Source organism: Pseudomonas sp. JR33AA, from assembly GCF_021378985.1.
In the GTDB taxonomy this organism is placed as follows: domain Bacteria; phylum Pseudomonadota; class Gammaproteobacteria; order Pseudomonadales; family Pseudomonadaceae; genus Aquipseudomonas; species Aquipseudomonas alloputida.
In genome coordinates, this window is sequence record NZ_JAJSAW010000001.1 from 114,373 (window position 1) to 228,818 (window position 114,446).

Below are 114,446 nucleotides of genomic sequence, written 5' to 3' on the forward strand. Positions count from 1 at the left end.
ACATGAAGCGTCGCAGTCTGATCAAGGCCTTTACCCTCAGCGCATCGATTGCGGCGATGGGCCTGAGCTGGAGTATCCAGGCCGCCGAGACCATCAAGGTCGGTATCCTGCATTCGCTTTCCGGGACCATGGCCATTTCCGAGACATCGCTCAAGGACATGGCGCTGATGACCATCGAGCAGATCAACGCCAAGGGGGGCGTGAACGGCAAGATGCTGGAACCGGTGGTGGTCGACCCGGCTTCCAACTGGCCGCTGTTCGCTGAAAAGAGCCGCCAGCTGCTGACTCAGGACAAAGTGGCCGTGGTGTTCGGCTGCTGGACCTCCGTGTCGCGCAAGTCCGTTCTGCCGGTGTTCGAAGAGCTCAACGGCCTGCTGTTCTACCCGGTGCAATATGAGGGCGAAGAGATGTCGCCAAACGTGTTCTACACCGGCGCCGCCCCGAACCAGCAGGCCATCCCGGCCGTGGAATACCTGATGAGCGAGGACGGTGGCAGCGCCAAGCGCTTCTTCCTGTTGGGCACCGACTACGTCTACCCGCGCACCACCAACAAGATCCTGCGCGCCTTCCTGCACAGCAAAGGCGTGGCCGACAAGGACATCGAAGAGGTATACACGCCGTTTGGCCACGCTGATTACCAAACCATTGTCGCCAACATCAAAAAGTTCTCCGCCGGCGGCAAGACCGCTGTCATTTCCACAGTCAACGGCGACTCCAACGTGCCGTTCTACAAGGAGCTGGCCAACCAGGGCCTGAAGGCCACCGACGTGCCGGTGGTGGCCTTCTCGGTGGGCGAAGAGGAACTGCGCGGCATCGATACCAAACCGCTGGTGGGCCACCTGGCCGCGTGGAACTACTTCGAATCGGTGGATAACCCGGTGAACCAGAAGTTCGTCGCCGACTGGAAGGCCTACGCCAAGGCCAAGGGCCTGCCAGGCGCTGACAAGGCGGTGACCAACGACCCGATGGAGGCCACCTACGTGGGCATCCACATGTGGGTCCAGGCTGTCGAGAAAGCCAAGTCCACCGACGTTGACAAGGTGCGTGAAGCGCTGGCAGGGCAGAGCTTCCAGGCACCGTCGGGCTTCACCCTGACCATGGACAAGACCAACCACCACCTGCACAAGCCGGTGATGATCGGCGAGATTCAGGATGACGGGCAGTTCAGCGTGGTGTGGGAAACCGAGCAGCCGCTACGGGCGCAGCCTTGGAGCCCGTTCATTCCAGGGAATGACAAGCGACCTGACTACGCCGTGAAAGGTAACTGAGTGCATGGGGCTGCTTTGCAGCCCATTCGCGGGTGAACCCGCTCCTACAGGATCCCCACTGCCCTCTGGACCGGTGAAATCCCTGTAGGAGCGGGTTTACCCGCGAAGCATCCAACACCGATTTCCAGGATTGCCCGCATGCTCAGACTCCTGCTCACCCTTCTCCTGCTGATGCCCCTGGCAACCCACGCCAGCGAAGGCGAATTCTTTCTCATCGCCAAGCCCGCCGAGCAAGCCCGCCTGCTCGAAGGCTGGGCAGCACAACCCGATGCTGCACGCCTGCCGCTGCTGGACAACCTGCGCCAGGGCCGCATCGCTGCCGACGACACCCGCAAGGTGCGCCTGAACAACCGCCTGCGCGGCCTGATCGACAACGCCCTGGCCAGCCACCAGTTGCTCAGCGACAACAGCGACACCCGCCTGGCCGCCGCACAACAACTGCAAAAAACCGCACAACCGGCGCAAATGGCCTTCCTCGACCGGCGCTTCGCCGCCGAGCCGGACACCGCCGTACAGGCCGCCCTCGGCCTGGCCCTGGCCAACCTGCAACTGGGCGCCAGTGAGCCCGCGGTACGCCTGGCCGCCGTGCGCCTGCTGGGTGAAACCGGCGACCCGCTGGCCCGTACCCGCCTCGAGGCCCTGTTGCAACCCGATGCGGAACGCGACCCGGGCGTACGCACCGCCGCCGAAACGAGCCTGGCCCAGGTCAAACGCAAACTGCTGATAGGCGAACTGCTCGGTCAGGCCTTCAGCGGCCTGTCGCTGGGGTCGATCCTGCTGCTGGCAGCGCTGGGCCTTGCGATCACCTTCGGCCTGCTCGGGGTGATCAACATGGCCCATGGCGAGATGTTGATGCTCGGCGCCTACAGCACCTACATGGTCCAGGTACTGCTGCAGCGCTTCGCCCCCGGCGCCATCGAGTTCTACCCGCTGATCGCCCTGCCGGTGGCGTTCGCCGTCAGCGCCGGGGTAGGCATGGCGCTGGAGCGCACGGTGATCCGCCACCTGTACGGACGCCCACTGGAAACCCTGCTGGCCACCTGGGGCATCAGCCTGATCCTGATCCAGGCCATCCGCCTGCTGTTCGGTGCGCAGAATGTCGAGGTGAGCAACCCGGCCTGGCTGTCCGGCGGCATCCAGCTGCTACCCAACCTGGTGCTGCCGTACAACCGCCTGGTCATCATCGGCTTCGCCCTGGCCGTGGTGCTGCTCACCTGGCTGCTGCTCAACCGTACCCGGTTGGGCCTGAACGTGCGCGCAGTCACCCAGAACCGCAACATGGCCGCCTGCTGCGGCGTGTCCACCGGTCGCGTCGACATGCTCGCCTTTGGCCTTGGCTCGGGCATCGCCGGGCTCGGTGGCGTAGCCTTGAGCCAGGTGGGCAATGTCGGCCCCGACCTGGGCCAAAGCTACATCATCGATTCGTTCCTGGTGGTGGTGCTCGGGGGCGTCGGGCAGCTGGCCGGTAGCCTCTGGGCCGCGTTCGGCCTGGGCATCGCCAACAAGCTGCTGGAGCCGCAGATCGGTGCCGTGCTCGGCAAGATCCTCATCCTTGCGTTGATCATTCTGTTCATCCAGAAGCGTCCGCAAGGCCTGTTCGCCCTCAAGGGACGGGTAATCGACTGATGAACCAGCCACTGCTTGTCACTGCTACGCAAAAGGCCGGCCCACGCCTGACCATTACCATAGGTGCCGTCGTCGTCCTGCTGCTGGTGGCTCTGCCACTGTGCTCACTGCTGCCGGCAGACCATGCCCTGCAGGTGTCGGCCTACACCCTGACGCTGGTCGGCAAGATTCTCTGTTACGCCATCGTCGCCCTGGCCCTGGACCTGGTCTGGGGCTACGCCGGGCTGCTGTCACTGGGCCATGGCCTGTTCTTCGCCCTGGGCGGCTATGCCATGGGCATGTACCTGATGCGGCAGGCCGCCGGCGACGGCCTGCCGGGGTTCATGACCTTCCTGTCATGGACCGAGCTGCCCTGGTACTGGGCCGGTACCCAGCATTTCGCCTGGGCCCTGTGCCTGGTGGTGCTGGCGCCCGGGCTGCTGGCGCTGGTGTTCGGCTGGTTCGCCTTCCGCTCGCGGATCAAAGGCGTGTACTTCTCGATCATGACCCAGGCCCTGACCTTTGCCGGCATGCTGCTGTTCTTCCGCAACGAAACCGGCTTTGGCGGCAACAACGGCTTCACCAGCTTCCGCACCATCCTGGGCTTCGACATTGCAGCCCAGGGCACCCGCGCAGTGTTGTTCCTGCTGACCGTGGCCCTGCTGCTGGCCAGCCTGTACCTGTGCTGGCGCCTGACCCGCAGCAAGTTCGGCCGCCTGCTCACCGCCGTGCGTGACGCTGAAAACCGTATGATGTTCTGTGGCTACGACCCGCGCGGCTTCAAGCTGCTGGTGTGGGTACTGAGCGCCGTGCTGTGCGGCCTGGCCGGGGCGCTGTACGTACCGCAGGTGGGCATCATCAACCCCAGCGAGATGTCGCCGACCAACTCGATCGAAGCCGCCGTCTGGGTAGCCCTGGGTGGGCGCGGCACGCTGATCGGCCCGCTGCTCGGTGCCGGCCTGGTCAACGGCATGAAAAGCTGGTTCACCGTGGCCTTCCCCGAGTTCTGGCTGTTCTTCCTAGGCGCGTTGTTCATCCTCGTCACCCTGTACCTGCCCAAGGGCGTGGTCGGCCTGTTGAAGAAAAGGAGCCAGCCATGAGAGGCGTGCCCCCAGTCCACCCGGAATTCATGCTCGAACCGGTATTCGACAACCTCGGTGCCGGGCGCGATGCCATCGGCCTGGGCCACAGCCGCAAGGCCGGCCTCGACACCCGCCACGGTACGGTGCTGAGCCTGGAAGACATCAGCGTCAGCTTCGATGGCTTCAAGGCGCTCAACACGCTGAACCTGTACATCGGGGTGGGCGAGCTGCGCTGCATCATCGGCCCCAACGGCGCCGGCAAGACCACGATGATGGACGTGATCACCGGCAAGACCCGTCCCGACAGCGGCACGGCTTACTTCGGCGATACCCTCGACCTGACCCGCATGAGCGAATACCAGATCGCCCAGGCCGGCATTGGCCGCAAGTTCCAGAAGCCCACAGTGTTCGAGGCGCTGACCGTGTTCGAGAACCTGGAACTGGCGCTGAAGACCGACAAGTCGGTGTGGGCCAGCCTGGCCGCACGCCTGAGCGGTGACCAGCGCCAGCGTATCGAGGAAGTGCTGACCACCTTGCGCCTGCTGCCGCTGGCCCAGCGCCAGGCAGGCCTGCTGTCGCATGGGCAGAAGCAGTTTCTGGAGATTGGCATGCTGCTGGTGCAGGAGCCGCAACTGCTGTTGCTCGATGAACCGGTGGCCGGCATGACCGATGCCGAGACCGAATTTACCGCCGAGCTGTTCAAGGGCCTGGCTGGCAAGCATTCGCTGATGGTGGTGGAACATGACATGGGCTTCGTCGGCAGCATTGCCGACCATGTGACCGTGCTGCACCAGGGGAGCGTGCTGGCGGAAGGCTCGCTGGAGCAGGTGCAGGCAGATGAGCGGGTGGTGGAGGTGTATCTGGGCCGCTGACCGGATTTGAATTTTTGGCGCCTGTGCCGGCCTCTTCGCGGGTAAACCCGCTCCTACAGTGGGCGTAATGCCATGGGGCGGTTCCCGTCGTAGGAGCGGGCTTGCCCGCGAAGAGGCCGGCACAGGCACAGCATCCCTTTCAGGAACTCTCACATGCTCAAGATCGACACCCTGCACCAGTACTACGGCGGCAGCCACATCCTGCGCGGCCTGTCCTTCGAAGCCAAGATCGGCGAAGTGACCTGCCTGCTGGGCCGCAACGGCGTGGGCAAGACCACCTTGCTGCGCTGCCTGATGGGCCTGGTGCCCGCCCGCGACGGCAGCATCGAATGGGAAGGCAAGCCGATCACCGCGTTCAAACCCCAGCAACGGGTGCAGGCAGGCATCGCCTACGTGCCCCAGGGCCGCGAGATTTTCCCGCGCCTCACCGTCGAGGAAAACCTGCTGATGGGCCTGTCGCGCTTCCCCGCCCGCGAAGCCCGCGAGGTACCAGCCTTCATCTACGAGCTGTTCCCTGTGCTGGAGCAGATGAAACAGCGCCGCGGTGGCGACCTGTCTGGCGGCCAGCAGCAACAGCTGGCCATCGGCCGCGCCCTGGCCAGCCGCCCGCGCCTGCTGATTCTCGACGAGCCGACCGAAGGCATTCAGCCCTCGGTGATCAAGGAGATCGGCGCGGTCATCCGCCGCCTGGCCGAGCGTGGCGACATGGCGATCTTGCTGGTGGAGCAGTTCTACGACTTTGCCGAAGCGCTGGCTGACCAGTACCTGGTCATGGCCCGCGGCGAAATCATCCAGCGCGGCCGCGGCGAAAACATGCAAGCCGAAGGTGTACGCGGGCTGGTAACCATTTAATCTGCAAGCACCGACCTTGCGAGACGCTGTCATGAGCTACGAAATCCGCGACGCCCTGCCCACCGATGTGCCGGGCATACTCGACATCTACAACGACGCAGTGCTCAACACCACGGCAATCTGGAACGAAACCCCGGTGGACCTCGGCAACCGCCAGGCCTGGTTTGAAGCGCGAGCGCAGCAGGGCTACCCGATTTTGGTCGCGACAGATGAGACGGGCGTGCTGGGGTATGCCTCGTTTGGCGACTGGCGGCCGTTCGAGGGCTTTCGCCTGACCGTGGAGCACTCGGTTTATATCCGTGGCGACCAACGGGGTAAAGGGTTGGGGCCGGTGTTGATGGCTGCGCTGATCGAGCGTGCGAAGGGGTGCGGCAAGCATGTGATGGTGGCAGCAATCGAGCGTGGCAATGCGGCGTCGGTGCGCCTGCATGAGCGGCTGGGCTTCGTGGTGACCGGCCAGATGCCGCAGGTGGGGGTAAAGTTTGGCCGCTGGCTTGATCTGACCTTCATGCAACTGGTGTTGAACTCGGGCGCCGAACCGACCTGAAATGCGGTCTCTTGTGGAAGCGGCCTTGCGTCGAAAGGGCTGCAAAGCAGCCCCGGCAGTTTTGCGGTGGAGCAAAGGTCTGGGGCTGCTGCACAGCCCATCGCGACACAAGGCCGCTCCCACAGATGCCAGCAAGTAGGCTTACATCTGGATAAACCGCCCCAGCCGCTGCTTCAGCATGTTGTTCTCACTGCGCAACTGCTGCACTTCCTGCAACAGCTCCAGCGCCAGCGCCACCCCTTCCCACTCCAGTTCCAGCTCTTGGTGCAGCTTCACCGCTCGTTTGGTCACCAACGGCGCCTGATCGTCAAACAGCCAGTCCTCCGGCGTTCGCCCGGAAGGTTCGACAATGCCATGCTCGACGATTTCGATCACGCATTCAGCCGTGACATCGGCTTCCTGACACAGGGTACGCATGTCCAGTTGAACGATCAGGGTGCTGCTCATGATCACTTACTCCATTGTGTCCTCGGGTTGAACGCAGCTTTCTCGGAAAGCTTGGTCCAGAGTTCGCGGGCAGATTCGTCCGACGCAGGCGGCATCACCACCTTGAGCTGCGCATAAAGGTTGCCGCGCTCTCCGTGCTTGTTCGCCAGGCCCTTGCCCGGTACACGCAGGCGCTGGCCGCTCTGGCTGTCAGGACGGATGGTCAGGTTGATCTTGCCATCCAGGGTCGGAACCGCCACCTTGGCGCCCAGGGCCGCCTCCCACGGTGCCAACGGCACTGTGATGATCAGGTCATGACCTTCGACATCGAACAGCGGGTGCGGTGCCATGCGGATGGTCAGGAACAGGTCACCGTTGGCCCCGCCGCCGCTGCCCGGCGCCCCCTGGCCCTTGAGGCGGATGCGCTCGCCGTCGGTCACGCCAGCCGGAATCCTCACGTTCAAGGTTTTGGTGGTGAAGCCGGTGCGCTGGCCCATGGCATTGATTTGCGGCACCTGGAAGCTGATCTGCTTGGACTCCTTGCTCAGGGTCTCTTCAAGGAATACGGCCAGTTCAAGCTCCACGTCCTGCCCCCGCCTGCCGGCACTGCGTTGCTGCTGCCGGGCGCCACCGAAGGGGTTGCCACCCGCACTGCGCCCACCGAAGATCGAGCTGAAGAAGTCGGAGAAGTCGCCGCCTTCGAAGCCGCCGCCACCGCCGCGGTTTTCCCAACCCGGTGGTGCCTGGAACGGTCGGCCATGCTGGCCGCCGTACTTGCGGATTTCGTCGAACTCGGCACGTTTCTGCGCGTCGCCCAGCACCTCATAGGCCTCGTTGGCCTCTTTGAATTTTTCCTCGGCGTCGCGCTCCTTACTGACATCGGGGTGATACTTGCGCGCCAGTTTGCGGTACGCGGCCTTGATCGCCTTTTCGTCCGCAGTGGGCTCTACGCCGAGTATCTTGTAATAGTCTTTGAAGTCCATTTGTGGATCACCAATGTGAATGTGCGTGTTGCAACTGAAGATAGGGGTCAAGCATAGCCTTTCAAGACCGACTTGGGTTTGCCTCAAGGCAGACGACTGGTCTTGATTCTGTAGCCAACTGGCATACACTGCGCGGCCGTTTTGCCTCCGGAAGCCCATTTCCCATGTCTGACGTATCCCCGGCCCGTGCCCTGGGCATCGACTTTGGCACCTCCAACTCCACAGTCGGTTGGCACCGGCCTGGCGTCGAGTCGCTGATTGCCCTGGAAGACGGCAAGATCACCTTGCCCTCGGTGGTGTTCTTCAATATCGAAGAGCGGCGCCCGGTGTATGGCCGCCTGGCGTTGCACGAGTACCTGGAAGGCTACGAAGGCCGCCTGATGCGCTCGCTGAAAAGCCTGCTGGGCTCAAAGCTGATCAAGCACGACACCAGCGTGCTGGGCAGCGCCTTGCCGTTCAAGGACCTGCTGGGCATGTTCATAGGCGAGCTCAAGAAGCGCGCTGAAGCGGCCGCTGGTCGTGAATTCGACCAGGTGGTGCTGGGCCGCCCGGTGTTCTTCGTCGACGAAGACCCGGCTGCCGACCAGGAGGCCGAGGACACATTGGCCGACGTGGCGCGCAAAATCGGTTTCAAGGACGTGTCGTTCCAGTACGAACCGATTGCCGCAGCGTTCGACTATGAGTCGAGCATCAGCCGCGAAGAGCTGGTGCTGATCGTCGACATCGGCGGCGGTACCTCGGACTTCACCCTGATCCGCCTGTCGCCCGAGCGCCATCGGGTCGCCGAACGCCAAAGCGACATCCTCGCCACAGGCGGTGTGCACATTGGTGGTACCGACTTCGACAAGCAACTGAGCCTTCAGGGCGTGATGCCGTTGTTTGGCTACGGCAGCCGCATGAAGAGCGGTGCGCTGATGCCGACCAGCTACCACCTCAACCTGGCCACCTGGCACACCATCAACGCCTTGTATTCGCAGAAATCACAGTTGGCGCTGGGTAGCATGCGCTATGACATCGAGGACAGCTTCGGCATCGATCGCCTGTTCAAGTTGATCGAGCAGCGTGCCGGGCACTGGCTGGCGATGGAAGTGGAAGCCAGCAAGATCGAGCTGACCGAGCATGACAGCCGCCACATCGACCTGGGCCGCGTCGAGCCCGAGCTGACTGCGCAACTGACCCGCGCACTGTTCGAGGAGGCGATCGAAGGTCTGCTGGAGCGCGTGCGCGGTAGTGTGACTGAACTGCTGGCCAAGGCTGGGGTAAGCGAAGACCAGGTCGATACGGTGTTCTTCACCGGTGGCTCCAGCGGCATTCCGGCTCTGCGCAACAGTGTTTCGGCGATGCTGCCGAATGCGCGGCATGTGGAAGGCAACATCTTTGGTAGCATTGGTAGCGGGCTGGCCATCGAGGCGCGCAAGCGTTACGGTGCGGCCTGATTTTTCGTTTAGCCTGTACCTGCGAAAGGGCTGGGGCTGCTGGCCAATCTCTACCCGCCGTTCACCGTTGCCGCCGCTACCGTATTCGCGGGTAAACCCGCTCCTACACACCGATCGGGGGTGGACACACATCGGTGATTGGCCGCAGGCCGTCGTGTAGGAGCGGGTTTACCCGCGAAGAGGCCGGTACAGGCCAATACAGGATCAGACCAGCTCCGCCCGCTTCAGCTCACTCTTCAGATAGGCGTAGTAGATGGGCCCCGCCACGACACCGGGCAGCCCGAACGCCGCCTCGAATACCAGCATCGCCAGCAGCAATTCCCACGCCTTGGCACTGATCTGCCCACCCACGATCCGCGCGTTGAGGAAGTACTCGACCTTGTGGATGACGATCAGATAGCCCAGTGCCGCCGCCGCCACCCAGATCGACAGCGACAGGCCGACGATGGTGATCAAGGTGTTGGACATCAAGTTGCCGATCACCGGCAGCAAGCCCAGCAGGAAGGTCAGCACGATCAGCGTCTTGGTCAGCGGCAGGTGCACGTCGAACAGTGGCATCACCACGGCCAGGAAAATGCCGGTGAAGATCGTGTTGAGCAACGAGATCTTGATTTGCGCGAACACGATGTTGCGAAACGCCTTCACCAGCAGGCTAAGACGTTCGAACAGCGCCGCGGCCAGGGGCTTGCGCCGGGAAATATCGGGAATACGCTGCAAAGCGATGATGGCGCCGAGGATCATGCCAATCAGCATCGTCACGAACATGTGCGCCATGCCCTTGCCCACCAGCTGCAAATCGCTCAGGTGGCTCTTTATCCAGTCACCGATGGCCACCTTGAACTCTGCGGCACTGGCAGGCAGGTAGCCCTCAATGAAGGGTGGCAGCTGGCCGCGCGCACGCTCGACCAAGGCCATGAACTTGTCCAGCGAGGCGCCGGGGTTTTCCGCCTCGTGCAGCAGGAAGCTGAAGGCACCGGCAATCAGCAGTGTCAGGGTGCTGACCACCAGCGTGCCGAGCAGCGCCACGGCCAGCCAGCGCGCGCGTTGGCCAGCCAGCAGCGGTTGCAGGCGCGGGGTCAGCATGTTGACCAGTTCGAACACCAGCAGACCGGCCAGCAGGCTGGGCAGCAACTTCAGGGGCAAAGCCAGCAGTAGCCCAGCCATGACGATGATCAGGCTGGCCAGGGTGATCTGACGGGGACTAAAGGTCATACAGCCTCGACGGCAGACAGCGGGAATGCCGCAGTCTGCCAGCCTTGGCGGCGCAGGCATAGGCGCAGGTCACTTCTTCTTCAGGCAATCGCTCATGAAGGCCTTGCGCTCGTCCCCCTTCAGGGCTTTGGTGGTGGCGTCAGCATTGCAGGTCTTCATTTTCTCTTGCTGGGTTTGTGGCACTTCCTTTTTCAGGCAGGTGCTCATGAACGCTTTGCGTTCATCGCCCTTGAGGGCCTTGGCGGTGGCGTCGGCGTTGCAGGTTTTCATCTTTTCCTGCTGCGCGGTATTGGCAGCGAAACCTTGGGCACTGAACAGCACCGCCAGCGCCAGTAACGGGATTTGCAGCACTTTCATGGAGTGGTCTCCTTGGTTCCGTGCCCGATGCACGGGGGTCGAACTGAGTGTAGCCAAGAATGTTCAGCGCCCCGCCCGCGCCTGCCGGCGGTACTGCTCGGGTGTACACCGGGCCTGGCGCTGGAACATGGCGATGAACGCCGAAGCGCTGCTATAGCCAAGGTCGAAGGCAATGGCCTGAATTGGCAGGCCGGCTTCCAGCGCTTCGATGGCACGCAGAAAACGCAGGCGCAGGCGCCATTCGCCAAAGCTGATGCCCAGCTCGCGCAGAAACTGGCGGGCCAGTGTACGTTCGCTGACGTGCACGCGTGCGGCCCAATCGGCCAGCGGGCGGTTGTCCCCCGGCTCGGCGCTGAGCGCATCGAGCACCTGGCGCAAGCCATCGCTGTGGGCAAACGGCAGGTAGCAGGCCAGGGTGGGCGCCAGCAGCAACTGGTCAAGCAGCACCTGTATCAGGCGCTGGTCACGCTCGTCCTCGGCCACCTTGAGATTGCGCCGGGCGAAGTCACCGAGGATGGCCTTGAGGATGTCACTGATCATCAGGCTGCACGGGTGCGGTGGCAGCGCGGCACACAGGCTGCGGTCGAGATAGATTGAACGGTAGACGATGGCCTGGGGGTTGTAGCAGCCATGCTCGGTGTCGGGCGGCACCCAAACGGCGTAGTGCGGCGGCGACAGGAAGCGCTGGCCAGCCACATCCAGCTGCATTACGCCGTGGGCGGTGTAGTTCAGCTGGCCCCAGGCGTGTTGGTGCACCGCGCTGTGGGTGTCGGCCACGAACTCGTCGTGGCGGAAGTACACCGGGGCCGGCAGTTGGGTGAACTGGGGGATATCGAGGTATTTGCGCGGCATGCTGTCTGCTTTGCGGGGTGGGTTGTCTGGATAAGAGTATAGGCTTATGAACAGACAGTTGATAATGACTGGCACCGGGGCTTGCTGCGCAGGCCATCGCGACACAAGGCCGCTCCTACAGGGCCCCACGTTACCTTCCAGGCCTGTGCGGTTGGTGTAGGAGCGGCCTTGTGTCGCGATGGGCTGCAAAGCAGCCCCACCCAGTCCACAACGAGTAGTCCGCTACATGAATTACCTGTTCCCCCTCACCGCCATCCTCATCTGGGCCGGCAACACCGTGGTCACCAAGATGTCCGCCGGTGCCATCCACCCTGCCGAAATCGGCTTCTACCGCTGGCTGCTGGCCGGCTTGCTCTTCACGCCGTTCCTGCTGCCCGCCGTGTGGCGCAACCGCGCAGCCATCCGCCCACACTTGGGCAAAGTGTTCATGCTGGGAGTGCTGGGCATGGCGATGTACCAGAGCCTGGCCTACTTTGCCGCCGGCATCACCAGCGCCACCAACATGGGCATCATCCTCTCGCTGATGCCGCTGATGTCGCTGGCACTGTCCATCGCCTGGCTGGGCCAGCGCCTGAGCTACGGCGCCCTGCTGGGTGCGGTGGTGTCATTCTTCGGCGTGCTGGAAGTGGTCAGTGCCGGGCACCCCGCCAGCCTGCTGGAACAGGGCCTGAACGGTGGCGACCTGTTGATGCTGGTGGCCACCCTGGCCTACGCGCTTTACAGCTTCCTGCTGAAGAAATGGCAGTTGCGCCTGCCACCGCTGCAGTTGCTGTACTTGCAGGTGCTGGTGGCAATCGTGGTGCTGCTGCCGCTGTACCTGCTGTCGGAAAAGACGGGCCTGCACAGCCATAACATCGGCCTGGTGCTGTACGCCTGCGTGCTGGCTTCGATGATCGCGCCGCTGCTGTGGATGCAGGCCGTGCACCGCCTGGGCCCAAGCCGCACCACGCTGTTTTTCAACCTGCTGCCGCTGGTCACCGCGCTGATCGCCGCCATGGTGCTCGACGAGCAACTGGCCAGTTACCACCTGGTCGGCGGCTTGCTGACCCTGGCCGGCGTAGTGCTGGCCGAACGCTGGACCACGCCGATCCGCCGCCAAGGCACTTGAGCTAAAGCCCCGCCGCCTTGAGCCGGGCGGCATGCTCGGTGAACAGCCGCACCGGCTCCGCGCTTTTACCCACGGCACCAAGCGACTGGTTGACGATGTCCAGGTGATCGAGCGGGTAATCGTCGCCGATCACCTGCCCCAGGTGCGAACTGAAACGCCCGACCATGCCGTCGCAATGGCCCTTTTCCTTGATGAAACTGCGTGCGAACAGGCGGCAGAAGTGGCTGCTGCCATCGAAGCGGTTGCGCCCCTGGTCTGTCAGGCCGGGTTGCAAGGTGCCGGACCAGGAGTAATAGCGGACGCCATTGACCTCATAGGCCCCTTCCCCACCCCAGGTTTGCGGCAGGCCTTGTGGATAAGCCTGGTTGAACAGCGCCACCCCGGCACTGGTCAGCGACTGATGCGAAGCGTGCACATCCACCGGCAGCGGGTCACGACGCCAGCCGGTTTCCAACCACACCAGCAGCACGGCAAACCCATGCAGCACGACCTTGAGGATGCGCCCCTGGGGTGAATCGCCCGGTGCCGTACGTTCAAGGTGGTCGGCCAGCTCAGAACCATGGTTGGGCCCCGCCACCGAGGTGACCGATGCCACCCGCTCCGGCCGTTTGGCCGCTGCGTATCGCGCGCTCAGGGCACCCTGGCTGTGGCCGATGAGGTTGACCTTGTCGACGCCGGTACGTTGGCAAATATCGTCGATGATCGCCAGCAACTGCTCGCCGCGCACCTCGCTGGAATGCAGCGGCGAAACCTGCACCGCAAACACCTGCGCACCGCCCTTGCGCAGGGCCGGCACAATGCCGAACCAGTATGGGTAGAGCACCATCCGGACAAACCCGAGCATGCCGGGCACCAGCACCAGCGGGTATCGCGTGGCCAAATCCTGCTGCATGGCCGCAGCTCCTTTGCGTGTACGACGGGCCAACACTACAGCGGCCATCATGACCACCGCAATCGAACTCCCGGCGCGCGTTGTGGTTCAAAACCACACAAACCCTTTGCAAGGAGCGGGACCATGTACAAGCAGACCCTGGCAATCCTTCTGGCAAGCGCCACCCTGGCCGCCTGCGGCAGCCGCCCGGAAAACCCGGTGGACTACGTCACCTACCGCGATGAGCCGCTGGTCAAGCAGGTGGAGAACGGTATGACCATGCAGAAGGTCATCGCCATTGGCGGCAGCCCGTCGAACGTGATCGACCTGCCGCACGGGGGCACCTGCAACGACTACATCCTCAACCGCGACGGCAAGCAGCAGCCCTATTACGTGCGCTTCGATGCCACCGGCCATGTCGATGCCAAAGGTTTCAAGACCTGCAAGCAACGCCAAGAGGACAGCGACGCCCTGCACGGCGCGTAAGCCTGCGCCCCAACCTGACCCAGACCCCTGCTGGAGAGAACCATGAGCAATGTTGAGCTGACCGATGTGAAAACCCTGCGCGAGCGTGCACGCCTGCATGTGGAGCAGGGCGCGGTGACCGAGGGTTACCACGCCGACCGTGAACAGATCCTGCGCCTGCTTAATGAATCGCTGGCCACCGAGCTGGTCTGTGTTCTTCGCTATAAGCGCCATTACTTCATGGCCAGCGGCATCAAGGCCAGCGTGGCTGCCGAGGAGTTTCTGGAACATGCCAACCAGGAAGCCGAACATGCCGACAAGTTGGCCGAGCGCATCGTGCAACTAGGCGGGGAGCCGGACTTCAACCCCGACAACCTGACCAAGCTCTCGCATGCCCAGTACGTGGCCGGCAATTCGCTGAAAGAGATGGTACTGGAAGACCTGGTGGCAGAGCGCATTGCCATCGATAGCTACCGCGAGATCATTCAGTACATCGGGGATAAAGACCCGACTACCCGTCGTATATTCGAAGACATCCTGGCCCAGGAAGAAGAGCACGCGGACGATATGTCCGACCTGTTGCAAGGCCTTTGATTTCTGACACCCTCAAGGGGCCGCTTTGCGGCCCCTTGCTATTTCCGCGCTTTTACCGCCGCCGGCGCCTTGCCGGCCTTCATTTGCTGCAACAACGGGGTGCACTGGTTCGGGTCATCCCCGCTGCTGGGCGCAATCAGCGCCAGCAACCCTGCCGCCGGCCCGGCAACCACACCCAGCGCAACCATCCCTGCGCCACGCAACGCCAACGGCAGTGCCTGCACACCGGCGTTCGGTTTGGCAAACGGTCCGCGCACATACAGGGGTGAACGCAGGGAGAACAATCGCAGCCCTTTTGATTCCGGAGTGATGTTCAAATCCAGTTGCTCGGAAGCGAAATTCGCCGTGCCGTCGATGTAGATGATCGCGTTCTCGGTATCGAAGATGAACAGCCGTGTAGTCGCCAGGCCATCCTTGATGCCGACATCGGCCGCCGCACAGTTGATCTTAACGTCCTCATCACCAAACAGCTTGCCGACCACGTAGTTGCCCACGTTCAACCCGGCAATTTCCATCAGGCTGCGACTGATGGCGCCATCGTTGATCAGCATGCGCAAGTCGCCATTGGCTGTACCCAGCAAGGCGGCTACCGAGTTGCCACGGCCGCTGATGTCGGCGTCGCCATTGAGCTCACCAAAGCTGGTCTGCATTGGCGCAAAGGTGGGGAACAGTTGCTTGAGCTTGAAGCCACGCGCAGTCAACTTCGCGCGGCCCTGCAAGGGTACGCTGCGCCCGTCCAGACGAATGTTGGAGGCCAGGCTGCCGCCGGCCACGCCAAAGCGCAGGGGCTCCAGACGCAACAGGCCGTCTTCGAGCACCACATGGGCCGACAGGTCAGTGAACGGCAGTTGCGCACTGTGCACGATGCGCTTGCCAGCAAAGGTGACATCAGCGTCCATTGCCCGCCAACGCTCGGTGCGAAACGCCTCCACTGGCAGCACCTTGCCTGCAGGCTGCTTGCTGGCACCGCCGCGGGCCTTCTGTTCGGCATTGGAGTCGGCACCGATCAGCGGCGCCAGGTCCTTGAACAGCAACTGGTTCGATACCAGGTTACCGGACAGTCTGGGCCGTGGCTGGCTGGCAACGAAGGCCAGGTCCCCATGGATATCGCTGTCGCCGATCTTGCCGTTGAAGCCCTGGTAATTGAACGTCGCCCCTGGCGCCGCCTGCAGGTTGGCGCTTAGGCGTCCGTCGGTGGAATAGGCCGGGGTGTCAGGCAAGGTGACCCCGGTCAAGGGGTAGAGGTTGCCCAGGCTGGCACCCGACAAACGCAGGCGCAGGTCGAGGGCACCAAGGTTGCGCGGGTCGGTGAGGGTGCCGGCGAGCACCACATGGGTGTCGGCGATGCGCACATCGGCCTGCAGCGGGAACGGCTGCCTGGCGTCCTGCAAGGCCAGCAGGCCGCCGATCTTGCCGGTGCCGGACACTGGCTGGCCTTTGTAGCGGCCCTGAGCCTTGAGGCCGAAGGCATAGTCCTGCGCCCCGCTGGTCTTCTCGGCGCTGGCCTTGCCGACAATCTCGCTGAACGGGATTGGCTTGCCAAGCGGGTCGATCTGCACCTTCATGCTGGTTTTGAGGGTCTGGTCGTCGAAGCTGACGTTGCCTTGGTCAAAGCCGATGGCGCCGATGTCCAGCTGCCATTTGGAAGGTTCGGCGTTTTCATCCTTGGGGCCGAAGTCGAAGACCCAGTTGGCGCGGCCATCGGCCAGGCGAGTGAGGCTGGCAGCGGGCTTGGTGAGGTTGATGCGGGGTATGCTGATCTGCTGGAACACCAGCGGCAGCGGCGCCAGGCGAAACTCCACGCGCTCAAGGCCGACCATTTTCGGCTCCTTGAGCCACTCGGGGTTGCCCAGCGTCAGGTCTTCGGCAATGAAGTGCGGCCAAGGCACCCAGGCACGCCAACCGCCCTCTTCGGGCTCGGTACGCCAGTGCACGGCGAGGTTGCCGTTGATCGCGAAGGGCCGATGCAAGGCTTCGGAAACCTTCTCGTTGAGCAGTGGCTTGACGCGGTTCCAGTCAAAGGTGGCAATCACTACCACCAGGATCGCCAGCACGGTAAGCAGGCTGGCGAGGGTCCAGACGAAGATTCTGGCGGGACGCGTCATTGCGTAATTCTCCTTGCGGCATGACAGAAACAGGCGCAGCGATGGCCTCAATAACTCCGACTGATGAAAACCCGTGAGGTTTTATCGATGGCGCCATGATAGCGGAGTTTTTCCTGGCCTTTTGCTCAGAAATTTGTCGCACCGGGCTGCACATGTTACCCACCGCCAATAGCGTCACGCGATTGCCTGCATGGCTGCAATGGCCGGAATAGACGCCGTGCAAACCTCTATCAATATGGTCGATTGTTACCATTACCCGTATGAACTTCTCTCTGGCGTTACGCGGCGTAGCATTGGCTTCGTACCCACTTTCCAGCCCCCGAGAGGAGCACCGAAATCATGAAACGCCATCTGCTGACCCTGACCCTGTCCCTTCTGGCCGCCAACGCTTTCGCCCTGCCGGCGTCCGAGCAACACCTGACGTCCGAAGCGCGCTCCAGCGCAGCCGAAATCGCCCAGCCGCTGAAAGCCGTGGCTGAAGGTGGCTCCGATCGCCTGATCGAACGTACTGGCCGCGTTGCCGAAGGTGGCTCCGATCGCCTGATCGAACGTAATGGCCGTGTTGCCGAAGGTGGCTCCGATCGCCTGATCGAACGTTCCGGCCGTGTAGCTGAAGGCGGCTCCGATCGCCTGATCGAACGTTCCGGCCGTGTAGCTGAAGGCGGCTCCGATCGCCTGATCGAACGTACTGGCCGTGTAGCTGAAGGCGGCTCCGATCGCCTGATCGAACGTACTGGCCGTGTAGCTGAAGGTGGCTCGGATCGCCTGATCGAGCAGGCTGGCCGTGTAGCTGAAGGTGGCTCCGATCGCCTGGTTGAACTCAGCCGTGTGAGCTGATCGCCATGGCCGAAAAGAACAACTTCTGTCACAACGCTTGCTCCCCTCCAGGCCCGGTCCATTGACCGGGCTTTGTTTTTTTATCTAGAGTGCCCAGCCTGACCGTTACAGAAGCCCGCATCATGCTGCCGCGCGCCGAACAGAAGCTACAGACCCGCCAGGCCCTGCTCGATGCCGCCTGCCTGCTCATGGAGAGTGGCCGGGGTTTTGGCAGTATCAGCCTGCGCGAGGTGGCGAAAACCGCTGGCATCGTGCCGACCGGCTTCTACCGGCATTTCTCCGACATGGACGCCTTGGGCCTGGCCCTGGTCGCCGAGATCGATACCACCTTCCGCCAGACCATCCGCCTGGTGCGCCAGAACGAATTCGAACTGGGCGGCATCACCGACGCCTCGGTGCGCATCTTCCTCGACGTGGTCGCCGCCCACCGCGCGCAGTTCCTGTTCCTGGCCCGCGAGCAGTACGGCGGTGCACAGGCCGTGCGCCAGGCCATTGCCCGCCTGCGCCAGGATATCAGCGACGACCTTGCCACCGACCTTGCACGGATGAAGCGCTGGCAACACCTGGACAGCGCCGCGTTGGCGGTGATGGCCGACCTGGTGGTGAAGACCGTGTTCGCCACCCTGCCCGAGCTTATCGACAACCCGGAAGCGGGTTATCCACAGGCCCTGACGCCCCAGGAAAAGATCACCCAGCAGTTGCGCTTCATCTTTGTCGGGGCGCGGCATTGGCAGGGGCTCGGCAACCCAGGCTACTGAAAACCCCACTTCTGCTACCATGGCGCCCTGCCCGACAGCGACGAGCGCCGAAATGTCCGACCCCCGCCCCACCCTGCCCGAACTGGCCCGCTTCAACCAGCACTTCGCCGAACGCATCGTCCCGCTGTGGCAAGGCCCGGGCTGGAACGCCGACATGGCGCTGCCCTACGAAGCGCTGGACGCCCAGCACCAGCCGTTGCCGGTGCAGCGCTACCGGGCCATGGCCTGTGCACGCCAGCTGTATGTGTTCAGCAGCCGTATCGGGCAACCGGGCGCCGCGGAGCGTGCCGCAGCCCTGTTTCGCTCGCTGCAAAAGCACTTCCACGATGCCGAGCACGGTGGCTGGTTCTACAGCATCGACGCCCACGGCAAGCCGCTGGACCGGCGCAAGGACCTGTATACCCACGCCTTCATCGTGTTCGCCTGCGCGCATTACTGGGGCAAAGTGCGCGAAAGCCTGGTGGAGTCCACTTTGAATGCCGCGCTGGGCATCATCGAGCAGCAGTTTGCCCGTGACGATGGCCTGTACGAAGCCTGCCTGGGCGAGGACTGGGCCGACCTTGGCAGTGGCCCGCTACAGAATCCGCAAATGCACCTGGCCGAAGCGTTCCTGCAAGTAATGGCGGTGCGTGGCGACGAACATGTCCGCCAGTCGCTGCTGCAATTGTGTGAGGCGCTCGAGGCGCATTTCATTGAACCGGCCCACGGCCTGATGCTGGAAAAGCCCCGCGGGGCTGTGGATAACTGGTTCGAGCCGGGGCACCAGTTCGAGTGGTTCTACCTGCTGCATACCTCCCCGCTGCTGCGTGACACGCCGCTGCATGCGTCCATCGACCGGGCTTTCGGCTTTGCCGAGCAGTTCGGGGTAAAAGAGGGAGCGGTTCTGGCAATGCTGGATGGGGATGGCCGGGTGCTTGATGCCTCCCAGCGCATCTGGGCGCAGGCCGAGTACCTGCGGGCGCTTACATTGCGTGAAGGCAGTGAAGCAAAGCTGCTTGGGCAGTTAAGCGCCCTTTCAGCGCGGTTCCTGCGTGATGCCGGCTGGTATGAATGCCGAGCGGGTGACGGAGCGGTGAGCAGGGATGACATGCCATCGACCACCCCTTATCACTTGGCTACCTGCCTGGAAGGGCTGAATCAGGCGAGTACCTAAAGAATCTGTCAGGGGGGGAACGTTTCCTGCTGCCGGAAGCATCTCCCCACACCTATGTTGGTGCTCCTTTCTCGAACGTTCAGGAGTTATCAACATGGAAGCAGAAGCCTTCAAGGCATTTGTTGAAGAGCAGATCAACCGAGCGGCACAAAAGATCATCGACAGCGGCCACCGCTATGATGAACATTCCCATGGCAAACTCAGCTACCTGCTAAGCCTGCGCCGCGTCATCAATAGCAAAGCATCTGCCGAGGACCTGGGCCGGCATGACGGCATCAATGATGTGCTTCAAGCGTTAGGCATCATCCCTGAAGACAGAACGTACTTGTCCTATATCAACTAAGCGATCCAGCTGCACCGCGAACCGGGCCTTCCCGGCTCGCGGCTTGTGCTCAGCCTTTCTGCTGGATGTGGATGGCCGGGTGCTAAATGCCACCCAACGCATCTGGGCCCAGGCGGAGTACCTGCGGGCGCTGGTATTACGCGCGGGGAGTGAGGCGGAGCTGGTTGACCAGTTGCAGGCGCTGCAAGCGCGGTTCCTGCGCGAAGCGGGCTGGTATGAGTGCCGGGATCAACGCGCCTGACCTAGCATTTTTATCAGTATCGAGCGGCCAGAGACCGCTTTATCCTCAGGGCTCCTCAAATAATTGCGGTACCGCCCAATGGACAAGCAGAGCCTTGGTAATTTTCTCGAAGCGAAAATTGATAAAGCTGCGCAAAACATCTGCAACCTGAAAGACAGGCAGGATCACTTCGCGTATGGCCAGCTTCAAGTTTTCTTGAGTTTGCGACGAGCCCTGAATGCTACCCGGACTGATGCGGATCGAGGCTTGATCGATGCAATGGATGATGTGCTGCTGGAACTTGGCATGATTGCCCAGAGCGGCGAACTGCGCAAACGTTTCGCTTGAAATGTTCTCTTATCAGGAGCCTATCATGGACAAAGCGACATTCAGTGGCGTTATAGAGGCCCAAATCAATTTGGCAGCCAAGCGGATTGTGGATAAGACCAACATTGAGCTGGACCATCTTGCCAATGGCAAGCTCGGTTACCTTCTAAGCGTGCGGCGCATGCTGGATGGAAAAGCCACCCAGGAAGACCTGGGCCTTCATGATGCGATCAATGATGTATTGCAACAGTTAGGCATTATTGATGCTAAAAAGACCTATCTCGCAAACATCAAATAAACCGGCACAAGAACGAACCCTTCAACAGGGTTCGTTCTTTGCCTTTCATCCTTAGACTTTGCGATCGATCGAGAACCCTGCCCAGTCCTGGCTCACCGGCATCAGCTCCAGGCTGTTGATATTGATGTGCGCTGGCTGGTTGAGGATCCAGAAGATGGTCTCGGCAATATCCTGTGGCTGGATCGGCTCCGCACCCGCGTAGGTAGCATCGTACTTGGCCTGGTCACCACCAAAGCGCACCAGCGAGAACTCGCTCTCGCACAGGCCCGGCTCGATGTTACTCACACGCACACCGGTACCGCGCAGGTCGCAACGCAGGCTCAGCGAGAACTGGCCGACGAAGGCTTTGGTGCCGCCATACACGTTGCTACCCGGGTACGGGTAGTTGCCCGCCACGGACCCGACGTTCAGGATCGACGCGCCGCGGCCATGGGCGATGAGACGTGGCAGTAGCAGGCGAGTGGTGAACATCAGGCCCTTGATGTTGGTGTCGACCATGGTTTCCCAGTCGTCCAGGCTGCAGTTCTGCGCAGCATCCACACCCAGCGCCAAGCCGGCGTTGTTGACCAGACCGCGAATCTTTTCAAAGCCGGCCGGCAGATTGGCAATAGCCTGCTCCATGGCTTTGCGGTCACGTACGTCCAGCACCAGGCCATGCACTTCGGTCTTGGCCGACAGTTCAGCGCACAGGGCATCCAGGCGCTCTTTGCGGCGCCCAGTGAGTACCAGCTTCCAGCCGGCTTCGGCGAAGCGGCGGGCAGTGGCCTCGCCAAAACCGGAAGTAGCGCCAGTGATGAATACGGTGGACGTCATGCTGTGTTCCTCACGGTAGGTTGTCATGGCAGCTTTGCAGCATGCCCGCGCCAGGCGTTGGCAGCAAGCCGTTCAGGGTCTGCTCATTTTTTGTACATATTCCGCAAACCCTTGCGTTAGAGGCCTCACCGCCAGGTATGCGCATGTTATCCACAAGGCTTTCCCCACGGATTGGGGGCAACTTGTGTACTGCACGGAACCCTTCCAGCGGACTGTGACGGTGGATACCTTTGCGGTAATGGCGCAAGGCTTCCAAACACGCCGCCTGCAGCAGTCTGTCCAAGGTTTTCACACAGAGTTATCCACAGGATTAACGCTGTGTTTGAATTGCACACAGGCATTTTGAAAGCTTGGGAAAATCATCCACAACTGTGATATGAACAAAAAATGATCAAGTCGCTACAGGGCTTGAAAACAAAGGGCTGGAGCGATATGCCACCATGTTTTCCACAGGCGGCTCCACACGATCCGTGGAAAAGAGTTGGCCTGTGGAAACAATGGCTTGCGGGGGAATATGGGTGTGTATCGAGAGCAGGGAACGACAAGTTTTCCACATTGAGCAGGGGGCTGCCTTGCAGCCCCCTGCATACAACTCAGTGCCCGCCCAGATAAGCGTTACGCACTTCCTCATTGACCAACAGTTCCTGCCCGGTCCCGGTCATACGAATCTGCCCGTTGACCATCACATAGGCCCGGTCCGACAGTTTCAGTGCATGGTTGGCGTTCTGCTCCACAAGAAAGATGGTCATCCCGGTCTTGGCCAGCTCTCGCAGGGTCGAGAAGATCTGCTTGACCACGATCGGCGCCAGCCCCAGCGAGGGCTCGTCCAGCAACAGCAACTTCGGCCGGCTCATCAGCGCCCGGGCAATCGCCAGCATTTGCTGCTCGCCACCCGACATCGTCATGGCCCGCTGGTTACGCCGCTCCTTCAGCCGCGGGAACAGCTCGTACATGCGCTGCATGTCTTCGTCGGCATGTTTGTCGCCAATGGGGATGGTCCCCATCATCAGGTTTTCCTCGACGGTCATGTCGGGAAACACCCGGCGCCCCTCCGGCGACTGGGCAATGCCGTTGGAGGCGATGTAGTGCGAGGATTTGCGGGTGATGTCGGTGCCGCGGTACACGATATGCCCGGATGCCGCCCGCGGCTGGCCGAAAATCGACATCAGCAGGGTCGACTTGCCGGCACCGTTGGCGCCGATCAGGCTTACCGTCTCGCCCTCGTTGATGTGCATCGAGACTTTCTTCAGCGCCTGGATCGGCCCGTAGAACACGTCCAGGTCTTTCAGCTCGAGAATGGGTGCACTCATACCAGTTCCTCTTCGTCTGCACCCAGGTAGGCGGCAATCACCGTCGGGTTGTGGCGGATGTCCTGCGGCGCACCTTCGGCAATCACATTGCCGTGGTCCAGCACCACGATATGGTCGGAGATGCTCATGACCATGCCCATGTCGTGCTCGATCAGCACCACAGTGATGTCGTGCTCGTCACGCAGCACACGGATCATGCGGCTGAGTGCTTCGGTTTCCTGCGGGTTCAGGCCCGCCGCCGGTTCGTCCAGGCAGATGATCTTCGGCCGCGTGCACATGGCCCTGGCGATTTCCAGGCGCCGCTGCTGGCCGTACGACAGCTCGCCGGCCAGGCGGTTGGCGCAGTCGACCAGGTCGACCACTTCCAGCCAGTAGAAGGCGTGGTCCAGCGCATCGCTTTCGGCCTTGCGGTAGGCCTTGGTATTGAGCACCCCGGCCAGCAAGTTGCGGTTGACCCACATGTGCTGGGCCACCAGCAGGTTCTCCACCACCGACATTTCCTTGAACAGGCGAATGTTCTGGAAGGTGCGCGCCAGACCGGCGCGATTGACCAGGTGGGTACCGCCGAACATCTTGTAGTACATACGGTTGGCAAAGCGCGCAGGCGACACGAAGTCGGCCGCCTGGAAACGCTCGCCAAGCAACTGGATGACGTTGGTATGGCTGCCGCGCACGTTCAGCTCGATGCGCCCGCCACTGGCCTTGTAGAAGCCGGTCAGGCAGTTGAACACCGTGGTCTTGCCGGCGCCGTTGGGGCCGATCAGGGCAAAGATCTGGTTGCGCCGGACCTTCAGGCTGACATCGCTGAGCGCCTTGATGCCACCGAACTGCATCATCAGGTTGTCGACAGAGAGAATGATATCGTCACTCATGGCGCCACTCCTTTACGCGGGGTCACACCGGTACGGCTGATGCGGATCAGCCCACGCGGTCGCCAGATCATCATCAGCACCATCAGCACGCCGAACAGCAGTACCCGGTATTCGGAGAAGCTGCGCAGCAGTTCGGGCGCCACGGTCAGCACGAACGCTGCAATCACCACGCCCACGGTCGAGCCCATGCCACCCAGCACGACAATGGCGAGGATCAGCGCCGACTCGAAGAAGGTGAACGACGACGGGTTGACAAAGCCCTGGTAGGTGGCGAAAAACACCCCGGCCAGGCCGGCCGTGGAGGCACCCAGGGTAAACGCCGAAAGCTTGACCAGCACGTGGTTCAGGCCCATCGAGCGGCAGGCGATCTCGTCTTCGCGCAGCGCTTCCCACGCTCGGCCTACCGGCATGCGGGTCAGGCGGTGCTTGATGTACAGCACGGCCAGCACCACCAGGAACAGCACCGCGTAGATGAACACGAACTTGAGGTTGGCGTTGTAATCGAAGCCGAAGAACTCGTGGATCGGCACCCCGCCATCTTTGGCCCGGCGGCCGAACTCCAGGCCGAAGAAGGTTGGCGAAGGCGCCGGCATGCCGTTGGGGCCTCCGGTGAACGACAGCCAGTTGTTCAGCACCAGACGGATGATCTCGCCAAAGCCCAGGGTCACGATAGCCAGGTAGTCACCGTGCATTCGTAGCACCGGAAAGCCCAGTATGCACCCCGCCAGCGCGGCGGCGATGGCCGCCAGGGGCAGCACGCTCCAGAAACCCAGGCCCAGGTACTGGTAACCCAGCGCCAGGCCGTAGGCGCCAATGGCATAGAACGCCACGTAGCCCAGGTCGAGCAGGCCGGCCAGGCCGACCACGATGTTGAGGCCAAGCCCCAGCAACACGTAGATCAGGCCGAGGATGACTACGGTCAGCAAGTACTTGTTGGCGAAGATCGGGAAGACGATGGCAATCACTACCAGCGCCGGGATGATGTAGCGCAAGCGCGACTTATAGTCCGGTGCGTTCACATGCACCCCCGAGCCACCGCTGTCGAAGCCCTGGAGCATGCGCACGCCAGCGGCGGTCTGCAGGTACAGGCTGAGCAGGAAGCGCCCCAGCATCACCCCGCCGACCAGCCAGGCCACCCGGCGCGGCTCGGCATTGAAGGTGTAGCCGTCGAGCACCACGCCGACGACCGGGCCAAACACAATGAGTGCCAGCAGGCCGGCGACGAGGGTCTCCAGCAAGCTGCGTTTAAGGTCGAAACCCTTGGTTTCGGAAGCAGAGGCAGTTTTGGCAACGGACATGTTCACACCTTAGCCACGAGCGGGCGACCCAGCAGGCCTTGTGGGCGGAAGATAAGGATCATCACTAGCAGCGAGAAGCTGAACACGTCCTTGTAGTCGGAGTTGATCAGGCCAGAGAACAGCGACTCGGAAATACCCAGGATGATGCCGCCAAGCATGGCGCCAGGCAGTGAGCCAATACCACCGAGCACTGCGGCGGTGAACGCCTTGATACCGATGATGAAGCCGGCGTAGAAGTCGAAGGTGCCGTAGTTCATGGTGATCAGCACACCTGCCAGGGCGGCCATTACCGCACCGATGACAAACACGTACGAAATCACCCGGTCGGTGTTGATGCCCAGGATCGAGGCCATCTTGCGGTCTTGCTGGGTGGCACGGCACATGCGGCCGAGCTTGGTGTACTTGATCACGTAGGTGAGCAGGCCCATGCCCACGAAGGCGGCGATCAGGATGAAGATCTTGGTGTAGGTCAGTTGCACGAAGCCGCTGCCGACTTCGACACGCAAGGCCCCTTCAAGCAGGGTGGGCACGCCTTGCTGGCGGGCGCCCTGGCTGATCTGTGCATAGTTCTGCAGGATCAGCGAGATGCCGATGGCACTGATCAGCGGTGCCAGGCGGGTGGAGTTGCGCAGGGGTTTGTAGGCGATGCGTTCGATGGTGAAGCCATACACGCCCGTGACGACGACGGTGAACAACAGCGTACCCAACATCAGTAGCGGGAACGACTCGACGCCGAAATAGGCCAGCAATGCCAGGCTGATTGCCGCGAGGTACGCGGAAATCATGTACACCTCGCCGTGCGCGAAGTTGATCATGCCGATGATGCCATAGACCATTGTGTAGCCGATGGCGATCAGGCCATAGACCGACCCGAGGGTCAGGCCGTTGACCAGTTGCTGCAGGAAAATACCATCCATAACGCAATCTCACCTGATTGAGATTGCACGAGCGCCGACCACGGCGCGGGCCACCGGTGTGTGGCCCTCGCAGCGCAGAACTGTGCAGATCTACGAATAAAGACAGGTACAGCGGGGCTTGGGCCCGGGCATCAGCCCGGGCCGCGGGCCGTTGTTATTTTTGTTTTTCCAGCTGGTGGTATTTACCGGTCTTGTCCCACTGGTAGACCACGTAGTCGGACACGGTCAGGTCGCCCTTTTCGTCCCACTTCTTCTCACCCATGACAGTCTGCACCGGGTTGGCCTTGAGCCACTTGGCAGCATCTTCGCCCTTGTTCGACTTCGCGCCATTGAACGCGGCAGCCAGGGCCTGCAGCGAAGCGTAGGCGTAGAGGGTGTAGCCTTCAGGTTCGGTGCCCGCCTTGCGGAACTCCTCCACCACCGCCTTGCTGTCTGGCAGCAGGCGCGGGTCGGCGCCGAAGGTCATGTACACGCCGTCGACGTATTGCGCGCCGCCAGCGGTAGACACCAGTTCGTCGGTGACGATGCCATCATCGGACATGAACTTGACGTCCTTCAGGCCCTGCTCGCGCAACTGGCGTACCAGCGGGCCGGCTTCCGGGTGCAGGCCGCCGAAGTAGACTACATCGGCACCGGTAGAGCGGATCTTGGTGACCACAGCGCTGAAGTCTTTCTCGCCACGGGTCAGGCCTTCGTAAAGCACAGGCTTCACGCCGCGTTTTTCCAGCTGTGCCTTGGTCGCGTCGGCCAGGCCCTGGCCGTAGGTGTCCTTGTCGTGCAACACCGCGACCTTCTTGCCCTTGAGCACGTCAACGATGTAGTCGCCAGCGACGATACCCTGCTGGTCGTCACGACCGCACATGCGGAACATGGCGCTCAGGCCGCGCTCGGTAACCTGCGGGTTGGTAGAGCCTGGGGTGATGGCGATGATGCCCGCTTCGTCATACACCTCTGACGCTGGAATGGTGTTGGAAGAACAGAAGTGCCCCACTACGCCGATGACCTTGTCCTGGTCGGCCAGACGGTTGGCCACCGCAACGGCCTGTTTGGGCTCGCAGGCATCGTCACCTGCAACCAGGACGATTTTCTCGCCATTCACGCCACCGGCGGCGTTGATCTTGTCGGCCGCTGCCTGCGCACCTTTCATGTACTGCTCGCCAAACGCCGCGTTAGCCCCGGTCATCGGGCCCGCTACACCGATCTTGACGTCGGCATGAACATACGAAGAAACACCCAGTGCCGTAGCTACGGCCAGAGCCAGGAAACCTTTCTTGTAAAACGTCTGCGACATGAGGTGGTGCTCCTAGAGTTTTTTTGGTTGGCACTACAACTTCTCAACCCTGTGCTCAGAGCAAGGGCCGTGCCATCGGTTTTGTATTCCGGGAAAACACACTGTGAAGGGTGCCTGCAGGCGACGGGCGGCCTTTTCTTTATTGAGCGTGCAACCGTCTGCCACGCGGCAGGCGCCACCACACGTACAGACAAGGAGCAACCGTCGAGTGCCATCATTGCAACCCTGGCAAGTGTTTACGTGCAACCGTCCTGTAACAGCGGACGTCACCGAACTGCACACCGCTGGTGCGCGACTGCTACAGGCGGCACCGTTTCAAGGCTAGCTGGTGCACGGAAAAACACCTCTGTTTTGGCCGTTCCGGCCTCACCCTGTAGGAGCGGGCTTGCCCGCGAAGAGGCCGGAACAGCCACACAAGGTGTAAAAGGCTGGCACAATGTCCGCCATTCGCCGCTTCCGGAGCCCCCTTGATGAGCGAAAGCGCATTTGCCGAGCGCATCGTGCACAACCTGCTCGACACCGATTTCTACAAACTCACCATGATGCAGGGTGTGCTGCACAACTACCCGGACGCCGACGTCGAATGGGAATTCCGCTGCCGCAACGGTGAGGACCTGCGCCCCTACCTCGGCGAAATTCGTAATCAGCTCGAACGGCTTGGCGACCTTACCCTGGACGATGGCCAGTTGGCCTTCCTCGAACGCATCAGCTTCCTCAAGCCCGACTTTTTACGCTTTCTGCGACTGTTCCGCTTCAACCTGCGTTACGTGCACGTCGGCATCGAAAACGACCAGCTGTTTCTGCGCCTGAAAGGTCCGTGGCTGCATGTGATCCTGTTCGAAGTGCCGCTGCTGGCCATCATCAGCGAAGTACGCAACCGCAATCTGCACCCGCACATGCGCCTGGCCGAGGCGAGGGATCAGTTGTATCGCAAGTTCGACTGGCTGCGTGCACATGCCAGCGACGACGAGCTGGCCGAACTGCAGGTGGCCGACTTCGGCACCCGTCGGCGCTTTTCCAGCCGCGTGCAGGAGGAAGTGGTAAGGGTACTGCGCGATGACTTCCCCGGCCGTTTTGTCGGCACCAGCAACGTCGACCTGGCATGGAAACTGGATATCAAACCGCTGGGCACCATGGCCCACGAGTGGATCATGGCCCACCAGCAGCTCGGCCCCCGGCTTATCGACAGCCAGATCGCCGCGCTGGACTGCTGGGTACGCGAATACCGCGGCTTGCTCGGCATCGCCCTGACCGACTGCATCACCATGGATGCCTTCCTCGGCGATTTCGACCTGTACTTCGCCAAGCTGTTCGACGGCCTGCGCCATGATTCGGGCGAGCCGGTAGCCTGGGCGGAAAAGGCCATTGCCCATTACCAGAAACTGGGTATCGACCCGATGACCAAGACCCTGGTGTTTTCCGACGGCCTAAACCTGACCCGCTCGCTGGAAATTTTCCGCGCCCTGCGCGGTCGCATCAACGTCAGTTTCGGTATCGGCACCAACCTGACCTGCGACATCCCTGGTGTGGCCCCCATGAGCATCGTGCTTAAAATGACGGACTGCAATGGCGCGCCAGTGGCGAAGATTTCTGACGAAGCCGCCAAGACCCAGTGCCGCGACGAGAACTTCGTCGCCTACATGCGTCACGTATTCAAAGTCCCCAGCAAGGAGTAACCCATGCAAGCGGTTCAGCAAGAGATTGCCCAGGCGCTGAAGGTACAGCCGCCATTCGCCGACGCGGCAGCGCTCGAGGCCGAAGTCGCCCGACGGGTGGCGTTCATCAAGGACTGTCTGGCCAACGCCAGGCTCAAGACCTTGGTGCTGGGCATCAGCGGTGGCGTCGACTCACTGACCGCCGCCCTGCTCGCCCAGCGTGCCATCAACGAGCTGCGCGCCGAGACCGGCGACAAGGCATACACCTTCATTGCCGTGCGCCTGCCGTACCAGGTACAGCATGACGAGCATGACGCCCAGGCATGCCTGGAAGTGATCAAGGCAGATGAAGTCCACACAGTGGATATCGCCCCGGCAGTGCGTGCATTGGCGGCTGAAGTGTTGGAGCTGAAGAACGGCTCGCCGACGTTGGTGGACTTCGTGGTTGGCAACGTCAAGGCACGTACCCGGATGGTCGCCCAGTACACCATCGCTGGCGCTCGCGCAGGTCTGGTAATCGGCACCGACCACGCCGCCGAGGCGGTGATGGGCTTCTTTACCAAGTTTGGTGATGGTGCCTGCGACCTGGCGCCGTTGAGTGGGCTGGTGAAGCATCAGGTGCGGGCGATTGCGCGCAGCTTTGGTGCGCCGGAGTCACTGGTGGAAAAGGTGCCAACGGCCGACCTGGAAGACCTGGAGCCGGGCAAGCCGGACGAGGCGTCACATGGCGTGACCTACGCGCAGATCGATGCCTTCCTGCATGGGCAGCCGGTTGACCAGGCAGCGTTCGACATTATCGTCGCCACCTACCGCAAGACCCAGCACAAGCGCGAACTGCCGTTCGCCCCTTGATAAGGCTATAGAAAGACCTGTAGGAGCGGGTTCACCCGCGAATACGATGGTGAACCCACCGACGCATTCGCGGGTGAACCCGCTCCTGCAGGGTTCACCGTCAGCCTTTGATTACTTGACGATGACCTTGCCTTTCATCATCGAGATGTGGCCCGGGAAGGTGCAGAAGAAGCTGTAGTCACCACCGGCTTCCAGCTTGGAAGTGTCGAACTTCACCTCGGTTTCTTTTTCAGGCGCGCCGATCATCTTGGTGTGAGCGATGATCGCGGCGTTGTCGGCCTTCAGGTAGTCCTTATCCAGGCCCTGGCTCATGCCTTCGGTGGCAATGGCCTGCATGTCGGCAGTCTTGCTGATCACCAGGTTATGACCCATGACGTTCTTCGGCAGGTTGCCGGAGTGGGTCAGCTTGACGGTGAATTCCTTGCAGCTCTTGTCGACGGTGAATTCCTTGCTGGTATAGGACATCTGGTCAGTCGAGTCGACAGTGACCGAGCACTCGGCGGCGAAGACAGAAGCGCTGGCGAGGGTCAGCAGGGATACCGCTACAGCTTTCGCAAACATCATGAATCTCCTTGGCAGGGTTTTATCAATTGCGAGACTGCCTGAAACCGTTCAGCCCCTTGCTGATATGGGTCAAAGGGGTGTCAAGAGGTCAGCCAGTAGAATTGTTCAATGGATTGTATACAACCAATCTAAGGGCACATCATGCCCTTTTATTGGACGATGGGACAACCAATCATTTAGGAGCAATACCAAATGCCCATCTCCAACTTCCTCAATAGACTGCTCGCTGCCTACGCCCACGGCGCCACAGGAGCCATCTGCGAATTCTCCCGACCAGAATGAACCCGGCCTTGGAAGCGACGGGCATGCGCCGTACCCTATGCGCCTGAGTGACAGGAGATGAGCAATGCCCGTACGTTCCGTTTGTGTGTTCTGCGGCGCCAGCATGGGCGCCAACCCTGCCTACCGTGGAGCAGCCGTCGCGCTAGGCCAGGCCATTGCCCGCCGTGGCTTGACCCTGGTGTATGGCGGTGGCGCGGTCGGCTTGATGGGCGTGGTGGCCGACGCGGCCATGGCGGCCGGCGGCGAAGTGGTCGGGATCATTCCGCAGAGCCTGCTGGACGCTGAAGTCGGCCACAAAGGCCTGACCCGCCTGGAAGTGGTGGATGGCATGCATGCGCGCAAGGCCCGCATGGCCGAGCTGAGCGATGCCTTCATTGCCTTGCCGGGAGGGCTAGGTACGCTGGAGGAACTGTTCGAAGTGTGGACCTGGGGGCAACTGGGCTATCACGCCAAGCCACTCGGGCTACTGGATGTGAACGGTTTCTACGACAAGCTGGGCGGGTTCCTCGACCATATCGTCGAAGAAGGCTTCGTGCGCCCGCAACACCGGGCGATGTTACTGCTGGGGCAGCAGCCGGACGAGCTGCTGGACGGGATGGACCGCTTTGTGGCGCCGGTCGCGCCTAAGTGGGTCGACAAGCAGCCTGACTGACCCAGATGGATGGGCCGAACACTGACCCTGTGGGAGCGGGTTACCCGCGAATCGATAGTGGATCTACCGACCATTCGCGGGTGAACCCGCTCCCACAGGGCGCTATGTAGCCTTCAAGATCAGCGGGGAATGACAGGCTGACGTGGCTTCTTGTTGCCCTTGCCACCCTTGCTCGCCTCTTTGCGCTCCTTGGCCGCCTGCTGGTTACGCGCAAACGCTTCGGCCTTGGCCTTCTCGCGCTTGTCCCACGGCTTGCTGCCATCGCTGCCACGCGGCGGCAGGCCGGTGTGCTGGGTCAGGATCTTCTGGTCCTTGCCCACCTTGTGGCTCCCCGCCGGGGTCGAGTTCTTGCGGCGCGCGCTCTGGTAGCTGTCGGTCTGTGGCTGGTGCGCCGGAATCAGCTGGTGTTTGCCTGGCCCGATCAGGTCGGCGCGGCCCATACGCTGCAGCGCTTCACGCAGCATCGGCCAGCCCTTCGGGTCGTGATAGCGCAAGAACGCCTTGTGCAGACGGCGTTGCTCGTCGCTTTTGACGATCTCCACCCCTTCGCTCTTGTAGGTCACCTTGCGCAGCGGGTTCTTGCCTGAGTGGTACATGGCCGTGGCCGAGGCCATTGGCGACGGGTAGAACGCCTGTACCTGATCGGCGCGGAAGCCGTTGCCCTTCAACCACAGGGCCAGGTTCATCATGTCTTCGTCAGTGGTGCCCGGGTGCGCGGCAATGAAGTACGGGATCAGGTACTGCTCCTTGCCCGCTTCTTTCGAGAACTTCTCGAACATGCGCTTGAAGCGGTCGTAGGTGCCGATACCCGGCTTCATCATCTTGTCCAGCGGGCCACGCTCGGTGTGCTCCGGGGCAATCTTCAGGTAGCCGCCAACGTGGTGGGTGACCAGTTCCTTGACGTACTCCGGCGATTCCACCGCCAGGTCGTAGCGCAGACCGGAAGCAATCAGGATTTTTTTCACACCCGGCAAGGCACGGGCCTTGCGGTACAGCTCGATCAGCGAGCTGTGGTCGGTATTGAGGTTTTCGCAGATACCGGGGAAGACGCACGACGGCTTGCGGCAGTGCTTCTCGATTTCGGGGCTTTTGCAGGCGATGCGATACATGTTGGCAGTCGGCCCGCCAAGGTCCGAGACCACGCCGGTGAAGCCCGGCACCTTGTCACGCATCTCTTCGATTTCGTGCAGGATCGATTCGTGCGAGCGGTTCTGGATGATGCGGCCTTCGTGCTCGGTGATCGAGCAGAAGGTACAGCCACCGAAGCAGCCACGCATGATGTTCACCGAGAAACGGATCATCTCGTAGGCCGGGATGCGCTCCTTGCCATAGGCCGGGTGCGGCACACGGGCGTAAGGCATGCCGAACACGTAGTCCATTTCCTCGGTGCTCATGGGAATGGGTGGCGGGTTGAACCACACATCCACTTCGCCATGCTTCTGCACCAGTGCGCGAGCGTTGCCCGGGTTGGTTTCCAGGTGCAGCACGCGGTTGGCATGGGCATAGAGCACCGGGTCGTTACGCACCTTTTCGAACGATGGCAGGCGGATCACCGTCTTTTCCCGGGTCACGGCCGGGCTGTCGAGAATCTGCACCACCTTGGCTTCGTTCGGGTCTTCCTGGTCGCCCTTGGCCTGCTCGATGGCGCAGGCCTGGGTGTCCTGGGTGTTCACGTACGGGTTGATGATCTTGTCGACGCGCCCCGGGCGGTCGATACGGGTGGAGTCGATCTCGTACCAGCCCTGCGGGGTATCGCGACGCACGAAGGCGGTGCCGCGCACGTCGGTGATGGTCTCGATCTTCTCACCGTTGGACAGGCGCTGGGCCACTTCGACCACCGCACGCTCGGCGTTGCCGAACAACAGGATGTCGGCGCTGGCGTCGATCAGGATCGAGTGACGAACCTTGTCCTGCCAATAGTCGTAGTGGGCGATGCGGCGCAGCGAAGCCTCGATGCCGCCGAGCACGATCGGCACATGCTTGTAGGCTTCCTTGCAGCGCTGACTGTACACCAGGCTGGCACGGTCCGGACGGCTGCCGGCCAGGCCACCAGGGGTGTAGGCATCGTCGGAACGGATCTTCTTGTCCGCGGTGTAGCGGTTGATCATCGAGTCCATGTTGCCGGCGGCCACACCGAAGAACAGGTTCGGTTCGCCGAGTTTCATGAAGTCGTCTTTCGACTGCCAGTTCGGCTGGGCAATGATGCCCACGCGGAAGCCTTGGGCCTCCAGCAGACGGCCAATGATGGCCATGCCGAACGACGGATGGTCGACGTAGGCATCACCGGTCACGATGATGATGTCGCAGGAATCCCAGCCGAGCAGATCCATCTCCTCCCTGCTCATTGGCAGGAAAGGTGCTGGCCCGAAGCATTCGGCCCAGTACTTGGGATAGTCGTAGAGTGGTTTGGCTGCTTGCATGTCAGTGACCGGTTCTGGTGTGCAGGGAAATCGCGGGCGCGGAATATAGCACAAATTTTGACCAAATCCGACTGTCTTCGTGGGGATTGGTGGGTGGGGCGACAGTTGGGGGAGCGGAGCGTCGGGGGGCTGGCTTGGAGGGTGTGGTGGGGTTACGAGGTGTTCGCCGCAGCAGTTACAGCGCCTGTGAGATCGAGCGCCGCCCGCGCGGCGCATCGCGAGCAAGCTCGCTCCTACATTTATTTCGGGCCAATTACTCCTGAGGCATAGGCGCGCGGTCCCTTGGCTTCCACCTCGATATCGCATGGAACAAACAAGGCGGTCGTGCACGTCGGCACAGGCGATACTGGCCGGAAACAGATGTAGGAGCGAGCTTGCTCGCGATGCGCCGCGCGGGCGGCGCTCGATCTCACAGGCGCTGTAACTGCTGCGGCGAACACCTGGCAGCCTTCATGCGACCTGAAGCCAACCCCTCACTGCCGCTCAATGAGTTATTCATCATCATCGAAGTTGTACATACCCGGCGCAAGGTTCTCGAACCGAGTGTACTTGCCGATAAACGCCAGGCGTACGAAGCCGATGGGGCCGTTACGCTGTTTGCCGATGATGATTTCCGCCACGCCCTTGTGCTCGGTCTCGGGGTGGTACACCTCGTCGCGGTACACGAACATGATCACGTCGGCGTCCTGCTCGATTGCACCGGATTCACGCAAGTCGGAGTTCACCGGGCGCTTGTTGGGGCGCTGTTCCAGCGAGCGGTTCAGCTGCGAAAGGGCAATGACCGGGCAGTTGAATTCCTTGGCCAGGGCCTTGAGCGAGCGGGAGATCTCGGAAATTTCGTTGGTACGGTTGTCACCGGCCGACCCCGGAATCTGCATCAGCTGCAGGTAGTCGACCATGATCATGGCGATTTCACCATGCTCACGGGCCAGGCGGCGGGTACGCGCGCGCATTTCCGAGGGGCTGATACCCGCCGTATCGTCGATGAACAATTTTCGGTCGTTGAGCAGGTTCACTGCCGAGGTCAGGCGCGGCCAGTCGTCATCGTCCAGCTGGCCGGAACGGACCTTGGTCTGGTCGATACGCCCCAGGGACGAGAGCATACGCATGATCAGCGACTCACCTGGCATCTCGAGGGAGAACACCAGCACCGCCTTGTCAGTACGCAGTACGGCGTTTTCCACCAGGTTCATGGCAAAGGTGGTCTTACCCATCGACGGACGGCCGGCGACGATGATCAAGTCTGCCGCCTGCAGGCCGCTGGTCTTCTCGTCCAGATCGGTGTAACCGGTGGAAATACCGGTAATGTCGCTGTCGGAGTTGAACAGCGTGTCGATGCGGTCGATGGCCATGGTCAACAGTTCGTTGACGCCTACCGGGCCGCCGGTTTTAGGCCGTGCCTCAGCGATCTGGAAGATCTGCCGTTCGGCATCGTCGAGAATCTCGGCAGCATTGCGCCCCTGCGGGTTGAACGCGTTATCGGCGATGTCGGTACTGATGCTGATCAGCTGGCGCAACGTGGCCCGCTCGCGAATGATCGCGGCGTAGGCCTTGATGTTGGCCACCGAAGGGGTGTTCTTGGCCAGCTCGGCCAGGTAAGCCAAACCGCCGACTTGCGAGGACAGGCCTTCCTTGTCCAACTGCTCGTGCAGGGTCACCACGTCGAATGGCTGGTTGGCGTCGGCCAACTTGTGCACAGCGCGGAAGATCAGCCGGTGGTCATGCCGGTAGAAATCGCCGTCCGACACCTGGTCCAGCACCCGCTCCCAGGCATTGTTGTCCAGCATCAGGCCACCGAGCACGGCCTGTTCGGCCTCGATGGAATGCGGCGGTACCTTAAGGGCTGCGGTTTGCAGGTCAAGCTGTTCGGAGGTGGTGATCTCGTTCATGGCCACGAAAGAATTCTGGAGGATGAAAAAGACAAAGGGCACGGCCTGTCTAAAACAGGACCGTGCCCGATGTTAACCGCCTGACTCGCAAGGAGCCAGCCAGTTAGCGCAGCTTAGGCAGCTACGACGACCACGCGTACGGTGGCTTCAACGTCGCTGTGCAGGTGCACGGCTACGTCGTATTCGCCAACCTGACGGATGGTGCCGTTCGGCAGACGAACTTCAGCCTTGGCCACTTCAACGCCGGAGGCGGTCAGGGCGTCAGCGATGTCGTGGGTGCCGATCGAACCGAACAGCTTGCCTTCGTCGCCAGCAGTGGCAGTGATGGTCACTTCCAACTCGGCCAGTTGGGCAGCGCGGCTTTCAGCCGAAGCTTTCTTGTCAGCGGCTGCTTTTTCCAGCTCGGCACGACGCTCTTCGAACGCAGCCAGGTTGGCGGCGTTGGCAACGGTGGCCTTGCCGAATGGCAGCAGGAAGTTACGGCCGTAACCAGCCTTAACTTTTACTTTGTCGCCCAGGTTGCCCAGGTTAGCGACTTTTTCCAGCAGGATCAGTTCCATTTGGTAAAACCTCTTAACTTTTAACCTTCACCGTTCGCGGAGTCTTTCCCCGGAGGGGACTTGCGACCGCGAAAATCAATCAGGCTGTCGACAATGGCCAAAACCATCAGCAACGGATAAATCAGCTGCATGATCAGCGGTAGCGTCACGTACATCCCCACCAGCCAGAAACCGGCCAGTCGGCCCTGTGCCACCAGCCCGTGCATCAAGGCGATGCCGGCCAGCACCAGTACCAGGCTGGAAGCCGATGCCAGGATGATGAACTGCGGGCCGATAAACGGCGCCACCACCATCACTGCCACCAAGACCGCCATGGTCTGTTTCGGCAACTTCAGTTCGCGAAACTCGCGACCGAAGCCTCCAGGGTTGTACAACGCTGCCTGCCAATAGCGCGCCAGCATCAACGCCAGCACACTGAACAATTGCACCGTCACTGCTGTGGAAGCGACCAGCACAGGGCGGATCAGCTCACCGGAGAGCACCGGTTGCCCTTCGATTTGCGGCATGGCCTCGGCAAACGCCTTGGCCAGCACATCGAAGGTTTGCGCCAGCGCCAGATCAAGCACGAGGCTGAAAGCCACGGCGAACACGGCACTGGCGAGCAACACCCGGCTCCAGGGGTGCTCGGCACGCAACATGGCGGCCAAGGCCAAGGCACCCGCAATCACCAGAAAGGTGATGGGATCGCCCATGACCCACACGGCCAGCCCGGCCAGCAAGCCGCCAGCGATGACCGATGTAGCATCCTTGAACCCACGCCGCAGCAGCACAAGGCTGCCGGCAGCGGCACTCAACCAGAACAGCAGCGGCAATACCGCGCTGATGACCACCACCAGGGTGGCCTGCACACGACCGCGCATGATGAAACTTGCTAACGCTCGCATGCTAATCCCTTACTGCTTGTCGACGACCCGGTCTCAGCGGCCGTGGCTGTCGGTGTAGGGCAGCAGGGCCAGGAAGCGGGCGCGCTTGATAGCGGTAGCCAGCTGACGCTGATAACGAGCTTTGGTACCGGTGATACGGCTTGGAACGATCTTGCCGGTTTCGGATACGTAAGCTTTCAGGGTGTTGAGATCTTTGAAGTCGATCTCTTTCACGTCTTCAGCAGTGAAGCGGCAGAATTTACGACGACGGAAGAAACGTGCCATTTAATAGGCTCCTCTAAAGGTCCGTGGATTACTCGTCAGCGTTATCGCTGGAGTCGCTGTCATTGCTGTCGTCGCCTTCGGCGGAGTCAGCATGCTCAGGACGCTCGCGACGCTCACGGCGCTCGCTGCGGTTCTCTTCAGCCTTCAGCATCTCGGACTGGCCGGTAACGGCTTCGTCGCGACGGATGACCAGGTTACGGATAACGGCATCGTTGTAGCGGAAGTTGTCTTCCAGCTCGGCCAGGGCCTTGCCGGTGCACTCAACGTTCAGCATCACGTAGTGAGCCTTGTGAACATTGTTGATTGCGTAGGCCAGTTGACGACGGCCCCAGTCTTCCAGGCGGTGGATCTTGCCACCATCTTCTTCGATCAGCTTGGTGTAACGCTCAACCATGCCGCCGACTTGTTCGCTCTGGTCCGGGTGAACCAGGAAGATGATTTCGTAATGACGCATGAATGCTCCTTACGGGTTAGTAGTCTGCCAGTGAATCTGGTCAGACAAGGAGTGAATGACACTGTATGTCTTGCACGGAGGGGAGGCACATGAGCGCCTGCCAGCTCGGCAAGGGGCGCAATTGTAGAGAAGCCGGGACGCACAAGCAAGGTAATTGGTGAATATTTGAACAGCCTGAAACATATTCACAGGCTGCCGACCCATTCGCGGGTAAACCCGCCCCTACAGGGGAACGCAATCACCCCGTAGGAGCGGGTTTACCCGCGAATGGGCCGGCACAGGCTGAAGATCAGCGCTTGGCCTGACGCTGACGCACGGCTTCGAACAGGCAAACCCCGGTCGCCACCGACACGTTGAGGCTGCTGACGCTACCGGCCATCGGCAACTTCACCAGGAAGTCGCAATGCTCACGGGTCAGCCGGCGCATACCCTTGCCTTCCGCCCCCATGATCATCACCAGTGGCCCGGTCAGGTCTTGCTGGTAGATCTCCTGCTCGGCCTCGCCAGCGGTACCCACTACCCACAGGCCACGCTGCTGCAACTTCTCAAGCGTACGCGCCAGGTTGGTCACAGCCACCAGCGGAATGACTTCTGCCGCACCACAAGCCACCTTTCGCACAACCGGCGTCAGCGTCGCGGACTTGTCCTTGGGCACGATCACTGCCGTGGCGCCGGCCGCATCCGCGGTACGCAGACACGCGCCGAGGTTGTGCGGGTCGGTCACGCCGTCCAGCACCAGGATCAGCGGCGGCGTTTCTGTGCGCTCAAGCAGCTCTTCGAGCATCAGCTCGCCCCACACCTGGCTCGGGCTGACCTCGGCTACAACGCCTTGGTGCACGCCTTCGACCCAGGCATCCATCTCTCGGCGCTCGGCCTGGCCGACCGGCACGCGGTTTTCCGCGGCCAGCGCCAGCAAGGTCTCGAGGCGTGGCTCGCTGCGCCCTTCCGACAGCCAGATCTGCTTGACCCGCTTTGGATGGTGCTGCAGCAACGCCTGCACGGCGTGTACGCCGTAGATTTTTTCCAGCTGACTCATGAATTGCTCTTGCTTTTGCGTGGCGCGCCGGACTTCGGCGGGCCTTTACGGTGCTTGGTCGGCTTGCCGGACGGCTTGCCACCTTTCTCCGATTTGCTGCCAGCACTGCTGCGCGCGTCGGTCATCAGCGCCTTCTTCATCTCGCGGCTTTTACGGACTTCAGCGTTACGCTGCACAGCATCCTTGGGGAAGTATGCTTCGGACGCTTCGCTTTTGCGGCTGCGCGGCTTGGGCGTGGCTTTCGCCTCGGTTGCCGGCTGCTGCTCGGCTTTTTCGGCAACCGGTGCGGTACCACGCTGCTTGCGGCCGATCGGTGCGGCGAGGGTCTTTTCCGACACTTCGAAATCGATCTTGCGCTCATCCAGATCAACACGCATGACCTTGACTTCGATGGTGTCGCCCAAGCGGAAGCTGCGACCGGTGCGCTCGCCAGCCAGGCGATGGTGTACCGGGTCGAAGTGGTAGTAGTCACCTGGCAACGCACTGACGTGCACCAGGCCCTCTACATAGATATCGGTCAGCTCGACGAACAGGCCGAAACCGGTCACCGCAGTGATCACACCCGGGAAGGTCTCGCCCACGCGGTCTTTCATGAACTCGCACTTGAGCCAGTTGACCACGTCACGGGTAGCTTCGTCGGCCCGGCGCTCGGTCATCGAGCATTGCTCGCCGAGCTGCTCAAGGGTGTTTTCGTCGTACGGGTAGATACGCGCCTTGGGAATGCTCATGGCACCGGCACGCTTGACGTGCGGGGTATCCACCTTCGACCGGATGACGCTGCGGATGGCGCGGTGCACCAGCAGGTCCGGGTACCGGCGGATCGGCGAGGTGAAGTGCGTGTACGCCTCGTAGTTCAGGCCGAAGTGGCCGTTGTTCTCGGTGCTGTACACCGCCTGGCTCAGCGAGCGCAGCATGACCGTTTGGATCAGGTGGAAATCGGGGCGCCCGGCGATGCTCGCCAGCAAGGCCTGGTAATCCTTCGGCGACGGGTCCTTGCCCTTGTGCAGGCTCAGGCCCAACTCGCCCAGGAAAGCACGCAGCTTTTCCAGGCGCTCCGGTGGCGGGCCGTCGTGCACGCGGTACAACGCCGGCACACCGTGCTTTTGCAAGAACTCGGCAGTGGCCACGTTGGCCGCCAGCATGCATTCCTCGATCAGCTTGTGGGCATCGTTACGCACGGTTGGGCGGATTTCCGCGATCTTGCGCTGATCCCCAAAGATGATGCGGGTTTCCTGGGTTTCGAAGTCGATGGCGCCACGCGTGTGACGCGCCTCCACAAGCACCTTGTACAGGTTGTACAGGTTTTTCAGGTCGGGCACGACTTCCTTGTATTCCTCGCGCAGCGCCTTGCCCTCGCGGGTGCGGGCATGCTCGAGCATGCTGCTGACCTTGTTATAGGTCAGGCGCGCGTGGGAGTGGATCACGCCTTCGTAGAACTGATAGTCGACCATCTGGCCGGCTTTGTTCATGGTCATTTCACAGACCATGGCCAACCGGTCGACATGCGGGTTCAGCGAGCACAGGCCGTTGGACAGCTCCTCGGGAAGCATCGGCACCACGCGCTCGGGGAAGTACACCGAGTTGCCGCGCTGCTGGGCTTCGACATCCAGGGCAGAGCCCAGACGCACGTAGCTGGACACGTCAGCGATGGCCACGTACAGGCGCCAGCCACCGGAGAACAGACGCAGCTTGCCCAGCGGTTCGCAGTAAACGGCATCGTCGAAGTCGCGGGCGTCTTCACCGTCGATGGTGACGAACGGCAGATGGCGCAGGTCGACACGCTTCTCTTTGTCCTTCTCCTCGACTTCGGAGCGGAACTTGCGTGCCTCCTTGACCACATCATTAGGCCAGACGTGCGGAATGTCGTAGCTGCGCAGAGCAACGTCGATTTCCATGCCCGGCGCCATGTAGTTGCCGATGACTTCGACCACATCGCCTTGCGGCTGGAAGCGCGGCGTTGGCCAGTGGGTGATCTTGATCTCGACGAACTGGCCGATCTTGGCACCGCCGTTGCGCCCGGCAGTCACCAGCACTTCCTGCTGGATCTTCGGGTTGTCCGGCGTCACGTAGCCGATGCCGCCCTCTTCGAAATAGCGGCCGACCACGCTTTCGTGGGCACGGGAGATGACTTCGACCAGCACGCCTTCACGGCGACCACGGCGGTCTACACCGGAGACGCGGGCCAGGCCACGGTCGCCGTCGAACACCAGTCGCATCTGCGACGGGCTGAGGAACAGGTCTTCGCTGCCGTCATCGGGAATAAGGAAGCCGAAGCCGTCGCGGTGGCCGGAGACGCGACCGCAGATCAGGTCCAGCTTGTCTACCGGGGCATAAGTGCCGCGCCGGGTATAGATAAGCTGGCCATCGCGCTCCATGGCACGCAGGCGGCGGCGCAGGGCTTCGATCTGGTCTTCTTCGTACAGACCGAACTCTTTTGCCAGCTCCTCGCGGGCAGCAGGTTCGCCTCGGTCGGCGAGACGCTGCAGGATCAGCTCACGGCTGGGAATGGGGTTGTCGTATTTTTCCGCTTCGCGAGCGGCCTCGGGATCGAGGGATTGCCAATCGGCCATCAGAAGGGGTTCACCTTGGGGTATATAGATAGGAATTCTGGCATAGACGTATTGAAACCGGAAATGTCTGCCTTGGACAGCCCCCGCTGCAGTGCATAAACAGCAGAAATAGGCTTGTGGAATCAACAAGTTGAATTTTTTGAATTTTTTTTCGATTGGGGGCTTTACAGCCTTGGGGAGCGTCCGTATAGTGCGCACCACAACGACGGACAACCCCGAAGTTGTAGTAGAGTTGAACGACGCTGTAAAGCATCAAGTAACCTCGAATGTGTGCCCAGGTGGCGGAATTGGTAGACGCGCTGGTTTCAGGTATCAGTGACCGCAAGGTCGTGGAAGTTCGAGTCTTCTCCTGGGCACCAAGTATTTTCAAGTAACAGATGACCAAGGATCTGTTACTACTGCGTGAAAGCGAACGATAGTCGCCTTCTGCAGATGATGTAAAGCTTTGCCCAGGTGGCGGAATTGGTAGACGCGCTGGTTTCAGGTATCAGTGACCGCAAGGTCGTGGAAGTTCGAGTCTTCTCCTGGGCACCATACAAAAACCCACTAGCTTGCTAGTGGGTTTTTTCTTGTCTGCGATTTTTGCGCCCCCTTCCCCGATACGCGCACGCGGTAGGAGCGGGTTCACCCGCGAAGAGGCCGGTACAGGCAACAAACCTCCCCCCTTGCACCATGGTCTGACCATGAATTTCTCGTCACCCGGCCACTTGAGAAACAATTTCGTTTACCATTGTTTCCAAATATGTAGCCGTAAGCGAGGAAGTACCCGCATGACGATCCGCCCGCAACCGCTGATGCGTACCCTGGCCGCCGCAGTGCTGAGCCTGGTCATCGGCGCTCCGGCCGCCATGGCAGACGCACCGGTCACGCTGACCATGTACAACGGTCAGCACAAGGAAATCGGCGAAGCCATTGCCAAGGCCTATGAGGCCAAGACCGGCATCCACATCGACATCCGCAAAGGCAGCAGCAACCAGCTGGCCAGTCAGATCATCGAGGAAGGTGACCGTTCGCCGGCCGACATCATTTATACCGAAGAGTCCCCGCCCCTGAACAACTTGGGCGAGCTGGGGCTGCTGGCCAAGATTGACGACGCCACCTTGAACATGATGCCCAAGGAGTACGTTGGCGCCAACGACACCTGGATGGGTATCACCGCCCGTACGCGCATCGTGGTGTACAACCCGAAGAAAGTCGATGAGAAAGACCTGCCGACCACGGTAATGGACTTCGCCAACCCTGAGTGGGAAGGCCGCGTCGGCTACGTCCCCACCAGCGGTGCGTTCCAGGAACAGGCCGTGGCCATTCTGAAGATGCACGGGCGCGAAGCCACCGAGGAATGGTTGACCGGCCTGAAAGCCTTCGGCAAGACCTACACCAACAACATGGTTGCCCTCAAAGCCGTGGAAAAAGGTGAAGTGGCTGCGGTACTGGTGAACAACTACTACTGGTACGCGCTTGAACGCGAACGCGGCAAGCTGGACACCAAGCTCTACTACCTGGCCGACGGCGATGCTGGCAACCTGGTCACCATCTCCGGCGCGGCCGTAGTCAAGGCCAGCAAACACCCGAAAGAAGCCCAGGCCCTGCTCAACTGGATGGCCAGCGAAGAAGGCCAGCGCGTGATCACCCAGACCACCGCCGAGTACCCGCTGCACAAGGGCATGGTTTCTGACCGGGGCCTGAAACCGTTCGACGAACTGCGCCCACCGAAGATCTCGCCAGCCGACCTGGGCAATGCCGAGGAAGCGATCGAACTTGAGCGTGAGGTCGGCCTGCTCTGATGACTGCCGCCCTGTCCGAACCGGTGCCGGTACGCTTCGTACCGCGCCGCAAGCGCCCTTCCATCTGGGTTGTGCTGCCTGTGCTGTGCCTTGTGGCAATGAGCCTGCTGCCACTGGCTTATGTCGCCATCAAAGCCTGGGAAGCCGGCTGGCGCGAAGCTTTGCACCTGCTGTGGCGGCCCTTTGTCTGGGGGCTGATGCGCAACACCCTGATGCTGATGGTCGGGGTGACGCTGACCTGCATGGTGGTCGGCCTGGCCCTGGCCTGGCTGCTGGAGCGCAGCAACCTGGCCGGTCGCCGGTTGTGGGGCGTGGTGCTGTGCCTGCCATTCGCCGTGCCGTCGTTCGTCAGCAGCTTCACCTGGGTATCGCTAAGTTCGGACTTTGAAGGCCTGGGCGGCGCGATCATGGTCATGGCCCTGTCCAAATACCCGCTGGTGTTTCTGCCCGTTGCCGCGACCCTGCGCAACCTCGACACCTCGCTGGAGGAGTCGGCCCGCACCCTGGGTTGCAGCCGCTGGGGTGTGTTCAGCAAAGTCACCTTGCCACTGCTGTGGCCGTCGATGCTCGGCGGTGCACTACTGATCGCCCTGCATATGCTGGTGGAGTTTGGCGCATTGTCGATCCTCGGCCTGCAAACCTTTACCACGGCGATCTACCAGCAGTTCGAACTGGAGTTCAGTAACGCCAACGCAGCCATGCTGTCTGCCGTGCTGCTGGCGATGTGCCTGGCAATGCTGTGGCTGGAACTGCGGGTGCGCGGCAAAGCCCGTCATGTACGCATCGGCCAGGGCGTAGCACGGCGTGCGCAACCGGTGCGGCTGCGCGGCTGGGCGGTGCTGGCGCAACTGTTCTGCGTGGGCCTGGCGGTGCTGGGCAGCGGCATTCCGCTGGCGATGCTCGGTTACTGGCTGAGCGTGGGTTCGTCGGCGGCATTCCCGGTGGCCGCCATCTCGAAGGCGCTGTTCACCTCGCTGTCGGTGTCGCTGGGCGGTGCTGGCTTCTGTGTGCTGCTGGCGCTGCCTATCAGCTTTTTGGTGGTGCGCTACAAAGGCCGCCTGGCAATCTGGGCCGAGCGCCTGCCTTACCTGCTGCACGCCCTGCCCGGCCTGGTCATTGCCCTGACGCTGGTGTTCTTCGCCCTGCACTACGTGCCGGCGCTGTACCAAACCACGGCACTACTGCTGCTGGCCTACGCGCTGCTGTTCCTGCCACTGGCTCAGTCGCCGGTACGCACCGCATTGAACAAGGCCTCGCCAACGCTGGAAGAAGCTGCGCGCACCCTGGGTGCAAGCAGTTTTGCCGCGTTCTGCCGGGTGACCTTGCCGATCATTTTCCCGGCCATGGCCGCGGCTTTTGCACTGGTCTTCCTGGATGCCATGAAGGAGCTGACGGCTACCCTGCTGCTCAGCCCGACCGGCATGACCACCCTGGCCACCGAAGTGTGGGCGCATACGGCCAACGTCGAGTTCGCGGCGGCGGCACCTTATGCGGCGCTGTTGATCGTTGTGTCGGGGCTGCCGGTGTATTTGCTGACTACGCGGATGTACCTGAACAAGGCTTGATCCGCGTCGCCTTCATCGCCGGCAAGCCATCAGATGTTACGTATCATCCGGCGGACGATTGGCCCATGAGCCTTGCCGACGGGCAGCATGTAGAGGCGGCCGAAACGATTGAAGCACTGCACCGAGGTGGTCACATTCAAGCGTTGCCGGCCCTGCTCTGCTTCATCCAGATCCACCGCCGGCACCTGGTCGGGGTTGTGCGATGAAAAACCGTGGTGGATGGCACGGGCTTCGCCCGTGTTCGCGGGCAAGCCCGCTCCCACAGGGATCGCGCCAGCTTTTAGAAATTGAGCAAGACAGTCGCTCCCACACAGAACGCATCAGCCGATCAGGCGCGGAATTGGCCAAGGCTGGCCCGTAGCTGCGCGGCCAGGTCATCCAGCACCTTGCTGCTGGCTGTTGTCTGCATCACCACTTCGGCCGAGCGCTCAGCCTGGGCATGGATAGTCTCCACCCGCCCCCGCACAGCCTGCGCCCCGTTTGCCTGCTGCTCGGCTGCGCGGGTGGCCAGGCCGATGGCCGCATGCACCTGCTCCACCGCCGCCTGCACAGACTGCTGCCGGCGCTCGTTTTCTCGTAGTACCAGCAACCCTTCGCTAGCCTTTAGCCCGGCCTGGCTGATGGTCGCCACGGCTTCCTTGGCGCCCTTCTGCAGCGCAGCGATATGGGCCTGGATATCCCCGGTGGAGCTCTGCGTCTTACTCGCCAATGCCCGTACCTCATCAGCCACTACGGCAAAACCACGCCCGGTTTCACCCGCACGGGCTGCCTCGATGGCGGCATTCAGGGCCAGCAGGTTGGTCTGTTCGGCAATCCCGTGAATCACCGTCAGCACCACTTCGATCTGCTCGCTCTGCTTGGCCAAGCGCTCGATCACCTGAGAGCCGGCATCCACCTGCCCGGCCAGGTTCTCGATCAAACCCGCCAGCTGGGTCGAGGTGCGGCTGTTTTCATCCGTGGCCTGGCGGATATCCACCACCTGCTGCAACGCCGCCTGCATCGCATGGCTTTCGGCCTGGGCTTCGTCGGCCATGCTCGACAGGTCGCGCAGGCTCGCCGCCACTTCGTCGCGCTGCAACGCGGCGGCAGCATCGGCACCGGCATTGCGCTGAGCCATCGCGCCAATCTCGACACCGGTGCGCTGCGCCACTTCGCCCGCCTCGCGCACAATCGGCTGCAACTTGTCGACAAAGCGGTTCACTGCCGAGGCCATGTCGCCGATTTCATCTCGGCTGTCGAGCAGCACGCGCTTGGTCAGGTCACCTTCGCCGGCCGCCAAGTCATCGAGGGCGGCAATCAACAGGCGCAGTTTGCTCAGTACCCGGCGGCCTAGCACCAGAGCCACCACCACCAGCACCCCGACGCCGACCAGCACCAGGCCCAGGCCAATCCGCCAGCGCAGTTCGGCAGCGGCATCGCGCACAGTCTGTGCGGTATTGGCCTGCATCGCTGCAGCACTGCCTTGCGCCTTCTCCAGGCGCTCACGCAGGGTTTTGCCGCTGTCGGCTGCGGCACCCACCAGGCTGTCGCCAACCAGTTGCTCACCGCTGGCAATCAGCGCCGCGAAGCGCTGGTCCAGGGCCTTGAGCTCCTGGTCGATGCCCGCCGTGGAAACCCCCATCACCACCTTGCCGATTTCCGCGCCATTGGGGTTGATCGAGGCTTCGACGAAGTACACTGCCGGGTCACGCCGGGCAGCATCAATTACCTTGTCCAGCGCACGCTCACCCTGGCCCTTTTCCAACAACGCCTGGTTGATCGGGTTTTGCCGGTTCAGGTAACGGGTCAGGTGCTGGCCTTGAGCATCGTCGTAAACCACGAACAGTACGCTGGGGTTGCGCTGGGCACGCCGGGCGAAATCCGAGAGCACCGGCACGTCGTTGTCCCAGATCGCCCGCGGAGCAACCGAAGCCAGCAGCACAGCCATGTCGTTGGCGGAGTCCTTGAGGTTCTTCTCCAGGGTGCTGCGAAGTTGCTGCTGTTCGCCTTGCAGGCGCTCCGACAACCCTGCGCTCAGCCGCTGACGGGTACTGCTGGACAGGCCGTCGAGCCCAGAGCGCACATCTTGCCCGGCCTGCTCCAGATCGCCTGCGAGTTGGCGGCTGTCACTGCCCAGCCGTTCGGCAAGGTCGGTCTCCAGGGCAGTGACCGTGCTTCGGGTGAGCGCAACGGCAACCAGCACCTGCACCAAAAGAGCGATACCAAGGGCAACAAACACAGGCCGCAAGAGGCGGCTTCGTAACAGTGAGAGGATGGCAGACACGGTGTAACCCTCGTGTTTTCTGGCGCCACTATTTTGATGGCATCTACAGAAACTTCTTACAGCAAGGGTTGTGCCGTAGGCAGCGGGGAAATGCGCCAAGGTCTAGCAATGGGGTTTCGTGAGCCGGCTTTTTCGCGGGTAAACCCGCTCCTACACAACGGCCTGGGGCCGTGTGCCCACACCCGCGAATACGGTAGCAGCGGCGACGGTGGACTGCCGGTGGACATTGGCCAGGACAGACATACCCACAAATGAAAACGCCGCAGCCCTTCTCAGGGCCGCGGCGTCAGATCAGCCTGGAGGGCAGATCAGGCGAACGGATGACGCAGCACGATGGTCTCGTTGCGGTCCGGGCCGGTCGAAATGATGTCGATCGGCGCACCAACCAGCTCTTCGATGCGCTTGATGTAGTCACGCGCAGCTTGCGGCAGCTCTTCCAGGGTTTTCACACCCAGAGTCGACTCGCTCCAGCCTGGCATCTCTTCATACACCGGCTCCAGGCCAATGTAGCTGTCGGCATCGGAAGGCGCGTCGATTACGGCACCGTTCTCGTTCTTGTAGCCGACGCAGATGTTGATGGTTTCCAGGCCGTCCAGTACGTCCAGCTTGGTCAGGCAGATGCCCGAGATGCTGTTGACGTCAATGGCGCGACGCAGGATCACGGCATCGAACCAGCCGCAACGACGGGCACGACCTGTGGTGGAACCGAACTCGTGGCCACGCTTGGCCAGGGTAGCGCCGGTCTCGTCGAACAGTTCGGTCGGGAACGGACCGGAACCCACGCGAGTGGTGTAGGCCTTGGTGATACCCAGGATGTAGTCCAGGTACATCGGGCCGACGCCGGAACCGGTGGAGATACCGCCAGCAGTGGTGTTCGAGCTGGTGACGTACGGGTAGGTGCCGTGGTCGATGTCCAGCAGCGAGCCTTGGGCGCCTTCGAACATGATGTCCTTGCCGGCACGACGCAGGTTGTGCAGCTCGGCGGTGACGTCGAGCATCATCGGCTTGAGCTGTTCGGCGTAAGCCATGCACTCGTCCAGCGTCTGCTGGAAGTCGATGGCTGGCTCTTTGTAGTAGTTCACCAGCTGGAAGTTGTGGTAATCCAGCAGCTCACCCAGCTTGGCAGCGAAACGCTCGCGGTGGAACAGATCACCCACGCGCAGGCCGCGACGTGCCACCTTGTCTTCGTAGGCTGGGCCGATACCACGGCCGGTGGTGCCGATCTTGGCTTCGCCACGGGCTTTTTCGCGGGCCTGATCCAGGGCCACATGGTACGACAGGATCAGCGGCGCAGCCGGGGAAATGCGCAGACGCTCGCGCACCGGTACGCCTTTCTCTTCCAGCTTGGTGATTTCACGCATCAGCGCATCCGGGGCGACGACCACGCCGTTACCGATCAGGCACTGTACGCCTTCACGCAGGATGCCGGACGGAATCAGGTGCAGAACGGTCTTTTCACCGTTGATCACCAGGGTGTGGCCCGCATTGTGGCCACCCTGGTAGCGCACTACGGCGGCAGCATGTTCGGTCAGCAGATCGACGATCTTGCCTTTGCCCTCATCACCCCACTGGGTGCCCAGGACGACGACATTCTTACCCATTACATTGGTCCTCATTCACGCAAACTTGGTTGCCGGCCTGTTGCCGACGCAGAAACTCACTGGGCCAGCGGCAGAACCTGCCAGCGCCCGTCTTGCTGAATCAATTGCCGATCACAATCCGCCTCGAGAGCAGCACTCAACGGCTGGCCAGGCAGAGCCTGAACCACACGCTGGCCCTCGTTGCGCAACTGGCAGACTTGCTGCCAGAGGGCCGCATCGCCACTGTCCGGCATCCAGATGCCGCCAGTTGGCAATACGACCTCCGCTCGCCCCAGTGTGACCAGGGTCTTCAAATCCGTGGAGAAACCAGTGGCCGGGCGCGCCCGGCCAAAGTCGGCGCCGATATCGTCGTAGCGCCCGCCCTGGGCGATCGATTGGCCTTCGCCCGGCACGAACACGGCGAACACTACGCCCGTGTGATAGTGGTAACCACGCAGCTCGCCGAGGTCGAAGTACAGCGGCAGGTCCGGGTAGCGCGACGCCAGGCGATCAGCGATCGCCAGCAGGTCGTCCAGGGCCGCCAGCACGCTGGCCGGGGCGCGACCGAGGCGCACGCGGGCTTCAGCCAGCACTTCACGACCACCACACAGCTCGACCAGGGCGCGCAGCATGCTGCCCAGGTCTTTCGGCAGGTCGGCGGTCAGCGCCTGCACTTCATCGACGGCCTTGCGCTGCATGGCGTCGAACAGCTGCTGTTCGACCGCGCCGGACAGGCCGGCAGCACGGGCCAGGCCGCGGTAAATGCCGACGTGGCCCAGGTCCATGTGCACATCTGGCACATCGGCCAGTTGCAGCGTGGCGAGCATCAGGCTGATGACTTCGACGTCGCTGGTAGGGCTGGCATCGCCATACAGTTCGGCACCCAGCTGGATCGGGCTGCGCGAGGTGGACAGGGCACGCGGCTGGGCGTGCAGCACGCTGCCGGCATAGCACAGGCGGCTCGGGCCCTCACGGCGCAATGTGTGCGCATCGATACGCGCTACCTGCGGGGTGAAGTCGGCGCGGAAGCCCATCAGGCGGCCGGACTGCGGGTCCACTACCTTGAAGGTGCGCTGATCCAGGTCCTGGCCGGCGCCGGTAAGCAGCGACTCCAGGTACTCGATATGCGGGGTGACGACCAGTTCGTAGCCCCAACTCTGGAACAGGTCCAACACCTGGCGGCGCGCGATCTCGATGCGCGCAGCCTCAGGTGGCAGTACTTCCTCGATGCCATCTGGCAGCAGCCAGCGGTCTACCGTTGCCATTACGCCATTTCCCCTCTGGTCCGGGCGGCTTGCCAGCAGGCAAACCGTCAGAAAAGCCGGTATCGCGCACAGCAGCGGGCAGCACTGATCCCAGCGCAGCCACCGTACCCGACACCCTCAAATTGCCTTGCGAGCTGACCAAACTGTCAACCGGCGCTGTGCCAATCAACCTTGCAGACGCAAAAAAGCCGGGAAATTTCCCGGCTGCCTCATCATACACCCCTTTTCATTCAGGATGCACCCCGCCTGGTGCATTAGCTGCCAGGCGGGGTGCCGCTGCATGAAAATCAGGGCCTGAGCATCACGGTCTGCTCTTGTCCAGGTAACGGAAGAATTCGTTCTTCGGGTCCAGGACCATCACGTCGCTCTTGCTCGAGAAGCTCTCGCGGTAAGCCTGCAGGCTACGGTGGAACGCATAGAAATCAGCGTCCTGGCTGTAAGCCTTGGCATAGATGGCGGCCGCTTGGGCATCGCCATCACCACGGGTTTCTTCTGCTTCGCGATAAGCCTCGGCCAGCAGCACACGGCGCTGACGGTCGGCATCGGCACGGATACCCTCAGCCAGCTCGTTACCCTTGGCACGGTGCTCGCGGGCTTCACGCTCACGCTCGGTGCTCATGCGGTCGAACACGCTGCGGTTGACTTCCTTGGGCAGGTCGATGGCCTTGACGCGCACGTCGACCACCTCGATGCCCAGTTCCTTGCTCGCCATGCGGTTCAGCGATGCAGTGATGTCAGCCATCAATGCATCACGCTCACCGGAAACCACTTCGTGCAGGGTACGTTTACCGAACTGGTCGCGCAGGCCACTTTCCAGACGACGCGACAGACGCTCGTCGGCGATCTGCTTCATGCCCGACGTGGCGGTGTAGAAGCGTTCAGCATCCTTGACGCGCCACTTGGCGTAGGCGTCGACCATCACCGCTTTCTTTTCCAGGGTCAGGAACCGCTGGGTAGGCGCGTCGAGTGTCATCAGCCGGGCGTCGAACCTGCGCACCTGGTTCACGTACGGAATCTTCACGTGCAGGCCTGGCTGAACATCCGCCTGGACCACCTTACCGAAACGCAGCAGTACCGCCCGCTCGGTCTGGGACACGATGTAGAAGCTGTTCCAGGCCACAATGGCCAGGACCACGGCGGCGATCAGGGCGATCAGCGATCTATTGCTCATCAGCGGCTCTCCCTAGTACGCAGCGGCTGCTGTTGCTGTTGCATGTCCTGCGCCGCACGAGCGGCGGCATCGTTGGCCGATGGCGACGCGCTGGTGGTTGGCACGGACGGCTTGCGGCTGCCTTCGACCATCTTGTCCAGCGGCAGGTAGAGCAGGTTGCTCTGCCCGTCCTTGGTTGCCACCATCACCTTGCTCGAGTTGCTGTAGACCTCTTGCATGGTCTCCAGATACAGACGCTCACGGGTTACCTCAGGTGCCTTGCGGTACTCGGCAAGCAGCTTGGTGAAGCGGTCTGCCTCACCCTTGGCGCGGGCAATGACTTCGTCGCGGTAACCATTGGCGTCCTCGATGATGCGCTGGGCCTGACCACGGGCTTCCGGCACCACGCCATTGGCATAGGACTCGGCCTGGTTGCGGGCACGCTGCTCATCTTCGCGGGCGCGGATCACGTCGTCGAAGGCTTCCTGCACTTCACGCGGGGCTGCCGCGCTCTGTACGTTGACCTGGGTAACGGTGATACCGGTACGGTAGTTGTCGAGGAAGCGCTGCAGGCGTTCGCGGATATCCACGGCCATCTGCTCACGACCTTCGGTCAACACCTGGTCCATCGAAGTGGAACCCACCACGTGGCGCAGGGCGCTGTCGGTCGCGTGCTGCAAGCTCACCTCAGGCTGGTCGACGTTGAGCACGAAGTCCTGCAGGTTGCTGATCTTGTACTGGACGGTCAGCGGCACCTCGACGATGTTCTCGTCTTCGGTCAGCATCTGGCCCTGCTTGGTGTAGGCACGCTCACGCGTGACGTTTTCCATGTACTTGCGATCAATCGGCGGGAAGTAGATGTTCAGGCCGGGACCGACCGTCTCATAGTACTTGCCGAAGCGCAGCACAACCGCCTGCTCCTGCTCGTCGACCACATACACGGCGCTGTACAGCCAGATTGCAGCCAGCACCGCCAGGCCGATGCCCAGCAGGCCCAGGCCACCGCCCTTGCCGACATTGCGATCACCGCCGCCACGTTTCTTGCTGCCGCCGAACATGCCATTCAGGCTGTCCTGCAGTTTGCGGAAGGCCTCGTCCAGATCCGGTGGACCTTTCTTGTCACCACCGCCACCACCGCCACCGCGGCGGCCGCCCCAGGGATCCTGATTGTTCGAGTTGCCACCCGGCTCGTTCCAAGCCATAGCGCTCTCCATCTGATAAAGCAAAGACGCGCCCACGGCGCGCCGTCCAATGCTACAGAATGCCTGTCACTGCTGCCCGGCGACCTCGACGAGCATTTATTGCAAAGTGTGTTGCTGGACAAACACTTGCGGCTCCATGCCTTCGCGGCTGACCAGTCGATTCAGTTCGACCATGGGCAGTCGCACGCTCAGCAGGCTGCGCCCTTCTTCATCATGCTCTTCACTCTGCACGGCACCCAAGGCAAAGAATTGCGCGCGCAAGCGGGCAAAACGCTGCTCCAGGCACAGGGTACCGACAAACAGATCATCCCCCAGCAACTCGGCAACTGCCTGGCCAACCAGCTCCAGGCCACGCCCATCGCGTGCCGATACCCAGACCCGTTCCGGCTTGCCATCGGCATTGCGCTGGATCTGTGGCTCGACATCTTCGAGCAAGTCGAGTTTGTTGTACACCTCCAGGATCGGCAACCCCTCGGCACCAATCTCGCCCAGCACCGCCAGCACCTGCTCGATCTGCTCCATGCGCTCTGGCTCATGGGCGTCGATCACATGCAGCAACAGATCGGAGTTGCTCGACTCTTCGAGCGTAGCCCGAAATGCCTCGACCAGCTTGTGTGGCAGGTGGCGAATGAAGCCTACGGTGTCGGCCAGCACGATCGGCCCCAGGTCGTTGAGCTCGAGCCGGCGCAGGGTCGGGTCGAGGGTGGCGAACAACTGGTCCGCGGCATACACCTCGGATTCGGTCAGGGCGTTGAACAGCGTGGACTTGCCGGCGTTGGTATAACCCACCAGCGATACCGAGGGGATATCCGCGCGCTTGCGCCCGCGACGCGCCTGCTCACGCTGGCTGCGCACCTTCTCCAGGCGTGACTTGATCTGGCGTATACGCACCCGCAACAGGCGGCGGTCGGTTTCCAGCTGGGTTTCACCCGGGCCGCGCAGGCCGATACCACCTTTTTGTCGCTCAAGGTGAGTCCAGCCGCGCACCAGCCGCGTGCTCATGTGCTCCAGCTGGGCCAGTTCGACCTGCAGCTTGCCTTCATGGGTACGCGCCCGTTGGGCGAAGATATCGAGGATCAGCCCGGTACGGTCGAGCACACGACACTCGAACACACGTTCAAGGTTGCGCTCCTGACTGGGCGTGAGGGTGTGATTGAAAATCACCAGGTCTACCTGTTCGGCATGGACCAGGTCGTGCAACTCTTCGACCTTGCCACTGCCAATCAGGTATTTGGCGGAAGGCTGATGCCTTGTCACCGTGACCAGCGAGACGATGTCGGCACCGGCCGACAATGCCAACTCCTGAAACTCCTGCGGGTCTTCGCGCGCCTCAGGGTTCTGACCTTCCAAGTGAACGAGCAACGCCCGCTCACCACCACCGTGGCGCTCAAAGAACAATGCAGGCTCCTATCAGGCGTTGCCTGGCTCGCTGTCGCCGTGCTCGCTGTCGGTCGGGCTTGGCAGGCGGACCGGACGGGCCGGAACTACGGTCGAGATGGCGTGTTTGTAGACCATCTGGCTGACGGTGTTCTTCAGCAATACCACGAACTGGTCGAACGATTCGATCGAGCCCTGCAGTTTGATACCGTTGACCAGGTAAATGGATACCGGGACCTTTTCTTTTCTCAAGGTGTTCAAGTAAGGGTCTTGTAGCGAATGCCCTTTTGACATATGCCGCACTCCTGTAAGGATAAATAATAGAAAATCAATAAAAACGATAAATTAGGCCGCCCCTTCGCAAGAATAGACGGCAATCAGCAGGGACTCAGCTCAATATGGAGGTGGCCCCAAGGTATTTCAAGGTGCGGGACAGATTGTCGCAGGCCAGGCTGTCAAGCCAATGCACGTCAGGCCAGCCACGCAACCAGGTGAACTGCCGCTTGGCCAGCTGCCGGGTAGCAATGATACCGCGTTCACGCATCTCATTCTCAGTCAGCTTGCCATCCAGGTAATCCCACACTTGCCGATAACCCACTGCCCGTATAGACGGCAGCCCGGCGTGCAAGTCACTTCTGGCTCGCAGCGATCGGACCTCGTCAACGAAGCCCTGTTCCAGCATCTGCGAAAATCGTAACGCAATTCGCTGATGCAAAATGTGACGATCTGTAGGAGCAATCGCCAAACTGGCGACAGTATAGGGCAAATGTCCGCCTGCGCCTGCGTCTGCGCCGCGACTTTCCGCGAATTGACGCTGGCGATGAACTGTCATGCTCTCGCCGCTCACCCGATACACCTCCAACGCCCGGATCAGCCGCTGCGGGTCATTGGGGTGGATACGTGCCGCAGACTCCGGGTCGACGTCGGCCAACTGGCGGTGCAGCTCGGCCAGGCCCAGGGCTTCAGCCTGTGCCTCCAGCTCGGCGCGCACCGCCGCATCGGCCGCTGGCATGTCAGCCAGGCCATCGATCAACGCCTTGTAATAGAGCATGGTGCCACCGACCAGCAGCGGGATCTTGCCGCGCGCGGTGATCTCGGCCATGGCCTCCAGCGCGTCGGTACGGAACTGCGCGGCCGAATAGCTCTCGGCCGGGTCGCGAATGTCGATCAGCCGGTGCGGGTGGGCGGCGAGGATTTCTTTCGACGGCTTGGCCGAACCGATATCCATGCCACGGTAGACCAGTGCCGAATCGACGCTGATCAGCTCACACGGCAGCACCGTGGTCAGTTCGATGGCAAGGTCGGTCTTGCCGGCCGCCGTCGGACCCATCAGGAATATTGCAGGGGGCTTGCCGCTCATGTCATCGACCGCGCAGGAAAAGTTTGTCCAGATCGTCCAGGCCCATCTGAGTCCAGGTAGGACGGCCATGGTTGCACTGGCCGCTGCGTTCGGTGTTTTCCATGTCGCGCAGCAGGGCGTTCATCTCGGGAATTGCCAGGCGCCGGTTGGCGCGCACGGCACCGTGGCAGGCCATGGTACCGAGCAGTTCGTTGAGGTGCGCCTGAATGCGATCACTGGTGCCGTACTCCATGAGGTCGGCAAGCACGTCCTGTACCAGGCGGTTGGCTTCAGCCTGCTTGAGCAAGGCCGGGATCTGGCGAATAGCCAGGGTCTCGGGGCCCAGGCGCTGCAACTCGAAGCCCAGGCGCTGAAACCACTGCGCATGCTCTTCGGCACAGTCGGCTTCACGCTGGCTGAGGGCCAAGGTTTCCGGCACCAGCAGCGGCTGCCCACTCAGGCCCTCGCTGGCCATGGCCACCTTGAGGCGCTCGTACATTATCCGCTCGTGGGCGGCATGCATGTCCACCAGCACCAGGCCAACAGCATTCTCGGCCAGGATGTAGATACCCTTGAGCTGCGCCAGGGCATAGCCTAGCGGGGGAATGTCGCCCTGGCTTTCGGGCAGTGCCGTCGCAGGCGCTGCACCGGCTTCCAGCGGTTTATAAAACTCGCGATACACCGCCTGCGCCTCTGCGGCCGGCAGCGGCTGCGAGGGACGTGGTGTGTATTGATACTGGTAACCGGCGCCACTGCCACCATTGGAAAACGACTGCTGTGGGGCTCGAGGCTGTTCAAGCACCGGCGAGGCCAGGCGCATTTCACCCTGGGGCCCGAACTCACCGGCCTGCTGGCCCGTGGGGCGAACCAGCTCAGGTACGGCAGCAGGTGCGGCCAGCTGGTCTTCCGGACGTACATCGGCCAAGGCACGGTGCAATGTGCCATACAGGAAGTCATGCACCGAGCGCCCTTCGCGGAATCGCACTTCATGCTTGGTAGGGTGCACGTTCACATCGACGCCGTTGGGCTCCAGCTCCAGGAACAGCACGAACGTGGGGTGGCGGCCGTTGAACAGTACGTCCCGGTAGGCCTGACGCACGGCATGGGCGACCAGCTTGTCGCGCACGGCACGGCCATTGACGAAGAAGTACTGCAGGTCTGCCTGGCTGCGCGAGAACGTCGGCAAGCCGACCCAGCCCCAAAGGCGAAGGCCGTTGCGCTCGACGTCGATCGGCAGCGCCTGCTCCATGAAGCCCGGGCCACAGATGGCGCCCACCCGCCGCGCACGGGCGATTTCGTCGTGGGCCTCGTGCAGGCTGAGAATGCTCTTGCCATTGTGGCGCAGGTGGAAGCCGACATCGAAACGGGCCAGCGCCAGCCGCCGGATCACTTCCTGCAAGTGATCGAATTCGGTTTTCTCGGCTTTGAGAAACTTGCGCCTGGCCGGGGTATTGAAGAACAAATCGCGCACTTCCACCGAGGTACCGACCGGGTGGGCCGCCGGCTGCACCCGCGGTGTCATGTCACGGCCTTCGGTTTCTACTTGCCAGGCCTCACTGGCACTGGCAGTACGCGAGGTCAGGGTCAGGCGCGCCACCGAACTGATCGAGGCCAAGGCCTCGCCACGAAAGCCCAGGCTCAAAACCCCTTCAAGGTCTTCCAGCTCGCGGATCTTGCTGGTGGCGTGTCGGGCCAGGGCCAGCGGCAGGTCGTCGGCAGAAATACCGCTGCCATCGTCCCGCACCTTCAGGAGTTTGACGCCGCCCTGCTCTACTTCGATATCGATGCGCCGGGCACCGGAGTCCAGGCTGTTTTCCAACAATTCCTTGGCGACAGATGCCGGCCGCTCCACAACCTCGCCGGCAGCGATCTGGTTGGCCAGCCGCGGGCTGAGCAGCTGAATTCGCGAACCGCCACTCATTGCGCGGCCAAGGTTGTGGCGGGTACATCGAGGCGCTGGCCAACCTTCAGCTCATCGGTCTTCAGGCTGTTGAGGCTGCGCAGACTGGCCACACTGACCTGGTAACGCACGGCGAGCATCGCCAGGGTTTCGCCAGGACGCACGGTGTGTTCACGCGGGCCGGCGGCGATCTTGCCGGTGTCACGCAGCCAGGCGATATAGGTGCCAGGTGGCGGGTTCTGCTGGAAGTACTGGTGCACCCCAGTGCGGATCGAACGGGCCAGCGCCTGCTGATGGCTGGAGGAGGCCAGCTTGGCTGCTTCGTTGTTGTTCGAGATGAACCCGGTTTCAACGAGGATCGACGGAATGTCCGGTGACTTCAGTACCATGAACCCGGCCTGTTCCACACGCTGCTTGTGCAACGAAGTGACCCGCCCCATGTTGCCCAATACCTTTTGCCCCACGTTGAGGCTGGAGCTGAGCGTCGCGGTCATCGACAGATCAAGCAGCACGCCAGCGAGCATGCGGTCCTTGTCGTCGAGGCTGACATTGCCAGCACCACCGATCAGGTCAGACCGGTTTTCCGTGTCGGCCAGCCAGCGCGCCGTCTCGGAGGTGGCGCCACGATCGGACAGGGCGAACACCGAGGCGCCAAAGGCTGCGCGCGACGGGGCCGCGTCGGCGTGAATCGAAATGAACAGGTCGGCGCCTTTCTTGCGGGCGATTTCCGTACGCTTGCGCAACGGGATGAAGTAATCACCGGTGCGGGTCAGCTCTGCACGGAAACCTTTTTCACTGTTGATCTGACGCTGCAGCTCCTTGGCAATCTGCAACACGATGTCTTTTTCGTGCTGGCCACGCGAGCCGGAAGCGCCAGGGTCTTCGCCGCCGTGCCCGGCATCGATGGCAACCACGATGTCACGCTTGCCGCTGGGTACCGGTGGCAGCTTGATCGCCGGCTGGGTCGGCGTCACTGGCACCGCTGGCGTGGTCGCAGGCGTTTGTACCGGGGCCGGCGCAGGTAGCGGCGCGCTGGCCGCGATAGCGTCAGCTTCCTGGTCATACAGGTCGACCACCAAGCGGTTGCCGTACTGTGCGTTGGGCGCCAGGGTGAAGCTCTTCGGGGTAACCGATTTTTTCAGGTCGACCACAACCCGAAGGTCGGTTGGCGTACGCTGAGCCGAACGCACACTGCTTATCGGCGTGTTGGAGGTGGCCACATTCAGTGGCGCGGCCAGTGTTGCGCCATTGATGTCGATGACCAGGCGATCGGGTGCGCTCAGGGTGAAGACACTGTGCTGCACGGGGCCAGACAGGTCGAAGACCAGCCGCGTGTTGTCCGGTGCGCGCCACAGGCGCATGCTCTTGACTTGAGTGACGGCCAGAGCCTCAACGGTCACCGTTGTCAGCAGCAGCCCAACGATGGCGACCAGTGCGCGTATGCGCATACCTACCCCACTTACTGTTTATAGTGTTCGGCCAGTGCCACGCACCAGGCCTCGCCGCGAGCCCCCTGCGGCGAAAGGTTCAGCGAGCGTCCACTCGCTTGGGGGCTTATGGTAATGGTCAGGTCAGGCTTTGGCAAAACGCCCGCACCCTTTTGTGGCCATTCGAACAGGCACAGCGGGTCGCCCTCGAAATAGTCACGAATGCCCATGAACTCAAGCTCTTCCGGGTCGACCAGGCGATACAGGTCGAAGTGAAAGGCTCGGACCTCGCCGATTTCATAGGGTTCGACCACGGTGAAGGTCGGGCTTTTCACAGCACCAGTATGGCCCAGACCGCGGATCAGGCCACGCGACAGGGTAGTTTTACCCGCGCCCAGGTCGCCCTCGAGGAAAATCACGCCGCGACCGCCGGTCACCTCGGCCAGTGCTGCACCGAATTTGACCGTGGCCTCTTCATCGGCCAGAAACAGATTTAAGCCAGACACGCAGAATGCTCCTCCAACAACTCACGAATGGCCGGCGCCAGATCACTGGCCGCCAGGCCTCTACCTTCTATCCCAAGGCGCTCGCCGGCACAGGCGTGCAGCCACACCCCCAGACAACCCGCGCCCCAGGCATCCAGGCCTTGGGCCAACAGGGCTGCCAGCACGCCAGTCAGCACATCGCCCAGGCCGGCGCCGGCCATCGCCGGGTGCCCGCGCTCGCACAACGCCAGCTGCCCGCTCGGGGCTGCCACCAGTGTGCCGGCACCTTTGAGTACACAGACGCTGTTATAACGACGAGCCAGCTTGCGCGCGGCGCCAGGGCGGTCGGCCTGCACGGCCTCAGTGGCAATGCCCAGCAGCCGCGCCGCCTCCCCCGGGTGCGGCGTCAGGATGCTGCCACTGGGCAGGGCCAGCGGGGTGCGCGCCAGCAAATTCAAGGCATCGGCATCCCACACTTGCGGCCGCTCGGCGTTGGCCACCGCCGACAACAGGCTGCGGCCCCACGCCGCCTGCCCAAGGCCTGGCCCAACCACCAGTACCGAGGCGCGCTCCAGCACGCCCATCAGTTGGTTGGCCGAATGGACACCCAGGCACATGACCTCGGGCAGGCGCGCCAGGCTGGCCGACACGTGCTCGGGCCGGGTCGCCACGCTGACCAGCCCGGCGCCGCAACGCAGGGCGGCTTCGGCGCTGAGCAACACAGCGCCTCCGGTACCAAGGTCGCCACCGACCACCAGTACATGGCCAAAGTCGCCTTTGTGGGCATGCGCCGGCCGTGCCGGCAGGCGGGCAACCGTCACGCTGCTGAGCAATTGTGGGGCATTACTGGGGTGTTTGGTCTGCGGCATGGGGTCAAAGGCTCCAATGTCTGGCAGAATTATACGCACCTGAGCCCGTATTGCCTTACCATCCATGTCCGCGTCCACACCTGACCTCGCCCAACTGGCCCAATCGATCAAGATATGGGGCCAGGAACTCGGTTTTGCCCATGTCGGCATCGCCGGGGTCGACCTTGGCGAACACGAACATCACCTGCAGCGTTGGCTCGACGCCGGTTATCAGGGTGAAATGGAATACCTGGGCGCCCACGGCAGCAAAAGGTCGCACCCCGACCAGTTGATCCCCGGCACGGTACGCGTGGTCTCGCTACGCATGGACTACCTGCCCGGCGACACGCAGATGGCACAGCGCCTTGCCCAGCCCGAGAAGGCCTACGTGTCACGCTACGCGCTTGGCCGGGACTACCACAAGCTGGTGCGCAAGCGCGTGCAGTTCCTCGCCGACCGCATCCAGGAAGCCATCGGCCCGTTTGGCTACCGCGCTTTCGTGGACAGCGCCCCGGTACTTGAAAAAGCCTTGGCCGAACAGGCCGGGCTGGGCTGGATCGGCAAGAACACGCTGTTGCTCAACCGCAAGGCGGGTAGCTACTTCTTCCTTGCCGAACTGTTCGTCGACCTGCCGTTGCCGGTGGACGAAGCCACCACCAGCGAGCACTGCGGGCGTTGCCAGGCCTGCCTGGACATCTGCCCGACACAGGCGTTTGTCGGGCCCTATGTGCTGGATGCGCGACGCTGCATCTCGTACCTGACCATCGAGCTGAGGGGCGCGATCCCTGTCGAGTTACGCGCAAAGATGGGCAACCGGGTGTTCGGTTGCGACGACTGCCAGATCGTCTGCCCCTGGAACCGCTTTGCCAAGCACAGCCAGGAGCAGGACTTCCAGCCACGTCACGGGCTGGAAAATACCGACCTGGCGGCGATGTTCCTGTGGGATGAACGCACCTTCCTGCGCAAGACCGAGGGCGGGCCTTTGCGGCGGGCGGGGTACGAGCGGTTCCTGCGCAACCTGGCGGTGGGGTTGGGCAATGCACCATCCACGATCCCGGTGATCGAGGCGCTGAAGGCCAGGCGTGACGATGAATCGGATTTGGTGCGCGAGCATGTGGAGTGGGCGCTGGCCCGACACGACATTTCCTAACCACACAAGGAGCGGGTTTACCCGCGAATGCTGTGGCGGTGGCAAAGTTGAACGCCTGGTAGACATTGGCCGACAGGCCCGGCCCTTTCGCGGGTAAACCCGCTCCTACAGGGCATCAGGCTACTGCTGGTCGTTGTAGTGGAACTTGGGCATTTCCCAGTGGAAGCGTATCGCCAACAGGCGCACCAGAAAGCCACCAAACAGCGTCAGCAACATCGCCTGCTCCGCCGGCACCTTGAAATACACGCATCCCAGATAGAACCAGGCCGCCGCAAATGACACGCTGGCATACAGTTCACGGCGGAACACCAGCGGGATGTCGTTGCAGAAGATATCCCGCAGGATCCCGCCAAACACCCCGGTGATCACCCCGCTGATCGACGCCACCAGCATGCCCTGCCCCATCTCCAGCGCCGTCATGCAACCTATCAGGGTAAACGCCACTAGCCCCAGGGCATCGAGCACCAGGAACAGCGAGCGAAGGCGGCGCATCATTGGCGCGATGAAAATGGTCAGCAGCGCCGCAAAACTGGTCAGCACCAGGTACTCAGGGTGCTTCACCCAGGTCAGCGGGTAGTGCCCGAGCAGCACATCACGCACCGAGCCGCCCCCAAGCGCAGTGACGCAGGCGATCAGCACCACGCCAAACCAGTCCATGCCGCGACGCCCGGCAGACAGCGCGCCAGTCATGGCTTCGGCAGTAATGGCGATAAGGTAGAGCATCAACAACATGGTGCGGGTCCGTGCAGGAAAGGCGCGCAGTCTAACCAGTTGCCCAAGGCACCAAAAGGGGGCGCAGATACAATATCTGCGCCGTTTCGACTCACAGCTTGATGAAGTGTTCGCGATAGTGACGCAGTTCGGCGATCGATTCGCGGATATCGTCCAGCGCCAGGTGGGTATTGCCCTTCTTGAAGCTGTCACGCACGTCCGGCGCCCAGCGCGCGGCCAGCTCCTTGAGGGTGGAGACATCCAAGTTGCGGTAGTGGAAGTAGTTTTCCAAGTTGCGCATGTGACGGTAGAGGAAACGACGATCCTGGCAGATGCTGTTGCCGCAGATCGGCGACTTGCCCTTAGGCACCCACTGCTCAAGGAAGGCGATGGTCTGTGCCTCGGCTTCGGCCATGCTGACCTTGCTCTCGCGCACGCGCTGGGTCAGCCCCGAAGCGCCATGGGTGCGGGTGTTCCACTCGTCCATGCGCGCCAGTACTTCGTCACTGTGGTGGATGGCGATTACCGGCCCTTCGGCCAAGGTATTCAGCTCGCTGTCGGTGACGATGGTGGCCATTTCGATGATGACATCGCTGTCCGGATCCAGGCCGGTCATTTCCAGGTCGATCCAGATCAGGTTCTGTGGGTTTTGCATGCAGGGGCTCCTCATATAGGCGGTCATATTAGCCTAGTGGCCAAGGCACGCCCATTCAGGCACAAAGGTGAGCAGAATAGTCCAGCGGCTGGCGTGCTAAACTGCCTGCCGTTTTCAATGCCCCACGCCGGGCCTCTCTTACGGTACCTTCATGGCCAAACGCCAGCTCAATCGCCGCCAAAACTGGCGGATCGAAAAAATCCAGGGCGAGCGCGCCGCTCGCGCGGCCAAACGCGAGCAGCATGCACTGCAGGAACTGGAAGGTGGCGACCTTGGGCCAGAGCAACTGGGCCTGGTGATCGCGCACTTTGGCGTGCAGGTAGAAGTTGAAGCTCAGGATGGCGAAACTGCGGGCCAGGTGTTCCGCTGCCATTTGCGCGCCAACCTGCCAGCACTGGTCACCGGCGACCGTGTCGTGTGGCGTGCGGGTAACCAGGGCATCGGCGTAATCGTGGCACAGATGCCGCGCAGCACCGAGCTGTGCCGGCCGAACAACCATGGTCAACTCAAGCCGGTGGCCGCCAACGTCGACCTGATCGTGATCGTGTTCGCCCCGGCGCCGGAGCCGCACCCGAACCTGATCGACCGCTATCTGGTAGCGGCCGAGCACGCCGGCCTGCGCCCGCTGCTGCTGCTGAACAAAGCCGACCTGATCAACGATGAGAACGGCCCCGGCCTGCATGCGTTGCTGGAGGTCTACCGCGAACTGGGCTACCCGCTGCTGGAAGTATCGGCACACCAGGGCGACGGCATGCAGCGCCTGCAGCAGCAACTCGACGGCCATATCAGTGTGTTCGTCGGCCAGTCGGGGGTGGGCAAGTCGTCGCTGGTCAACAGCCTGCTGCCAGACGCTGGCACCCGCGTCGGCGACTTGTCGGAATGGTCAGGCCAGGGTACCCACACCACCACCACGGCACGGCTTTATCACTTCCCCAACGGCGGCGACCTGATCGACTCGCCGGGTATCCGCGAGTTCGGCCTTGGCCATGTCAGCCGCGACGACGTGGAGGATGGTTTCATCGAGTTCCGCGACCTGTTCGGCACCTGCCGCTTCCGCGACTGCAAGCATGACCGCGAACCGGGCTGCGCGCTGCTCAAGGCACTGGAAGAGGGGCGCATCAAGCCGCAGCGCATGAACAGCTATCGCTCGATCATCGCCAGCCTGGCAGAAGACAGCTACTGAAACGCTCGAAATGAAAGTCGCCGCCCCCTGTAGGAGCGGCTTTAGCCGCGAACACCGGCAACGCCGGTGGCATTCACCGCGCTGATGCTTTGCGGGCAAACCCACAGTGATCGCGCCAACGTTCAGGTTTCGTGTAGAACCGTTGCCCACACAAAAAAAGCCGCTTACTGCTCCTCGGCTTCATCCATCTTCAGCGTGCCATCTTCAAAGATGTTCAGCTTCTGGCGCAGCTCACGCGGTTGCATCGGTGGCTGTTCAGTTGTCCCTGGAGCAGCCGGTGCCGAAGCCCCTGGCGCAGCACCACTGGCGGGTGCTGCAGGTGCAGTTGGCGCAGCTGGCGGTGTTTCCGGCGCACCCTGCTCACCCTCGATATCGCGCTGGGCTTTCTTGGTCAGCACGATGATGTCGATCCGACGGTTGACCGGGTTGAACGGGTCCTTACGGTCGAACAGTGACGACGAGGCGTACCCCACCACCCGGGCCACCTGGCCGTCCGGGTAACCACCCGCCACCAGGGCACGCCGCGCGGCGTTGGCGCGGTTGGCCGACAGCTCCCAGTTACCGTATTCGCCAGTGCCCGCATATGGCTTGGCATCGGTGTGGCCGCTGATGCTGATCTTGTTCGGCACCGCCTTGATGGTGTCGGCCATGGCCAGCAGGATATCTTCGAAGTAGGGCTGCAGACGCGCGCTACCGATGTCGAACATCGGCCGGTTCTCGGCATCCATGATCTGGATACGCAGGCCGTCCTGGGTGATCTCGAACAGGATCTGGTCCTTGAACTTCTGCAGCTGCGGGTTCTCTTCCACCTTGTTCTGCAGTTCCTGCAGCAACAGCTCCAGACGCTCGCGCTCGACCTGCTCGGCCATGGTCTCGACCTGGTCCTTGCTCAGCTGAGTGGGGGACTGCTGCGTCGGCTCGGTCTTCACTTCCGGATTGATGGTTTTGTCCGGCGCCATCTCCGGTGAACCACCCAGGTCGATGACATAAGGCGTGCCACTTTCGGAGAAACCAATAGGGTCCTGGAAGTAGCCGGCAATGGCGATCTTCTGCTCAGGCGTGGCCGTGGACAACAGCCACAGCACCAGGAAGAACGCCATCATCGCCGTGGCGAAGTCGGCAAAGGCGATTTTCCAGGCGCCACCATGGTGGCCGCCGCCAAAGCGCTTGACGCGCTTGACGATGATGGGCTGATTGTTCTCCATGACTCAGCGACCGCGAACCGCTTGTTCCAGTTCGGCGAAGCTTGGGCGGTGCTTGGGGTACAGCACCTTGCGCCCGAACTCGACCGCCAGCGAAGGTGGCATGCCCGACGCCGAAGCCACCAGCGAAGCCTTGATCGATTCGTAGAGGTTCAGTTCTTCCTTGGCATCGTGCTCCAGGCACTTGGCCAAAGGTCCGAAGAAACCGTAAGCCGCCAGGATACCGAAGAAGGTACCCACCAGCGCCGCACCTACGTGCATGCCGATGGCCGCCTGATCGCCATCGCCCAGCGAGGCCATGGTCACCACGATACCCAGTACCGCCGCAACGATACCGAACCCGGGCATGCCGTCGGCGATGCCGGTCACTGCGTGGGACGGGTGCTCCAGCTCTTCCTTCATGCTCAGCAGTTCCATGTCGAACAGGCCTTCGAGCTCGTGCGGGGCCATGTTGCCGGTGGACATGATGCGCAGGTAATCGCAGACGAACGCGGTCATGCGCTCATCGGCCAGTACCGTCGGGTACTTGGCGAAGATGGGGCTGGCAGCGGCGTCCTCGATGTCGGCCTCGATGGCCATCATGCCTTCGCGACGGCTCTTGTTGAGGATTTCGTAAACAAGGCCCAGCACCTCCAGATAGAAGGCATGGCTGAAGCGCGAGCCGAACATCTTCATCGACTTCTTGATGACGTGCATGGTCATGTGGCCAGGGTTGGCCTGCAGGAATGCACCAAAGGCCGCACCGCCGATGATCAGTACTTCGAACGGCTGGATCAGCGCTGCGATCTTGCCGTGGGAGAGCACGTAGCCGCCGAGCACGCTCGCGAATACGACGATGATGCCGATAATTTTAGCCATAGGTTCAAAGCACTTGCTGTCGTGGTCAGGGGAAGAGACGGGAGCTTTAAAACTCTTCTTCTACTTATCGGCAGAACTGCGCCAGACTATAGCCACTCAATGCGAAAAGCCAGTTCGGACTGATGTCAAAATGCCAATTGAAACCAAGGTGCCCACTCAGGCCCCGCGTACGCTAGAGGCCTGGGTAAAGCTGCTCGAGAGTGTTCGAATCCCCGTGCCGAAGCACAGCTACGACCGGGTCATGGCTGCCATCCAGGATAGCCGCCGCTCGCTGCGCGATATCGCCGAACTGATGCAGGATAGCCCGGCACTGGTGCTGTCAGTGATGCGCGAAGCCAATCACCCCACCAATGCCAGCCTCGCCGAACCCGCCGAAAGCCTGGAAGTCGCCCTCAACCGCCTGGGCCTGGAGCGCAGCGAGCAGCTTCTCAAACGCCTGCCGGCACTGCCCGTGGAGGAAATTCCGCCGGTATTGTGCCAATTCCAGATGATCAGCCAGCATGCGGCACAGCAGGCCAGCGGCCTGTTCGCCAGCCGCCTTGCACGGCTGTGGCAAGAGATTCACTGGGGCAGCCTGCTGTTCCTGTCGCCACTCTGGCCACTGGCACTGGCCTACCCCAAGCTGCTCGACACCTGGGAGCTGCGGGTTATCCACAAAGGTGAAGACGCCGCCCACGTCGAGGAAGAACTGTTCGGCGTGCGCATCATGGCGCTGTGCCAGACCATGGCCGAGTACTGGCGCCTGCCCCAGTGGGTCACCCAGGGTTATCGCCTGCTACTGGAAGAGCGCGAGCAACTGGCCCAGGTGCTGAATATCGCCCGCGACGAAGACCTGCTCAGCCAGCAACACCGCCTGGACGCCGAGCCCGGCTTGCGGCGCTGGTTCAACCAGCCGGCCAATACCGTGCTGCTGGCCAACAACCTGGCCCTGGCGGCACAGGTCGGCTGGGACAACCCGCACCTGCTGCGCTGGCAACTGCTGACCGCGCTGTACCTGCAAACCTCGCTGGAAGACGTGCAGCAGCAGGTGCACCAGCAGGCTGCCGCCAGCGCCCGCCGCCACGCCCGGCATGCCCTGTTCCACCCGGCCGAGGCCTTGATCTGGCCGTGGCACCAACGCCGCCCTCACCCGGACATGCTGGCCCCGCCACCGCCCAGCAGCGACGACCTGGCACGCTGGCGCACGCTGTGCCAGCACCTGCTGGCCCAACCCAGCCCGTTCACCAACACCGTGCACCTGGCCACGCAGGCCCGCGAGGCCCTGCTGGCGTGCGGCATGCAACGCATCATGCTGCTTAGCCTGGACAAGGCCAGTGACTACCTGCGCGTGCAGCAAATTGCCGGCCTGCCCAAGGAGGCCGGGGCTCTGGCCCTGCAGGTATCGCAAAACAAGCTGCTGCAAAAGCTGCTGAGCCAGGCCGGGCAGCTGCGCATCACACCGGAAAACCACAGCCAGTTCTCGGCGCTGCTGCCCGCCCCGTTGCGCACCTTGTTCCGCAGCGAACATGTACTCCTTCGCTCGCTGGCTGCGAACGACCAGGTGCTGATGCTGCTGGTGGCCGACCAGGGCTGCCGGCCTTTGGCCGATATCAGCGTGCAAGCCTTCGGCAAGACCGCGCAATGCATCGAGCGGGCCTTGTCGGTGTTTACCAACCGCAAGGGTTGAGCCTTGCGCTACAATCGCCCCTCTTTCCACACTGGAGACCGTGGATGACCGACTTTTCCGGCCTGCCCCTGGTGATCGAAGCTGCAGACCTGCTGCCACGCCTGGATTCGCCGCAGCTGATCCTGGTCGACCTGAGCAGCGCCAACCGCTATGTCAGCGGGCATATCCCCGGCGCGCGCTTTGTCGAAGGCAAGCGCACCCAGCTCGGCCAGCCCCCGGCGCCCGGCCTGCTGCCAGCCCAGGGCGAGCTCGAAAAACTGTTCAGCGAACTCGGCCACCGCGCCGATGCCGTGTATGTGGTGTACGACGATGAAGGCGGCGGCTGGGCCGGGCGCTTCATCTGGCTGCTCGATGTCATCGGCCACAAGCACTACCACTACCTCAATGGCGGTATCCAGGCCTGGCCGGCAGACAAACTGTCCACCGACGTGCCAGCCATTGGCAACGCCCCGGTGCACCTGCACATAGACAGCGCACCCACTGCCACCCGCGAGTACCTGCAAAGCCGCCTGGGCGCCGATGACCTGGTCATCTGGGACGCGCGCGGCCCGCAGGAATTCAGCGGCGAAAAAGTGCTGGCAGCCAAAGGCGGCCACATCCCCGGCGCGATCAACTTCGAATGGACCGCCGGCATGGACCTCAACGACCACCTGCGCATTCGCCAGGACATCAAACAAGTCCTCGAGCAACTGGGCATCACCCCTGACAAGGAGGTGATCACCCACTGCCAGACCCACCGCCGCTCCGGTTTCACTTACCTGGTGGCCAAGGCCCTCGGCTACCCACGCGTCAAGGCCTACGCCGGCTCGTGGAGCGAATGGGGCAACCACCCGGACACGCCTGTAGAAGTTTAAGGAACCTGCATGAAATCCCGTCTGTTCATCATCAGCCAGTACCTACTGCCGCACCACCTGCTGTCGCGGCTGGCCGGCTGCATCGCCGAGTGCCGCGTGCGCTGGTTCAAGAACGCCTTCACCGCCTGGTTCGCCAAGCGCTACCAGGTCAACATGAGCGAGGCTCTGGTCGAAGACCTGAGCGCTTACGAGCACTTCAATGCGTTCTTCACCCGCGCCCTGAAACCTGGCGCCCGTCCGCTGGACGAAACCCCGGGCGCCATCCTCTGCCCGGCCGACGGTGCGGTCAGCCAGCTCGGCCCGATCGAGCACGGCCGTATCTTCCAGGCCAAAGGCCACGGTTTCAGCGCACAAGAGCTGCTGGGCGGTGATCCGGCCATGGCCGCCCCGTTCATGGGCGGCGAGTTTGCCACCATCTACCTGTCGCCCAAGGACTACCACCGCGTGCACATGCCGTTGGCCGGCACCCTGCGCGAAATGGTCTATGTGCCGGGCCGCCTGTTCTCGGTCAATCAGACCACCGCAGAAAATGTCCCCGAGCTGTTCGCTCGCAACGAGCGCGTGGTCTGCCTGTTCGATACAGAGCGTGGGCCAATGGCTGTGGTACTGGTCGGCGCGATGATCGTCGCCTCGATCGAAACGGTATGGGCCGGGCTGGTCACGCCGCCCAAGCGTGAGCTGAAGACCTTCCGCTACGACGAAGCCAGCCGCACGCCGATCCACCTGGAGAAAGGTGCCGAACTCGGCCGCTTCAAGCTGGGCTCGACCGCCATCGTGCTGTTCGGGCCGGAGCAGGTGAAGTGGGCTGAGAGCCTGGGTGCAGGGTCTGCCGTGCGCATGGGGCAACAGCTGGCAGCGCCTGTGCAGGCTTGATTCGATCCAAATGGAAAGGCCCTGCAAATGCAGGGCCTTTTTCATGGAGGCCGCCATGCAGCCCCAGATTCACGGATCAGCCGCGGGCGTCGCGATCACGCAAGCCTAGCAGATACAGCACCCCATCCAGCCCCAAGGTGGAAATCGCCTGCTTGGCCGACTGGCGCACCAGCGGCTTGGCACGGAACGCCACGCCCAACCCGGCCAGCGACAGCATCGGCAGGTCATTGGCGCCATCGCCCACGGCGATGGTCTGCTCCAGTTGCAAGCCTTCCTCACTGGCCAGCTTCTTCAACAGTTCGGCCTTGCGCTGGGCATCGACAATCGGCTCAACAGCCACGCCGGTCACCTTGCCATCGACCACTTCAAGCTCGTTGGCGAACACATAGTCGATACCCAGGCGCGCCTGCACCTGACGGGCAAAGTAGGTAAAGCCACCGGACAGAATCGCGGTCTTGTATCCCAGGCGCTTGAGCTCGGCGAACAGGTTCTCGGCACCCTCGGTCAGGCGCAGCGATGCCCCAATCTCATCGAGCACACCAACATCCAGGCCCTTGAGCAGCGCCATGCGCTCTTTGAAGCTGGCGCGAAAGTCCAGTTCACCGCGCATGGCACGCTCGGTGATCGCCGCCACCTGCTCCCCCACACCCGCCGCCTTGGCCAGCTCGTCGATGACTTCGGCCTCGATCAGCGTGGAGTCCATGTCGAACACCGCCAGGCGGCGGTTGCGGCGGAACAGATCGTCCTTCTGGAAGGCGATGTCGACGCTCAGCTCTTCAGACAGGGCAAAGAAGTCGGCACGCAGGGCCTGGGCATCGCTCGGCACGCCGCGCACGGAGATTTCGACGGCTGCCTTGCCCTTGTCGATCTCGGCATCCAGTGCCACCCGGGCCGACAGGCGCTCGATGCGCTCGATGGTCAGGCCGTACTGGCTGATTACCGCACTCACCCGCTGCAGCTGCTCGGGGGTGATCTTGCGGCTGAGCAGGGTAACGATGTGGCGCGCTTCGCCATGCCCATCGGCCCAGTGCTGGTAGTCCGCCTCGGAAATCGGCGTGTAACGGGCCTGCAGGTTCAGTTCGTGGGCTTTGGCCTGCACGCTTTGCAACAGCGCGGTAGCCACTTCGTTGTCCGGGATGTCGACCAGGATGCCAAACGACAAGGTGCCGTGCATGACCGCCAGGCCGATGTCGAGGATACTCACACCGCCCTGCAGCAGGACGCCGGTGATAGCCGCAGTGAGACCGGGACGGTCCTCACCGGTGATGTTGATCAGGACGATTTCGCGCACAACCTGGCTCCGACTTCGATGAAAAATGCGCATTCTACCGATTTTCCATGACCATCGGGCGCCAACGATACTTTGCCGACAAAACCCGGCTCGCTATACTCCCCCCACTTCCATGCCATAAAGAGCCGAGCTCTGTGAACCGGCCTACGCCAGTCAAACCAGACAACTTCTTCCTCATGATCTATCGCGCCCTGAGTCAACGTCGCGTGCCGCTGGCACTGCGCATCGCCTGCACCAACATCTTCCTGGTGGCGCTGGCGCTGGTGATCTACGCCTGCGTGATGGGCCTGCAGTTCAAGCAGGCCATGCATGAGCAGGCCGATGCCTTGGGCCAGAGCCTGACCACCCAGACGGCCACATCGGCAACCGAGCTGCTGGTGTCCAATGACATCCTCAGCCTCAACGTGCTGCTGGGTAACCTGGTTAAAAACCCGCTGGTGGCCCATGCGGCAATCTACAGCGTGGATAACCGCATCCTCGCCGAAGCCGGTCAGCGCCCGCGCAACAGCCTGCTGGGCGAGGCCGAAGGCCTGTATCAGACCAAAATCACGTTCCAGGATGTGACGGCTGGACAGCTGCGCATAAGCCTGGACATGAGCCAGTTCCAGCAGCCGATGCTGATCAGCCTGCAGAGCATGGGCATTCTGGCCGCTATCCTGCTGGCCCTGGCCTTGGCCCTCAGCTTGCGTCAGGGTCGCTTCATCACCCTGCCACTGCTGCAGCTGCGGGTATGGCTGCGCGACCCGCAGCCCTATACCCCGGCCACCGACCGCCAGGACGAGATTGGCGACATCGCCCGCCAGTTGCATGCACGCCTGGCCCCGCCTCCGCCCCCGGAGCCGGAGCCTGAGGAAGAAGACGACGAGCAGTTCGAGGACCTGCACGCAGCTGCGCCGGCACCCAAGGCCGTACCGCGCCCCCAGGCTGCCCTGGAAGACGAGGATGACGACGAGGCCTTTGCCGGCCTGCTGGACGACGACGCTGCGCCCAAAGCCGCCGCAGAGGTCGAGTCCGACGAGCCGCAGTACAGCGCTGTGCTAGCCGTGCAGTTGGGCTCGCAGGAGCAACTGCGTCGCCTGCCACGCACACGCCTGGCCGAACTGACCGAGCGCTACCGCGATTGCCTGGAGCACGCGGCCTCGCTCTACGACGGCGAAACCCACACGCTGAACGACGGCAGCACCTTGGTGCTGTTCCACAGCCGCGAGTGTGGCGAGGACTACCTGACCAACGCCATCTGCTGTGGCGAACTGTTGCGCGCCCTGGGCCACGCCCTGCAGATCGAGGTAGCTGACAGCGGCATTACCCTGCAACTGCAGCTAGGCCTGGTCCTGGGCAACGACCTGCATGGGCTGGAACTGGTTGACCTGTTGATGGCCGAGAAGGTCCAGGATGCCCTGGCACTGTCGCAGCACAGCCGCAACCTGTTGCTGGTAGAGCGGCAGATCAACGATGACGCCCTGATTCGCCAGCGTGCACGTATTCGCCCGATCGCCAGCCCCGAAGGCGCCTGCTGTGTGGAGCGACTGATGGAGCCCTACCCGTCGATGCTGGAACGGCAACTGGCGCGCATGCACGAGCACCGCGCCTGACAGGCATACGCTACATCTACACGTGCCTGGCGCAAACTCCAGCCCGTAGGAGCGGGTTCACCCGCGAACACCGGCGCAGCCGGTGCCATACAACGGGTCGCCTGCTTCGCGGGTGAACCCGCTCCTACAACGACCGACTGGTTTATGGCAGATACGAAAAGCCCGCAGCGAATGCGGGCTTTGTCGTATCTGGCCGTTTGATCAGAACCGGTAAACTTCCATATCGGTGCGAATCGGCGAGGCCATCGGGATTTTGGGTTTCTCCGGCCCCTTCTTCACCTGTGTCGGTGCAGCGGGCTTTTTGGGTGCTTCTTCGGCAATCGCAGGCTGATTGGCCAGCGGTTTCACCGCTGTGCTCAGCTGTTCGGCCAGCTTTTGCAGCAGTTGGCCCTGAGCCTGCACCTGCGACGACTCACTGCCCTCGTGCTGCTGCTCGAGGTGAATGATACGGTTGTCACGCACATGGCCACGGCGGTCAAGCAGACGCCACTGGGCATCCAGGATGGCCGGCTGGTTCTTGCCCGAGTCCAGGCGTGTGATCGACAACAGCACTTGCACGTCCGGGCTGAAGCCTGCAGTCGCCGGGGCCAGGACTACGCGTTGGCTGTCCAGGCGCCAAGCCAGTTGACGCACCAGCAGCTGGTCGATATCCGATGAAAGGCTGCCAGCCCAACGACCGTCGGTCGCCGCGCTCAGGCTGCCATCAGCTTGACGCTGAAGGAACGTCTCACGCTGGAGGTAATCGGCCACCGATACCGGGCCGAGTACCACGGCCATGCCCGCACTCTGCGACGGCTGGCCAGGATCACCGCTGTCGAGCTGATACAGGGCAACCGGCTGGTGCATGGTGCACCCGCCAAGGCCCAGCAGGCCAGTCATCAACAGCGCAAATGGAAGGCGCAGAAATTTCATCATCCCATCCAGGCGGCTGCCACAAGGCACACCGCAGTGATACATGTAGATTCAATCGGGCACACGGCCACGCCGGCACCGCAAGGGGCATATCATCCGCGAAATAACCGTCCGACTCCAGCATTTCTGCCCGAAACGGCGTTGAAATTGCCGTTCCAGACATTACAACCGGTTATGCCGGCACTTCCACCTGCAACCCATCGACGCGCTGGAACCCGCGTGGCAGCTTGCTACCGCGCCGTCCGCGCTCGCCCTTGTAGTGCTCCAGGTCGTCCGCCTTCAAAGACAGGGTACGCTTGCCGGCCTGCAATACAAGGGTTGCGCCTTCGGGTATCACGGCTAGATCGGTGACAAATTCTTCACGGCTGGCCACCCGGTCACCCGGCACGCCAATGATCTTGTTGCCCTTGCCTTTACCCAGCTGCGGCAAGTCGCTGACCTTGAACACCAGCAGGCGGCCTTCGGTGGTCACCGCCGCCAACCAGTCCTGCTCGCGATCGGCCACTGGGCGCGGTGTCATGACCTTGGCCCCGTTGGGCAAGCTGAGCAAGCCTTTGCCGGCCTTGTTCTTGGCCTGCAGGTCTTCACCCTTGACCACAAAGCCGTAACCGGCATCCGAAGCCACCACGTACAGCGCATCGTCGTCAGGCAACAACACGCATTCGAAGGTCGCCCCCGGTGGCGGCGTCAGACGGCCAGTCAGCGGCTCGCCCTGGCCACGCGCCGATGGCAGGCTGTGGGCAGCCAGCGAGTAGCTGCGGCCGGTGGAATCGATAAGCACGGCAAACTGGTTGGAACGCCCGGCCGCAGCAGCCTTGAAGCCGTCGCCGGCCTTGTAGGAAAGGCCAGTGGCGTCGATATCGTGGCCCTTGGCGCAGCGCACCCAGCCCTTCTCCGACAGCACCACGGTAACGGGCTCGGTCGGCATCAGCTCGTTTTCCGACAGCGCCTTGGCTTCGGCACGGGCTACGATCGGCGAGCGACGATCATCGCCATAGGTTTCGGCATCCTTGATCAGCTCGCTGCGCACCAGCTTGCGCAGTTTGGCCTCGCTCCCCAGCAAGGCCTGCAGCTTGGCTTGCTCCTTCAGCAACTCATCCTGCTCACCACGGATCTTCATCTCTTCCAGGCGCGCCAACTGCCGCAGGCGGGTCTCGAGGATGTAGTCGGCCTGGATCTCGGTCAGCTCGAAACGTTCGATCAGGGCCTGCTTGGGGTATTCCTCGGTACGGATAATGTGGATCACTTCATCCAGGTTGAGGAACGCGGTGAGCAAACCGTCCAACAGGTGCAGACGCTTCTCGACCTTATCCAGACGGTATTGCAGACGGCGACGAACGGTATTGGTACGGAATTCCAGCCACTCTACCAATAGGGTTCGCAGGTTTTTCAACTGCGGTCGGCCGTCCAGGCCGATGATATTGACGTTGACCCGGTAGGTGCTTTCCAGGTCGGTGGTAGCGAACAGGTGCTGCATCAGCTCGTCGACATCCACGCGATTGGAACGCGGGATGATGACAATACGGCACGGGTTCTCGTGGTCCGACTCATCGCGCAGGTCGGCGACCATCGGCAGCTTCTTGGCCTGCATCTGCGCAGCAATCTGCTCCAGCACTTTGGCCCCGGACACCTGGTGCGGCAGCGCAGTGACGACGATGTCGCCATCCTCGACGCGGTAAACGGCGCGCATGCGGATAGAGCCGCGGCCGCTTTCATACATCTTGAGAATTTCGGCCCGCGGCGTGACGATCTCTGCCTCGGTCGGGTAATCCGGCCCCTGGATGTGCTCGCACAACTGCTCGATGGTCGCCTTGGGCTCATCGAGCAGTCGCACACAGGCACTGGCCACCTCTCGCAGGTTGTGCGGAGGCACGTCGGTGGCCATGCCCACGGCGATACCGGTGGTACCGTTGAGCAGGATGTTGGGCAGGCGCGCGGGCAGCACGGCAGGCTCCTGCAACGTGCCGTCGAAGTTCGGCACCCAGTCCACGGTACCCTGGCCGACTTCGCTGAGCAGCACTTCGGCGTAGCGTGACAGCCGCGCCTCGGTGTAGCGCATGGCGGCGAACGACTTCGGATCATCCGGCGCACCCCAGTTGCCCTGGCCATCGACCAGGGTGTAGCGGTAGCTGAACGGCTGCGCCATCAGCACCATGGCCTCGTAGCAGGCCGAATCGCCATGGGGATGGAACTTGCCGAGCACGTCACCGACGGTACGTGCCGACTTCTTGTGCTTGGCATCGGCATCGAGCCCCAACTCGCTCATGGCGTAGACGATGCGTCGCTGCACCGGCTTCAGGCCGTCGCCGATGTGCGGCAGGGCACGGTCCATGATCACGTACATGGAATAGTTGAGGTAGGCCTGTTCGGTGAAGTCAGCCAGCGAGCGGCGTTCGACGCCGTCCAGGCTGAGTTCCAGTGAGTCGCTCATGCGGGCCTCGTCATTTCAGGTTCTGGCGCAGCAGCATGGTGCCACCGCGCTGGGTAAATTCAAGTTGTTGCAGGGCACTCATGCCCAGCAGTACGGTGGGCCCATCCAGGCCCGGCACCACGATGGCGCGTACGTCCTGCAGGCGAATATCGCCCAGCTGCAGGCTGGTCAGGCGCGTGCGGTAGCCTTCGGTACGGCCGTTGGCGGTGCTCAGTAGCACCGGGCTACCGCGCTCCAGGCTCAGCTCACGGGCCAACGCCTCCGGGATCGCCACGTCGGTGGCGCCGGTGTCGAGCATGAAATGCACCACCTGGCCGTTGATAGCACCATCCACCACGAAGTGGCCCTGGCCATTACTCAGCAGGCGCACTTCGATAAAGCCTTGACCATGCTCGGATTGCACCTGGCGGTTGGGGTTACGCTGGCTGTCTTCCCACTGGCCGAAAAAGCGCGTGGCAAGAAACAGCGCCGCCGCCCAGGCGACGATCATCAGCAACTTGCCCGCGCGCTTGCCCGGCGCCTGGCTCACGGTTTGGCGCTCCAGCCGCCTTCCGGTGCGTCGAAGCGCCAGACGACTGGGCGGGTTTCGCCATCGGCACGGGCGCCGTTGTTGTTGTCCAGGCCAATCCAGGCGCCCTTGGCATCGATCACCAGTGCTTCGGCCAGGCCAAACGGCTGCGCGTAACGCCGTGACTCGACCAGCGCATCAGCAGCGAACGACCAGCAACGCTCGACCTCGCCACTGTCGACATCACGTCGGCACACCCGGTAGGCGTTACGTTCGAGGGTAAACAGCTTGCCCTCGAACCAGGCCAGGTCAGCGAAGTCGCGCGACAGGGCCCTGGCATTGGGCATTTGCGCAGGCTGCATTTCGACCCCCGCCTCGCTCAACAGCACGCAACCACGCCCGCAGGTCCAGACCGACTGCTGGCGCTCGATGGCCACCAGGCCACGGCGCTCACGCTCTGCAGCCAGCCACAGGCGGTCACCCGCCGGGTTGATCGCCAGGCCTTCGAACAGGGCATTGAAGTTCAGCAGCATGCCGCTTGCCCGGGCCTGGCGCACCATGGCCGCGTCGATCCTCAACCAGTCCGCCTCGCCTTCCAGCGGCAATTGCAGCACCGCGGCATGCGCCTCGCTGACCAGATAGAGGTTACCCGCCTGATCACAGGCGATACCTTCGAAATCAAGCTCGCCACCGCGAATGTACGATGCTGCCCAGTTGCGCGACTTCAACCCCCATGGGAGGCCGCTTTCCGGGACAGCCGGCGGGGTGAAGGTGAGCGGCTGCGCGCGCCAGGTCGGGTTCTGCTGATCGAAGCGGTAGATACGGTCGTCGTCACGGTCGGACACGCCCCACAACCCGCCCCGGCATTCCACCAGACCCGACAGGTTGCCACCGCGTATACCGTCGATCGGGTGCTCGGCGCTCATCTTTAGTTCTGGCCAGTTGCTCCCCAGACAAGGCAGGGCAACCAGCGCCAGGCAAACGGCAAGTACTTGCCGAATCAAACCATGACCTCGGCCAGGTTGCCCTTGGTTTCCAGCCAACTCTTGCGGTCACCGGCGCGCTTCTTGGCCAGCAGCTTGTCCATCAGTTCGCAGGTGGCTTCTACGTCGTCCAGGGTCAGCTGCACTAGGCGCCGGGTGTTCGGGTCCATGGTGGTTTCGCGCAACTGCGGCGGGTTCATCTCGCCCAGGCCCTTGAAGCGCGTTACCTGCGGTTTGCCGCGCTTCTTCTCGGCCACCAGGCGGTCGAGGATGCCGTCACGCTCGGCTTCGTCGAGGGCGTAGTAGATTTCCTTGCCCAGGTCGATGCGGTACAGGGGCGGCATGGCCACGTAAACATGCCCGGCCTCGACCAGTGCCCGGAAGTGCTGAACGAACAGTGCACACAGCAATGTGGCGATGTGCAGACCATCGGAGTCGGCGTCGGCGAGGATGCAGATCTTGCCATAGCGCAGCTGCGCAAGGTCGCTTGCACCCGGATCGACGCCAATGGCCACGGCAATGTTGTGCACTTCCTGGCTGGCCAGGACTTCGCCACCGTCCACTTCCCAGGTGTTGAGGATCTTGCCGCGCAGCGGCAGGATGGCCTGGAATTCCTTGTCCCGCGCCTGCTTGGCCGAACCACCGGCCGAGTCACCCTCCACCAGGAACAACTCGGCACGCATCGGGTCCTGGCCCGCACAATCGGCCAGTTTGCCGGGCAATGCCGGGCCCTGCGTGATGCGCTTGCGCTCGACCTTCTTGCTGGCCTTGAGGCGACGCCCGGCGTTGCTGATGGCCAGTTCTGCCAGTTGCATGCCCAGCTCGGGGTGGGCGTTGAGCCACAGGCTGAAAGCATCCTTGACCACACCGGAGACAAACGCAGCGGCCTCGCGTGATGACAGGCGCTCTTTGGTCTGCCCGGAGAACTGCGGGTCCTGCATCTTCATCGACAGTACGAAGGTGATGCGCTCCCAAACGTCTTCCGGCGCCAGCTTCACCCCGCGCGGCAGCAAGTTGCGGAACTCGCAGAACTCACGCATGGCATCCAGCAAGCCTTGGCGCAGGCCGTTGACGTGGGTGCCGCCCTGAGCGGTGGGGATCAGGTTGACGTAGCTTTCCTGAATGCTGTCGCCGCCTTCGGGCAGCCACAGCAAAGCCCAGTCAACAGCCTCCTTGTTACCCGCCAGGCTGCCACAGAACGGCTCGTCAGGCAGGCGCTGGAATTCGTTGACCGAGTCGACCAGGTAGGAGCGCAGACCATCCTCGTAGTGCCATTCCACCTTTTCGCCGCTGGCCTTGTCCTCGAAGCTGACCAGCAGCCCCGGGCACAATACCGCCTTGGCCTTGAGCACGTGCTTGAGGCGGCTGATGGAAAACCTGGGCGAGTCGAAGTACTTCGGGTCGGGGCTGAAGTACACGCTGGTGCCGGTGTTGCGCTTGCCGACCGAGCCGACCACTTCCAGCTCGCTGGCCTTGAAGCCATCGGCAAAGGTCATCTGGTATTCGTTGCCGTCACGTTTGACGCGCACACGCACCTGGGTCGACAGGGCGTTGACCACCGAGATGCCCACCCCGTGCAGGCCACCGGAAAACTGATAGTTCTTGTTGGAGAACTTACCGCCGGCGTGCAGCTTGGTGAGGATCAGCTCGACCCCGGACACGCCCTCTTCCGGATGGATGTCCACCGGCATGCCGCGGCCGTCGTCGCTGACTTCCAGCGAATGGTCGGCGTGCAGGATGACCTGCACCGAACGCGCGTGGCCGGCCAGTGCTTCGTCGACACTGTTGTCGATGACTTCCTGGGCCAGGTGGTTGGGGCGGCTGGTATCGGTGTACATGCCCGGCCGCTTGCGGACCGGATCAAGGCCCGAGAGGACTTCGATGGCGTCTGCGTTATAGGCGCTAGCGCTGGGATTGGCCATAGGGTCTCGTCGTCAGTCTGGTGAATGCAAAAAAGTCAAAATACAGAAAAATCGAGCGCCGCATACTGCCCACGGGCAATGCCGGCGAAGGCCAGCAGTGCCGGCAGGCGCTCGGCAAAGCCCTGGAAGCTGTGGTCGCCACCGGCCTGGATACGCAGGGCACATGCGCGGTAATAGCGCTCGGCATGGCGATAATCCAAGGTTTCATCGGCGGTCTGCAGCCAAACCTGATAGCGGCTGGCATCGGTCGGGGCCGCTACTTCCAGTTCGGACAGGGCTTGCACATGATCGTGGGTCAGCTCCCAGGTTTCACCGCTGTAGTGATTGCGCTGGGTGCCCAGGTAACCGTCGAAATGCTTGTGCGGGGTTACCGCCGGGTTGACCAGCAGGGCCTTGAGGCCATGGCGCTCGGCCAGATGAGTGGCATAGTAGCCGCCGAGCGAACTGCCCACCAGCAGTGGCGCACCCAATTCGGCGATGGCCGCTTCGAGCTGGACCATGGCTTGCCGTGGGTGGTGGTGCAGGGCCGGCACTCGCAGCTGGTCGGCCAGGCGGAGCTGCTGCATGACTGCCTCCAGCTGACGCGCCTTGGTAGAAAGCGGCGAGCTGTTGAAGCCATGGATATAGAGGATGGAACCCGACATGCTGCCCCCGGAATCTGTGGCTTCGCGCCTGATAGTGCGGGCGCAGGGACGCGCAGTGTAGCGCGTTCGCCGCGTTTTGACGCAGTGCCGCGGATTTCGCAATAATTTTCCGGCAGGCTGACATGGCCTACTCAATACCCTGGGCTATCGAAGTCGAGCTTCACCTCAAAATCCAGCGCCCGCTCCACCCCGGTCTCCAGCCGTCCGTCGGCATGCAGGCGCAACCAGCGGTACCCCGGATGCTCTTCGCTCACCTGAAAGTCCTCGCTGCGCGCCGCGAACTGAATACAGGTCGACGGTGTGGCCAGCAGGCGGCGCCCCTCTCGGACCTCATCCCATTCCTGATGCACATGCCCCCACAGCAAAGCGCGTACCTGTGGATATCCTTCAACGATATCGAACAGCGCCTGGGCATTGCGCAAGCCGATCGGCGCAATCCAGGCGCAGCCGATGTCCACTGGCTGATGGTGCAAGCACACCAGGCAATGCCGCTCGCCGGCCTCTTTCAAGGCGGCGTCCAGTACGGCCAACTGGTCATCTTGCAGAAACCCGTGGGTAGCACCGGGCACGGCAGTGTTGAGCATGACCACCCGCCATGCGCCAATATCGGTCACCGCCTGCACCAGCTCCGGCGCCACCTGCGCCATCACCTGAGCCTCGTCATGGTTACCCGGCAGCCAGCGGGTGGGTACGGCAAACGGTGCGGTCAGCTCCCGAAACGCTTCATAGGATGCCACGCTGGCATCCTGGGACAGGTCGCCCGTGCACAGCAGCAAGTCGACACGCGGCTGCTCGCGCCGCACCTGGGCCACCACGTGGCGCAGGCTGTCTCGGGTCCTGAGGCCCAGCATGCTGCCAGCCGGGTCGGCGAACAGGTGAGCATCGGTCAGTTGCACCACATGCACGGGGCGGGATTGGTCTGGCGACAACAACGGCCATCTCCTCGAATGAATTCAGCGGGGATTATGGCTGTGCGACGGTGACCAGCAAACACCCGCACCCGACTCACGTCACAATTCAGCGAACACTTGCCAGTTCGTGGCCGCAAGCCAGGCAGTGGCTGAGCCATTCCCCCAGGAACAGGTTGAGCTGGGCCTTTTCGTCCGGCTGGTGCATGGCGTCGTTCGGATACGGGTAGATGCTGCGCAGGCGCCGGGTGTGTTCGGCACTGACCACTTCGGCCATGCGCGCATCGTGATACACCTGCACCTCCAGGTGTGGCACTGGCAACCACGGCAGGCTGTGTTCCTGGCGCACATGCAGGGTGGTGGTGTATGGGCAGGCCAGCACCACGTCGAGCACCAGCACGCCAAGCATCTGGTCACCCTGGGTCATGCCGATGCGGCGCGAGCTCTGGGTGGTGCGCATGTCGGGCAACAAGCGCATCAGCCGGGCATAGTTGGCCTCGCAGGCTGCCTGCAGCCCGACCAGGTCGACTCGATAGCGCTCGCGCAGCAGGTTCACTTCCACATACCTCTTACTTCATCACGGTTCAGCGCCAGCCATTGCAGGCCAATGATGGTTGCCGCATTGCAGATGCGCCCGTCGCGCACCGCCTGCAGGGCATCCTCGAACGCCCACACGCGTACACGAATGTCTTCGCCCTCTTCCTCCAGGCCATGCAGCCCTCCCGCGCCCTCGCTGCTGCAACGGCCGAGGAACAGGTGAACGTATTCGTCACTGCCACCGGGCGACGGGAAGTAGCGGGTCATCGGCCACAGGGCGCTGAACGTCAGGCCGGCTTCTTCTTCAGCCTCGCGATGGGCGACTTCCTCGGGCTGCTCGTCTTTGTCGATCAACCCGGCAACCATCTCGATCAGCCAGGGGTTGGCGACCTTGTCCAGTGCGCCCACGCGGAACTGTTCGATCAGTACCACTTCATCGCGCGCAGGGTCGTACGGCAGCACGCATACCGCATCGTGGCGCACAAACAGTTCGCGACTGATCTCGCGCCCCATGCCCCCGGCAAATAGCTCGTGGCGCAGCCGTAACTTGTCGAGCTTGTAAAAGCCCTGGAAGCAATTGGCCCGCTCGATGATTTCGAAGCCCTTGGGCACAGCGTTCAACGCGTCTGACATGGAAATCCTCATTACCTCGAATACTGCTTCGCGCCATCCTACTCCGCACGCCTGTTGGTTTCACCCCTTTCCCGCAACCACTGGTGCACTCGGGACAGCAGCCCTTCACTCTGTTAGCTTAGTGGCGAACTGAAGGCCGCGCAGACGGTCAAAGGCCGACTTTTCCCTGTTCTGCAAGGATCATCATGACACTTGTCAAACTGACTTCCGTGGCCGTGCTGGCACTCGCTCTGGGCGCCTGCCAGAGCCTGTTCACGCCCAACTACCGGGCCCCGCTCGAGGTCAAGCGCGACGCCTGGGAGCATGTCAAACCCGGCTGCAGCGAGAGCGACTGCCCGCTGGTGAACATCGACATGATCCACTTCCCGGCCCTGCCCAAGCTCGACGGCATCGTCGAAAAACGCCTGCTGCAACTGACCGAAGACAATCAGCATGGCACCACACCTGGCACCCTGCAGGCCTACGAACAGCAATATCTGGCCAGTGCCGACAAACGTAACAGCAGCTACTTGCAAGCCAAGGTACGCGAGCAGCATGACGGGCTGGTGATCATCGAGTTGTCCAGCTACCTGGACAGCGGTGGCGCCCACGGTATGCCTGGGCGCGGCTTCATCAACTATTCGCGCAAGCTGGACAAGGTGCTGACCCTGCAGGACATGCTGGTGCCCGGCCAGGAAGACACCTTCTGGAAAACCGTCGAAGAATCGCACCGTGCCTGGCTGATGAGTGTGGGTATGGACAAGGATGCCGAGTTCGTCAAGACCTGGCCGTTCAAGAAATCGCCGCACATCGCCCTGACGTACGGCGCAGTAGTGGTCAAGTATGAGGTCTATGCCATCGCGCCCTATTCCATGGGCCACGTTGAACTGAAGATCCCCTACCCGCGCCTGAATGGCGTACTCAAGCCTGAACTGTTTCCCGGCCGCGGCTGAGGCTTAGCAGCCCGTGCAGTACACCTGCCAGCAGCAATGCCGGCAGGGTAGCGCCCAGTTCCGGCGCCTTGGCGGCAATCAGGTGATAGGCCACTACCCCGGCAAACCAGGCCACCAACGCCTGCCAGTGCAAGCCATTGACCTGTGCTGGCAGACGGCGTCGACGGACCACGTAGTGATCCATCAGCACCACGCCGAACAGCGGCGCGAACACCGAACCGATCAGCAACAGGAAGTTTTCGTACTGTGCCAGTGGCGCCAACAGGGCGATCAGGGTGCACAACACGCCGATGGCCAGCGCCAGGTGCTCAACCTTCAACGGTAGCAGCACACCGGTGGAAACCGCCGCCGAGTGGATGTCGGCGAAGGCCTTTTCCGACTCGTCCAGCAGAATAAGCAGCAGCGGAATCCCCATGCCGGCGCCCGCCAGGGCCAGCAGCAGGGCATTGACTTCGCCACTGGCGGCAAACGCCAGCGTGTAGGCCACGCCCAGGCTCATCAGCCAGGTGTTGCCGATGAAGTAGCCAATTACCGTACCGCCGAACACATGCTTGCCGTTGCGGGCAAAACGCGAGTAGTCCGCAATCAGCGGCAACCAGGACAGCGGCATGGCGATGACGATATCGAAGCCAACGGCCAGCGACATCGAACCATCCCCGGCACGGCTCCACAGTTCGGCCAGGTCGGCCTTGGCGAACAGGTTCCAGGTCAGCCACAGGCAAGCGCCCAGCAACAACCAGATGCCCCAGGCGCGCAGCACCTTGCGCACGAAGGCCAGTGGCCCGCTGACGGCCAGCAGGGTGGCCAGGGCACCGAAGCACAGGGTCCAGAGCATGGGGCTATTCCAGGCACTCTCCTCACCGAACGCCCGCGCCCCCAGCAAGCTGGCAGCATCGCGCATGACGATGATCTCGAAGGCGCCCCAGCCCACCAGTTGCAGCAAGTTGAGCAGCGCCGGCAAGCGCGCGCCATGGCTGCCCAGGCTGAGTTTCAGGGTGCCCATGGCGGACAGGCCGGTGTCACTGCCGATAACCCCGGCCGCGCCCAGCAACAGCACACCGACACCGGTGCCCAGAGCGATGGCCAGCACCGCGCCAGCAAGGCCAAGGCCTGGGGCCAGCATGGCGCCGACCTGCAGCACCATCAGGCCGATACCGAGGGAAAACCACAGTGAAAACAGGTCGCGAGCACCGAAGATGCGCTGCTGGATGGGGATTGGATGGTCGGGAGAGAACTGGCTGGGTGATGTCATGGTTGGCGCTCGCCGGCAATATTGTTGGTGTTCCTGGCGAGGACTTCGTCCTCGTATCGCGACGCAAGGCCGCGCCCACAAAAACCACGCAGGCTTCGAGGCTTGCGCGGTCCTTGTGGGAGCGGCCTGGCGTCGCGAAAGGGCCGCAAAGCGGCCCCAGCGTGCTTAGACTTTGTGGTACAGCTGGCTGCCTTCCTGGCGGAACCGCTCGGCCTGCTCACGCATGCCTTGCTCGACCGTCACGTCCACGGCCTCGATCTTGGCAGCGTACTCACGCACTTCCTGGGTGATCTTCATCGAGCAGAACTTCGGCCCGCACATCGAGCAGAAGTGCGCGACCTTGGCCGACTCCTTCGGCAGGGTCTCGTCGTGGAAGGCGCGGGCGGTGTCCGGGTCGAGGCCCAGGTTGAACTGGTCTTCCCAACGAAACTCGAAACGCGCCTTGGACAAGGCGTTGTCGCGAATCTGAGCACCCGGGTGGCCCTTGGCAAGGTCGGCGGCATGCGCGGCGATCTTGTAGGTGATGATGCCGGTCTTGACGTCATCCTTGTTCGGCAGGCCCAGGTGCTCCTTCGGCGTGACGTAGCAGAGCATGGCGCAACCGAACCAGCCGATCATCGCCGCACCAATGCCCGAGGTGATGTGGTCGTAACCTGGCGCAATGTCGGTGGTCAGAGGGCCGAGTGTGTAGAACGGCGCCTCGTCGCAGCACTCCAGCTGCTTGTCCATGTTCTCTTTGATCAATTGCATCGGCACGTGCCCAGGGCCTTCGATCATGCATTGCACGTCGTGCTTCCAGGCAATCTTGGTCAGCTCGCCGAGGGTTTCCAGCTCACCGAATTGCGCGGCGTCGTTGGCGTCGGCAATCGAGCCAGGGCGCAGGCCGTCGCCCAGCGAGAAGCTGACGTCGTAGGCCTTCATGATTTCGCAAATTTCGTCGAAGTGGGTGTACAGGAAGTTTTCCTTGTGGTGCGCCAGGCACCACTTGGCCATGATCGAGCCACCGCGGCTGACGATGCCGGTGACGCGCTTGGCGGTCAGGGGCACATAGCGCAGCAGCACACCGGCGTGAATGGTGAAGTAGTCCACGCCCTGTTCGGCCTGCTCGATCAGGGTGTCGCGGAACAGTTCCCAGGTCAGGTCCTCTGCCACGCCATTGACCTTTTCCAGGGCCTGGTAGATCGGCACGGTACCGATCGGCACCGGCGAGTTGCGAATGATCCACTCGCGGGTTTCGTGGATGTGCTTGCCAGTGGACAGGTCCATGACCGTGTCCGAGCCCCAGCGGATGCCCCAGGTCAGCTTGGCCACCTCTTCCTCGATCGAGGAACCCAGGGCGCTGTTGCCGATGTTGCCGTTGATCTTCACCAGGAAGTTGCGGCCGATGATCATCGGCTCTACTTCCGGGTGGTTGATGTTGGCCGGAATGATCGCGCGGCCACGGGCGATTTCCTGGCGAACGAATTCAGGGGTGATTTCTTTCGGGATGTTGGCACCGAAGCTATGGCCGGCATGTTGCTCATTCAGCAGGCCGGCGGCGCGGGCCTCCTGCAGCTTCATGTTTTCACGGATGGCCACGTATTCCATTTCGGCGGTGATGATGCCCTGACGGGCATAGTGCATCTGCGAGACGTTGGCGCCGGCCTTGGCACGACGTGGGTTGCGCACATGGGCGAATCGCAGCTTGGCCAGCTCCGCATCGTTCAGGCGCTGCTGGCCGAAGTCGGAGCTCAGACCTTCCAGGCGCTCGGTGTCACCGCGGGCTTCGATCCACGCCGAACGCACATCGGGCAGGCCTTTGCGCACGTCGATGATCACGTCGGGGTCGGTGTACGGGCCAGACGTGTCATACACCAGCACCGGGGCGTTGGACTCGCCGCCGAAATCGGTCGGGGTGTCATCCAGGCTGATTTCACGCATGGGGACGCGGATGTCCGGGCGCGAGCCTTCGACATACACCTTGCGCGAACGCGGGAACGGTTGCACGGACTGCTGATCGACTTGTGCCGATTCGCTGAGGTTGATCGCTTTTTCTTGTTTGGTCATCACAGGCTCTCCTGACGGCTTCCTAGCAGTGGAATGTCGGGGTGAACCTGAAACGCGCGGACGCACCCTCTTTGGGTGCAGTGCCGGACATGGGGGGGTGCCTGAAGCTGTACGCAGCTGTGACAATCCCGGACCTGGCACAAGAGGCTCCCCGGGAAGGCGAGCAATCTTGTTCCCTACGCAGGCGCTAACCTGATCAGGTTCAACGGGATCCGCACCTCTGCGATCTCAGCCTTTGCTTCAAGGCACCCCGACAAGAACATGCGCAGTCTAGACTGGAGTGGTCAGCAAAGCCAAGCAGGTAAATGCGCGGATGATGAAAGGCACACCGAGCGATTGTTGCCGGGTGCGCATGGCACTACACTGGCCCATCGCTCGATACTCAACAGTTCAGTAATTAAATTTCGTACAAGGATTGCCTCTATGCTGCGCAAACTCTCACTGGCGATAGCCGTGTCTTGTGCGTCCAACGGAGTGGTCTGGGCAGCGGACGTGCCCTCGACAGTCAAGACCGATCTGGTCAGCGTCTACCAGGAAGCAGTGGACAACAATGCCGACCTGGCTGCAGCACGCGCCGACTACGGTGCGCGCCGCGAAGTGGTGCCGCAGGCCCGCGCGGGGCTGCTGCCAAACCTGTCGGCCGGTGCCGAGATGATGAACACCCGCACCAAGCTGGACGAGCCGTCGATCACGTCCAATCGCAGCGGCAACGCCTGGAGCGCGACCCTGGCTCAACCGATCTTCCGCGCTGATCGCTGGTTCCAGTTGCAAGCCGCCGAAGCAGTCAACGAACAGGCAGCCCTGGAGCTGTCGGCGACCGAGCAAAACCTGATCCTGCAAACCGCGCAAAACTACTTCGCCGTCCTCCGCGCCCAGGACAACCTGGCCGCCACCAAGGCCGAAGAAGCGGCCTTCAAGCGCCAGCTGGATCAGTCCAACGAGCGTTTCGACGTGGGCCTTTCGGACAAGACCGACGTGCTGCAATCCCAAGCCAGTTATGACACCGCACGGGCCAACCGGATAATCGCCGAACGCCAGGTGCAGGATGCCTTCGAGGCCCTGGTGACCCTGACCAACCGTGAGTACACCTCTATCCAGGGCGTGGTGCACAGCCTGCCGGTACAGGTGCCAACGCCCAACGATGCCAAAGCCTGGGTCGAAACCGCCGGGCGCCAGAACCTCAACCTGCTGGCCACCAACTACGCGGTTTCTGCCGCAGAAGAGACCCTGCGTCAGCGCAAGGCCGGGCATGCACCAACCCTGGACGCCGTGGCCAAGTATCAGAAAGGAGACAACGACAGCCTCGGCTTCACCAACCCATCGCAACTGGGGGTGCGCTACAGCGGCGACGTCGAGCAGACCAGCGTGGGCCTGCAACTGAATATCCCGATCTACAGCGGCGGCCTGACCAGCTCGCAGGTACGCGAGGCTTACCAGCGACTGAGCCAGAGCGAGCAACAGCGTGAAAGCCTGCGCCGCCAGGTCGTGGAAAACACCCGCAACCTGCACCGCGCGGTGAACACCGACGTTGAGCAGGTACAGGCACGCAAGCAGTCGATCATCTCCAACCAGAGCGCGCTGGAAGCCACTGAAATCGGCTACCAGGTGGGTACCCGCAACATCGTCGACGTGCTCGATGCCCAGCGCCAGCTGTACACCTCGGTGCGCGACTACAACAACAGCCGCTACGACTACATTCTCGACAACCTGAGCCTGAAGCAGGCAGCCGGCACCCTGAGCCCGCAAGACCTGCAGGACCTCAAGCGCTACCTGAAACCTGACTACAACCCGGACAAGGACTTCCTGCCGCCGGACCTGGCGGCAGCAGCGGCCAAGAACTTCGAGCGCAGGCCTTGAGCTAAGCGCTGGACGCTTCGCGGGCTTGCCCGCTCCCACGGGATTGCGCAGCCCTCGAACCCTGCATCAATCCTGTGGGAGCGGGCGAGCCCGCGAAGAAGTCACTGCAAGGTTCAACGAATAAGCGCGCCCAGCCCATCGAGCAAGCGCTGCAGCGCCCCCTGATTGGCTCGCATCACCGCCCTGCCCGCCTCGCCCATGCGCTGGGCATCCTGCGGCAGCTCCACCAGACGGCGCACCGCACCGGCCAGCCCGTCAGCATCATCCACCTGCTGCAACGCACCCGCCTCGCGCAACATCGCGCTGATTTCGAGGAAGTTGAACACATGCGGCCCCATGAGCACCGGCAAGGCCAGCGCCGCCGGCTCCAACGGATTGTGCCCACCGGTCGGCACCAGGCTGCCACCGACGAAGGCAATGTCGGCCAGGGCATACAGGAACAGCAGTTCGCCCATGGTGTCGCCAAGCAATACCTGCGTTTGCGCATCGACCAGCGTGCCGGCAGAGCGGCGGACGGTGTTGAACTGCTCGCCGCACAGCGCATGCACAGCATTGAAGCGCTCGGGATGGCGCGGTACCAGGATCAGCAAGGCATCGCCATGCACCTGCAACAACTGCCGATGCGCCTGCAGGATCAAGGCATCTTCACCTTCGTGGGTGCTGGCGGCGATCCATACCGGGCGCTGACCGCCCCCCCACTGTTCACGCAATGCCCTGGCGCGCGGCAGCAGCTGTTCGTCGATCTTCAGGTCGAACTTGATCGAACCGGTGACGTGCACGCGCTCAGGGCGTGCACCGAGATCACGGAAGCGCTGGGCCTCGGTTTCGGTCTGCACGGCAATCAGGCTCATCTCGGCCAGCATCGGCCGGGTAAGTCTGGCAAAGCGCCCATAGCCACGGGCCGAGCGCTCGGACAAGCGCGCATTGGCAAGCGCCACCGGAATACCACGTTTGGCACACTGGTGAATGTGGTTGGGCCAAAGCTCGGTTTCCATGATGATGCCCAGCTTCGGCTGCACATGATCGAGAAAACGCCCCGCCGCCCAAGGCAGGTCATAGGGCAGGTAGCAATGCTGCACGCGCGGCTCGTCGGCGAACATGGCGCGAATGCGCTCGGACCCGGTAGGTGTCATGCAGGTCAGTGTGATCGGCAGCTCCGGGTAGGCTTTGAGCAAGGCACGCACCATGGGTGCGGCAGCAATGCTCTCGCCCACCGATACCGCATGCACCCAGATACCACCCTGGCGCATGGCCGGCAGCTTGAAAGCAAAGCGCTCGCCGATACGCTGGCCATAGGCCGGCGCCTTGCGCGCGCGCAGGTACAGGCGCAGCGCAACCAGCGGCAGGCCCAGGTGAAACAGCAGGGTATAGAGTGCTCTATTCATGGGTGCGGAGTGTACTAGGAACCAGCTTGGTAGAGACCAGCTGACCGCAAAAGATCTATTTTTTCACCCCGCCCTTGGACGCTTGCCTTGCTTCGTCACCCACAACCGTCCGGGGCGGCTCGCCTGGCATTTCTGCCAGTATCTGATTATTGCCGACCATGCTTCAATCTTAACGAATCACACAATTCAGGAGCAGGCCCGTGAGCAAACTGACGAACAAAAGTGATCGGGGCCTGACTCAAAGCAAGTGCATTCCGCACTCATTCCTTACCTACTCGCCCTACGGCCATTCCACTTCCCTTACCTCTTTGGCATTGATTCGCTATAACTCAGAGTATTGGAACCGCGAATTGCAAATGTATCATCTCGGCCTTGGCCACCGACAGTACAAACCGTCTTTGATGAGATTTATTTCACCTGATCGATTGAGCCCATTTGAAAGAGGAGGGATCAACGCATACAGCTACTGCTCGGGAGACCCTATCAATTATTCTGACCTCAGTGGCAGAACTAAACTATTCCGTACTGACCCCAGTGGCAGAGCTGGACTATTCCATAGAAAAATTCAAACACCAGTTAGTCATATCGCTGTAGGCCCCAGTAAAATCGGCGAAATGTTTAGAACAAGATATAAAAATGAACCATCTATTATCCTTAAGGAGCGGCCCATACTACAAACAATTTCACCCTACCTAGATGGATTATCAATGCAGAACCTCGAAGACGCTTATCCCAGTCTACGCCGAGATTTATCAGTTTTTTCAAGCACAAAAGCCAAGGCATTAATAAAGCATGATGCGGCCATTCTAGAATATCGGGCCACGGGAGTAACTGACTTAACCGGTTATGATCTTGTAGACCTTGAGGCACTGCTAAACTATAAAAGTAATCTATTAACCCGGGACCAAGCCTTAGCTCTATTCGACTTGAAAATCCATGAAGTCCGGCAAGGTTATCGCTTTGATATTTGGGCCAGCCGACGCCATACCTACCGTTTCCATAACGAAAATTCAACTACTCAAGATTAACTTTTTAAAGAATCGGCTCCTTGCTTGCCAATATACTCAGAAATTAACCAATCGCGCGCAGGTGAACCGCAAAGCGCTCCGCCAGCCACTGCGCGGCCGGCCCCAAGGGCGCATCACGGCGCCAGGCCAGTTCCGCCACCAGCGCCGGCGGGCGCCACTCGCTATCGAGCTCGACCATGTGCGCCTGGTAGGTCGGGTACTGCACCACGTGCCGCGGCAACCAGGCCCAGCCCAGGCCGCGCATCAGCAGTTCAGCCATGGCGTAGAAGCTGTCGGCACGCCATACCTGCGGGCTGATCGCCTCGCCGCCTGGGTAACCGCTTTGTTGTGGCGTGATCAGCAACTGCCGGTGGCGCGCCAGTTGCTGGCGGGTGACCCGGCCTTCGCCCGCCAGCGGGTGGCCGACTGCGCAAACCGTGACCATCTCCACACTGCCCAGCGCCCGCCGCTCCAGCGATGCCGGGATGCTTTCGTGATGAAAGAACAGGCCCAGATCGGCGCGCCGCTCCACCAGCTTGCGCGCTACATCGCCCTGGGCACCGCTGGCCAGTTGCACCTCCAGGAACGGGTAGCGGCTGGCCAGCTCGTCCAGGCTGTCGATCACCGGCTGGTAAGGCATGGCTTCGTCCTGCGCGACCCGGAGCAAGGCCTCCTGCCCGCGCATCAGGGCCAGGGCGCGGCCATCCAGGCGTTCGCACTGGCGTAACAATTCGCGGGCGTCTTCCAGCAAGGCGCTGCCGTTTTCAGTCAATTTCGGCTGCCGGCCGCTGCTGCGCTCGAAGAGGGTGACCCCTAGGTCGGTTTCGAGCAGAGCGATGGCACTGCTGATCGCCGACTGGGCTTTGTGCTGCTCACGTGCCACCGCGGAGAACGAGCGCAGTTCAGCAACGCGCAGAAAGGTACGCAATTGTTCAAGGTTCCACTGCTCGGCCATCAGCCTATCTCCCAAATTGATAGGTAATGACTTTACCCCATCCAGGCAACGTCTAGAATGCCCGCTCAGTAACGGAGGATCCCGCCATGAATGCCTACACCTATCTCGCCATTGCCATCTGCGCCGAAGTCATCGCCACTGCGTCGATGAAAGCAGTAAAAGGCTTGAGCACACCGTTGCCGCTGCTGCTGATGGTGGTGGGTTATGGCATTGCGTTCTGGATGCTGACCTTGGTGGTGCGTAGCATTCCGGTGGGGATTGCCTACGCCATCTGGTCGGGCCTGGGGATTGTGCTGATCAGTGTGGCGGCGCTGGTGATCTATGGGCAGAAGCTGGATACGCCGGCAATGCTTGGCATGGCCATGATCGTGGGTGGCGTGGTGGTGATTCAGCTGTTTTCGAAGACGGCTGGGCATTGATTTTTGCCCTGTGTCTGGCGGGCGGTCGCGCCAGGGCTACCGGGGGCTTGTCTTGAGGTTTTTTGCGCTTGGGAGATCCAGCGCCGCCCGCGCGGCGCATCGCGAGCAAGCTCGCTCCTACATTCGTTTCGGGCCAGTATCGCCTGTGCCTGCGCGCGCGACCGCCTTGTTTGCCCCCCACGATATCGAGGTAAGCGCCAAGGGGACGTGCGCATCTGCCCCAGGAATAATTGGCCTTAAACAAATGTAGGAGCGAGCTTGCTCGCGATGCGCCGCGCGGGCGGCGCTGGATCTCACAAGCGCAAAAAACCTCAAGGCGGGCCTCTATTAGCCCTCACACGATCCCCCTTGTGCCCGACCCTGTATACTTGCCAGCTGTCCCAGTCTTCGAGGTACCGCCATGCCATCTGCCATTTCCACTGACGTGCTGATCGTCGGCGCCGGGGTCGCAGGCCTCTGGCTCAATGCCCGCCTGCGCCGCCTGGGCTACTCGACAGTGCTGGTGGAGCGCGCCAGCCTTGGCGGCGAGCAGACCATCAAGTCGCAGGGCATCATCCACGGCGGCACCAAATACGCCCTGCACGGCGCCCTGACCGGCGCCTCGGAAGCCATCGCCGACATGCCGCGCCGCTGGCGCGAGGCCCTGGCCGGCAACGGCGAACTCGACCTCGGGCGCACCCGCCTGCTCTCCGATGCCCACTACCTGTGGTCGCCGGGCACCTTGGCCGGCAACCTCACAAGCTTCTTCGCCAGCAAGGCCGTGCGCGGCCGGGTCGACCAGGTCAAGGGTGACCAGTTGCCACCGGCACTGCAGGACCGCGCATTCAAGGGCAAGGTGTACCGCCTGGCGGAACTGGTGGTCGATGTCCCGAGCCTACTGGCCAACCTAGCCGAGCTGGCCGGCGAGTCCTTGCTGGCAGGTGAACGCATCGAACCCTTGCGTGAAGGCAATGCGTTGGTCGGCCTGCGCGTGGACGACCGGGAAATCCGTGCCCAGCGCATCGTGTTGAGCGCCGGGGCCGGCACCGAAGGCTTGCTGCAGGCGCTGGGTCTGGATCAGCCGGCCATGCAAACCCGCCCGCTGCACATGGTCATGGCCAAGGGCCCGAACCTCAAACCTTTGTACGCCCACTGCCTCGGCGGCGGGCCCAAGCCGCGGGTAACGGTGACCACCCATCCGGCCGCCGATGGCCAGTGGGTCTGGTACCTCGGTGGGGACCTGGCGGAAGCGGATGGCGTGGCGCGCGAGCCTGCAGCGCAGATTGCTGCAGCACAGAAGGAAATTGCCAGCCTGCTGCCATGGGTCGATCAGAGCCTGGTGCGCTGGGCTACATTGCGCGTCGACCGCGCTGAACCAGCACAATCCGGCCTGGTACGCCCGGACAACGCCTTCCTTGCCGACCAGCAGCGCCTGCTGGTGGGCTGGCCGACCAAACTGGCGCTGGCACCGGACTTCAGCGACCGGGTGATCAGCCACCTGGAGCGCGACGGCATTCGTCCACAAGCACAGCCCGACCTGGCCGACCTCCCACGCCCGCCACTGAGCGTACCGGCCTGGGAGCAGTCGCTGCCATGAGCCTGCCAACCCTGCACGACTTCCACCGCCCGCTGGGCAGCACCGGCCTCACGGTCTCCCCACTGGGCCTCGGCACAGTCAAGCTGGGCCGCGATCAGGGCGTGAAGTACCCCACTGGCTTCACGATTCCCGGCGATGAGGAAGCCCGCCTGTTACTGGCCCAGGCCCGCGAGCTTGGCATCAACCTGATCGATACCGCCCCGGCCTATGGCCGCAGCGAAGAGCGCCTGGGCCCGCTGCTGCGCGGCCAACGCGATGAATGGGTAATCGTCAGCAAGGTCGGTGAAGAGTTCGAGGAAGGCCTGTCGCATTTCGACTTCAGCGCCGCCCACACCCGGCGCTCGGTGGAACGCAGCCTGCGCCGGCTCGAAACCGACCGCATCGAACTGGTGCTGGTGCATTCCGACGGCAACGACCTGGCCATCCTCGAACAGCAGGAGGTCTACCAGACCTTGGCCGAACTCAAGCAGGAGGGCAAGATCCTCGGTTTCGGGCTGTCCGGCAAGACCGTCGCCGGCGGCCTGAAGGCGCTGGAGCAAGGCGACTGCGCCATGGTCACCTACAACCTCAACGAACAGGCAGAACGCCCGGTGCTGGACTACGCTGCCGAACACGGCAAGGCCATCCTGGTAAAGAAGGCCTTGGCGAGCGGGCATATCTGCCTGGCCCCGGGCGTCGACCCGGTGCAGGCCAGCTTCGAGCTGCTGTTCGCCCACCCGGGCGTCAGCAGTGCTATTGTCGGCACCATCAACCCATTGCACCTGGCCCACAACGTGGCCACCGTCGCCCGTATTCTGGGCCAGCATTGAGTTACCTCAGGCCCCCGACTCAGGGCCTGGAGACTGACCCGACGCAAGGAGGAGCCTCGTGGCGCGAACGCTGATCCGCAAGAACCCGAGCAACTTCAAGACACTGCCACTGCATGTCGAGGCCACGCCCGAAGGCTTGATTTACCAAAGTATCGGCATGCCGCTGAACTTTGCCCAGACCCAGCAACGGCGCAAGGCCATCCAGTTACCCGACGCACAACGCTTCGTGGTCGAACTGGCCAACCTGGGCGTGTCGGTGCGCCTCACGTTGCATTGGCAGAACCGCGATTACTGGGTACTGGTGCGTCAGCGCCGACAAGACCGTGGCGATGTGGTGCTGAAACTGATTTCCGGTTATGTACCGGCGCAGGAGCTGAACCTGCCGCTGCACACGGCCGTACAGGAAGTGGCCGAGGAGTGCCTGCTGGAAACCCCGGAGGGTTGGCTGGGCGGGCGCTTCAACGACACCTGGCTGCCCGTACCCTACGCCGCCGCCCTGCACTACCGCGAAACACCACACTTCGTACTGGCACCCGAGTCCGGTGCCGCACGCCCGGTGCATTGCGGCACGCTGATGCTACTGGAGCGCCCCCGGGCCTATGTGCACTTGCCCACCGCTTCGCTACAGCTGATCTATGACATGCGCCTGCAAGTGCCGCGGGACGCCAAGAAACTCAGCTTGTTTCACGTTGACGAGCGGCTGGAGGGCGACCAGTTGGTGGCGCGGCTCAACCGCAAACGGCCCGACCTGTACCTGATGCCATTGAAGGATGGCCAGCCACTGGCAGAGCTGTACACGCTGAAAAAGGATGAGCTGGTGCCGGCGAGTACGCGTGGGCTGTACCTGGCCGAAAGTTTTGCCCGGCAGGAAGGCTGGGTGGTAGCAGATGAACGGGTACGTTGGAAGGATTGGGTGAAGCAGCAGGGGTTGGTGGAAAGCAAGCCCGTACGGGCGTCGCACTTGCAACGGTTTGGCGACAAGGCGCGAGCGCTGCTGGAGCGGGCCCGCACCTCGCTGCACAAGTGACCTCCCAGGCGCTTTCGCCTGCTTGCTGGAGCGGGTAACCCCGCCCCTGCCGAGGGCCGCCGCAGCGGCCCCAAGGTCAGATCAGTTCTTGCGAATTTTCTCGACAATCGCCGTGGTCGAGCTGTTCTCGACCAGCCCCAGCACCTTCACGGTGCCGCCATACCCCTTGACGATATCAGCGCCCACCACCTGGTCGATGCCATAGTCGCCCCCCTTGACCAACACATCCGGCTTGACCTGACTCAGCAGGTTTTCCGGGGTGCCTTCCGGGAAACTGATCACCCAATCCACCGCGCCCAGACCGGCCAGCACGGCCATACGCCGGTCAACGCTGTTGATCGGCCGGCCCGGCCCCTTCAGGCGGCTGACCGAGGCATCGTCGTTTACCGCAACGATCAGGCGATCACCCTGGGCCCGCGCCTGCTCCAGGTAGGTGACATGCCCGGCATGCAGGATGTCGAAGCAGCCATTGGTAAAGACGATCTTCTCGTTGTGCGCCCGCGCGTCATCAATGGCCAGCAGCAGTTGCTCCAGGCCCAGCACGCCACGTTCGGAGCCTTCCTCACGCTGGATGGCCCGGCGCAGTTCAGGGGCGCTGATGGCCGCCGTACCCAGCTTGCCGACCACAATGCCCGCCGCCAGATTGGCCAGGGCCACTGCATGGGGCAGGTCCTCACCTGCGGCAATGGCCGCGGCAAGGGTGGAGATGACAGTATCGCCAGCACCGGTCACATCGAACACCTCGCGTGCCCGCGCTGGCAGGTGCAACGCCGGCTGACCGACGCGCAGCAGGGTCATGCCATGCTCGCCGCGTGTGACCAGCAGGGCGCCCAGGTCCAGGTCCTGCAGCAACTGCAAGCCCTTGGCGACCAGTTCGGCCTCATCGACGCAACGGCCAACGATGGTTTCGAACTCGCTGAGGTTCGGGGTAATCAGGCTGGCCCCACGGTAGATGGAAAAGTCCTTGCCCTTGGGGTCGGCCAGCACCGGAATGCCCTTGGCCCGCGCCGCCTGGATCAGGCTTTGGTGATTCTTCAGTGCACCTTTGCCGTAGTCGGACAGAACCAGTACCTTGACGCCTTCGAGCAGGCTGTCGACCTCCGCGCCCAGCGACAGCGGGTCGGTGGCGAACGGCTCTTCGAAATCGATACGCAGCAGTTGCTGGTGTCGGCTCATGACCCGCAGCTTGACGATAGTCGGCTGGTGCGCGATGCGCTGGAATACCGAGCGGACACCGGCAGCCTGCAGGCTGTTGGCCAGGCTGTCGGCAGCTTCATCCTGGCCGGTGACGCCGATCAGCGAAGCTGGCGCGCCCAGCGCAGCGATGTTCAAGGCAACGTTGGCCGCGCCGCCGGGGCGATCCTCGATCTGATCGACCTTGACCACGGGGACTGGCGCTTCAGGCGAAATACGCGAAGTACCGCCATGCCAGTAGCGGTCGAGCATGACATCGCCGACCACCAGTACCGGGGCTTGATCGAAACGCGGCATGGACAACTTCATGGGCAACCCATATGAAAATAATGAACAGGGGCAGGATATTAGCACAGGGTAGTCAATGGCTTTATGGCCAGATCATCCCTGGAAAATTCCCGTGACAATCGGGGCCATGACGGCCCCGATCAAGCAGGGTTCAGGTGATATCGGCCTTGGCCGGCTCATCCAGCCCCATGGCATGCAGACGGGCATAATGGCCATTAGCCGCAAGCAGTTCGGCGTGAGTACCGCGCTCGACCAGGCGGCCCTGGTCCATGACCAGGATCTGGTCGGCCTTTTCGATAGTCGACAGGCGATGGGCAATCACCAGCGTGGTACGGCCTTGCATCACGTGGTCCAGGGCGGCCTGGATATGCCGCTCGGACTCGGTATCCAACGCCGAAGTCGCTTCGTCGAGGATCAGCAATGGTGCGTTTTTAAGCAGCGCACGGGCAATTGCCAAGCGCTGGCGCTGGCCCCCGGAAAGCAGTACACCGTTCTCACCCACTTCGGTATCGAAGCCCTTTGGCAACCGGTCGACGAATTCCTTGGCATAGGCATCGGCCGCGGCGGCTTCGATGTCTGCGCGCGGCGCGCCAGCCAGATCGCCATAGGCGATGTTGTTGGCCACAGTATCGTTGAACAGGGTGACGTGCTGGGTGACTTGCGAAACATGGCGACGCAGGTTGCGCAGGCGATAGTTTTCGATCTCCACGCCATCGAGCAGGATCTGCCCCTGGTCGTGGTGATAGAAACGCGGGATCAGGGCCGCCAGGGTGGACTTGCCACTGCCGGAGCGGCCGACCAGGGCGATCATTTGCCCGGGCTCGGCGACAAAACTGATGTCACTCAACACTTCACGTTCGGTACCTGGGTAAGTGAAGCTCAGGTTACGCACTTCCAGGCGCCCTTCCACGCGCTCCTTCTCGACCGTACCAGTGTCCACTTCAGGCTGTTCGTCCAGTTGCTCGAAGATGCTCTCGGCACCTGCCAGGCCCTTCTGGATGGTCGAGCTGACTTCCGACAACTGGCGAATCGGCTTGGGCAGCAGGCCGGCAGCGGTGATATAAGCCACCAGATCACCGGCAGTGGACTCACCGCGCAGGAACAGTACCAGGAACATCAACGCAGCCATGGCGCTGTAGATCACCAGTTGAAGCATCGGCGTGTACAGCGAGCCGGTCTTGGTCATGCGCAGTTGCTTGTCGGTGTTGCTCTGGCTGGCCTGGCCGAATCGCTGCTGCTCGTAGGCCTCGCCACCGAAGCTACGGACCACGCGGTAACCCTGGATGGTTTCCGAGGCAACGTGGGTGACGTCGCCCATGGCTACCTGGATCTTCTTGCTCTGCTTGCGGAATTTCTTGCTGGCGATGCTGACCATGACCGCGATCACCGGCAGGATGGCGACCATCACCAGGGTCAGGTGCCAGTTCATCCAAAGCAGATAGGCAAACAGGAACACCACGGTCAGGCCTTCGCGGATCACCACCTTGATGGCGTCGGTAGCGGCGCCAGTGACCATGGTCACATTGAAGGTAATGCGCGAAATCAGGTGCCCGGAGTTGTGGTTGTCGAAGTAGCGGTTGGGCAATACCAGCAGCTTGTTGAACAATGCCACCCGCAGGTCATGCACCAGGCTCAGAGAGACCTTGGCCAGGAAATAGTTGCCGAGAAATGAGCCCAGGCCCTGCCACGCAGCGATCAGGATGATCAGCAGCGGCACCGCCTGCAGCAATTGCAGGTCACGCAGGTAGGGGACGTTGGGGAACAACACCGCTTCGGGGTTGCTCAGCCCATCGACGAAGTACTTGAGAATGCCGGCCAGCATGGGCTGGGTCGAGGCAAAGATCACGAAACCGACAATGCTCAGCAGGAAAATGCCGACATAGGGTTTCACATAGCTCAACAGCCGGAAGTAGATCTTCAGGCTGGAGGTGTGCTCCGCTGGTCGCGGTGTTTCGGCCATTATCGAGCTCGCTGTTCAGGTTGAACCGGCAATTTTACCACAGGCGTCATTTTCGGCACGCCCCCATGGCAGCAACATGGCAAGGCCCACCGGCAGCCAGCTGATGAACCATTCGGCACGTGGCGTACCGGTGAGGCTGGCGGCATCAAACTGCATGGCCAGGGTCGAGTAGACCCATAAGCCCAGCAGGACCTTGCCGAACAGGGTGCCACGGGCGCGCACGATCTCGCCCAGCGTAAGCAGCCATACCATTACCCACAGCAACATGCCGGGCAAGCCCATTTCAACGGCAACATGGGTGAACATGTTGTGGGTATGATCGAAGTGCATGCCCACGGCGATCACTTCGTAATCAGTCCCCAGGCCAAGACCCGCCCAAGGGTGCGCGGCAATCATCTCGACCACGGCATGGAAAATTTCCGGCCGATAGGATGAGCCCCGTTGGGCGATAACGTCGTACATGGCCAAAAAGGCCAGGCCGGTGGCAAGCAGTGCCAGAACAGAGAATAACCGGCTGTGGCGATCACGGAACCACAACGGCGCCATCACCACGGTACTCACCAGTGCCAAAACCGCACCACGGCTCTGGCTGAGCATGGCGAAGCCCCCCAGGCAAGCCAATGCTGCCAGCCACAACAATTGCAAACCAAGTCGCCGAGGAGGCTCGTAGAGCATCAGGAGCACGGCCGAACCAATGACATAGGCCCCCAGGATGGGGTGGGATATTTCGCCGATACCCGTCAGCCTGAACAGCAGAGGCGCACCCTGCAACCCATAGAACTTTATGATGGAGACCAACGCAGCGATGGCCAGCAGCGCGCTGCCAAGCAGCAATAACTGACGAATGCGGGCTTGGCCAAGCTGGGCCAACAGCGGAAACGCCAGCAGGAACACCAGGATGTAGAGCAAGCGCTTGACCTCGCGCATGGGCTCCTCGGCAGGCGACCATGCCAGGCTCAGGCCGCTCCAGGCCAACAGCAGCAGCACACTCCCCCACAGCGCCGGTTGCCGCCTCCAGGCCTGTACCAGCACACCTCGGGCCGACCAGGCCAATACCAGCGTTGGCAACCATAAGAACAACACCAGACCTTGCTGATAAACCTTATTGCTGGGTGCAAGGGCAATCGCCGCCAGGAACCAGACCAGGCCCAAACCTAACCACGCTTGTGCCCAGTTTTTTTGATACAACATCCTTTCCCCCGATGAATCAGAAACACCATCCATGGTGCTACAGCATTATTTTCGGCATTATTGCCGGTCATTTTGCTCGCCAGACGACAAGGCTCTATTCATGCAATGCTCCCGGCTCACCCAGGTCGACTTCGATCAGCTGACACTCGGCGCACAGGTGCTTGAGGCAGACAGCCATGGCGCCAAAGTCTACCTGCTCACAGATGGAAATTTCCTCAAGGTTTTTCGTAGGAAAAGGCTGATTTCATCTGCGCTGCTACGGCCTTACTCGCAGCGCTTCGTCGATAACGCCGCGCGCCTGGCGCAACTGGGCATCCCTACCCTCCAAGTGATCAGCCAGCACAAGCTGGACCTGCCGGGCCGCACGGCGGTGCTGTATCGCCCGCTACCGGGGCGGACGCTGCTGCAGATGTCGCGCGATGACGGCTTCAGCTGGGACACTTACCTGCCACGCCTGATCGAACTGATCCGCCAGTTGCACCACAGCGGCGTTTACTTCCGCTCACTGCACTTGGGCAATGTGGTAGTCACCCCCGACCAGCGTCTGGGCTTGATCGACGTGGCCGACATGCGCTTTCTGCGCCCGCCACTGTCAGCCCGTATGATTCGACGCAATGTGCAGCACATGGTGCGCTATATCGAGCGGGAGAAACTGGGCGACCGGTTCCCCCTTGCCGCCTTCGAGGCAGCCTTGCTGACACGCTGAGCGTCAACTGCGCAGCAGGCTCTGCGAACCGCTGCAGAACGCCTGCCAGGCCTGCTCCGGTGCCAGTGCCTGGCGCTGCTTCCCGGCGATCGTCGATGCACTGAGCGCCGCACAGCGCTCGATCGCCTCAGCCCAGGCGCTTTCGTCGGCAACCGGCAGGTAGCCACCCGTGTCGCGCAACTGCTCGCGGAACACCTCCAGGTCGCTGCACACCACCGGTACATCGGCCATCACCGCCTCTTGCACCACCAACCCCAGGCCTTCGGAACGCGAAGGTACCAATAGCCAGTCGAATGCCCGATACAACTGCTGCAGGTCTTCGCGGTGGCCGCGCAGATGAACGCGATCGGCCAGGCCCAACGCGTCGATACGCTGCTGCAGCACGGCATGCTGCGGCCCCTCGCCAACGATCGCCAGCTGCAAGCCCGGTTGCCGTGCACTGGCCCTGGCGAATGCCTCGATCAGCATTTCGAAGCCTTTGCTCTCGACCAATCGCCCTACCGCACCCAGCATCACCTGTGCGCCCTGAGGCAACTTCAGCGCCTGCCTGGCCTGGTCCCGGCTCAGCAAAGGTTCGACGAATGCACGCGGGTCGAGCGCCATGCGCAGCGTCTGCACCGGCCTGCCCAGGTCACGCTCCAGCGACTCGGCCAACGTCTGTGACACCGCCGCGATACTCAGACGCTCAGACGGAAACATCTGCAACAAGCGGATATCACTGGCATGCAAACGCGTCTTGCCATGGAACAGTACCTTGGCACGCACGTGCGCGATGCGCTGCAACAACGGCAGCACCAACCGGGCGACGCCAATACCGTCGAGCAGCACAACGTCTGCCCCGGCCTCGGTCAATGCCTTGCGCAAGCGCATGCGCAGCCACGGACGCAGCAAGCGCCACACGTGCCGCCCTTTGAGCGCACGTGAGGGCATATGCCATTCCCGGGTCGAACCGAGCCCACAGCAGAGCCCGCTCCCCAGCAGCAGCCAGTTACTGATCCGGGCATCGGCACCCGCGTTCGACAAAACCTGCCGATGCACCTTGTGGATGGACATGTAAGGCGTTCCACCCGCCCACATCATATTGACAATGTTCATGGGCCCTCTCCCGCTCATGTCAGGTGGGACAGCGACTTCATTGAACAAAAATGGTGATTCCCATGCCGATCAGGGCACCCGCAACCAGCGTCAATGCCAGTTTCATCCGATCACGTTGACGGCGCTTGGCCTTGCGCTCCACCTCGATGGGCAAGGTCACGTGATTGCCAAATCCAGTGTGCAATACTGCGTCACCCTCCAAGGTGACCGCTGTCAGATTTAACTCAGCGTAGCGACGGGAAAGCGCCTTTTCTCCAGCATAGGCGGCAAATGGCGCACAGCGCTGGTAATCGCTCAATCGGCGCAGCCCAGGGTTGAGCGAAAACGCCTGCCACTCGGCCTTGTCGGACAGCAGCGGATAACACGGCACCCCGGCGATCACCTGGCGATCGCCCAAATGAATGTACGGGCTGTGGATGGCCAGGTCGTGGGCATGGCTGCGCAACCAGACCTGCAAGAGGTTGGGGCTGACATCCAGGATGGCCTGCGAGTCTTCGACAAAGCCTTGGCGATAGAATTGCCAGTCGTCTTCGCAGTGAAAAATGTATGGCGTCTTGACCTGGCTGTAGGCCAGGTCGATAGACGGTAACTGGCCAAGCTTGGGCCGGTTGACGAACACCTTGCAGTGCGGCTTCCAGTGCGCCGGCACAGCGGCATGCACAGCATCGTCGCCAGAGTCTTCGGTGATGAATACCTCGCGAATGGGCGCGGTGTTGTAGCGATCGAAACTCTCAAGGGTGTCTTTGAGCAGATCGAACCGCCCACAACTGGTCACGACGAGCGTGACGTCACTCTCATTTGAAAAGCGCACCGGATTCCCTCCGCATTACGACTATCGGCCTTCAACAACCCGCTCCTGGGCGTGAAAGCTCTTGTTTAGATGCCCAGCTTCAGACGCAGCCGCTGCCATGCAGACAATGGCGGATGGGGCCTGAGCGCCGGGCGCATGTGGTCGACGATGCTACGTCCAACGGCGCCGAAACTAAAACGGGAAACCGCCAGATGGCGGCCATTTTCTGCAATCTGCCGGGCTAGCTCGGGGTTTGCGCGCAAGCGACGGAGTTTTTCCTGAAGGGTCGGGATGTTGTCATAGAACACCACGTTGTGCATGTCCTGCAGGCCCAGCGCACGGTTCTCTTCCTCGCCCTGGTCGTATGCCAGCAACACACAGCCACAGGCCATGGCTTCGAAGTTCTTGATCATGTACTCGCCCATGCCGACATCGGCACTGACGAAGAAGCGAATACGGTTGAGCGTGTTGCAGTAGTCCTCGCCCGACTTGGTACGGGTTACCAGCAGGTTCTCGACCTGCCCCAACTCGTCCAGCAGTGCCTTGCGGCCGCTGTAGGCCACGCTGTTGACGCTGCCGACAAAGGCCAGCTCGATATCACGCTCTCGCCCTTGATCGGCCAGCAACTGCTCGTCATAGCCCTTGGGCACGAACACCGCGTCGAAACCTTCCTGGCGCAAGCGCTCGCTGACCATGTAGCCGGAGCTGATCACCCGCGCCCATGGCAACTGACGGTAATGAGCGCTGAATTTGCCGGTGTACTTGCACGGTATGTAGTTCTGGTAGGCGTCGTGCTCGAGAATCACCAGGTTCGGCACCGTGCGGATGAAGGCCACCTGACGGATCTCCTGCTTGAAACGCAGGAAGAACACGATGCGGTCATAGCGCTCGACTTGTACCTCACGCTTGAAGTAACGGCGCAGATTGCGCTGATCCTGGCTGGTCAGCCAGCGCAGGTCGCACTCGCAGTTGGCCGCGACGCCATCGTACAGGCGGTCAAGAATCGCCCGCTGTTCCTTCTGCACCAGAAATAGGACTTTCATTGCTTTCCTTGGGCGCTCTGCGCCTTCGCGGTCAACCATGGGGCGTGCTTACAGCTCACGCCGCCAGAACAGTTCGTGCCGGCGCACGGCCTTGCGGAAGAATTCGTTCTCCCCATAAGGCGATGGCTGTCGCCCGGCAAGCCAGCGTTGCAGCAGGCGGCGCAGGCGGCGCTTGAACGGTGCCGGCGGCTGCAGGTCGTGCATCATGCCCAGGGCCATGGCCTTGTCGCGCTGGGTCGCGCAGTCCAGCACCAGGCTGCAGGGTGCCCAGGCCTGGGCAGCGCTCAATTGCGGCGGCAAAGCAACGCCATCGCCACTGTCACCCATCGGCCAGCGGTCGTTATCGTGCAGGTGATTGGCGTAACACAGCAAGGTTTGTGGCTGCCAGGCCATCCCTTGCAGGGCTTCCAGCACCGCCGCCTGAGCGCAGATATGGTCCGGATGGGGGTCTAGCTGCGGGTGCGGCATCACCAGCACCTCTGGCTTGGCCCGTTCCAGCAAGGCACGCAGGTCGGCCAGCAGGTTGTGCCAGGTGGGTGCACCATCACGGTCACCCGGTAAAGGGAACGGGTTGAACTGGCGGAACACGCGGATATCGGCCAGGTCGGCTTCACGTGAGGCAGCCGGCTGGTCGGGTGCGGCCTGCATGGCAGGCAACTGCAGGCAAAAGTAGCCCAGCTGGATGCAATGCGACTCCGGCACCCCGGCCCAACGCGGCACGACGATGCTGTCCCAGGCACGCAGGCGCCCCTTCAGGCGCGCGGCCTCGGCCTTTGCCAGGCCCATCTGCTGATAGTGTTCGGCCTCTATCTCACCAGCGGTCAGCGTCACCAACCAGCTTTCGTTGGCCTGGCTGTACAAACCGTACGCCGCCAACTCGGCGTCGTCGGCATGTGGCGCGATCACCATGACCCGGCGCCGCTGCAGCTCGACCGAGGGGGTTATCCACAGGCGCAACTGCCCCTGCAGCCGGCAATGCCGGCCGTGCAGGCGCAACGTGCCGGCCTGCAGTGGCGCAGCAAGACCCGTCAGGTTAAGGAAGCGCACGCCATCGACGCCACGCTCGAACGTTTGCCGATCGGCCAGTCCGCCAGCCAGCAGCTCGACCCGTGGGTCGAGAAAGCGCCCCAACCAGCTGCTTTTTAGCCGCAGTTCGAGCACCAGGGTTTCGTCGCCTTGCAACGTGCACTCAGCCTTGAGCCAGCCATCGTGCAGGCTGGCAGGAACCTGCTGCACCTGATCGCCAAAGTCGTAGGCATAGTCCTCGCCCGGTGCATAGAACAGGTGGTCGGCAAACCAGGCCTCATGGGCAGCCCAGAGCAGCGGCAACAACAGCAGTGGCAGCCACCACCAGCCGAATACACCGAGGGCGATCAGCACAACCAGCCCCGCCAGCAGCCCCAGGCGTTTGTTGCGCCGGTGGCGCTTGAGCAACTGCTGCTTGCGGCTCACGCTTGATACACCGGCACAGGGCTGCACCAGCGGTCCTTGTATTCCCGGTCAGCACGGCCGAACGAGAACCGCAGCGGCTTGTTGCGCGCCCGGGCATCTTCCCAGGCAGCCTGGGTATTGAGGAAGCTCAGCACGCTGCCTGGGCTGAAGGCCTTGGTTTCAGGGTCGACACCGCCGTTAATGTACTCGACGCTAATCCATTCCGGCGCTTCGACTCGGTACACCAGCTGGATGGCTATCGGCTTACCGTCCAGCAGCAGCACCGAGCCAATCAGCAGCTCGCGCAGGCGGCCCAGCACATCGGCCATACGCTCGGCGCCGGTGGCAGGAAACCCCCAGCGGCGCAGGAACAGGTCGCAGTACATACTGGCGATTTCCTGAGCACTGAAGTCGCTGATCGGGCGTACCACTCCACCCGCCTCTTCCAGCAGGCGAAGCTCACGGCGCTGGTTGTAGCGGAACTTCTTCGACAGGTCTTCAGGCGCCCGGGCCATGGCCAACTGCTCCTTCTGCGCCTTGAGGCCGTTGAAGCGGCCCTGGTTCAGTTCGGACAGGTAACGCACGGTATGGCGCAGCGGCGCAGCGGCATCGGCCGCCGCCGGCAGGATGATTTCGGCATTGCCGAGGTCGAACAGGGCTTTCTTGCCAGCACGCTTCAGCACGTCCTTGGACAACGCCAGGTGACGCCCCCAGGTCGGGATGGCGGCCTTCAGCTCGCCGGCCTGGTGCCAGCCCAGGTAACGCACTGGGATCTGTGCCAGGTCCGCCAGTTGCTCGACCACCCGCGGATGGGTGGCGACACTGCCGCCGAAGCGCGCCCACGCCTGGGCATAAGCCTCGGCATCAATGGCTTGCCAACCGCGTTCGCGGAAGGCCTGGATACGATTGAACATCAGGCCTGCCCCACCAACGCGCGCACCTGCGGGAGTTGCCAGAAGGCCTCGCGCACCGCCTGGTCAGAGAAACGCTCACGCAGGCGCTGCAGCATGTGCCTGGCACAGGCCTGGCGCTGCTCGGCGTCCAGTTCGGCCATGTGCTTCAGGCCCTGGGCCAACTGCGCGGCGTCGCCCAGCGGGAACAGCACGCCAACGCCCTCGACCACTTCGCGGGCACCGCCACAGGCCGTGGCCAACACCGGCACACCGGCAACCATCGCTTCGAGCAGGACCATGCCGAACGGCTCGTGATCGGAACTCAACGCAAACACGTCGAACGCCTGGAAGTAACGGCGCGCATCCGGTACCTGGCCAAGAAAGTCGACTTGCCCGGCAATACCAAGCTCGGCGGCCAACGCCTTGAGCCTGGCCTCCAGGCGCCCCTTGCCGAGGATCGCCAGGCGGGCGCCAGCAGGCAGCCCCGGCAGTGCCTGGGCGAAACCGCGCAACAGGGTGACCTGGTCCTTGTCCGGGTGCAGGCGCCCAACATTGCCGACGATCCACGCCTGAGCATCCAGGCCCAAGGCCTGGCGTGCGTCAGCGCGCGGCACCAGGGCTGCTTGCAGGGCGTCGATGTCGATACGGTTGTACAGGGTCTGGATGCGTTCGGCCGGCCACTGCGGCAAGCAGCGGCGCATATCGTCACGTACCGCGTCCGAAACACCCAGCAGGCTCAGACGCTTGCTGAACAGGTTCGCGAACAGGCGGCGGCCTTTGCGCTGATAGTCGCCAAAGGCATGGTGCACACCAATCACTGGCAGGCCGGTCCCCAGCAGGGCAACGTAGATCGGCTTGAAGCGATGGGCGATGCAGAAAGCGAAATTGCGCTCGGCCGCAATGCGCCGTAACGCGCGGATGGCGCCGAGTTTCAGGCCACGCACGGCCTTGGAACTGAACTCAAGGAACAGCACCTCGTCCGACGCACAGCCAGCCGCTACCTGCGCGTCAGCGGCGCCAGTGAGGAACACCGTGGTGACCTGGTACCCACGCCCCTGAAACAGGCTGGCGTACTGACGGGCGCAGTCCAGGAACGGCCCGTCATAGCCATGGCAGAACTGCAGGATGCGCGGTTCAGAGCGGCTGGTCATACGGGGCCGCGCCGTCCTTCACAACCAGGATGTCTTCCATGATCAGGTACTGCAGGTCCGAGCCGAAGAACATGTTCAGGGCATCGGTCGGCGAGCAGATCATCGGTTCACCACGACGGTTCAGCGAGGTGTTCAGCGACACGCCGTTACCGGTCAGGTCTTCCAATGCCTTCATCATGTCGTAGTAGCGCGGGTTGTACTCGCGCTTGAGCACCTGGGCACGCGAAGTGCCGTCCTCATGCACCACTTCCGGCACGCGGGTTTTCCACTCTTCAGCCACTTCGAAGGTGAAGGTCATGAACGGCGCGGGATGGTCGACCTTGATCATCTGCGGGGCGACAGTGTCGAGCATCGACGGGCAGAAAGGTCTCCAGCGTTCGCGGAACTTGATCTGGTGGTTGATGCGGTCAGCCACGCCTTCCACGCTTGGGCAGCCGATGATCGAGCGGCCACCCAGGGCACGCGGCCCGAACTCCATGCGACCCTGGAACCAGGCGACCGGGTTGCCATCGACCATGATCTGGGCGATCTGCTGCGGCATGTTCTCGAGTTTGCGCCACTTTGGCTGGTTCGGATGACGGGCGCAGGCGGCGATCACGTCTTCGTTGGAGTACGACGGCCCGAGGTAGACGTGCTCCATCTTCTCGACCGGAACGCCCCGGGCGTGGGAAACGTAGGCAGCGGCGCCAACGGCAGTCCCGGCGTCGCCGGAGGCTGGCTGGACGAACAGCTCTTTCACGTCCGGACGGGCGATGATCTTCTGGTTGAGCTTGACGTTCAGCGCACAGCCGCCGGCGAAGGCCAGCTTGCCGGTTTCACGCAGGGTGTCGCCCAGGTAATGGTCGATCATCTGCAGCGCCAGTTTCTCGAACAGCGCCTGCATGCTGGCGGCGTAATGGATGTACGGCTCGTCGGCGATGTCGCCTTCGCGCTTTGGGCCCAGCCATTCGATCAGCTTTGGCGAGAAGTAGAAGCCCTTGCCCTTCTCTTTGTAACGGCGCAGGCCGATAACGTTGGCGTACTCGGTATTGATGACCAACTCGCCGTTTTCGAAGCTGGCCAGACGTGAGAAATCATACTTGCTGGCGTCGCCATACGGCGCCATGCCCATGACTTTGAACTCGCCGTCGAGCATTTCGAAGCCAAGGAACTCGGTGATGGCACCGTAAAGGCCACCCAGCGAGTCCGGGTCGAAGAATTCCTTGATCTTGTGGATCTTGCCATTTTCGCCGTAGCCAAAGAAGGTAGTGGCGTACTCGCCCTTGCCATCGATGCCGAGGATTGCGGTTTTTTCCTTGAAGCCCGAACAGTGATAGGCACTGGAGGCGTGAGCCAGGTGGTGCTCGACGGGCTCGATCTTGACCTTTTTCGGGTCGAAGCCAAGCTGCTCCAGGCACCAGACGATCTTCTTGCGATAGCGCTTGTAGCGACGGTTGCCCATCAGGATGGCATCGAGTGCACGATCCGGGGCGTACCAATAGCGCTTGGCATAGTGCCACCGCGCCTTGCCGAACAGGCTGATCGGGGCGAACGGGATGGCTACCACGTCGACGTCGGACGGCTTGATGCCTGCTTGTTCCAGGCAGAACTTTGCCGACTCGTAGGGCATGCGGTTCTTCGCATGCTTGTCACGCACGAAGCGCTCTTCTTCGGCGGCGGCAATCAGCTTGCCGTCAATGTACAGGGCCGCGGAAGGGTCATGGCTAAGGGCGCCGGACAGGCCAAGAATCGTCAATGCCAAGGGATTAGCCTCTTCATTCGGTAGAAATGCGCCAGCGGCCGCTTGGGCGGGTGGCGACTAAAGGGCGGGATTATAACGCAAACATTGGAGGCACACCGCCCCCTTGTAGGAGCGGGTTCACCCGCGAAGCAGGCAACGCGGTGGATGGCACCGGCATAGCCGGTGTTCGCGGGTAAACCCGCGCCTACAGGTTACTCGGCGATCAGCCAGTCCATGCGGTAACTACCGGCGGTCTGTGCCAGCTCTTTGGCCAGCCATGGCAGCAGCTCTTTAAGCTCATCCTCCAGCCCCCACGGCGGGTTGGCGATGGCCAGGCCAGAGCCGTTCAGCCCCTGAGGGCTGTCCTGATGATGCACATACAGCTCAACCCGCAACAGTTTCGGCGCGCCGGTGCTGGTCAGGTCCTGGTAATAGCGGGTCAGCGAACGCTGGTCCTTGATCGGGTACCAGATGGCCGCAACAGTCTGGCGCATGCGGCCGATCGCCTCTTTCATGGCAGTGGTGCAGCGCTTGAGCTCATCGGCCTGCTCGAACGGCGGGTCGATCAGCATGATCGCGCGTTTTTCCTGCACCGGCAGCAAGGCCCGCGGCACATGCCAGCCTTCACCCAGGTGCACGGTCACGCGCGGGTCTTTTTTCATGTTTTCTTTGAGGAGCGGCCCGTCTTCGGGGTGTTTCTCGTTGAGCAGGGCGCGGTCCTGCTGGCGCATCAGGCGACGGGCCAGTTCGGGCGAACCCGGGTAGTAGCGCAGCTCGCCATCGGCATTCAGGCGCTTGATGATGCGCAGGTAGTCGTCGGCCATGGCCGGCAGGTCATCGCGATTCCACAGGCGGGCTACGCCTTCCAGGTACTCGCCGGTACGGCTTGCCTGGTCGCCCTGCAGGTCGTACAGGCCGAGCCCTGCGTGGGTATCGATATAGGCGAACGGCTGCTCCTTGCGCGACATCAGGGCGATGAGGCGGGTCAGCACGATGTGTTTGAGGACGTCGGCGTGGTTGCCGGCGTGGAAGGCGTGACGATAGTTCATGGCAACTCCTGCGAAGGCGGCAAGTTTACCTTGCCTTGCAGGCGGAGTCAGGCCTGGCTGCTGATTGGCGGCACCCGCAAAGCAGGCGCCGCCCATTCAACGGGTGTTACTTGTCGGCGTGATACGCCGCATCAGCCGCTTCGAAGCGCTTGACCATCGCCTGCGAAGGGCTGCCCAGCTTGCTCACCAGAACAATGGCGATGCTGGCGAACAGGAAGCCCGGGATGATTTCGTACAACCCGAGGGTGTCGAAGTTCTTCCACAGGATCACCGTCAGCGCCCCCACCACGATACCGGCCAGCGCACCGTTACGGGTCATGCCTTTCCACAGCACCGAAATCAGCACCACCGGGCCGAAGGCGGCACCGAAGCCTGCCCAGGCATAGGCCACCAGGCCCAGCACGCGGTTTTCCGGATTTGCGGCCATGGCGATGGCGATCAGGGCCACGGCCAGCACCATCAGACGGCCGACCCACACCAGCTCGAGCTGCGAAGCATTCTTGCGCAGGAAGGCTTTGTAGAAATCTTCGGTCAATGCACTGGAGCACACCAGCAGCTGGCAACTCAGGGTACTCATGACTGCGGCCAGGATGGCCGACAGCAGGACACCTGCAACCCATGGGTTGAACAGGATCTTGGCCAGCTCGATGAACACACGCTCGTGGTTCTCGCTTACCGGGCCTGCCAGTTCAGGATGGGCCGAGAAGTAGGCAATGCCGAAGAAGCCAACGGCGCAGGTACCCGCCAGGCACAGGATCATCCAGGTCATGGAAATGCGGCGCGCCTTGGCGATCGACTTCACCGAATCAGCGGCCATGAAGCGCGCCAGGATATGCGGCTGGCCGAAGTAACCCAGGCCCCAGCCCATCAGCGAAATGATGCCGATGAAGGTGGCACCCTTGAGCATGTCGAAGTTCGCCGGGTTCACCGCCTCGATAGCGGCGAAGGTCTGGTCGAAGCCACCGGTGGAGATCAGCACGATTACCGGAGTCAGGATCAGCGCGAAGATCATCAGCGAAGCCTGTACGGTATCGGTCCAGCTCACCGCCAGGAAGCCACCCACGAAGGTGTAGGCGATGGTCGCCGCTGCACCAGCCCACAATGCGGTTTCGTACGGCATACCGAAGGTGCTCTCGAACAGACGGGCACCGGCTACGATGCCGGACGCACAGTAGATGGTGAAGAACACCAGGATGACGATGGCGGAAATGATACGCAGCAGCCCGGTATTGTCTTCGAAACGGCTGGAGAAGTAGTCCGGCAGGGTGAGCGCGTCACCGTTGTGCTCGGTCTGCACGCGCAGCCGGCCGGCCACGAACAGCCAGTTCAGGTAGGCACCCACCGTCAGACCGATGGCGATCCAGGCCTCGGACAGGCCCGCGAAGTAGATGGCACCGGGCAGGCCCATCAGCAGCCAGCCACTCATGTCGGAGGCACCGGCAGACAGCGCGGTAACCACGCTACCCAGGCTGCGACCGCCCAGAATGTAATCGGAAAGGTTGTTGGTAGCGCGATAGGCGGCGAAGCCGATCAGCACCATTGCTGCGATGTAGATCACGAAGGTGATCGTTAGTGGATTGCCCATGCGTGTGCCCTGGCGTTTGTTTTTATCATGCGCAACCACAGCGATGGCGGTTGCACCCAGGCGGCGAATGCTATGCAACAACGCAAAGAAGGTGCAACCATTTTTCTTTTGCAAGTTGCACCTTCCCGTGCATTTTCCGACAAAGCCCGCTTCTTGCTCCTTTCGGGAGTAAAAAACCGTTTTTTCAGAATAAACCGCACCGAAAACGCCCCTTTTCAGGGTATGGGAATAACCGTCGGACGAGTTGCACCTTCTACACGAAAAATTAGGGTTGCACCTGGTTGCACCCGAATTGTCCTACAGATACTCTTGACGCCAGCTTAGGCCACAGCCGTGGCAATAACGAGGATAAGAAATGGCGACTACCACCCTTGGGGTCAAACTCGACGACCCGACCCGTGAGCGACTCAAAGCAGCTGCGCAGTCCATTGACCGCACGCCGCACTGGTTGATCAAGCAAGCGATCTTCAACTACCTGGAGAAGCTCGAGGGTGGTGCCACCCTGACCGAACTCAACGGTCATGTCAGCAACCTGGCCGACGATGCCGGTGAAGTCCAGGCCGACCACAGCCACCAGTGCTTCCTCGAATTTGCCGAAAGCATCTTGCCGCAGTCGGTACTGCGCTCGGCGATCACCGCCGCCTACCGCCGCCCCGAGCAGGAAGTGGTGCCGATGCTGCTGGAGCAGGCGCGCCTGAGCGCGCCACTGGCCGAAGCCACCAACAAGCTGGCCGCGGGCATTGCCGAAAAACTGCGCAATCAGAAAAGCGCCGGCGGCCGTGCCGGCATCGTTCAGGGCCTGCTGCAGGAATTCTCGCTGTCGTCTCAGGAAGGCGTGGCGCTGATGTGCCTGGCCGAAGCCCTGTTGCGTATCCCCGACAAAGGCACCCGTGATGCGCTGATCCGCGACAAGATCAGTACCGGCAACTGGCAGCCGCACCTGGGCAACAGCCCGTCACTGTTCGTCAACGCCGCCACCTGGGGGCTGCTGCTGACCGGCAAGCTGGTCAGCACCCATAACGAAACCGGCCTCACCTCCTCGCTCACCCGCATCATCGGCAAGAGCGGCGAGCCGATGATCCGCAAGGGCGTCGACATGGCCATGCGCCTGATGGGTGAGCAGTTCGTCACCGGCGAGACCATTGCCGAAGCCCTGGCCAACGCCAGCCGTTTCGAGGCCAAAGGCTTCCGTTACTCCTACGACATGCTCGGCGAAGCCGCACTGACCGAGCACGACGCGCAGAAGTACCTGGCGTCCTATGAGCAGGCCATCCACTCGATCGGCAAGGCCTCGCATGGCCGTGGCATCTATGAAGGCCCAGGCATCTCGATCAAGCTGTCGGCACTGCACCCGCGTTACAGCCGGGCCCAGTACGAGCGCGTGATGGAAGAGCTGTACCCGCGCCTGCTGTCGCTGACCCTGCTGGCCAAGCAGTACGACATCGGCCTTAACATCGACGCCGAAGAAGCCGACCGCCTGGAGCTGTCGCTGGACCTGCTCGAACGCCTGTGCTTCGAGCCCTCCCTGGCTGGCTGGAACGGCATCGGCTTCGTTATCCAGGCCTACCAGAAGCGCTGCCCGTACGTAATCGACTACGTCATCGATCTGGCCAAGCGCAGCCGCCACCGCCTGATGATCCGCCTGGTAAAAGGCGCCTACTGGGACAGCGAGATCAAGCGCGCCCAGGTCGAAGGCCTGGAAGGCTACCCGGTCTATACCCGCAAGGTGTACACCGACGTGTCCTACGTCGCCTGCGCCCGCAAGCTGCTGGCCGTGCCAGAAGCCATCTACCCGCAGTTCGCCACCCACAACGCCCACACCCTGTCGGCCATCTACCACATTGCCGGGCAGAACTATTACCCGGGCCAGTACGAGTTCCAGTGCCTGCACGGCATGGGCGAGCCGCTGTACGAGCAAGTGGTCGGCAAGATTGCCGATGGCAAGCTGAACCGCCCGTGCCGCGTGTATGCACCGGTCGGCACCCATGAAACGCTGCTGGCCTACCTGGTGCGCCGTCTGCTGGAAAACGGCGCGAACACCTCGTTCGTCAACCGCATCGCCGACCACTCGATTTCCATCCAGGAACTGGTCGCCGACCCGGTGGCCAGCATCGAACGCATGGGTACCCAGGAAGGCAGTATCGGCCTGCCGCACCCACGCATCCCCCTTCCGCGCGATCTGTATGGCACTGAGCGGGCGAACTCGGCCGGCATCGACATGGCCAACGAACACCGCCTGGCATCGCTGTCCTGCGCCATGCTGGCCACCGCTCACAATGACTGGAAGGCTGCCCCGCTGCTGGCCTGCGCCGCCAGCGAGAGCGCTGCCGCACCGGTGCTGAACCCGGCTGACCACCGCGACGTGGTCGGCCATGTGCAGGAGGCCACCGTTGCCGACGTGGACAACGCCATCCAGTGCGCACTGAACGCCGCGCCGATCTGGCAGGCCACCCCGCCAGCCGAGCGTGCTGCCATTCTGGAGCGCACCGCCGACCTCATGGAGGCCGAGATCCAGCCGCTGATGGGCCTGCTCATCCGCGAGGCCGGCAAGACCTTCGCCAACGCCATCGCCGAAGTGCGTGAAGCCGTGGACTTCCTGCGCTACTACGCGGTGCAGGCACGTAACGACTTCAGCAACGACGCCCACCGCCCACTGGGCCCTGTGGTGTGCATCAGCCCATGGAACTTCCCGCTGGCGATCTTCACCGGCCAGGTGGCCGCAGCCCTGGCTGCCGGCAACCCGGTACTGGCCAAGCCTGCCGAGCAAACCCCGCTGATCGCCGCCCAGGCTGTGCGCCTGCTGCTGGAAGCTGGCATCCCAGAAGGCGTGCTGCAGCTGCTGCCAGGCCGCGGTGAAACCGTCGGTGCCGGCCTGGTCGGAGACGAACGCGTCAAAGGCGTGATGTTCACCGGCTCCACTGAAGTGGCCCGCCTGCTGCAGCGCAACGTCGCTGGCCGCCTGGACAACCAGGGCCGTCCGATCCCGCTGATCGCCGAAACCGGCGGCCAGAACGCGATGATCGTCGACTCCTCGGCACTGACCGAACAGGTCGTGATCGACGTGGTGTCCTCGGCCTTCGACAGTGCCGGCCAGCGTTGCTCGGCCCTGCGCGTACTGTGCCTGCAGGAAGACTCCGCCGACCGCGTGATCGAAATGCTCAAGGGCGCCATGGCTGAAAGCCGCCTGGGCTGCCCGGACCGCCTGGCCGTGGACATCGGCCCGGTGATCGATGCCGAAGCCAAGGCCGGCATCGAGAAGCACATCCAGGGCATGCGCGAGAAAGGCCGTTCGGTCTACCAGGTCGCCATTGCCGATGCTGCCGAGATCAAGCGCGGCACCTTCGTCATGCCAACTTTGATCGAGCTGGACAGCTTCGACGAGCTGAAGCGCGAAATCTTCGGCCCCGTGCTGCACGTGGTGCGCTACAACCGCCGCAACCTGGACCAGCTGATCGAGCAGATCAACAACTCCGGCTACGGCCTGACCCTCGGCGTGCACACTCGTATCGACGAGACCATCGCCAAGGTGGTGGAAACCGCCAACGCCGGCAACATGTACGTCAACCGCAACATTGTGGGTGCAGTGGTGGGCGTGCAGCCATTCGGTGGTGAAGGCCTGTCTGGCACCGGCCCGAAAGCCGGCGGCCCGCTGTACCTGTACCGCCTGCTGTCGACCCGCCCGGCCGACGCCATTGGCCGCCACTTCCAGCAGCAGGACGGCGAAGGCAAGCCGGACCGCACCCTGCACGAACAGCTGGTCAAGCCGCTGCACGGCCTGAAGGCCTGGGCCGAGAACAACCAGCTGGCCGACCTGGCCGCGCTGTGCAGCCAGTTCGCCAGCCAGTCGCAGAGCGGCATCGCCCGCCTGCTGCCTGGCCCGACCGGCGAGCGCAACAGCTACACCATTCTGCCGCGTGAACACGTGCTGTGCCTGGCCGACAACGAAACCGACCTGCTTGCGCAGTTCGCCGCAGTACTGGCCGTTGGCAGCTCGGCGGTGTGGGTTGACGGTGAACCGGGCAAGGCCCTGCGCGCCCGCCTGCCGCGTGAGCTGCAGGCCAAGGTGAAGCTGGTCGCGGACTGGAACAAGGATGACGTGGCGTTCGACGCGGTGATCCATCATGGCGACTCGGACCAGTTGCGCGGCGTATGCCAGCAGGTGGCCAAGCGTGCCGGGGCGATCGTTGGGGTACACGGGCTGTCCAGCGGTGATCACCAGATTGCGCTGGAGCG

General features: G+C 62.3%; 100 protein-coding genes, 2 tRNA genes, 2 pseudogenes and 1 riboswitch (1 of these 105 running past the window's edge). Of the genes and pseudogenes, 39 read left to right on the forward strand and 65 right to left on the reverse strand.

What is annotated here, in order from left to right; all coding sequences use genetic code 11:
• Positions 1-2: 2 nt before the first annotated feature.
• The 6 genes from urtA to LVS58_RS00550 all read left to right on the forward strand — a co-directional run bounded on the left by urtA (position 3) and on the right by LVS58_RS00550 (position 6,226).
• A complete protein-coding gene (gene urtA / locus LVS58_RS00525) occupies positions 3-1,268 on the forward strand; it encodes an urea ABC transporter substrate-binding protein (RefSeq protein WP_233689476.1) in 1,266 nt (421 codons plus the stop codon).
• 138 nt (positions 1,269-1,406) lie between these two features.
• Positions 1,407-2,894 carry an urea ABC transporter permease subunit UrtB gene (urtB, locus tag LVS58_RS00530; RefSeq protein ID WP_442796420.1) on the forward strand — a complete coding sequence of 496 codons (1,488 nt, stop codon included), beginning with the start codon at positions 1,407-1,409 and terminating at the stop codon, positions 2,892-2,894.
• Positions 2,894-3,973, forward strand: coding sequence for an urea ABC transporter permease subunit UrtC (gene urtC / locus LVS58_RS00535; RefSeq protein WP_233689477.1), 1,080 nt, complete (start codon positions 2,894-2,896; stop codon positions 3,971-3,973). The genes urtB and urtC overlap by 1 nt, the downstream gene beginning before the upstream one ends.
• Positions 3,970-4,827 (forward strand): urea ABC transporter ATP-binding protein UrtD, encoded by an 858-nt coding sequence (gene urtD, locus LVS58_RS00540; protein WP_144180699.1) that lies wholly within the window; start codon positions 3,970-3,972, stop codon positions 4,825-4,827. Before urtC ends, urtD begins: the two co-directional genes overlap by 4 nt.
• A gap of 153 nt (positions 4,828-4,980) precedes the next feature.
• Positions 4,981-5,679: an urea ABC transporter ATP-binding subunit UrtE gene (gene urtE, locus LVS58_RS00545; protein ID WP_104962633.1), complete on the forward strand. Its 699-nt coding sequence runs from the start codon at positions 4,981-4,983 to the stop codon at positions 5,677-5,679.
• A gap of 31 nt (positions 5,680-5,710) precedes the next feature.
• The gene (locus tag LVS58_RS00550; protein WP_233689478.1) at positions 5,711-6,226 is read left to right on the forward strand and encodes a GNAT family N-acetyltransferase; all 516 of its coding nucleotides are present in this window, start codon (positions 5,711-5,713) and stop codon (positions 6,224-6,226) included.
• Between the two features lie 141 nt (positions 6,227-6,367).
• Here LVS58_RS00550 and LVS58_RS00555 read toward each other — a convergent pair whose 3' ends face one another.
• Positions 6,368-6,673 (reverse strand): chaperone modulator CbpM, encoded by a 306-nt coding sequence (locus LVS58_RS00555; RefSeq protein WP_003249630.1) that lies wholly within the window; start codon positions 6,671-6,673, stop codon positions 6,368-6,370.
• A gap of 2 nt (positions 6,674-6,675) precedes the next feature.
• On the reverse strand, positions 6,676-7,635 hold the full coding sequence (gene cbpA, locus LVS58_RS00560) for a curved DNA-binding protein (protein WP_233689479.1): 960 nt from the start codon (positions 7,633-7,635) through the stop codon (positions 6,676-6,678).
• A gap of 164 nt (positions 7,636-7,799) precedes the next feature.
• Between cbpA and LVS58_RS00565 the strand changes: the two genes are divergently transcribed.
• Positions 7,800-9,071, forward strand: coding sequence for an Hsp70 family protein (locus LVS58_RS00565; RefSeq protein WP_233689480.1), 1,272 nt, complete (start codon positions 7,800-7,802; stop codon positions 9,069-9,071).
• A gap of 204 nt (positions 9,072-9,275) precedes the next feature.
• Here LVS58_RS00565 and LVS58_RS00570 read toward each other — a convergent pair whose 3' ends face one another.
• The 3 genes from LVS58_RS00570 to LVS58_RS00580 all read right to left on the reverse strand — a co-directional run bounded on the left by LVS58_RS00570 (position 9,276) and on the right by LVS58_RS00580 (position 11,492).
• Entirely contained in the window at positions 9,276-10,283 is a 1,008-nt protein-coding gene (locus LVS58_RS00570) for an AI-2E family transporter (RefSeq protein WP_233689481.1), read from the reverse strand.
• A gap of 69 nt (positions 10,284-10,352) precedes the next feature.
• Entirely contained in the window at positions 10,353-10,640 is a 288-nt protein-coding gene (locus LVS58_RS00575) for a PsiF family protein (RefSeq protein ID WP_063911894.1), read from the reverse strand.
• Between the two features lie 63 nt (positions 10,641-10,703).
• Positions 10,704-11,492 carry an AraC family transcriptional regulator gene (locus tag LVS58_RS00580; protein ID WP_233689482.1) on the reverse strand — a complete coding sequence of 263 codons (789 nt, stop codon included), beginning with the start codon at positions 11,490-11,492 and terminating at the stop codon, positions 10,704-10,706.
• 226 nt (positions 11,493-11,718) lie between these two features.
• Here LVS58_RS00580 and LVS58_RS00585 point away from each other — a divergent pair, with 226 nt between their 5' ends.
• Positions 11,719-12,600 carry a DMT family transporter gene (locus tag LVS58_RS00585; RefSeq protein ID WP_233689483.1) on the forward strand — a complete coding sequence of 294 codons (882 nt, stop codon included), beginning with the start codon at positions 11,719-11,721 and terminating at the stop codon, positions 12,598-12,600.
• 1 nt (position 12,601) lies between these two features.
• Here LVS58_RS00585 and LVS58_RS00590 read toward each other — a convergent pair whose 3' ends face one another.
• Entirely contained in the window at positions 12,602-13,492 is an 891-nt protein-coding gene (locus LVS58_RS00590) for an esterase/lipase family protein (protein WP_233689484.1), read from the reverse strand.
• 123 nt (positions 13,493-13,615) lie between these two features.
• Here LVS58_RS00590 and osmE point away from each other — a divergent pair, with 123 nt between their 5' ends.
• Entirely contained in the window at positions 13,616-13,957 is a 342-nt protein-coding gene (gene osmE, locus LVS58_RS00595; protein ID WP_004576961.1) for an osmotically-inducible lipoprotein OsmE, read from the forward strand.
• A gap of 42 nt (positions 13,958-13,999) precedes the next feature.
• The gene (locus LVS58_RS00600; protein WP_233689485.1) at positions 14,000-14,530 is read left to right on the forward strand and encodes a ferritin-like domain-containing protein; all 531 of its coding nucleotides are present in this window, start codon (positions 14,000-14,002) and stop codon (positions 14,528-14,530) included.
• 38 nt (positions 14,531-14,568) lie between these two features.
• On the opposite strand, the gene LVS58_RS00605 is transcribed toward LVS58_RS00600, so the two are convergent.
• Positions 14,569-16,635 (reverse strand): AsmA family protein, encoded by a 2,067-nt coding sequence (locus LVS58_RS00605; RefSeq protein ID WP_233689486.1) that lies wholly within the window; start codon positions 16,633-16,635, stop codon positions 14,569-14,571.
• Between the two features lie 339 nt (positions 16,636-16,974).
• Here LVS58_RS00605 and LVS58_RS00610 point away from each other — a divergent pair, with 339 nt between their 5' ends.
• From LVS58_RS00610 to LVS58_RS00640, 7 genes and pseudogenes are all read left to right on the forward strand, one after another.
• Positions 16,975-17,472, forward strand: coding sequence for a phage infection protein (locus LVS58_RS00610; protein WP_233689487.1), 498 nt, complete (start codon positions 16,975-16,977; stop codon positions 17,470-17,472).
• A 122-nt stretch (positions 17,473-17,594) separates the two neighbouring features.
• Positions 17,595-18,230 (forward strand): TetR family transcriptional regulator, encoded by a 636-nt coding sequence (locus LVS58_RS00615; protein ID WP_003249603.1) that lies wholly within the window; start codon positions 17,595-17,597, stop codon positions 18,228-18,230.
• 52 nt (positions 18,231-18,282) lie between these two features.
• Positions 18,283-19,383: an AGE family epimerase/isomerase gene (locus LVS58_RS00620; RefSeq protein WP_233689488.1), complete on the forward strand. Its 1,101-nt coding sequence runs from the start codon at positions 18,283-18,285 to the stop codon at positions 19,381-19,383.
• A 94-nt stretch (positions 19,384-19,477) separates the two neighbouring features.
• Positions 19,478-19,726 (forward strand): hypothetical protein, encoded by a 249-nt coding sequence (locus LVS58_RS00625; protein ID WP_004576967.1) that lies wholly within the window; start codon positions 19,478-19,480, stop codon positions 19,724-19,726.
• A 58-nt stretch (positions 19,727-19,784) separates the two neighbouring features.
• Positions 19,785-19,955, forward strand: a pseudogene (locus tag LVS58_RS00630) (AGE family epimerase/isomerase); the annotation flags it as partial.
• A 90-nt stretch (positions 19,956-20,045) separates the two neighbouring features.
• Positions 20,046-20,294 carry a hypothetical protein gene (locus tag LVS58_RS00635; RefSeq protein WP_233689489.1) on the forward strand — a complete coding sequence of 83 codons (249 nt, stop codon included), beginning with the start codon at positions 20,046-20,048 and terminating at the stop codon, positions 20,292-20,294.
• A 25-nt stretch (positions 20,295-20,319) separates the two neighbouring features.
• On the forward strand, positions 20,320-20,571 hold the full coding sequence (locus LVS58_RS00640; RefSeq protein ID WP_233689490.1) for a hypothetical protein: 252 nt from the start codon (positions 20,320-20,322) through the stop codon (positions 20,569-20,571).
• A gap of 51 nt (positions 20,572-20,622) precedes the next feature.
• Here LVS58_RS00640 and LVS58_RS00645 read toward each other — a convergent pair whose 3' ends face one another.
• The 6 genes from LVS58_RS00645 to LVS58_RS00670 form a co-directional block, all read right to left on the reverse strand.
• Positions 20,623-21,384, reverse strand: a complete 762-nt coding sequence (locus LVS58_RS00645) for an SDR family oxidoreductase (RefSeq protein ID WP_233689491.1) — start codon at positions 21,382-21,384, stop codon at positions 20,623-20,625.
• A gap of 593 nt (positions 21,385-21,977) precedes the next feature.
• Positions 21,978-22,694: an ABC transporter ATP-binding protein gene (locus LVS58_RS00650; RefSeq protein ID WP_004576969.1), complete on the reverse strand. Its 717-nt coding sequence runs from the start codon at positions 22,692-22,694 to the stop codon at positions 21,978-21,980.
• A complete protein-coding gene (locus LVS58_RS00655; RefSeq protein WP_010955466.1) occupies positions 22,691-23,566 on the reverse strand; it encodes an ATP-binding cassette domain-containing protein in 876 nt (291 codons plus the stop codon). Before LVS58_RS00655 ends, LVS58_RS00650 begins: the two co-directional genes overlap by 4 nt.
• Positions 23,563-24,864: a high-affinity branched-chain amino acid ABC transporter permease LivM gene (gene livM, locus LVS58_RS00660; protein ID WP_233689492.1), complete on the reverse strand. Its 1,302-nt coding sequence runs from the start codon at positions 24,862-24,864 to the stop codon at positions 23,563-23,565. The genes LVS58_RS00655 and livM overlap by 4 nt, the downstream gene beginning before the upstream one ends.
• A gap of 2 nt (positions 24,865-24,866) precedes the next feature.
• A complete protein-coding gene (locus tag LVS58_RS00665; protein ID WP_233689493.1) occupies positions 24,867-25,781 on the reverse strand; it encodes an ABC transporter permease subunit in 915 nt (304 codons plus the stop codon).
• 154 nt (positions 25,782-25,935) lie between these two features.
• The gene (locus LVS58_RS00670; protein WP_233689494.1) at positions 25,936-27,072 is read right to left on the reverse strand and encodes a branched-chain amino acid ABC transporter substrate-binding protein; all 1,137 of its coding nucleotides are present in this window, start codon (positions 27,070-27,072) and stop codon (positions 25,936-25,938) included.
• 470 nt (positions 27,073-27,542) lie between these two features.
• Between LVS58_RS00670 and pncB the strand changes: the two genes are divergently transcribed.
• A complete protein-coding gene (pncB, locus tag LVS58_RS00675; protein WP_012053848.1) occupies positions 27,543-28,748 on the forward strand; it encodes a nicotinate phosphoribosyltransferase in 1,206 nt (401 codons plus the stop codon).
• 3 nt (positions 28,749-28,751) lie between these two features.
• A complete protein-coding gene (gene nadE / locus LVS58_RS00680; protein WP_233689495.1) occupies positions 28,752-29,579 on the forward strand; it encodes an ammonia-dependent NAD(+) synthetase in 828 nt (275 codons plus the stop codon).
• 111 nt (positions 29,580-29,690) lie between these two features.
• Here the strand turns inward: nadE and azu are convergent, their stop codons facing one another.
• On the reverse strand, positions 29,691-30,140 hold the full coding sequence (azu, locus tag LVS58_RS00685) for an azurin (protein ID WP_003249580.1): 450 nt from the start codon (positions 30,138-30,140) through the stop codon (positions 29,691-29,693).
• A 349-nt stretch (positions 30,141-30,489) separates the two neighbouring features.
• Between azu and LVS58_RS00690 the strand changes: the two genes are divergently transcribed.
• Positions 30,490-31,077, forward strand: coding sequence for a TIGR00730 family Rossman fold protein (locus LVS58_RS00690; RefSeq protein ID WP_233689496.1), 588 nt, complete (start codon positions 30,490-30,492; stop codon positions 31,075-31,077).
• Between the two features lie 119 nt (positions 31,078-31,196).
• Here the strand turns inward: LVS58_RS00690 and LVS58_RS00695 are convergent, their stop codons facing one another.
• The 8 genes from LVS58_RS00695 to rnr all read right to left on the reverse strand — a co-directional run bounded on the left by LVS58_RS00695 (position 31,197) and on the right by rnr (position 41,154).
• Positions 31,197-33,497 carry a YgiQ family radical SAM protein gene (locus LVS58_RS00695; protein WP_233689497.1) on the reverse strand — a complete coding sequence of 767 codons (2,301 nt, stop codon included), beginning with the start codon at positions 33,495-33,497 and terminating at the stop codon, positions 31,197-31,199.
• A gap of 491 nt (positions 33,498-33,988) precedes the next feature.
• Positions 33,989-35,386, reverse strand: a complete 1,398-nt coding sequence (gene dnaB, locus LVS58_RS00700) for a replicative DNA helicase (protein WP_010955472.1) — start codon at positions 35,384-35,386, stop codon at positions 33,989-33,991.
• A gap of 113 nt (positions 35,387-35,499) precedes the next feature.
• Positions 35,500-35,946: a 50S ribosomal protein L9 gene (gene rplI, locus LVS58_RS00705; RefSeq protein ID WP_003249568.1), complete on the reverse strand. Its 447-nt coding sequence runs from the start codon at positions 35,944-35,946 to the stop codon at positions 35,500-35,502.
• Between the two features lie 20 nt (positions 35,947-35,966).
• The gene (locus LVS58_RS00710; protein ID WP_012053856.1) at positions 35,967-36,830 is read right to left on the reverse strand and encodes a hypothetical protein; all 864 of its coding nucleotides are present in this window, start codon (positions 36,828-36,830) and stop codon (positions 35,967-35,969) included.
• 33 nt (positions 36,831-36,863) lie between these two features.
• Positions 36,864-37,094, reverse strand: coding sequence for a 30S ribosomal protein S18 (rpsR, locus tag LVS58_RS00715; protein WP_003249563.1), 231 nt, complete (start codon positions 37,092-37,094; stop codon positions 36,864-36,866).
• 28 nt (positions 37,095-37,122) lie between these two features.
• On the reverse strand, positions 37,123-37,548 hold the full coding sequence (rpsF, locus tag LVS58_RS00720) for a 30S ribosomal protein S6 (RefSeq protein WP_003249557.1): 426 nt from the start codon (positions 37,546-37,548) through the stop codon (positions 37,123-37,125).
• 289 nt (positions 37,549-37,837) lie between these two features.
• Positions 37,838-38,584: a 23S rRNA (guanosine(2251)-2'-O)-methyltransferase RlmB gene (gene rlmB / locus LVS58_RS00725; protein ID WP_003249554.1), complete on the reverse strand. Its 747-nt coding sequence runs from the start codon at positions 38,582-38,584 to the stop codon at positions 37,838-37,840.
• The gene (rnr, locus tag LVS58_RS00730; RefSeq protein ID WP_233689498.1) at positions 38,581-41,154 is read right to left on the reverse strand and encodes a ribonuclease R; all 2,574 of its coding nucleotides are present in this window, start codon (positions 41,152-41,154) and stop codon (positions 38,581-38,583) included. The genes rlmB and rnr overlap by 4 nt, the downstream gene beginning before the upstream one ends.
• 272 nt (positions 41,155-41,426) lie before the next feature.
• Here rnr and LVS58_RS00735 point away from each other — a divergent pair.
• The 4 genes from LVS58_RS00735 to LVS58_RS00750 all read left to right on the forward strand — a co-directional run bounded on the left by LVS58_RS00735 (position 41,427) and on the right by LVS58_RS00750 (position 44,503).
• Positions 41,427-41,513, forward strand: a tRNA-Leu gene (locus tag LVS58_RS00735).
• Positions 41,514-41,601: 88 nt separating this feature from the next.
• A tRNA-Leu gene (locus tag LVS58_RS00740) sits at positions 41,602-41,688 on the forward strand.
• Between the two features lie 236 nt (positions 41,689-41,924).
• The gene (locus tag LVS58_RS00745; protein ID WP_233689499.1) at positions 41,925-42,938 is read left to right on the forward strand and encodes an extracellular solute-binding protein; all 1,014 of its coding nucleotides are present in this window, start codon (positions 41,925-41,927) and stop codon (positions 42,936-42,938) included.
• The gene (locus tag LVS58_RS00750) at positions 42,938-44,503 is read left to right on the forward strand and encodes an ABC transporter permease (RefSeq protein ID WP_233689500.1); all 1,566 of its coding nucleotides are present in this window, start codon (positions 42,938-42,940) and stop codon (positions 44,501-44,503) included. Before LVS58_RS00745 ends, LVS58_RS00750 begins: the two co-directional genes overlap by 1 nt.
• 29 nt (positions 44,504-44,532) lie before the next feature.
• Here LVS58_RS00750 and LVS58_RS00755 read toward each other — a convergent pair.
• From LVS58_RS00755 to LVS58_RS00815, 13 genes and pseudogenes are all read right to left on the reverse strand, one after another.
• A pseudogene (locus LVS58_RS00755) lies at positions 44,533-44,682 on the reverse strand (DUF2867 domain-containing protein); the annotation flags it as partial.
• 149 nt (positions 44,683-44,831) lie between these two features.
• Complete coding sequence (locus tag LVS58_RS00760; protein ID WP_233689501.1) at positions 44,832-46,766, reverse strand: methyl-accepting chemotaxis protein; 1,935 nt, start codon at positions 46,764-46,766, stop codon at positions 44,832-44,834.
• 308 nt (positions 46,767-47,074) lie between these two features.
• A complete protein-coding gene (locus LVS58_RS00765) occupies positions 47,075-48,367 on the reverse strand; it encodes an adenylosuccinate synthase (protein WP_003249542.1) in 1,293 nt (430 codons plus the stop codon).
• A 56-nt stretch (positions 48,368-48,423) separates the two neighbouring features.
• Positions 48,424-49,611, reverse strand: coding sequence for an ATP phosphoribosyltransferase regulatory subunit (locus LVS58_RS00770; protein ID WP_010955481.1), 1,188 nt, complete (start codon positions 49,609-49,611; stop codon positions 48,424-48,426).
• Between the two features lie 301 nt (positions 49,612-49,912).
• Positions 49,913-50,782: a protease modulator HflC gene (hflC, locus tag LVS58_RS00775; RefSeq protein WP_003249538.1), complete on the reverse strand. Its 870-nt coding sequence runs from the start codon at positions 50,780-50,782 to the stop codon at positions 49,913-49,915.
• Complete coding sequence (gene hflK, locus LVS58_RS00780) at positions 50,782-51,963, reverse strand: FtsH protease activity modulator HflK (RefSeq protein WP_233689502.1); 1,182 nt, start codon at positions 51,961-51,963, stop codon at positions 50,782-50,784. The genes hflC and hflK overlap by 1 nt, the downstream gene beginning before the upstream one ends.
• Before the next feature lie 96 nt (positions 51,964-52,059).
• A complete protein-coding gene (gene hflX / locus LVS58_RS00785) occupies positions 52,060-53,361 on the reverse strand; it encodes a ribosome rescue GTPase HflX (protein WP_003249534.1) in 1,302 nt (433 codons plus the stop codon).
• 12 nt (positions 53,362-53,373) lie between these two features.
• Positions 53,374-53,634 carry an RNA chaperone Hfq gene (gene hfq / locus LVS58_RS00790; protein WP_003249532.1) on the reverse strand — a complete coding sequence of 87 codons (261 nt, stop codon included), beginning with the start codon at positions 53,632-53,634 and terminating at the stop codon, positions 53,374-53,376.
• Between the two features lie 94 nt (positions 53,635-53,728).
• Entirely contained in the window at positions 53,729-54,700 is a 972-nt protein-coding gene (miaA, locus tag LVS58_RS00795) for a tRNA (adenosine(37)-N6)-dimethylallyltransferase MiaA (RefSeq protein ID WP_233689503.1), read from the reverse strand.
• Position 54,701: 1 nt separating this feature from the next.
• A complete protein-coding gene (mutL, locus tag LVS58_RS00800; RefSeq protein ID WP_233689504.1) occupies positions 54,702-56,600 on the reverse strand; it encodes a DNA mismatch repair endonuclease MutL in 1,899 nt (632 codons plus the stop codon).
• Positions 56,597-58,027 (reverse strand): N-acetylmuramoyl-L-alanine amidase, encoded by a 1,431-nt coding sequence (locus LVS58_RS00805; protein WP_233689505.1) that lies wholly within the window; start codon positions 58,025-58,027, stop codon positions 56,597-56,599. The genes mutL and LVS58_RS00805 overlap by 4 nt, the downstream gene beginning before the upstream one ends.
• 11 nt (positions 58,028-58,038) lie before the next feature.
• The gene (gene tsaE / locus LVS58_RS00810; RefSeq protein WP_003249523.1) at positions 58,039-58,512 is read right to left on the reverse strand and encodes a tRNA (adenosine(37)-N6)-threonylcarbamoyltransferase complex ATPase subunit type 1 TsaE; all 474 of its coding nucleotides are present in this window, start codon (positions 58,510-58,512) and stop codon (positions 58,039-58,041) included.
• Positions 58,500-59,360: an NAD(P)H-hydrate dehydratase gene (locus LVS58_RS00815; RefSeq protein ID WP_233689506.1), complete on the reverse strand. Its 861-nt coding sequence runs from the start codon at positions 59,358-59,360 to the stop codon at positions 58,500-58,502. The genes tsaE and LVS58_RS00815 overlap by 13 nt, the downstream gene beginning before the upstream one ends.
• Positions 59,361-59,424: 64 nt before the next feature.
• Here LVS58_RS00815 and queG point away from each other — a divergent pair, with 64 nt between their 5' ends.
• The gene (queG, locus tag LVS58_RS00820; RefSeq protein ID WP_233689507.1) at positions 59,425-60,489 is read left to right on the forward strand and encodes a tRNA epoxyqueuosine(34) reductase QueG; all 1,065 of its coding nucleotides are present in this window, start codon (positions 59,425-59,427) and stop codon (positions 60,487-60,489) included.
• Positions 60,490-60,609: 120 nt separating this feature from the next.
• Here the strand turns inward: queG and LVS58_RS00825 are convergent, their stop codons facing one another.
• Positions 60,610-61,221, reverse strand: a complete 612-nt coding sequence (locus LVS58_RS00825) for a trimeric intracellular cation channel family protein (RefSeq protein ID WP_003249516.1) — start codon at positions 61,219-61,221, stop codon at positions 60,610-60,612.
• A gap of 91 nt (positions 61,222-61,312) precedes the next feature.
• Positions 61,313-61,855, reverse strand: a complete 543-nt coding sequence (gene orn, locus LVS58_RS00830) for an oligoribonuclease (protein WP_003249514.1) — start codon at positions 61,853-61,855, stop codon at positions 61,313-61,315.
• A gap of 151 nt (positions 61,856-62,006) precedes the next feature.
• On the opposite strand from orn, the gene rsgA reads away from it, so the two are divergent.
• Complete coding sequence (gene rsgA, locus LVS58_RS00835) at positions 62,007-63,038, forward strand: small ribosomal subunit biogenesis GTPase RsgA (RefSeq protein WP_014592599.1); 1,032 nt, start codon at positions 62,007-62,009, stop codon at positions 63,036-63,038.
• Positions 63,039-63,202: 164 nt separating this feature from the next.
• Here the strand turns inward: rsgA and motB are convergent, their stop codons facing one another.
• Together motB and motA are read right to left on the reverse strand one after the other, a co-directional pair.
• Positions 63,203-64,243 carry a flagellar motor protein MotB gene (gene motB, locus LVS58_RS00840; RefSeq protein ID WP_233689508.1) on the reverse strand — a complete coding sequence of 347 codons (1,041 nt, stop codon included), beginning with the start codon at positions 64,241-64,243 and terminating at the stop codon, positions 63,203-63,205.
• Between the two features lie 3 nt (positions 64,244-64,246).
• Entirely contained in the window at positions 64,247-65,098 is an 852-nt protein-coding gene (motA, locus tag LVS58_RS00845) for a flagellar motor stator protein MotA (protein WP_003249507.1), read from the reverse strand.
• A gap of 130 nt (positions 65,099-65,228) precedes the next feature.
• On the opposite strand from motA, the gene LVS58_RS00850 reads away from it, so the two are divergent.
• From LVS58_RS00850 to asd, 3 genes are read left to right on the forward strand one after another with little or no spacing between them, the layout of a single operon-like run.
• Positions 65,229-66,764, forward strand: a complete 1,536-nt coding sequence (locus LVS58_RS00850) for an HDOD domain-containing protein (protein ID WP_233689509.1) — start codon at positions 65,229-65,231, stop codon at positions 66,762-66,764.
• Between the two features lie 44 nt (positions 66,765-66,808).
• The gene (locus LVS58_RS00855; RefSeq protein WP_233689510.1) at positions 66,809-67,618 is read left to right on the forward strand and encodes a rhodanese-like domain-containing protein; all 810 of its coding nucleotides are present in this window, start codon (positions 66,809-66,811) and stop codon (positions 67,616-67,618) included.
• A gap of 9 nt (positions 67,619-67,627) precedes the next feature.
• Entirely contained in the window at positions 67,628-68,491 is an 864-nt protein-coding gene (gene asd / locus LVS58_RS00860; protein ID WP_003249501.1) for an archaetidylserine decarboxylase, read from the forward strand.
• A gap of 76 nt (positions 68,492-68,567) precedes the next feature.
• On the opposite strand, the gene serB is transcribed toward asd, so the two are convergent.
• Positions 68,568-69,782, reverse strand: coding sequence for a phosphoserine phosphatase SerB (gene serB, locus LVS58_RS00865; protein WP_233689511.1), 1,215 nt, complete (start codon positions 69,780-69,782; stop codon positions 68,568-68,570).
• A gap of 134 nt (positions 69,783-69,916) precedes the next feature.
• On the opposite strand from serB, the gene LVS58_RS00870 reads away from it, so the two are divergent.
• Positions 69,917-71,374 carry an AhpA/YtjB family protein gene (locus LVS58_RS00870; protein ID WP_233689512.1) on the forward strand — a complete coding sequence of 486 codons (1,458 nt, stop codon included), beginning with the start codon at positions 69,917-69,919 and terminating at the stop codon, positions 71,372-71,374.
• A gap of 201 nt (positions 71,375-71,575) precedes the next feature.
• Here the strand turns inward: LVS58_RS00870 and LVS58_RS00875 are convergent, their stop codons facing one another.
• The 9 genes from LVS58_RS00875 to LVS58_RS00915 all read right to left on the reverse strand — a co-directional run bounded on the left by LVS58_RS00875 (position 71,576) and on the right by LVS58_RS00915 (position 80,852).
• Entirely contained in the window at positions 71,576-72,286 is a 711-nt protein-coding gene (locus LVS58_RS00875) for a PqiC family protein (RefSeq protein WP_233689513.1), read from the reverse strand.
• 172 nt (positions 72,287-72,458) lie between these two features.
• Positions 72,459-74,717, reverse strand: a complete 2,259-nt coding sequence (gene parC, locus LVS58_RS00880; RefSeq protein ID WP_233689514.1) for a DNA topoisomerase IV subunit A — start codon at positions 74,715-74,717, stop codon at positions 72,459-72,461.
• A gap of 10 nt (positions 74,718-74,727) precedes the next feature.
• Positions 74,728-75,246, reverse strand: a complete 519-nt coding sequence (locus LVS58_RS00885; protein ID WP_233689515.1) for a retropepsin-like aspartic protease family protein — start codon at positions 75,244-75,246, stop codon at positions 74,728-74,730.
• On the reverse strand, positions 75,243-76,229 hold the full coding sequence (locus LVS58_RS00890; RefSeq protein ID WP_233689516.1) for an esterase-like activity of phytase family protein: 987 nt from the start codon (positions 76,227-76,229) through the stop codon (positions 75,243-75,245). Before LVS58_RS00890 ends, LVS58_RS00885 begins: the two co-directional genes overlap by 4 nt.
• A complete protein-coding gene (gene parE, locus LVS58_RS00895; RefSeq protein WP_233689517.1) occupies positions 76,226-78,130 on the reverse strand; it encodes a DNA topoisomerase IV subunit B in 1,905 nt (634 codons plus the stop codon). The genes LVS58_RS00890 and parE overlap by 4 nt, the downstream gene beginning before the upstream one ends.
• A 35-nt stretch (positions 78,131-78,165) precedes the next feature.
• Entirely contained in the window at positions 78,166-78,774 is a 609-nt protein-coding gene (locus LVS58_RS00900) for a YqiA/YcfP family alpha/beta fold hydrolase (protein ID WP_233689518.1), read from the reverse strand.
• Between the two features lie 131 nt (positions 78,775-78,905).
• A complete protein-coding gene (gene cpdA / locus LVS58_RS00905; RefSeq protein WP_233689519.1) occupies positions 78,906-79,706 on the reverse strand; it encodes a 3',5'-cyclic-AMP phosphodiesterase in 801 nt (266 codons plus the stop codon).
• Positions 79,707-79,791: 85 nt separating this feature from the next.
• Positions 79,792-80,244, reverse strand: coding sequence for a DUF1249 domain-containing protein (locus tag LVS58_RS00910; protein WP_003249480.1), 453 nt, complete (start codon positions 80,242-80,244; stop codon positions 79,792-79,794).
• Complete coding sequence (locus LVS58_RS00915) at positions 80,235-80,852, reverse strand: NUDIX domain-containing protein (RefSeq protein ID WP_003249478.1); 618 nt, start codon at positions 80,850-80,852, stop codon at positions 80,235-80,237. The genes LVS58_RS00910 and LVS58_RS00915 overlap by 10 nt, the downstream gene beginning before the upstream one ends.
• Positions 80,853-81,037: 185 nt before the next feature.
• Here LVS58_RS00915 and LVS58_RS00920 point away from each other — a divergent pair, with 185 nt between their 5' ends.
• The gene (locus LVS58_RS00920) at positions 81,038-81,784 is read left to right on the forward strand and encodes an RsiV family protein (protein ID WP_233689520.1); all 747 of its coding nucleotides are present in this window, start codon (positions 81,038-81,040) and stop codon (positions 81,782-81,784) included.
• Here the strand turns inward: LVS58_RS00920 and cytX are convergent.
• Positions 81,753-83,036, reverse strand: a complete 1,284-nt coding sequence (gene cytX / locus LVS58_RS00925; RefSeq protein WP_233689521.1) for a putative hydroxymethylpyrimidine transporter CytX — start codon at positions 83,034-83,036, stop codon at positions 81,753-81,755. The two genes, LVS58_RS00920 and cytX, sit on opposite strands and share 32 nt — an antisense overlap.
• Positions 83,037-83,201: 165 nt before the next feature.
• Entirely contained in the window at positions 83,202-85,082 is a 1,881-nt protein-coding gene (gene thiC, locus LVS58_RS00930; RefSeq protein WP_010955502.1) for a phosphomethylpyrimidine synthase ThiC, read from the reverse strand.
• A gap of 156 nt (positions 85,083-85,238) precedes the next feature.
• Positions 85,239-85,345: riboswitch (TPP riboswitch) on the reverse strand.
• A gap of 160 nt (positions 85,346-85,505) precedes the next feature.
• On the opposite strand from thiC, the gene LVS58_RS00935 reads away from it, so the two are divergent.
• Complete coding sequence (locus tag LVS58_RS00935; RefSeq protein ID WP_014592609.1) at positions 85,506-86,939, forward strand: TolC family outer membrane protein; 1,434 nt, start codon at positions 85,506-85,508, stop codon at positions 86,937-86,939.
• A 113-nt stretch (positions 86,940-87,052) separates the two neighbouring features.
• On the opposite strand, the gene waaA is transcribed toward LVS58_RS00935, so the two are convergent.
• A complete protein-coding gene (gene waaA, locus LVS58_RS00940; protein ID WP_233689522.1) occupies positions 87,053-88,324 on the reverse strand; it encodes a lipid IV(A) 3-deoxy-D-manno-octulosonic acid transferase in 1,272 nt (423 codons plus the stop codon).
• A 200-nt stretch (positions 88,325-88,524) separates the two neighbouring features.
• Between waaA and LVS58_RS00945 the strand changes: the two genes are divergently transcribed.
• Positions 88,525-89,352 carry an RHS repeat-associated core domain-containing protein gene (locus tag LVS58_RS00945; RefSeq protein WP_233689523.1) on the forward strand — a complete coding sequence of 276 codons (828 nt, stop codon included), beginning with the start codon at positions 88,525-88,527 and terminating at the stop codon, positions 89,350-89,352.
• 43 nt (positions 89,353-89,395) lie between these two features.
• On the opposite strand, the gene LVS58_RS00950 is transcribed toward LVS58_RS00945, so the two are convergent.
• Positions 89,396-90,286, reverse strand: a complete 891-nt coding sequence (locus LVS58_RS00950) for a LysR family transcriptional regulator (RefSeq protein WP_233689524.1) — start codon at positions 90,284-90,286, stop codon at positions 89,396-89,398.
• An 86-nt stretch (positions 90,287-90,372) separates the two neighbouring features.
• Here LVS58_RS00950 and LVS58_RS00955 point away from each other — a divergent pair, with 86 nt between their 5' ends.
• The 4 genes from LVS58_RS00955 (at position 90,373) to LVS58_RS00970 (ending at position 94,117) form a co-directional block, all read left to right on the forward strand.
• The gene (locus tag LVS58_RS00955; RefSeq protein ID WP_233689525.1) at positions 90,373-90,705 is read left to right on the forward strand and encodes a DMT family transporter; all 333 of its coding nucleotides are present in this window, start codon (positions 90,373-90,375) and stop codon (positions 90,703-90,705) included.
• A 400-nt stretch (positions 90,706-91,105) separates the two neighbouring features.
• The gene (locus tag LVS58_RS00960; RefSeq protein WP_233689526.1) at positions 91,106-92,281 is read left to right on the forward strand and encodes an NAD(P)/FAD-dependent oxidoreductase; all 1,176 of its coding nucleotides are present in this window, start codon (positions 91,106-91,108) and stop codon (positions 92,279-92,281) included.
• Entirely contained in the window at positions 92,278-93,090 is an 813-nt protein-coding gene (locus LVS58_RS00965; protein ID WP_233689527.1) for an aldo/keto reductase, read from the forward strand. The genes LVS58_RS00960 and LVS58_RS00965 overlap by 4 nt, the downstream gene beginning before the upstream one ends.
• Before the next feature lie 58 nt (positions 93,091-93,148).
• The gene (locus LVS58_RS00970) at positions 93,149-94,117 is read left to right on the forward strand and encodes a metal ABC transporter ATPase (protein ID WP_233689528.1); all 969 of its coding nucleotides are present in this window, start codon (positions 93,149-93,151) and stop codon (positions 94,115-94,117) included.
• An 81-nt stretch (positions 94,118-94,198) separates the two neighbouring features.
• Here LVS58_RS00970 and hldE read toward each other — a convergent pair whose 3' ends face one another.
• The 3 genes from hldE to LVS58_RS00985 all read right to left on the reverse strand — a co-directional run bounded on the left by hldE (position 94,199) and on the right by LVS58_RS00985 (position 98,750).
• Positions 94,199-95,620: a bifunctional D-glycero-beta-D-manno-heptose-7-phosphate kinase/D-glycero-beta-D-manno-heptose 1-phosphate adenylyltransferase HldE gene (gene hldE / locus LVS58_RS00975; RefSeq protein WP_233689529.1), complete on the reverse strand. Its 1,422-nt coding sequence runs from the start codon at positions 95,618-95,620 to the stop codon at positions 94,199-94,201.
• Positions 95,621-95,750: 130 nt separating this feature from the next.
• Positions 95,751-97,559 (reverse strand): lipid A export permease/ATP-binding protein MsbA, encoded by a 1,809-nt coding sequence (gene msbA, locus LVS58_RS00980; RefSeq protein WP_233689530.1) that lies wholly within the window; start codon positions 97,557-97,559, stop codon positions 95,751-95,753.
• A gap of 15 nt (positions 97,560-97,574) precedes the next feature.
• A complete protein-coding gene (locus tag LVS58_RS00985) occupies positions 97,575-98,750 on the reverse strand; it encodes an O-antigen ligase family protein (RefSeq protein WP_233689531.1) in 1,176 nt (391 codons plus the stop codon).
• 100 nt (positions 98,751-98,850) lie between these two features.
• Between LVS58_RS00985 and LVS58_RS00990 the strand changes: the two genes are divergently transcribed.
• Complete coding sequence (locus LVS58_RS00990; protein ID WP_233689532.1) at positions 98,851-99,456, forward strand: toluene tolerance protein; 606 nt, start codon at positions 98,851-98,853, stop codon at positions 99,454-99,456.
• A gap of 3 nt (positions 99,457-99,459) precedes the next feature.
• Here the strand turns inward: LVS58_RS00990 and LVS58_RS00995 are convergent, their stop codons facing one another.
• From LVS58_RS00995 to putP, 9 genes are all read right to left on the reverse strand, one after another.
• Entirely contained in the window at positions 99,460-100,551 is a 1,092-nt protein-coding gene (locus LVS58_RS00995; RefSeq protein ID WP_233689533.1) for a glycosyltransferase, read from the reverse strand.
• Between the two features lie 37 nt (positions 100,552-100,588).
• Entirely contained in the window at positions 100,589-101,362 is a 774-nt protein-coding gene (locus tag LVS58_RS01000) for a glycosyltransferase family 2 protein (protein WP_012053878.1), read from the reverse strand.
• Positions 101,363-101,427: 65 nt separating this feature from the next.
• Entirely contained in the window at positions 101,428-102,384 is a 957-nt protein-coding gene (locus LVS58_RS01005; RefSeq protein WP_003249439.1) for a glycosyltransferase family protein, read from the reverse strand.
• Between the two features lie 48 nt (positions 102,385-102,432).
• Complete coding sequence (locus tag LVS58_RS01010; protein WP_233689534.1) at positions 102,433-103,836, reverse strand: PIG-L deacetylase family protein; 1,404 nt, start codon at positions 103,834-103,836, stop codon at positions 102,433-102,435.
• A complete protein-coding gene (locus LVS58_RS01015) occupies positions 103,833-104,729 on the reverse strand; it encodes an antimicrobial resistance protein Mig-14 (protein ID WP_233689535.1) in 897 nt (298 codons plus the stop codon). The genes LVS58_RS01010 and LVS58_RS01015 overlap by 4 nt, the downstream gene beginning before the upstream one ends.
• On the reverse strand, positions 104,729-105,859 hold the full coding sequence (locus LVS58_RS01020) for a glycosyltransferase (RefSeq protein WP_233689536.1): 1,131 nt from the start codon (positions 105,857-105,859) through the stop codon (positions 104,729-104,731). The genes LVS58_RS01015 and LVS58_RS01020 overlap by 1 nt, the downstream gene beginning before the upstream one ends.
• Complete coding sequence (locus tag LVS58_RS01025) at positions 105,843-107,600, reverse strand: carbamoyltransferase family protein (RefSeq protein WP_003249431.1); 1,758 nt, start codon at positions 107,598-107,600, stop codon at positions 105,843-105,845. Before LVS58_RS01025 ends, LVS58_RS01020 begins: the two co-directional genes overlap by 17 nt.
• Positions 107,601-107,791: 191 nt before the next feature.
• Positions 107,792-108,628 (reverse strand): 23S rRNA (adenine(2030)-N(6))-methyltransferase RlmJ, encoded by an 837-nt coding sequence (locus LVS58_RS01030; RefSeq protein WP_010955521.1) that lies wholly within the window; start codon positions 108,626-108,628, stop codon positions 107,792-107,794.
• 106 nt (positions 108,629-108,734) lie between these two features.
• Complete coding sequence (putP, locus tag LVS58_RS01035; protein ID WP_233689537.1) at positions 108,735-110,213, reverse strand: sodium/proline symporter PutP; 1,479 nt, start codon at positions 110,211-110,213, stop codon at positions 108,735-108,737.
• Between the two features lie 355 nt (positions 110,214-110,568).
• On the opposite strand from putP, the gene putA reads away from it, so the two are divergent.
• Positions 110,569-114,446 carry the 5' portion of a trifunctional transcriptional regulator/proline dehydrogenase/L-glutamate gamma-semialdehyde dehydrogenase gene (gene putA, locus LVS58_RS01040; protein WP_233689538.1) on the forward strand. Its footprint extends 76 nt past the window's final position, so 3,878 of the gene's 3,954 nt are visible here — the first part of the coding sequence; the start codon lies at positions 110,569-110,571; its stop codon lies beyond the right edge, outside the window.

What these genes read in the sequence shown, in the direction of transcription:
- parC (WP_233689514.1), bottom strand. Translation starts at nt 74,717, where the DNA reads ATGAGCGACTCACTGGAACTCAGCCTGGACGGCGTCGAACGCCGCTCG.
- LVS58_RS00935 (WP_014592609.1), top strand. Translation starts at nt 85,506, where the DNA reads ATGCTGCGCAAACTCTCACTGGCGATAGCCGTGTCTTGTGCGTCCAAC.
- rlmB (WP_003249554.1), bottom strand. Translation starts at nt 38,584, where the DNA reads ATGAGTCAGCTGGAAAAAATCTACGGCGTACACGCCGTGCAGGCGTTG.
- LVS58_RS00900 (WP_233689518.1), bottom strand. Translation starts at nt 78,774, where the DNA reads ATGTCGGGTTCCATCCTCTATATCCATGGCTTCAACAGCTCGCCGCTT.
- LVS58_RS00650 (WP_004576969.1), bottom strand. Translation starts at nt 22,694, where the DNA reads ATGAGTGCACCCATTCTCGAGCTGAAAGACCTGGACGTGTTCTACGGG.
- LVS58_RS00750 (WP_233689500.1), top strand. Translation starts at nt 42,938, where the DNA reads ATGACTGCCGCCCTGTCCGAACCGGTGCCGGTACGCTTCGTACCGCGC.
- LVS58_RS00990 (WP_233689532.1), top strand. Translation starts at nt 98,851, where the DNA reads ATGCAATGCTCCCGGCTCACCCAGGTCGACTTCGATCAGCTGACACTC.
- urtD (WP_144180699.1), top strand. Translation starts at nt 3,970, where the DNA reads ATGAGAGGCGTGCCCCCAGTCCACCCGGAATTCATGCTCGAACCGGTA.
- LVS58_RS01005 (WP_003249439.1), bottom strand. Translation starts at nt 102,384, where the DNA reads ATGAAAGTCCTATTTCTGGTGCAGAAGGAACAGCGGGCGATTCTTGAC.
- LVS58_RS00565 (WP_233689480.1), top strand. Translation starts at nt 7,800, where the DNA reads ATGTCTGACGTATCCCCGGCCCGTGCCCTGGGCATCGACTTTGGCACC.
- LVS58_RS00805 (WP_233689505.1), bottom strand. Translation starts at nt 58,027, where the DNA reads ATGCGCATACGCGCACTGGTCGCCATCGTTGGGCTGCTGCTGACAACG.
- LVS58_RS00765 (WP_003249542.1), bottom strand. Translation starts at nt 48,367, where the DNA reads ATGGGTAAGAATGTCGTCGTCCTGGGCACCCAGTGGGGTGATGAGGGC.
- thiC (WP_010955502.1), bottom strand. Translation starts at nt 85,082, where the DNA reads ATGACCAAACAAGAAAAAGCGATCAACCTCAGCGAATCGGCACAAGTC.
- urtE (WP_104962633.1), top strand. Translation starts at nt 4,981, where the DNA reads ATGCTCAAGATCGACACCCTGCACCAGTACTACGGCGGCAGCCACATC.
- waaA (WP_233689522.1), bottom strand. Translation starts at nt 88,324, where the DNA reads ATGAATAGAGCACTCTATACCCTGCTGTTTCACCTGGGCCTGCCGCTG.
- LVS58_RS00955 (WP_233689525.1), top strand. Translation starts at nt 90,373, where the DNA reads ATGAATGCCTACACCTATCTCGCCATTGCCATCTGCGCCGAAGTCATC.
- LVS58_RS00745 (WP_233689499.1), top strand. Translation starts at nt 41,925, where the DNA reads ATGACGATCCGCCCGCAACCGCTGATGCGTACCCTGGCCGCCGCAGTG.
- LVS58_RS00875 (WP_233689513.1), bottom strand. Translation starts at nt 72,286, where the DNA reads ATGAAATTTCTGCGCCTTCCATTTGCGCTGTTGATGACTGGCCTGCTG.
- LVS58_RS00690 (WP_233689496.1), top strand. Translation starts at nt 30,490, where the DNA reads ATGCCCGTACGTTCCGTTTGTGTGTTCTGCGGCGCCAGCATGGGCGCC.
- hflC (WP_003249538.1), bottom strand. Translation starts at nt 50,782, where the DNA reads ATGAGCAATAGATCGCTGATCGCCCTGATCGCCGCCGTGGTCCTGGCC.
- LVS58_RS00570 (WP_233689481.1), bottom strand. Translation starts at nt 10,283, where the DNA reads ATGACCTTTAGTCCCCGTCAGATCACCCTGGCCAGCCTGATCATCGTC.
- LVS58_RS00640 (WP_233689490.1), top strand. Translation starts at nt 20,320, where the DNA reads ATGGACAAAGCGACATTCAGTGGCGTTATAGAGGCCCAAATCAATTTG.
- LVS58_RS00605 (WP_233689486.1), bottom strand. Translation starts at nt 16,635, where the DNA reads ATGACGCGTCCCGCCAGAATCTTCGTCTGGACCCTCGCCAGCCTGCTT.
- motB (WP_233689508.1), bottom strand. Translation starts at nt 64,243, where the DNA reads ATGGAGAACAATCAGCCCATCATCGTCAAGCGCGTCAAGCGCTTTGGC.
- LVS58_RS00695 (WP_233689497.1), bottom strand. Translation starts at nt 33,497, where the DNA reads ATGCAAGCAGCCAAACCACTCTACGACTATCCCAAGTACTGGGCCGAA.
- urtC (WP_233689477.1), top strand. Translation starts at nt 2,894, where the DNA reads ATGAACCAGCCACTGCTTGTCACTGCTACGCAAAAGGCCGGCCCACGC.
- cbpA (WP_233689479.1), bottom strand. Translation starts at nt 7,635, where the DNA reads ATGGACTTCAAAGACTATTACAAGATACTCGGCGTAGAGCCCACTGCG.
- LVS58_RS00825 (WP_003249516.1), bottom strand. Translation starts at nt 61,221, where the DNA reads ATGTTGTTGATGCTCTACCTTATCGCCATTACTGCCGAAGCCATGACT.
- LVS58_RS00920 (WP_233689520.1), top strand. Translation starts at nt 81,038, where the DNA reads ATGACACTTGTCAAACTGACTTCCGTGGCCGTGCTGGCACTCGCTCTG.
- pncB (WP_012053848.1), top strand. Translation starts at nt 27,543, where the DNA reads ATGAGCGAAAGCGCATTTGCCGAGCGCATCGTGCACAACCTGCTCGAC.
- LVS58_RS00815 (WP_233689506.1), bottom strand. Translation starts at nt 59,360, where the DNA reads ATGCCGCAGACCAAACACCCCAGTAATGCCCCACAATTGCTCAGCAGC.
- LVS58_RS00620 (WP_233689488.1), top strand. Translation starts at nt 18,283, where the DNA reads ATGTCCGACCCCCGCCCCACCCTGCCCGAACTGGCCCGCTTCAACCAG.
- nadE (WP_233689495.1), top strand. Translation starts at nt 28,752, where the DNA reads ATGCAAGCGGTTCAGCAAGAGATTGCCCAGGCGCTGAAGGTACAGCCG.
- azu (WP_003249580.1), bottom strand. Translation starts at nt 30,140, where the DNA reads ATGTTTGCGAAAGCTGTAGCGGTATCCCTGCTGACCCTCGCCAGCGCT.
- mutL (WP_233689504.1), bottom strand. Translation starts at nt 56,600, where the DNA reads ATGAGTGGCGGTTCGCGAATTCAGCTGCTCAGCCCGCGGCTGGCCAAC.
- cytX (WP_233689521.1), bottom strand. Translation starts at nt 83,036, where the DNA reads ATGACATCACCCAGCCAGTTCTCTCCCGACCATCCAATCCCCATCCAG.
- rpsF (WP_003249557.1), bottom strand. Translation starts at nt 37,548, where the DNA reads ATGCGTCATTACGAAATCATCTTCCTGGTTCACCCGGACCAGAGCGAA.
- urtB (WP_442796420.1), top strand. Translation starts at nt 1,407, where the DNA reads ATGCTCAGACTCCTGCTCACCCTTCTCCTGCTGATGCCCCTGGCAACC.
- dnaB (WP_010955472.1), bottom strand. Translation starts at nt 35,386, where the DNA reads ATGAACGAGATCACCACCTCCGAACAGCTTGACCTGCAAACCGCAGCC.
- LVS58_RS00960 (WP_233689526.1), top strand. Translation starts at nt 91,106, where the DNA reads ATGCCATCTGCCATTTCCACTGACGTGCTGATCGTCGGCGCCGGGGTC.
- LVS58_RS00965 (WP_233689527.1), top strand. Translation starts at nt 92,278, where the DNA reads ATGAGCCTGCCAACCCTGCACGACTTCCACCGCCCGCTGGGCAGCACC.
- LVS58_RS00710 (WP_012053856.1), bottom strand. Translation starts at nt 36,830, where the DNA reads ATGCGAGCGTTAGCAAGTTTCATCATGCGCGGTCGTGTGCAGGCCACC.
- miaA (WP_233689503.1), bottom strand. Translation starts at nt 54,700, where the DNA reads ATGAGCGGCAAGCCCCCTGCAATATTCCTGATGGGTCCGACGGCGGCC.
- LVS58_RS01020 (WP_233689536.1), bottom strand. Translation starts at nt 105,859, where the DNA reads ATGACCAGCCGCTCTGAACCGCGCATCCTGCAGTTCTGCCATGGCTAT.
- hflK (WP_233689502.1), bottom strand. Translation starts at nt 51,963, where the DNA reads ATGGCTTGGAACGAGCCGGGTGGCAACTCGAACAATCAGGATCCCTGG.
- LVS58_RS00770 (WP_010955481.1), bottom strand. Translation starts at nt 49,611, where the DNA reads ATGGCAACGGTAGACCGCTGGCTGCTGCCAGATGGCATCGAGGAAGTA.
- parE (WP_233689517.1), bottom strand. Translation starts at nt 78,130, where the DNA reads ATGGCCAATCCCAGCGCTAGCGCCTATAACGCAGACGCCATCGAAGTC.
- LVS58_RS00585 (WP_233689483.1), top strand. Translation starts at nt 11,719, where the DNA reads ATGAATTACCTGTTCCCCCTCACCGCCATCCTCATCTGGGCCGGCAAC.
- rnr (WP_233689498.1), bottom strand. Translation starts at nt 41,154, where the DNA reads ATGGCCGATTGGCAATCCCTCGATCCCGAGGCCGCTCGCGAAGCGGAA.
- LVS58_RS00580 (WP_233689482.1), bottom strand. Translation starts at nt 11,492, where the DNA reads ATGCCGCGCAAATACCTCGATATCCCCCAGTTCACCCAACTGCCGGCC.
- LVS58_RS00915 (WP_003249478.1), bottom strand. Translation starts at nt 80,852, where the DNA reads ATGTCAGACGCGTTGAACGCTGTGCCCAAGGGCTTCGAAATCATCGAG.
- livM (WP_233689492.1), bottom strand. Translation starts at nt 24,864, where the DNA reads ATGTCCGTTGCCAAAACTGCCTCTGCTTCCGAAACCAAGGGTTTCGAC.
- LVS58_RS00575 (WP_063911894.1), bottom strand. Translation starts at nt 10,640, where the DNA reads ATGAAAGTGCTGCAAATCCCGTTACTGGCGCTGGCGGTGCTGTTCAGT.
- LVS58_RS00550 (WP_233689478.1), top strand. Translation starts at nt 5,711, where the DNA reads ATGAGCTACGAAATCCGCGACGCCCTGCCCACCGATGTGCCGGGCATA.
- LVS58_RS00850 (WP_233689509.1), top strand. Translation starts at nt 65,229, where the DNA reads ATGCCAATTGAAACCAAGGTGCCCACTCAGGCCCCGCGTACGCTAGAG.
- urtA (WP_233689476.1), top strand. Translation starts at nt 3, where the DNA reads ATGAAGCGTCGCAGTCTGATCAAGGCCTTTACCCTCAGCGCATCGATT.
- LVS58_RS00985 (WP_233689531.1), bottom strand. Translation starts at nt 98,750, where the DNA reads ATGTTGTATCAAAAAAACTGGGCACAAGCGTGGTTAGGTTTGGGCCTG.
- LVS58_RS00655 (WP_010955466.1), bottom strand. Translation starts at nt 23,566, where the DNA reads ATGAGTGACGATATCATTCTCTCTGTCGACAACCTGATGATGCAGTTC.
- LVS58_RS00625 (WP_004576967.1), top strand. Translation starts at nt 19,478, where the DNA reads ATGGAAGCAGAAGCCTTCAAGGCATTTGTTGAAGAGCAGATCAACCGA.
- LVS58_RS00950 (WP_233689524.1), bottom strand. Translation starts at nt 90,286, where the DNA reads ATGGCCGAGCAGTGGAACCTTGAACAATTGCGTACCTTTCTGCGCGTT.
- LVS58_RS01015 (WP_233689535.1), bottom strand. Translation starts at nt 104,729, where the DNA reads ATGTTCAATCGTATCCAGGCCTTCCGCGAACGCGGTTGGCAAGCCATT.
- queG (WP_233689507.1), top strand. Translation starts at nt 59,425, where the DNA reads ATGTCCGCGTCCACACCTGACCTCGCCCAACTGGCCCAATCGATCAAG.
- msbA (WP_233689530.1), bottom strand. Translation starts at nt 97,559, where the DNA reads ATGGCCGAAACACCGCGACCAGCGGAGCACACCTCCAGCCTGAAGATC.
- LVS58_RS00590 (WP_233689484.1), bottom strand. Translation starts at nt 13,492, where the DNA reads ATGCAGCAGGATTTGGCCACGCGATACCCGCTGGTGCTGGTGCCCGGC.
- motA (WP_003249507.1), bottom strand. Translation starts at nt 65,098, where the DNA reads ATGGCTAAAATTATCGGCATCATCGTCGTATTCGCGAGCGTGCTCGGC.
- hfq (WP_003249532.1), bottom strand. Translation starts at nt 53,634, where the DNA reads ATGTCAAAAGGGCATTCGCTACAAGACCCTTACTTGAACACCTTGAGA.
- LVS58_RS00645 (WP_233689491.1), bottom strand. Translation starts at nt 21,384, where the DNA reads ATGACGTCCACCGTATTCATCACTGGCGCTACTTCCGGTTTTGGCGAG.
- LVS58_RS00670 (WP_233689494.1), bottom strand. Translation starts at nt 27,072, where the DNA reads ATGTCGCAGACGTTTTACAAGAAAGGTTTCCTGGCTCTGGCCGTAGCT.
- rplI (WP_003249568.1), bottom strand. Translation starts at nt 35,946, where the DNA reads ATGGAACTGATCCTGCTGGAAAAAGTCGCTAACCTGGGCAACCTGGGC.
- LVS58_RS00555 (WP_003249630.1), bottom strand. Translation starts at nt 6,673, where the DNA reads ATGAGCAGCACCCTGATCGTTCAACTGGACATGCGTACCCTGTGTCAG.
- LVS58_RS01030 (WP_010955521.1), bottom strand. Translation starts at nt 108,628, where the DNA reads ATGAACTATCGTCACGCCTTCCACGCCGGCAACCACGCCGACGTCCTC.
- LVS58_RS00610 (WP_233689487.1), top strand. Translation starts at nt 16,975, where the DNA reads ATGAAACGCCATCTGCTGACCCTGACCCTGTCCCTTCTGGCCGCCAAC.
- LVS58_RS00995 (WP_233689533.1), bottom strand. Translation starts at nt 100,551, where the DNA reads ATGAACATTGTCAATATGATGTGGGCGGGTGGAACGCCTTACATGTCC.
- rsgA (WP_014592599.1), top strand. Translation starts at nt 62,007, where the DNA reads ATGGCCAAACGCCAGCTCAATCGCCGCCAAAACTGGCGGATCGAAAAA.
- rpsR (WP_003249563.1), bottom strand. Translation starts at nt 37,094, where the DNA reads ATGGCACGTTTCTTCCGTCGTCGTAAATTCTGCCGCTTCACTGCTGAA.
- LVS58_RS00635 (WP_233689489.1), top strand. Translation starts at nt 20,046, where the DNA reads ATGGACAAGCAGAGCCTTGGTAATTTTCTCGAAGCGAAAATTGATAAA.
- putP (WP_233689537.1), bottom strand. Translation starts at nt 110,213, where the DNA reads ATGGGCAATCCACTAACGATCACCTTCGTGATCTACATCGCAGCAATG.
- LVS58_RS00600 (WP_233689485.1), top strand. Translation starts at nt 14,000, where the DNA reads ATGAGCAATGTTGAGCTGACCGATGTGAAAACCCTGCGCGAGCGTGCA.
- LVS58_RS00855 (WP_233689510.1), top strand. Translation starts at nt 66,809, where the DNA reads ATGACCGACTTTTCCGGCCTGCCCCTGGTGATCGAAGCTGCAGACCTG.
- orn (WP_003249514.1), bottom strand. Translation starts at nt 61,855, where the DNA reads ATGCAAAACCCACAGAACCTGATCTGGATCGACCTGGAAATGACCGGC.
- osmE (WP_004576961.1), top strand. Translation starts at nt 13,616, where the DNA reads ATGTACAAGCAGACCCTGGCAATCCTTCTGGCAAGCGCCACCCTGGCC.
- LVS58_RS00615 (WP_003249603.1), top strand. Translation starts at nt 17,595, where the DNA reads ATGCTGCCGCGCGCCGAACAGAAGCTACAGACCCGCCAGGCCCTGCTC.
- LVS58_RS00665 (WP_233689493.1), bottom strand. Translation starts at nt 25,781, where the DNA reads ATGGATGGTATTTTCCTGCAGCAACTGGTCAACGGCCTGACCCTCGGG.
- hldE (WP_233689529.1), bottom strand. Translation starts at nt 95,620, where the DNA reads ATGAAGTTGTCCATGCCGCGTTTCGATCAAGCCCCGGTACTGGTGGTC.
- asd (WP_003249501.1), top strand. Translation starts at nt 67,628, where the DNA reads ATGAAATCCCGTCTGTTCATCATCAGCCAGTACCTACTGCCGCACCAC.